The 91,234-nt window shown below is 52.9% G+C and carries 81 protein-coding genes, 6 tRNA genes, 2 rRNA genes and 1 riboswitch; of the genes, 67 read left to right on the top strand and 22 right to left on the bottom strand.

Features of this window, described 5'->3' with window-relative positions:
* The 8 genes from ACFQ88_RS34120 to ACFQ88_RS34085 form a co-directional block, all read left to right on the top strand.
* Nucleotides 1-141 (top strand): 23S ribosomal RNA (locus ACFQ88_RS34120); the annotation flags it as partial.
* Nucleotides 142-322: 181 nt separating this feature from the next.
* A 5S ribosomal RNA gene (gene rrf, locus ACFQ88_RS34115) occupies nucleotides 323-439 on the top strand.
* A gap of 47 nt (nucleotides 440-486) precedes the next feature.
* Nucleotides 487-563, top strand: a tRNA-Ile gene (locus ACFQ88_RS34110).
* Between the two features lie 7 nt (nucleotides 564-570).
* Nucleotides 571-646, top strand: a tRNA-Asn gene (locus ACFQ88_RS34105).
* 3 nt (nucleotides 647-649) lie between these two features.
* Nucleotides 650-738, top strand: a tRNA-Ser gene (locus ACFQ88_RS34100).
* 9 nt (nucleotides 739-747) lie between these two features.
* Nucleotides 748-822 (top strand) — tRNA-Glu (locus ACFQ88_RS34095).
* 15 nt (nucleotides 823-837) lie between these two features.
* Nucleotides 838-920: transfer RNA gene (locus ACFQ88_RS34090), tRNA-Leu, on the top strand.
* Between the two features lie 9 nt (nucleotides 921-929).
* Nucleotides 930-1,006 (top strand) — tRNA-Pro (locus ACFQ88_RS34085).
* Between the two features lie 142 nt (nucleotides 1,007-1,148).
* Here the strand turns inward: ACFQ88_RS34085 and ACFQ88_RS34080 are convergent.
* A complete protein-coding gene (locus ACFQ88_RS34080) occupies nucleotides 1,149-3,206 on the bottom strand; it encodes a helix-turn-helix transcriptional regulator (protein ID WP_379461653.1) in 2,058 nt (685 codons plus the stop codon).
* Between the two features lie 129 nt (nucleotides 3,207-3,335).
* Between ACFQ88_RS34080 and ilvB the strand changes: the two genes are divergently transcribed.
* Complete coding sequence (gene ilvB, locus ACFQ88_RS34075; RefSeq protein WP_379461651.1) at nucleotides 3,336-5,045, top strand: biosynthetic-type acetolactate synthase large subunit; 1,710 nt, start codon at nucleotides 3,336-3,338, stop codon at nucleotides 5,043-5,045.
* Nucleotides 5,046-5,048: 3 nt separating this feature from the next.
* Nucleotides 5,049-5,546 carry an acetolactate synthase small subunit gene (gene ilvN / locus ACFQ88_RS34070; RefSeq protein ID WP_239631054.1) on the top strand — a complete coding sequence of 166 codons (498 nt, stop codon included), beginning with the start codon at nucleotides 5,049-5,051 and terminating at the stop codon, nucleotides 5,544-5,546.
* 167 nt (nucleotides 5,547-5,713) lie between these two features.
* Here the strand turns inward: ilvN and ACFQ88_RS34065 are convergent, their stop codons facing one another.
* Nucleotides 5,714-7,057, bottom strand: coding sequence for an MFS transporter (locus ACFQ88_RS34065; RefSeq protein ID WP_379461648.1), 1,344 nt, complete (start codon nucleotides 7,055-7,057; stop codon nucleotides 5,714-5,716).
* A 162-nt stretch (nucleotides 7,058-7,219) separates the two neighbouring features.
* On the opposite strand from ACFQ88_RS34065, the gene ACFQ88_RS34060 reads away from it, so the two are divergent.
* The 6 genes from ACFQ88_RS34060 to ACFQ88_RS34035 all read left to right on the top strand — a co-directional run bounded on the left by ACFQ88_RS34060 (nucleotide 7,220) and on the right by ACFQ88_RS34035 (nucleotide 11,757).
* Nucleotides 7,220-8,110, top strand: a complete 891-nt coding sequence (locus ACFQ88_RS34060) for a LysR family transcriptional regulator (RefSeq protein ID WP_379461646.1) — start codon at nucleotides 7,220-7,222, stop codon at nucleotides 8,108-8,110.
* A gap of 99 nt (nucleotides 8,111-8,209) precedes the next feature.
* Nucleotides 8,210-9,172, top strand: coding sequence for a helix-turn-helix transcriptional regulator (locus ACFQ88_RS34055; protein ID WP_239631057.1), 963 nt, complete (start codon nucleotides 8,210-8,212; stop codon nucleotides 9,170-9,172).
* A gap of 77 nt (nucleotides 9,173-9,249) precedes the next feature.
* On the top strand, nucleotides 9,250-9,750 hold the full coding sequence (locus ACFQ88_RS34050) for a DinB family protein (protein ID WP_239631058.1): 501 nt from the start codon (nucleotides 9,250-9,252) through the stop codon (nucleotides 9,748-9,750).
* 186 nt (nucleotides 9,751-9,936) lie between these two features.
* Nucleotides 9,937-10,040, top strand: a riboswitch (cyclic di-GMP riboswitch).
* Nucleotides 10,041-10,141: 101 nt separating this feature from the next.
* Nucleotides 10,142-10,534: a hypothetical protein gene (locus tag ACFQ88_RS34045; protein WP_379461643.1), complete on the top strand. Its 393-nt coding sequence runs from the start codon at nucleotides 10,142-10,144 to the stop codon at nucleotides 10,532-10,534.
* A 13-nt stretch (nucleotides 10,535-10,547) separates the two neighbouring features.
* Entirely contained in the window at nucleotides 10,548-11,075 is a 528-nt protein-coding gene (locus tag ACFQ88_RS34040; RefSeq protein WP_379461641.1) for a hypothetical protein, read from the top strand.
* Nucleotides 11,076-11,415: 340 nt separating this feature from the next.
* Nucleotides 11,416-11,757, top strand: coding sequence for a hypothetical protein (locus tag ACFQ88_RS34035; RefSeq protein ID WP_379461639.1), 342 nt, complete (start codon nucleotides 11,416-11,418; stop codon nucleotides 11,755-11,757).
* 271 nt (nucleotides 11,758-12,028) lie between these two features.
* Here the strand turns inward: ACFQ88_RS34035 and ACFQ88_RS34030 are convergent, their stop codons facing one another.
* The 3 genes from ACFQ88_RS34030 to ACFQ88_RS34020 all read right to left on the bottom strand — a co-directional run bounded on the left by ACFQ88_RS34030 (nucleotide 12,029) and on the right by ACFQ88_RS34020 (nucleotide 14,937).
* On the bottom strand, nucleotides 12,029-13,387 hold the full coding sequence (locus ACFQ88_RS34030) for an ABC transporter substrate-binding protein (RefSeq protein ID WP_379461637.1): 1,359 nt from the start codon (nucleotides 13,385-13,387) through the stop codon (nucleotides 12,029-12,031).
* 266 nt (nucleotides 13,388-13,653) lie between these two features.
* A complete protein-coding gene (locus ACFQ88_RS34025) occupies nucleotides 13,654-14,229 on the bottom strand; it encodes a permease (RefSeq protein WP_379461635.1) in 576 nt (191 codons plus the stop codon).
* Nucleotides 14,230-14,337: 108 nt separating this feature from the next.
* Nucleotides 14,338-14,937 carry a TetR/AcrR family transcriptional regulator gene (locus ACFQ88_RS34020; RefSeq protein ID WP_379461633.1) on the bottom strand — a complete coding sequence of 200 codons (600 nt, stop codon included), beginning with the start codon at nucleotides 14,935-14,937 and terminating at the stop codon, nucleotides 14,338-14,340.
* A 225-nt stretch (nucleotides 14,938-15,162) separates the two neighbouring features.
* Here ACFQ88_RS34020 and ACFQ88_RS34015 point away from each other — a divergent pair, with 225 nt between their 5' ends.
* The 3 genes from ACFQ88_RS34015 (at nucleotide 15,163) to ACFQ88_RS34005 (ending at nucleotide 17,210) form a co-directional block, all read left to right on the top strand.
* Nucleotides 15,163-15,828: a DNA-3-methyladenine glycosylase family protein gene (locus tag ACFQ88_RS34015; RefSeq protein WP_379461631.1), complete on the top strand. Its 666-nt coding sequence runs from the start codon at nucleotides 15,163-15,165 to the stop codon at nucleotides 15,826-15,828.
* Between the two features lie 17 nt (nucleotides 15,829-15,845).
* Complete coding sequence (locus tag ACFQ88_RS34010) at nucleotides 15,846-16,166, top strand: MGMT family protein (RefSeq protein WP_379461663.1); 321 nt, start codon at nucleotides 15,846-15,848, stop codon at nucleotides 16,164-16,166.
* A 234-nt stretch (nucleotides 16,167-16,400) separates the two neighbouring features.
* Entirely contained in the window at nucleotides 16,401-17,210 is an 810-nt protein-coding gene (locus tag ACFQ88_RS34005; RefSeq protein ID WP_379461629.1) for an ABC transporter ATP-binding protein, read from the top strand.
* A 21-nt stretch (nucleotides 17,211-17,231) separates the two neighbouring features.
* On the opposite strand, the gene dapA is transcribed toward ACFQ88_RS34005, so the two are convergent.
* The gene (gene dapA, locus ACFQ88_RS34000; protein ID WP_379461627.1) at nucleotides 17,232-18,101 is read right to left on the bottom strand and encodes a 4-hydroxy-tetrahydrodipicolinate synthase; all 870 of its coding nucleotides are present in this window, start codon (nucleotides 18,099-18,101) and stop codon (nucleotides 17,232-17,234) included.
* 343 nt (nucleotides 18,102-18,444) lie between these two features.
* Here dapA and ACFQ88_RS33995 point away from each other — a divergent pair, with 343 nt between their 5' ends.
* From ACFQ88_RS33995 to ACFQ88_RS33980, 4 genes are all read left to right on the top strand, one after another.
* A complete protein-coding gene (locus ACFQ88_RS33995; protein ID WP_379461625.1) occupies nucleotides 18,445-19,359 on the top strand; it encodes a LysR family transcriptional regulator in 915 nt (304 codons plus the stop codon).
* Nucleotides 19,360-19,820: 461 nt separating this feature from the next.
* On the top strand, nucleotides 19,821-20,816 hold the full coding sequence (locus ACFQ88_RS33990; protein ID WP_379461623.1) for a LacI family DNA-binding transcriptional regulator: 996 nt from the start codon (nucleotides 19,821-19,823) through the stop codon (nucleotides 20,814-20,816).
* 4 nt (nucleotides 20,817-20,820) lie between these two features.
* The gene (gene rbsK / locus ACFQ88_RS33985) at nucleotides 20,821-21,750 is read left to right on the top strand and encodes a ribokinase (RefSeq protein WP_379461621.1); all 930 of its coding nucleotides are present in this window, start codon (nucleotides 20,821-20,823) and stop codon (nucleotides 21,748-21,750) included.
* A 640-nt stretch (nucleotides 21,751-22,390) separates the two neighbouring features.
* Nucleotides 22,391-23,665, top strand: a complete 1,275-nt coding sequence (locus tag ACFQ88_RS33980) for a purine/pyrimidine permease (RefSeq protein ID WP_379461619.1) — start codon at nucleotides 22,391-22,393, stop codon at nucleotides 23,663-23,665.
* Between the two features lie 314 nt (nucleotides 23,666-23,979).
* Here ACFQ88_RS33980 and ACFQ88_RS33975 read toward each other — a convergent pair whose 3' ends face one another.
* Nucleotides 23,980-24,399, bottom strand: coding sequence for a universal stress protein (locus ACFQ88_RS33975; protein ID WP_239631073.1), 420 nt, complete (start codon nucleotides 24,397-24,399; stop codon nucleotides 23,980-23,982).
* Between the two features lie 400 nt (nucleotides 24,400-24,799).
* Here ACFQ88_RS33975 and ACFQ88_RS33970 point away from each other — a divergent pair, with 400 nt between their 5' ends.
* From ACFQ88_RS33970 to ACFQ88_RS33945, 6 genes are all read left to right on the top strand, one after another.
* A complete protein-coding gene (locus tag ACFQ88_RS33970; RefSeq protein WP_379461617.1) occupies nucleotides 24,800-26,410 on the top strand; it encodes an ABC transporter substrate-binding protein in 1,611 nt (536 codons plus the stop codon).
* Between the two features lie 18 nt (nucleotides 26,411-26,428).
* On the top strand, nucleotides 26,429-27,418 hold the full coding sequence (locus tag ACFQ88_RS33965; protein WP_379461615.1) for an ABC transporter permease: 990 nt from the start codon (nucleotides 26,429-26,431) through the stop codon (nucleotides 27,416-27,418).
* A complete protein-coding gene (locus ACFQ88_RS33960) occupies nucleotides 27,415-28,239 on the top strand; it encodes an ABC transporter permease (RefSeq protein WP_379461613.1) in 825 nt (274 codons plus the stop codon). Before ACFQ88_RS33965 ends, ACFQ88_RS33960 begins: the two co-directional genes overlap by 4 nt.
* 51 nt (nucleotides 28,240-28,290) lie before the next feature.
* Entirely contained in the window at nucleotides 28,291-29,214 is a 924-nt protein-coding gene (locus tag ACFQ88_RS33955) for an ABC transporter ATP-binding protein (protein WP_379461611.1), read from the top strand.
* Complete coding sequence (locus ACFQ88_RS33950; protein ID WP_379461608.1) at nucleotides 29,204-29,839, top strand: ABC transporter ATP-binding protein; 636 nt, start codon at nucleotides 29,204-29,206, stop codon at nucleotides 29,837-29,839. Before ACFQ88_RS33955 ends, ACFQ88_RS33950 begins: the two co-directional genes overlap by 11 nt.
* 241 nt (nucleotides 29,840-30,080) lie before the next feature.
* A complete protein-coding gene (locus ACFQ88_RS33945) occupies nucleotides 30,081-30,659 on the top strand; it encodes a TetR/AcrR family transcriptional regulator (protein ID WP_379461606.1) in 579 nt (192 codons plus the stop codon).
* A 98-nt stretch (nucleotides 30,660-30,757) separates the two neighbouring features.
* On the opposite strand, the gene ACFQ88_RS33940 is transcribed toward ACFQ88_RS33945, so the two are convergent.
* Complete coding sequence (locus ACFQ88_RS33940) at nucleotides 30,758-31,180, bottom strand: universal stress protein (RefSeq protein ID WP_379461604.1); 423 nt, start codon at nucleotides 31,178-31,180, stop codon at nucleotides 30,758-30,760.
* A 149-nt stretch (nucleotides 31,181-31,329) separates the two neighbouring features.
* Nucleotides 31,330-32,214, bottom strand: coding sequence for a helix-turn-helix transcriptional regulator (locus ACFQ88_RS33935; RefSeq protein WP_379461602.1), 885 nt, complete (start codon nucleotides 32,212-32,214; stop codon nucleotides 31,330-31,332).
* Between the two features lie 135 nt (nucleotides 32,215-32,349).
* On the opposite strand from ACFQ88_RS33935, the gene ACFQ88_RS33930 reads away from it, so the two are divergent.
* The 6 genes from ACFQ88_RS33930 to ACFQ88_RS33905 all read left to right on the top strand — a co-directional run bounded on the left by ACFQ88_RS33930 (nucleotide 32,350) and on the right by ACFQ88_RS33905 (nucleotide 38,742).
* Nucleotides 32,350-34,308, top strand: a complete 1,959-nt coding sequence (locus tag ACFQ88_RS33930) for a glycoside hydrolase family 127 protein (protein ID WP_379461600.1) — start codon at nucleotides 32,350-32,352, stop codon at nucleotides 34,306-34,308.
* Between the two features lie 72 nt (nucleotides 34,309-34,380).
* Nucleotides 34,381-35,037 (top strand): glycosyltransferase, encoded by a 657-nt coding sequence (locus ACFQ88_RS33925; RefSeq protein ID WP_379461598.1) that lies wholly within the window; start codon nucleotides 34,381-34,383, stop codon nucleotides 35,035-35,037.
* A gap of 412 nt (nucleotides 35,038-35,449) precedes the next feature.
* A complete protein-coding gene (locus ACFQ88_RS33920) occupies nucleotides 35,450-36,046 on the top strand; it encodes a sigma-70 family RNA polymerase sigma factor (protein WP_379461596.1) in 597 nt (198 codons plus the stop codon).
* A complete protein-coding gene (locus ACFQ88_RS33915; RefSeq protein ID WP_379461594.1) occupies nucleotides 36,025-36,993 on the top strand; it encodes a hypothetical protein in 969 nt (322 codons plus the stop codon). Before ACFQ88_RS33920 ends, ACFQ88_RS33915 begins: the two co-directional genes overlap by 22 nt.
* Before the next feature lie 175 nt (nucleotides 36,994-37,168).
* Nucleotides 37,169-37,645, top strand: coding sequence for a NanQ anomerase/TabA/YiaL family protein (locus tag ACFQ88_RS33910; protein ID WP_379461592.1), 477 nt, complete (start codon nucleotides 37,169-37,171; stop codon nucleotides 37,643-37,645).
* Between the two features lie 92 nt (nucleotides 37,646-37,737).
* Nucleotides 37,738-38,742 (top strand): acrylyl-CoA reductase family protein, encoded by a 1,005-nt coding sequence (locus ACFQ88_RS33905; RefSeq protein WP_379461590.1) that lies wholly within the window; start codon nucleotides 37,738-37,740, stop codon nucleotides 38,740-38,742.
* A gap of 297 nt (nucleotides 38,743-39,039) precedes the next feature.
* Here the strand turns inward: ACFQ88_RS33905 and ACFQ88_RS33900 are convergent, their stop codons facing one another.
* Nucleotides 39,040-39,912 carry a phytanoyl-CoA dioxygenase family protein gene (locus ACFQ88_RS33900; protein ID WP_379461588.1) on the bottom strand — a complete coding sequence of 291 codons (873 nt, stop codon included), beginning with the start codon at nucleotides 39,910-39,912 and terminating at the stop codon, nucleotides 39,040-39,042.
* A gap of 101 nt (nucleotides 39,913-40,013) precedes the next feature.
* Nucleotides 40,014-40,880, bottom strand: coding sequence for an AraC family transcriptional regulator (locus tag ACFQ88_RS33895; protein ID WP_379461586.1), 867 nt, complete (start codon nucleotides 40,878-40,880; stop codon nucleotides 40,014-40,016).
* A gap of 861 nt (nucleotides 40,881-41,741) precedes the next feature.
* Here ACFQ88_RS33895 and ACFQ88_RS33890 point away from each other — a divergent pair.
* Nucleotides 41,742-42,236, top strand: coding sequence for an LURP-one-related/scramblase family protein (locus tag ACFQ88_RS33890; protein WP_379461584.1), 495 nt, complete (start codon nucleotides 41,742-41,744; stop codon nucleotides 42,234-42,236).
* A 98-nt stretch (nucleotides 42,237-42,334) separates the two neighbouring features.
* Complete coding sequence (locus ACFQ88_RS33885) at nucleotides 42,335-43,315, top strand: alpha/beta fold hydrolase (protein ID WP_379461582.1); 981 nt, start codon at nucleotides 42,335-42,337, stop codon at nucleotides 43,313-43,315.
* Between the two features lie 92 nt (nucleotides 43,316-43,407).
* Here the strand turns inward: ACFQ88_RS33885 and hprK are convergent, their stop codons facing one another.
* On the bottom strand, nucleotides 43,408-44,319 hold the full coding sequence (gene hprK, locus ACFQ88_RS33880) for an HPr(Ser) kinase/phosphatase (protein ID WP_379461580.1): 912 nt from the start codon (nucleotides 44,317-44,319) through the stop codon (nucleotides 43,408-43,410).
* Nucleotides 44,320-44,557: 238 nt separating this feature from the next.
* On the opposite strand from hprK, the gene ACFQ88_RS33875 reads away from it, so the two are divergent.
* The 15 genes from ACFQ88_RS33875 (at nucleotide 44,558) to ACFQ88_RS33805 (ending at nucleotide 65,494) form a co-directional block, all read left to right on the top strand.
* Nucleotides 44,558-45,001, top strand: a complete 444-nt coding sequence (locus ACFQ88_RS33875) for a GreA/GreB family elongation factor (RefSeq protein ID WP_239631092.1) — start codon at nucleotides 44,558-44,560, stop codon at nucleotides 44,999-45,001.
* 321 nt (nucleotides 45,002-45,322) lie between these two features.
* A complete protein-coding gene (locus ACFQ88_RS33870; protein WP_379461577.1) occupies nucleotides 45,323-47,125 on the top strand; it encodes a methyl-accepting chemotaxis protein in 1,803 nt (600 codons plus the stop codon).
* Between the two features lie 206 nt (nucleotides 47,126-47,331).
* Nucleotides 47,332-49,101, top strand: a complete 1,770-nt coding sequence (locus ACFQ88_RS33865) for a sensor histidine kinase (RefSeq protein WP_379461575.1) — start codon at nucleotides 47,332-47,334, stop codon at nucleotides 49,099-49,101.
* A 60-nt stretch (nucleotides 49,102-49,161) separates the two neighbouring features.
* The gene (locus tag ACFQ88_RS33860) at nucleotides 49,162-50,853 is read left to right on the top strand and encodes a response regulator (protein WP_379461573.1); all 1,692 of its coding nucleotides are present in this window, start codon (nucleotides 49,162-49,164) and stop codon (nucleotides 50,851-50,853) included.
* 216 nt (nucleotides 50,854-51,069) lie between these two features.
* Nucleotides 51,070-52,398 carry an ABC transporter substrate-binding protein gene (locus ACFQ88_RS33855; protein WP_379461571.1) on the top strand — a complete coding sequence of 443 codons (1,329 nt, stop codon included), beginning with the start codon at nucleotides 51,070-51,072 and terminating at the stop codon, nucleotides 52,396-52,398.
* 84 nt (nucleotides 52,399-52,482) lie between these two features.
* Nucleotides 52,483-53,376: a carbohydrate ABC transporter permease gene (locus tag ACFQ88_RS33850; protein WP_239631097.1), complete on the top strand. Its 894-nt coding sequence runs from the start codon at nucleotides 52,483-52,485 to the stop codon at nucleotides 53,374-53,376.
* 24 nt (nucleotides 53,377-53,400) lie between these two features.
* A complete protein-coding gene (locus ACFQ88_RS33845) occupies nucleotides 53,401-54,231 on the top strand; it encodes a carbohydrate ABC transporter permease (RefSeq protein WP_239631098.1) in 831 nt (276 codons plus the stop codon).
* Between the two features lie 17 nt (nucleotides 54,232-54,248).
* A complete protein-coding gene (locus ACFQ88_RS33840) occupies nucleotides 54,249-55,346 on the top strand; it encodes a Gfo/Idh/MocA family protein (protein WP_379461568.1) in 1,098 nt (365 codons plus the stop codon).
* A gap of 17 nt (nucleotides 55,347-55,363) precedes the next feature.
* The gene (locus ACFQ88_RS33835; RefSeq protein WP_379461566.1) at nucleotides 55,364-56,281 is read left to right on the top strand and encodes a dihydrodipicolinate synthase family protein; all 918 of its coding nucleotides are present in this window, start codon (nucleotides 55,364-55,366) and stop codon (nucleotides 56,279-56,281) included.
* A 112-nt stretch (nucleotides 56,282-56,393) separates the two neighbouring features.
* Nucleotides 56,394-57,080: an N-acetylmannosamine-6-phosphate 2-epimerase gene (locus ACFQ88_RS33830; protein WP_379461564.1), complete on the top strand. Its 687-nt coding sequence runs from the start codon at nucleotides 56,394-56,396 to the stop codon at nucleotides 57,078-57,080.
* A 15-nt stretch (nucleotides 57,081-57,095) separates the two neighbouring features.
* Nucleotides 57,096-58,133: an ROK family protein gene (locus tag ACFQ88_RS33825; RefSeq protein WP_379461562.1), complete on the top strand. Its 1,038-nt coding sequence runs from the start codon at nucleotides 57,096-57,098 to the stop codon at nucleotides 58,131-58,133.
* On the top strand, nucleotides 58,130-58,603 hold the full coding sequence (locus tag ACFQ88_RS33820; protein WP_379461560.1) for a NanQ anomerase/TabA/YiaL family protein: 474 nt from the start codon (nucleotides 58,130-58,132) through the stop codon (nucleotides 58,601-58,603). Before ACFQ88_RS33825 ends, ACFQ88_RS33820 begins: the two co-directional genes overlap by 4 nt.
* A gap of 267 nt (nucleotides 58,604-58,870) precedes the next feature.
* A complete protein-coding gene (locus ACFQ88_RS33815) occupies nucleotides 58,871-62,494 on the top strand; it encodes a putative Ig domain-containing protein (protein ID WP_379461558.1) in 3,624 nt (1,207 codons plus the stop codon).
* A 71-nt stretch (nucleotides 62,495-62,565) separates the two neighbouring features.
* Complete coding sequence (locus ACFQ88_RS33810) at nucleotides 62,566-64,047, top strand: tetratricopeptide repeat-containing glycosyltransferase (RefSeq protein WP_379461556.1); 1,482 nt, start codon at nucleotides 62,566-62,568, stop codon at nucleotides 64,045-64,047.
* Complete coding sequence (locus ACFQ88_RS33805; protein ID WP_379461554.1) at nucleotides 64,022-65,494, top strand: glycosyltransferase; 1,473 nt, start codon at nucleotides 64,022-64,024, stop codon at nucleotides 65,492-65,494. Before ACFQ88_RS33810 ends, ACFQ88_RS33805 begins: the two co-directional genes overlap by 26 nt.
* 116 nt (nucleotides 65,495-65,610) lie before the next feature.
* Here the strand turns inward: ACFQ88_RS33805 and ACFQ88_RS33800 are convergent, their stop codons facing one another.
* From ACFQ88_RS33800 to ACFQ88_RS33790, 3 genes are read right to left on the bottom strand one after another with little or no spacing between them, the layout of a single operon-like run.
* Nucleotides 65,611-66,123 (bottom strand): GrpB family protein, encoded by a 513-nt coding sequence (locus ACFQ88_RS33800; RefSeq protein WP_239631107.1) that lies wholly within the window; start codon nucleotides 66,121-66,123, stop codon nucleotides 65,611-65,613.
* Nucleotides 66,124-66,170: 47 nt separating this feature from the next.
* Complete coding sequence (locus tag ACFQ88_RS33795; protein ID WP_239631108.1) at nucleotides 66,171-66,545, bottom strand: zinc ribbon domain-containing protein; 375 nt, start codon at nucleotides 66,543-66,545, stop codon at nucleotides 66,171-66,173.
* A gap of 28 nt (nucleotides 66,546-66,573) precedes the next feature.
* Complete coding sequence (locus ACFQ88_RS33790) at nucleotides 66,574-67,254, bottom strand: HAD family hydrolase (RefSeq protein ID WP_379461551.1); 681 nt, start codon at nucleotides 67,252-67,254, stop codon at nucleotides 66,574-66,576.
* 113 nt (nucleotides 67,255-67,367) lie between these two features.
* On the opposite strand from ACFQ88_RS33790, the gene ACFQ88_RS33785 reads away from it, so the two are divergent.
* Nucleotides 67,368-68,426: a stalk domain-containing protein gene (locus ACFQ88_RS33785; protein WP_379461548.1), complete on the top strand. Its 1,059-nt coding sequence runs from the start codon at nucleotides 67,368-67,370 to the stop codon at nucleotides 68,424-68,426.
* Here ACFQ88_RS33785 and ACFQ88_RS33780 read toward each other — a convergent pair.
* Together ACFQ88_RS33780 and yqeK are read right to left on the bottom strand one after the other, a co-directional pair.
* Nucleotides 68,423-68,950, bottom strand: coding sequence for a DNA topology modulation protein (locus tag ACFQ88_RS33780; RefSeq protein WP_239631112.1), 528 nt, complete (start codon nucleotides 68,948-68,950; stop codon nucleotides 68,423-68,425). The genes ACFQ88_RS33785 and ACFQ88_RS33780 overlap by 4 nt on opposite strands.
* Entirely contained in the window at nucleotides 68,951-69,595 is a 645-nt protein-coding gene (yqeK, locus tag ACFQ88_RS33775) for a bis(5'-nucleosyl)-tetraphosphatase (symmetrical) YqeK (protein ID WP_379461546.1), read from the bottom strand.
* A 203-nt stretch (nucleotides 69,596-69,798) separates the two neighbouring features.
* Between yqeK and ACFQ88_RS33770 the strand changes: the two genes are divergently transcribed.
* From ACFQ88_RS33770 to ACFQ88_RS33730, 9 genes are all read left to right on the top strand, one after another.
* Nucleotides 69,799-70,200, top strand: coding sequence for a YkvA family protein (locus ACFQ88_RS33770; protein WP_239631114.1), 402 nt, complete (start codon nucleotides 69,799-69,801; stop codon nucleotides 70,198-70,200).
* A 70-nt stretch (nucleotides 70,201-70,270) separates the two neighbouring features.
* Complete coding sequence (locus ACFQ88_RS33765; protein WP_379461543.1) at nucleotides 70,271-72,070, top strand: cache domain-containing sensor histidine kinase; 1,800 nt, start codon at nucleotides 70,271-70,273, stop codon at nucleotides 72,068-72,070.
* Nucleotides 72,063-73,493 (top strand): response regulator transcription factor, encoded by a 1,431-nt coding sequence (locus tag ACFQ88_RS33760; RefSeq protein ID WP_379461541.1) that lies wholly within the window; start codon nucleotides 72,063-72,065, stop codon nucleotides 73,491-73,493. The genes ACFQ88_RS33765 and ACFQ88_RS33760 overlap by 8 nt, the downstream gene beginning before the upstream one ends.
* 261 nt (nucleotides 73,494-73,754) lie before the next feature.
* Nucleotides 73,755-74,687 carry an ABC transporter permease gene (locus ACFQ88_RS33755; RefSeq protein WP_379461539.1) on the top strand — a complete coding sequence of 311 codons (933 nt, stop codon included), beginning with the start codon at nucleotides 73,755-73,757 and terminating at the stop codon, nucleotides 74,685-74,687.
* Nucleotides 74,687-75,562 (top strand): carbohydrate ABC transporter permease, encoded by an 876-nt coding sequence (locus tag ACFQ88_RS33750; RefSeq protein WP_379461537.1) that lies wholly within the window; start codon nucleotides 74,687-74,689, stop codon nucleotides 75,560-75,562. Before ACFQ88_RS33755 ends, ACFQ88_RS33750 begins: the two co-directional genes overlap by 1 nt.
* A 74-nt stretch (nucleotides 75,563-75,636) precedes the next feature.
* Nucleotides 75,637-77,265, top strand: coding sequence for a type 2 periplasmic-binding domain-containing protein (locus ACFQ88_RS33745; RefSeq protein ID WP_379461535.1), 1,629 nt, complete (start codon nucleotides 75,637-75,639; stop codon nucleotides 77,263-77,265).
* Between the two features lie 65 nt (nucleotides 77,266-77,330).
* Entirely contained in the window at nucleotides 77,331-78,218 is an 888-nt protein-coding gene (locus tag ACFQ88_RS33740) for a DUF6528 family protein (protein WP_239631120.1), read from the top strand.
* A gap of 39 nt (nucleotides 78,219-78,257) precedes the next feature.
* Nucleotides 78,258-79,112, top strand: a complete 855-nt coding sequence (locus ACFQ88_RS33735) for a sugar phosphate isomerase/epimerase family protein (RefSeq protein ID WP_379461533.1) — start codon at nucleotides 78,258-78,260, stop codon at nucleotides 79,110-79,112.
* Between the two features lie 42 nt (nucleotides 79,113-79,154).
* Nucleotides 79,155-80,252 carry a DUF6528 family protein gene (locus tag ACFQ88_RS33730; protein ID WP_379461531.1) on the top strand — a complete coding sequence of 366 codons (1,098 nt, stop codon included), beginning with the start codon at nucleotides 79,155-79,157 and terminating at the stop codon, nucleotides 80,250-80,252.
* Between the two features lie 139 nt (nucleotides 80,253-80,391).
* Here the strand turns inward: ACFQ88_RS33730 and ACFQ88_RS33725 are convergent, their stop codons facing one another.
* The 3 genes from ACFQ88_RS33725 to ACFQ88_RS33715 all read right to left on the bottom strand — a co-directional run bounded on the left by ACFQ88_RS33725 (nucleotide 80,392) and on the right by ACFQ88_RS33715 (nucleotide 84,609).
* Entirely contained in the window at nucleotides 80,392-82,875 is a 2,484-nt protein-coding gene (locus ACFQ88_RS33725) for a heavy metal translocating P-type ATPase (RefSeq protein ID WP_483875136.1), read from the bottom strand.
* Between the two features lie 39 nt (nucleotides 82,876-82,914).
* Nucleotides 82,915-83,247 carry an ArsR/SmtB family transcription factor gene (locus ACFQ88_RS33720; protein WP_379461529.1) on the bottom strand — a complete coding sequence of 111 codons (333 nt, stop codon included), beginning with the start codon at nucleotides 83,245-83,247 and terminating at the stop codon, nucleotides 82,915-82,917.
* Between the two features lie 513 nt (nucleotides 83,248-83,760).
* Nucleotides 83,761-84,609 (bottom strand): helix-turn-helix transcriptional regulator, encoded by an 849-nt coding sequence (locus ACFQ88_RS33715; protein WP_379461527.1) that lies wholly within the window; start codon nucleotides 84,607-84,609, stop codon nucleotides 83,761-83,763.
* 102 nt (nucleotides 84,610-84,711) lie between these two features.
* Here ACFQ88_RS33715 and ACFQ88_RS33710 point away from each other — a divergent pair, with 102 nt between their 5' ends.
* Nucleotides 84,712-85,776, top strand: a complete 1,065-nt coding sequence (locus ACFQ88_RS33710) for a Gfo/Idh/MocA family protein (protein WP_239631126.1) — start codon at nucleotides 84,712-84,714, stop codon at nucleotides 85,774-85,776.
* Nucleotides 85,777-85,796: 20 nt separating this feature from the next.
* Nucleotides 85,797-86,654: a sugar phosphate isomerase/epimerase family protein gene (locus ACFQ88_RS33705; RefSeq protein ID WP_379461524.1), complete on the top strand. Its 858-nt coding sequence runs from the start codon at nucleotides 85,797-85,799 to the stop codon at nucleotides 86,652-86,654.
* A 777-nt stretch (nucleotides 86,655-87,431) separates the two neighbouring features.
* Here the strand turns inward: ACFQ88_RS33705 and ACFQ88_RS33700 are convergent.
* On the bottom strand, nucleotides 87,432-88,220 hold the full coding sequence (locus ACFQ88_RS33700) for an MBL fold metallo-hydrolase (protein WP_379461522.1): 789 nt from the start codon (nucleotides 88,218-88,220) through the stop codon (nucleotides 87,432-87,434).
* A 213-nt stretch (nucleotides 88,221-88,433) separates the two neighbouring features.
* Between ACFQ88_RS33700 and ACFQ88_RS33695 the strand changes: the two genes are divergently transcribed.
* Nucleotides 88,434-89,057 carry an NUDIX hydrolase gene (locus ACFQ88_RS33695; protein ID WP_379461520.1) on the top strand — a complete coding sequence of 208 codons (624 nt, stop codon included), beginning with the start codon at nucleotides 88,434-88,436 and terminating at the stop codon, nucleotides 89,055-89,057.
* Between the two features lie 79 nt (nucleotides 89,058-89,136).
* On the opposite strand, the gene ACFQ88_RS33690 is transcribed toward ACFQ88_RS33695, so the two are convergent.
* Nucleotides 89,137-89,472, bottom strand: a complete 336-nt coding sequence (locus ACFQ88_RS33690; RefSeq protein WP_379461518.1) for a winged helix-turn-helix transcriptional regulator — start codon at nucleotides 89,470-89,472, stop codon at nucleotides 89,137-89,139.
* Nucleotides 89,473-89,672: 200 nt separating this feature from the next.
* Between ACFQ88_RS33690 and ACFQ88_RS33685 the strand changes: the two genes are divergently transcribed.
* A complete protein-coding gene (locus ACFQ88_RS33685) occupies nucleotides 89,673-90,695 on the top strand; it encodes an NADH:flavin oxidoreductase/NADH oxidase (protein WP_379461516.1) in 1,023 nt (340 codons plus the stop codon).
* Nucleotides 90,696-90,841: 146 nt separating this feature from the next.
* A partial coding sequence (locus tag ACFQ88_RS33680; protein ID WP_379461514.1) for a hypothetical protein occupies nucleotides 90,842-91,234 on the top strand: 393 nt, incomplete at its 3' end.

The raw sequence follows: 91,234 nt of genomic DNA, 5'->3' as shown, positions 1-91,234 counted from the left end.
GCATCTAAGCGTGAAGCCCCCCTCAAGATGAGATTTCCCAGTATGTAAGACCCCTTGAAGACGACGAGGTAGATAGGTTCGGGGTGGAAGCACGGCAACGTGTGGAGCTGACGAATACTAATCGGTCGAGGGCTTAACCTTAACCCAAGAAAGTGACGTGAAGCGCTGTAGCGTAATCCGAATACTTTCTCGGGGCCCGGAAACAAACCGGTTAAACAAATAATTGCTCGCAACACGCATCGTTTCGTATCTAGTTTTCAAGGAATAAATCCTTGAACAAAGCGTATGCTTACGAAGCCAGTTTTCTAACGAAAACTCTTAGTTTGGTGATGATGGCGGAAGGGAACCACGCGTACCCATACCGAACACGACCGTTAAGCCTTCCAGCGTCGATGGTACTTGGACCGAAGGGTCCTGGGAGAGTAGAACGTCGCCAAGCAAACAATCCCACATTATGTGGGTTTTTTGTTGCTATGAAAGCATCAAGGGCCTTTAGCTCAGCTGGTTAGAGCGCACCCCTGATAAGGGTGAGGTCGGTGGTTCGAGTCCACTAAGGCCCACCAGCAATATTCCCTGATAGCTCAGTTGGTAGAGCACTCGACTGTTAATCGAGTTGTCACAGGTTCGAGTCCTGTTCGGGGAGCCATATGGAGAGGTGTCCGAGTTGGCCGAAGGAGCACGATTGGAAATCGTGTAGGCGTCACAAGCGTCTCGAGGGTTCGAATCCCTCTCTCTCCGTAGCAGTAAGGCCCGTTGGTCAAGGGGTTAAGACACCTCCCTTTCACGGAGGTAACAGGGGTTCGAATCCCCTACGGGTCACCATTTTTCACAAAGCAAGCCGGTATGGCGGAATTGGCAGACGCGCGCGACTCAAAATCGTGAGGGAAACCGTGGGGGTTCAAGTCCCTCTACCGGCACCAAAAACTTTACGGGACGTAGCTCAGCTTGGTAGAGCACCTGGTTTGGGACCAGGGGGTCGCATGTTCAAATCGTGTCGTCCCGACCATGACAATTAAACATCGTATACATAAATAGAAACACACCTGAAGCACGCGATATATCGCAAGCGGCAGGTGTGTTTTTTGTTATAGGAATCGTGGATAGGGATGAGTCACCGACAAAGAATAGCAGAAGCAGGCCATCGGCTACTATCTGGACTGCTCCAGAATGGCGCTTGTCAGCTGCGTCCGGTTTTTGAGCCCGGTCTTTTGCAGCATGGATTGGACGTGTTTCTTGACGGCGGCTTCACTAATATACAAAGCAGCGGCGATCTCCAGGTTCGTATGGCCGCGTACGAGCAGTTCAGCGACTTCTTTTTCTCTAAGCGTAAAGGGCAGCGTTCCGGCATTGTCCTCTTTATCGGAAGAAGGGCTGTTTCCGATGTCCGAGCCTTGGACCAGGCTGGTAACAAACGCGGACAATTTATCGCCGCTCGTATCCAGCATATAAGTATAGGCAGGCGTGTGCTTGTCGTATGCGTAATGCTCTGACCCTGCAACCGGTTGAAATCCGAGGCTCCGATAAGTTTGTGAATAAAACCCGAGCGGCGGCGGAGATAAGAGCAGAATTCGCCGAGACATCATAAATTCGAACAAGAGGCGGATAATGTCCGAGCGCAGCTCGTTTTGCTCCATGTCCTCGACATCAATGGCAAATAAATAAGTGCCGGCTAATTGCTCTGCAGTCGTACGATAGGTTTTCAGCTGAGCTGGAGACAAACCGTTGAAATACGGGCCCGATACCGGGGATGCTAATAAGAAATCCAAGGTTTGCTCGTGAATTGGCATGGCCACCAGCAGGCCGACCATACGCCCGCCAGCGTTGCGGAGCAACTGCAGGTTGCCTCCGACACGGAGCATCTCCCGCACCTGTACGCAACTGCTAAGACGGGAAATACTTTGCTCCCGCGTGAACTTATACCTGAAAGATACGCCCGATTCCGGATCGGAGCAGACGATTTTCCAATCTTTATCCTGCCGGTTTCGCATTTCAATATATTGTTCGACTTCACCCATATTCGCCTCGGCAACGGCTTCCAAAAAATTGGCAGATCCTCTGGAATGCCGGAAATGAGCTCTGAAAATCGGATTGTCCGTATGAGGGAGCATTTCTGCGACTTCCCACGCTGTATTTTGCCCCGACTCCATCGCCTTGAGAATGTGCCGGTGATAGATTTGAACCGTTAATTGGCGCTGCTTCTCGAACGTTTCCGGCATTTTGTCGCGATACGTTCGACGGATCGTTTCTCTTACGAGCTCATGCATTTGCCAGCCTTTGGCGGAGCGGCGGATGAAGGAGAGCCGGATCAGCTGATCGAACAGCGATAAAGGGACTTCTTTTTCCAACAGCTGTGATAGAAATTCCTGATGAAACGTTCGCGGCACGGATGCTGTCATGATGAGGCTGCGCAGCTCGTCGCTAGGCGCTTCCCGAAACCATTGATCGACAATCGCATCAAAGGGCGATTCCTGTTCATACGCAAGCTCGGCTGCGGCTCCAGCACGGGCTGCGATAGGGCCGAACAGCGATAGCATTAGGGGATGCCCCAAAGTTTTTAACCATACGTTGTCGATCACGAGTTCGTCGGTAATACCTAAATTTCGGGCAAAAGTCGTCGTTTCTTCATAGCTCAGCTCGGAAATGGGGAGCGTCACTATGAGCTTTTGCCATGCTGCGGATACTCTCCACGAGCCTTCCAAAGGATACCGCCCCGCAATAAGAATCAGCACCTGGCTGTGCAGCCGTGGGATGAACGATTCTCTAAGCCATTTATCTATACTTCCGGATTCCTCGTAATGATCGAAGGCCAGGATGATCCGCTGTTCTGCCGCCGCCATATTAATAAGCTCCAGACCATGCTCCTGCCGACGCTCGTCCAAGGACAGGAAGCTGCCGTGGATTTGCTGAGTCAGCTGGATAACAATCGCCTCAGGATCGTTCATGTAGTCTCTCATATCGACGAGAGCGAACCGTAGGCCCCGCTGTTCCGCGCGCTTGCGGAATTGCTCCAGCAGACGGGTTTTGCCCATGCCTCCCGTGCCGTGAAGGTTGATGATGCGTTCCTTTCGATTATGCAGATGTGTCATGTATTCATCGAACAAATGAAGCTCGAACGATCTTCCGGTAAAATCAAGATCATTCCACTCCTCGATCTGCTGGCCGATTGTCGGAAATGGCAGGCTCGCCTGCCCGATTTCTCTTTCCATAGGCTTCATCACCTGACCGCTCATTTTTTAACCCAAAGTATACTACGATTCTCTACTTATGAGTAGTACTCTGCATCCGGCCTCCATGGTAAAGTTTCGTTAATGTCAATCGATGGAGGGGCTATACAGATGAGAAACAAGCTGTTACAAAAAGACCGCATCACAGGTTCGGAAATCCTGCTGCGCAGTCTTCTGCTGGAGGGCGTGGAATGCGTATTCGGGTATCCGGGCGGAGCGGTACTATATATTTACGATGCAATGCACGGGGACGAACAGTTCCGGCACTTGTTGACCCGGCACGAGCAGGGAGCGATTCACGCGGCGGACGGATATGCAAGATCTACGGGAAAAGTAGGGGTGTGCATCGCTACGTCCGGTCCGGGGGCTACGAATCTGGTAACGGGTATCGCAACGGCGTATATGGATTCCATCCCGCTTGTAGTCATAACGGGCAATGTACCGACCTCGCTGATTGGAACCGACTCGTTCCAGGAGGCGGACATTATCGGGATCACGCAGCCCATTACGAAGCACAGCTATTTTGTCCGGCGGGTAGAGGAGCTGGCTTCAACGATCAGAGAAGCTTTTTATATTGCAAATTCCGGGAGAAAAGGACCGGTGCTCATCGATATACCGAAGGACGTGTCGGCTGCGATGACCGAGTTCGAATATCCGCAAGGAGCCATCTCCATCAGAGGCTATAAGCCGCAGCCGGAGGTGAATGCCGCTAGAATTGAGGAGCTGCTGACTTTGGTCGGTGAAGCGGATAAGCCGCTGATCTTGTCCGGAGGCGGACTTGTGCAGTCCGACGGCGCCGAAGAGCTCATGGAGTTCGCCGAGAAGACGAACATTCCGGTGACGACGACGCTGCTCGGGCTGGGCGGCTTCCCGAGCCGCCACGAGCTGTGGCTGGGCATGCCGGGAATGCACGGCACGTATGCGGCCAACCAGGCGCTGCTCGCCTGCGACCTGCTTATCTCGGTCGGCGCCCGATTCGACGATCGGGTGACGATGCGGCTGGACGGCTTCGCGCCTCACGCGAAGATCGTCCATATCGATATCGATGCCGCGGAAATCGGCAAGCTGGTTCCTACCGCTCTCCCGGTCGAGGGGGATGCGAAAGAGATTTTGCTGAGGGCCAACGCGATGCTGCATCACGCCACGAAGAGCAATAAGGCTTGGCTGCGCCAGGTGTGGGAGTGGAAGGCGGAGGTGCCGCTGAAGTACCGGGATTCGGAGACGGAGCTGAAGCCGCAATATGTGCTGGAGATGATCTCCAAGACGACAGGCGGCGAGGCGATCATCACGACCGATGTCGGACAGCATCAGATGTGGACGGCGCAATTTTATCGGTTTCAAAATCCCCGATCCATCATCACTTCCGGCGGGCTCGGCACGATGGGCTTTGGCTTTCCGGCTGCAATCGGAGCACAGATAGGTAATCCCGGCAAGCTGGTCATATCGATCAATGGCGACGGCGGCATGCAAATGTGTGCCCAGGAGCTGGCGATCTGCGCCATTCATAGCATTCCGGTCAAAATCGTCGTCATCAACAACCAGACGCTCGGGATGATCAAGCAGTGGCAGGAGCTGATCTATGAAGGCCGCTTCAGCCATATCGATCTGTCCGGAAGCCCCGACTTCGTCAAATTGGCGGAGGCGTACGGTGTCAAAGGGCTCAGAGCTTCGACGAAGCAGGAGGCGGAACAGGCATGGCAAGAAGCAATGCAGACGGCAGGGCCGGTGCTGATCGATTGTATGGTCGCCAAAGACGAACTAGTATTCCCGATGATTCCGCAGGGCAAAGCATTAAGCGATATGATACTGGGGGATGTGTAGCCGATGCAAAAGCAAACGATATCCGTACTGGTCAACAATCATCCCGGGGTACTCCAGCGAATATGCGGCTTGTTCGGAAGAAGAGGCTACAATATCGAGAGTATTTCGGTCGGCCTCTCCGAAATAGAACAGCTGTCACGTGTCATCATTGTGGTTCAGGCTGAAAAGCCGATGCTCGAACAAATCAATAAGCAGCTGCTTAAGCTGCTCGACGTCATTCAAGTCAACCATTTGAACGCGCATCCGATGCTCGCAAGGGAATTGATGCTGGTCAAGCTGCGCGCGGACCCTGCGGTTCGCCCGGAAATATTCGGGATGGTCGAGACGTTCCGCTGCTCCGTCGTCGATGTAGGACTGAGCTCCGTTGTCATTCAAGTCGTAGGAGACGCGGAGAAAAACAGCGCGTTCCTCCATCTGCTGGAGCCGTACGGCATTCTGGAGCTGACGCGGACCGGCGAGACGGCGATGAATCGCGGAGACGGTTCGGGCGGCACAAGCTGAATAAGGCTCGATTAATAAAAACCGTTTCTCCCGGCACTTAACTTGGAGGCAGTTTCCAAGCGGCCGTGAGGAACGGTTCTTTTTAAAGTGGATAACGATTAATCGCATTAATAGTTACTATGGCTTGTGCACCCTTGAATCGAGAGTTCACTGGTTTAAGCGGAAGCTCAGGCGCTTTTCTCGGCAGGGACGGTTGAGTCTGCGGCGCGGGCGCCTTTTCGATACAAAACCAGCATCCCCAGTGAGCCTATCATAATTACGAATAGCAGCAAATAGATGTGCTTAAACGCCAATGTCGGGCTCAACTGCTGCTGCCATACGAGCAGGATGCCGCATACGGCAACGGCGAACGACCCGCCGAGATATTGTGACAGCTGGGTCAGCCCCATTCCCGAACCGATCAAGTGCTTCGGCAGGATGCGGGATACTTCGTTTGAAAGGGAGGAAGTAACCGCGGAGAGCGATGGCGAGAACAGCAGATAAGCAAACAAAGTGACATAGGGCGATACATCGAGCCATAAAAAGACTATGAGCATAGAGACAGCCAACAGCGAATGGCCGAGAACAAGAAAGCGGAAATTGCCGTAACGGTCGATCCAGCGTCCGACGAGCTTCATCAGGCAGGCGGATAAAAACGCGCCGGGAAAAATCATCAGTCCAATCGTCGCCGCCCCGAGCTGGAATACTTTTGCATAAATTAACGGCATTAAGAACAGCATTGAAAGGTTCAACACGAACGCCATAAAGGCGAGGAGCACCAGCTTCCGGTATCCGGGATTTTGCAGCAGAACAGGAGGAATGAACGGCTTCTCCGCACGGCGCAAATGCCGGATGGTGATGAACAGGCAAACCAGGCTCACGATGAGCACGACGAAGGAAAGCTGTGTTACCGCAAGCAAAAACGCCGAGGATGTCACGACGATACATGCTGCGCCGAAATAATCGAAAGGAACCTTCGGCAGCGACTCCTTCGGGATTAATCTCAACAGGAAGGGCACCAGAACTACGACCAGGCAGGTGACCAGAAACAGCTCGTGCCACCCCAAATACTGTGTAATTGCTCCCCCGATTACCGGTCCCAGACCAAACGCCAACGCACTTCCCGAGGCGATCATCGTGATCGCTCTGCCGCGCCGCTCGTACGGCACGTACCGGCTGGCCAGAACCATCCCGAGGCCGGGCGTGGCTCCTGCGCCGCTCGCTTGGAACAGCCGCGCGAACAGGACAAGACCGAAGCTGTCCGAGAAAAATCCTACGACCGATGCAAGCATAAGCAGCGTGACGCCTATCAGCCAGAGCTTGCGGATCGGGATGAAGTCCGACAGCCTGCTGAATATAATCGTCGAAAGCGCGAAGACAATGGAGTACCCCGATACGATCCAAGAGCCTTGTCCGGCGGTAATATGGAGCTGCTCGATTACGTCGGGCAGAGCGACATTGAACATGGTCGTGTTCATAACGACCAGAAACGTTCCGATAGCCCAGACGGGAATCGTTATTTTATCGTTCATAGATAGAAAACCCCTTGCAATGTGACTTTTTTGGCACCATTGTCTATACTACTCTTAACCGCTTATATAAAAAAATACAATTTGGAGTATTTGTTAATACATTAGAACTTATGAATTATTTTATCTTTTCACGGACGAGTCGAAGCAGGGAGAGGGTTAAGGATGGAGCTGCTGCAGCTGAAATATTTTCAGACGGTTGCCAGACACGAGCATATGACGCGTGCGGCCAAGGAGCTGCGCATCGCACAGCCTGCACTTAGTCAGACGATTGCGAAGCTGGAGTCGGAGGTTGGGGTACCGTTGTTCGACCGCCAAGGGCGGCAAATCCGGCTGAACCATTTTGGCAGGGCTTTTTTGAAGCATATCGATCAAGCGCTGTTGAACATCCGGGAGGGACTGCAGGAAGTAAGCGATCTGGCGGGAGCGGAGAACGGCTATATCTCCCTCGGGGTCATGTCCACGCAAGTGCTGGGCGATATGCTGAAAGCTTTTCACAGCGAGTATCCGCAGGTAAAATTCCGTGTCCACCAGCTGCCTATGCAGGAGATGATCGAACAGCTGCAAAGCGGAGAGCTTCATCTCTGTATCAGCTCGATGCCGGTAGAGCATCCGGGTCTTCAGCGGGTCCCGCTAATGAATGACGAAATCGTCCTTATCGTTCCACACGGACACCGGTTAGCTCACCGGGCTCATGTTCAGCTAAGCGAGCTGGCCGACGAGACGTTCATCCAATTGAAGAAGGGCGGCAATATTCGTGATCTGACCGATTATTATTTCGAACAAGCCGGTATCCAGCCTGATATCGCCTTTGAAATTGATGAACCGGCCTCGGTGCGCAGCTTGGTCAAAGCCGGACTGGGTATTTCGTTCAGCACAGCATTGAACTTAAGATATTGGGATCATACGACGGTGGTCGCCATCCCTATCGAAGAACCGCGGTGTCAGCGTCCGATCAGTCTTATTTGGAAGGAAGGGCGCTATGATTCATTGGCTGTCCGCAGGTTCCGCGAGTTTGTCGTCGCTTTTTTCACACAGCTGCAAAAGAGCCCGTAATCATTCGAAATCCCTCTAAAACGATTGAATAATCTCATCACTGGAAATAAAATGAAATTATGTGCCAGTCTATTCGAAAAGGAAGGAATATCGTAAGCCATGTCCAAAGCCGACAATATGCTTTCCATACTATGGTTACTGAAGACCCGCAAACGCATCACCGCCAAACAGCTTGCGGAAGAGCTGGAGATCAATATCCGGACCGTCTACCGGTATATCGATGCGCTGTGCGCGAGCGGTGTGCCGATCATCGCCGATTCCGGTCATAACGGAGGCTACAGCTTGCTGGGGCAGTTTAACGAAGCTCCGCTTTTTTTCGATATTAACGAGCAAAAAGCGCTCATTCATGCAGCCGTGTTCGCCGAGGAGGCAGGGTATCCTTTTGGTGAAGCGTTGAACCGTGCCATTGGCAAGCTGAAAAAGTACACCAACGAAGAGCAGCTGCACCAGATCAACCGGCATACCGTCGGTTTCGATGTCATCAATCCTCCGTCCGATGGCTCCCTGGAAACGTTTCTTCAGGAACTCGAGCTATCCGTTGCCAATGGAGCCACTCTCCTCATGGACTATATGAAGGCAAATCCCCCTTCCGAGCAGCGCGAGATCGATCCTTACGGCATCGTCTACTGGAAAGGAAAATGGTACATCGTAGCCTACTGCTATCTCCGCCGGGAAATTCGCAGCTTCCGTGTGGATCGAATCCGTTCGTTGTCACGTACAGGGGCGGCATTCGAGCGGCCGGTGGATTTTTCTGCACGGCAGTTTTTCCTAAACACGCTGCTGCCGGATATGGATAATCCGGAAACGATGCTGTCGATCCGGGTAGAAGGGTATGAGCAGGCGATCAACGATCTGTGTCTGCATTGGCTGCTCGGTCATGTCTTAGTGGAGCGGACGGCGACGACGGCGCATTTTCAGCTCGATGAGAGATCCATAGTTTCGTATTTGCCTTATACACTGTTATCGTATGGAAAATCGATTCGGATTATTGAGCCGGCCATGCTGAAAGAAAGAATGGTCGCTATCTCGTCGGCGCTGGTCCAGCATTACGAATCGATGTAGCTTCACTGACCGGTTTTGTCAGTCAAGGTGCTGTATGATCGGTCTAGAAACTAAGTTATCCTTAAGGAGGAAATAGAATGAGCCATAAAGCACTCCAACTGCTCGAATATCACGTGTGGGCCAACGATAGAATTATCAATCATTTGAAAGCTTTGCCGGAGGAGACGTACCGGTCCGTTATCCAAAGTATTTTTCCATCGATTGCGGAGGCGCTGGTCCATATCTACCGGATCGATAGCAGATGGCTGCATATTATGAGCGGCGGTACGTTCGAGCAAATATTGGCGCTGGACAAGCAAGTTACGGAAGCGACAGAGGGAATTAGCCTGGACGGCATTCAAGCGCTGTACCATGAGGTGGCTGAAAAGTATCGTACGTTTTACTCCGACAAGGATTTGGATGCGCTGAAGGAGTACCCTCACCCGACATATGGGGTAATGAAAGCGAGCTATGCGGATATTATCCAGCATTTGAGCAATCACGGAACGTACCACCGCGGCAATATTACCGCGATGCTCAGACAGCAGGGACACCCTGGCGTTCCGACGGATTATGCGTTCTTTTTGTACGAGATTTAGAAGGGGAAGGAAGAGGAGCGTTTTGACCGCGAGACGGTTGGGGCGCTTTTTTGTGCTGTGAGGTCCTACAACTTTCGACATAGATTTGAAAAAGCTACAAAATAATGCAGGACATTTCTACTAAATGTAGAATATTGGATATTAGGATTAAAGACACTGTCTCATTTTTGGGACTAAAACCGACTGAACAGAAAAAGGCAAACCTGTCGAAAGGCAGGGACGCAAAGCCACGGGCCTAAGCCTTACATCATGCATCAGCATGGAAAAGGGATGGCAGCCGGGCCGCCCGATAGTGTTGGTTTTTTTGTGTTTTTTAAATCTGACTTCGATTATAAATAACGGTGAAAACCTCGATGGCTATACAAGAATGTAGGTGAATTGCATTAAGTACGTGCTCGCTTCGATAATTGCCTCGATATGTTTTGTGTTATCTATGAGTTTTTACTTTGTTTACAGAGGCTCTCTTTTTGACTTTGGTTCTTTATTAGTTGCTTTTTGTTATTTCAGTATACCTGTGTTTATTGTTATAGGGGCACCAGCAGCCTTTTTGTTAGATAAAGTTACTGCAAAACTAGCTGACCGTTTAATCATGAGACTAGCGGTTTCATACATTTTATATTTGCTAGCAGGCGCAGCATTAGCTTGGTTTTATAATTTATATTTAAATTTCCTAACTTCGCTTGTTGTGAAATTAGGGTTAGTGGCATCAACGATTTATTTTGTAACGATCACGATCATGAGTTATGTGACGTTATTAAAAAGAAAAAAGAAAGTATTGGATTAGGACGTGGCTGCAGTTGTCAAAAAGAAGAGGCACATTGCTAGCGGTTAGCGGCATTTTACTCATTTTGTTTTCTGTTTATCCGATGTTCTTGCTGGTTCGCGAGAGTGTATTGGAAGCATACATCAATTCGAAATATCAATTAGATCAGATGATTAACATAAATAATCAATCGGATAAAACAAACACGTTTGCACATGACCCTTCTAAGCCAATTTTCTGGAACAAAAATATTATTGAAGTACTTACTGAAGATACTGGCATTGAAGCTCCAAAGTCAGTGTTAAACAAGTTTGACAAAGAAGCTAAACACATTATGAAAATCGTCATTCGAGTGAATGGAAAAGAAGTATCCTCACCAACAGAAGCATGGTTGTTTCCAAACATAACAAAATTCAGCAACTACTTGTCGTGGCTAAATATAATAAAAGTTACTGATAAAAAAAGTAATGAAGAAACAATAGCTATAATCCGAAGACATGCTGGCAATTGGACAAGAGGGGATACACAGAGCCAAAAAATGGAACATATTATACTTGGATAAAGATGGCCGACTAACTGAAGAACAATTTACATATCGTGATCGTGGAAAGTACTTGTTAGGAGTGAAACTGGTCCAAGCATCATCTCAGTCATCATCATTTATTGGATATAAATCCGACATTGCTTATGTCATGCCTAGCCTCTTTTTTCCATTTATCTATCCAACGGTAACTATTATTGTTGGGATTGTTCTCCTAATAGTTTGGTATATGCGAAGGATTTACAGGAAATAAGCAACCGCAAAAATTATGGATAGAAGATGATTTGTTGCATTCACTAAAAAACATAGGTAAACAGTGTTAAAATTTGTTCTTATAGTTTGAATAAAGGATAGCCGGTCGGTGGATATGAGAATTTTAAATGAAGACGAATTAAAAAGTTATATTTCTGATGAGAATATGCAGGTCTTTTGCATTGCTAATTATGATGATGATAGATTAAATGAGCTGCGAGCGTATTATACCTGCATAAAGAGAAATGTTGGTTCACTTTCTCTAGAAAAATCAATTATTTATTACAGCGCATACTTCTGGTACGCGCAGTTCAAAGAGAGGTATTTTGAATTATACGGAATGGATGAAGGAATTGCACAAGAAGGATTCAAGCTTCTAGAGGAAATAGATATTGAGCTAGAAGAAGGGATCAATTGGGTATTAATTGAAAAAATCGAACAAACAATTTAGGGCAAACCAACGCTTTTGATAAATACGATTTGCTATGCTATTGAAATACGATGCAATGAACCGACTTGTCAGAAAAGGACTCCTTTGGAGCTGGATGGAAGCGGAAATAGGGTCTATGCAGTAGAAACGTTTGGCTACAATTCGCTGGGGAACCTGCTGAAAAAAGCATGACTGGCTCCGAAGGAACTCCGAAATCAGAAAGAGGCTGCCAGCAAAGGCAGCCGCGTTTGAACTTATGGTATTCTTGAGCTGCAAGCAAGCTCATCCGCAGTTATTGATCCTCGCTGTAGCCTCCTTTTTCTTCTGCGGCTCTAGTATTGGCAATTGCTTTATTGGCAAGCTCGTTAGCCATTCGCAGCGCCGTGACGGTGTCTTTGGATTCCTGCAAAATTAAGGGCTTCCACACATAATCGATTTGATTATGCGTAAAGATGTAGGCTAACCCCGGTTTGCGGGAAGGTGACATGGCATTCTCCAACGCAAAAATCGATTGTACGTTCTTGCCCTGGAATTCCCGCAGGTCTTGCCCGAACGCCTGATGAACCGAAGGATCCGTTGAAGGGGTCATCAACCCTTGCCGGGAAAGCCTCATTTGCATTTCCGGCGATAAAATATACGAGATCACTTGGAACGCAAGGTCTTTATGCTTGGACTGGTTCGTGATGAACATGGCTGTGCTTTGAGGCTGAAATTTGGATTTGGGGGCTTCCGGAAACACCGGAACAGAGGTGAAATCCCAGTTCAGGTTCTTGTTCTCGTTGGCCCATCTGGTAACGATATCGACCGTATCGATGGCCATAGCTATCGACCCTTGGGCGAAAGCATTCGTTTTGACCAACTGATTGCCGGGTATATCATAAAAACGCCTAATGTTATTGGTGATTTTGGTCCAATTATCCGATGATAGAGTGGCTTTATTGTCATTAGGATCAAGTGAGGGCTCCGACAGCTGGTTCCACATCATGTAATGGGAAGGATTAACTTGGAAACCCTTATAAGTCACGTCCCCGTCCTGCTGCGTTAGCTTTTTGGCCAAATCATAGGCTTCATCCCAAGTCATTCCCGGCTTAGGGTAATTGACGCCGAATTTATCGAAGATGTCCTTGTTATACACCAGCACCCATTCGGCAGAGCTGTATGGCAGCGAATAAAGCTTTCCATCTGATGAGTTAACCGATTGCTGCAGCATCGCTTGGTTTAATTTGCTTGTATCGAAGTTGTACTTCTTGACCAACTCGCTCATGTCATACTGCAAATTATACCTGCGGACCTCCCGGTATGTGTTGCGGGCGGAATCATCGATGACAATATCGGGGACGGTACCCGCTGCAAGCAGGTCTTTAAATTGCCGTCCCGGATTATCCCATTGAATATGCTTAAACTTGACATCAGGGAACTTCTTGGCAAGGTGTTGACCGATATGCTGCTGCCAAGTTTCTTCCTTAATATAAAATTGCGGCCATACCGTGTAGATCAGCAGTTCGTTTTCGGAGGAAGACGACTGCTCCTGAATCGTATTTGTGGAAGGGTCGGTCGATGCAGTTTGCCCGGGTTCCAGTTCCGCACCGCTCTTGCAACCCGCCAGCATTATGAGGCTCATGATCACTGCGCAAAAGCTTTTTATTTTCATACCTTCACCACCTGTTTAATAATAATGGAATAAATTTATCTTAAACGGCGGCTAGTCGATTGATAATTCTAAAATCTTAAGAAAGGTGGATAATTTTAAAACAAGAAACTTAAAGGTAACCAGAAGGTTAGCCATCACTAGTGCTCAATTATGCCTTCTCTGTAGAAAAATCGAAAGAATAACGTACTACTTCACATGAGTCTTGAAAAATATATCAAAACCAGGTCGATATGATTTGATATCGGCCTGGGTTTTTACCTTAAATTTCACCCAACCCCAAGCACATCGGTAACCAGCGATAATAAAAGCAGCACTCCCATAGCCCCGCTAGCCGTAAGTGCCCATGATTTCATTTTGCCATGGGTGTTCTTCAACAGCGACCGCGCATACAGAAGGAAGCCCGCACCTACCAAAACAAGCTCCAGCACCATGCTGACACCCGGAAACTGCCACAAACCGAAGCCGAGCAGCGGCAGATTGCCAAGGTTGCCGGGCAGCAGAGGGAGGTCCATGCGGTGCACGATCAGATCAAGAAGCCAGTGGCTAAAGACGACCGCCCCGATCACAAAACCGCTGCGCTTGCCCCAAAATCGTCTTGCCAGCAATCCGGCGAGCAGCGTAATAAGTAAGGCTCCTACCAAGGAGTGCGTGTAATCGGCGTGGATGACGCTTCCCCCGTAGCCTTGGCTGCCTTCAACGGGCTCAATCGTTTCCACCCCCGACAAGAAGAGCGGGACGAACGCGACATCAAGCAGCTGGGTACCCAACATGAGTGCCCAGAGAGGCACTTCCGGCGTCTTGGCCTTCACAACGGCGGCTAATCCGAAATGGCCAGCGAACATCTTACATCCCTTCCTTTCGTTTCATCGAACGAGTCTTTGCATCCAACCATCCGCATCCAGCGGTAAAAAGAATCACGAACAGCAAAAAGCTCATGTGTCGCTCACTCCTTATTTTTCTTGGGTGGGAAGCTCCCTACCGCCTTGCTTCATCGTCTGAATACCTGCGATAAACGTATCGATAAGCAGACGCAGGCTAACGTCGAGATCAAGAGGGATGCCAAAGCCGCCCCGCTGCTCCAAGGACGCGAAGCCGTGAAGAATGCTGCGCAGCCCGCGCACGGCATGAATTGCAGCATCGCCCTGCAGATCGTACGCGTTCAGCACGCGGATAGCAAGATTGACAATATCGCTGCCGACTCGCTGCACATCAGGATCATTTGGATCCGGAGCCCGAAGCGTGGCATCATACAGGCCGGGATGGGAGCGGGCGAAGGCTACGTACGCTGCTCCTATCGCACGAACGGCATCATCACCTGAACGACCGACCGCCGCTTGGGTAGTAACGCTGAGAAGCTGCTCCAATCCGTAGACGGCAAGCTTGGTGCGAAGCCCGGGAAGTCCGTGGACGTGATTGTATAGAGAGGGGGAGCGAATATTTAACTTTTGCGCTAAGGAGGCCAAGGTAACTTCTTCGATGCCATGAGTGTCGGCCATTTCCGCAGCTGCTTGTAAAATTGTAGGTAAATCAAGTCCGATTCTCGGCGACATAACGGATGCTCCTTTTGACTAATCAAAAACTAATAACGTTAGTTTTATAATAACTAATGATATTAGTTTTTGCAAGAAGTTTTTTCTATAAATAAAATTACGTTAAGGTCAAGCTCTTGATACACGATTGTGACGACTAATATAATAGAGAAAATAGCTCTTGGGCTTGACTAGGATTGCTTTTAAGAACGGGAGCAAAAATACGGTTGGGAAGGTGGAAGCGCAATGAACTATACGTTCGATCTGCATCCTAAGGAGTCAAGGGTCCGGCAGCTGAGTCTCATGGATCCCAGGTTTGCCGAGCTGGCCGAAGTCATCGGGTCAATAAAAGTGCAGGAGCGTACGGATGGCTTTGAGTTTTTGGCAAAATCGCTTATCGGGCAGCAGCTTTCCGTCAAGGCCGCAGATACTATATGCCGGCGCGTTGAGCAGAACCGCGGGATTACAGCCGATTCGATGCTTGCGGCTCAAGAAGATGATTTGCGTACCGCTGGTGTGTCCAGACCCAAGATCTTTTATATTAAAGGGCTCGCGCAAATGGTCAAGCAAAATGAACTCGATTTTCAGTCCATGAACGGCATGAGTAATGAGGAAGTTTTGGACCGGTTAATGAAGGTGAAAGGGATCGGGCGTTGGACGGCCGAGATGTTTTTGATTTTTTTCCTTGGCCGGGAGGATGTGCTGTCTCTAGGGGACGCAGGGCTTCGCCGCTCGGCTCATTGGCTGTATGAAGGGGAGACGGGGAGCAGCCCGACGTCGCTGGAGCATTACAGCAACCAATGGAAGCCTTACCGTACAGTCGCGTGTTTGTACTTGTGGGAGGCTGTCAATCGCGGGCATGTCGGGGCCGGTAGTTTTCGGGATTTCCAAAAGGAGCTTGCAAAGGATTAAAGAGGCGGATGAATACGTTGACACCATTTACGAAGCAGGTTATCGGGATTATAAAAGGAATACCGGAAGGCCGGGTCATGACGTACGGGCAAATCGCAGAGCTGGCCGGAAGCCGCAGAGCGGCGAGGCAGGTCGTAAGGATTTTGCATTCATCGAGCAAAAAGCACGGTTTGCCATGGCATCGGGTAGTCAATGCCAAGGGGGAAATCGCGATTCAGGATGACGAGTCCCGGTTTTTGCAGACGGTTCTTTTGCAAAATGAAGGGGTTGAGGTGGACGAGGAGGGCCGTCTCGATTTGGCGAGCGCACAGTTTCATCCGGATTGGAACGGGGAGTAAGATGAAAGCGGAGCTTTTGGCTTCCGACTGATGTGGAAGGACACAGTTCAACGGTAGCGGGTCGCAGGTACGAAGCTAGTTAGCATCACGCCAAAGGAGAGAACAGGGCTAGGGCTGCGGCGGAAAAAGGGGATTCCATCCTAAGAAGGTCTAGCCGAAAAAGTCCCCGGTATGGTATGCTATTTAAACATCAGATGATCAGATATAGTTAAGACGAGTGGGGAGGAAACCAACATGAAATACATGATCGATTTGCAAAACATAACGTACCGGCGGGAACAAAACGAACTGCTGCGAGGTATCGATTGGCAGGTTCGTCCCCGGGAGCATTGGGCGATTCTCGGTCTGAACGGCTCCGGCAAAACGACGATGCTCAATATCGTGAACGGATATATTTGGCCGACGACCGGTAAAGTATCCGTGCTGGGGCATGCCTACGGGGAGGTTGATCTGCGCGAGCTGCGGATGTCGATCGGCTGGGTGAGCTTGTCGCTGCAGGAAAAATTGTACCCAACCGACAAGGCGGAGCAAATCGTCGTGAGCGGCAAGTACGCGACCATCGGCTTGTACGAAAAGCCGGACGAGCAGGACTGGGAGCGGGCGATGCAGCTGATGGAGCAGATGCGCTGCATGCATTTGAAAGGGCGGCAGTACCAGACGTGCTCCCAGGGGGAAAAGCAGAAGCTGCTGATCGCCCGGGCGCTCATGAGCTCGCCGAAGCTGCTGATCTTGGACGAGCCGTGCAATGGGCTCGATTTGTTCTCGCGGGAGGCGCTGCTCGAAGCTATCGATCAGCTGGCTCAATCTCCGGATGCGCCGACGCTGCTATATGTGACGCATCATACGGAGGAGATTCTGCCGATCTTCCAGCATGCGCTGCTGCTGCGCCGGGGCGAGGTATTCGCGTCCGGGCGGGTGAGCGAGGTGCTGACCGAACCGAGCTTGTCGAGCTTCTTCGAGTCGCCCGTCGAGGTGTTGAACCGGGAGGACCGGATTTGGGTCCTCCCGAAGCAGACGCGCCATGAGCTGCTGGCGCGGAAGTGACCTGCATGACGGCCGGGCGCGTCATGCATAAGGCTGAAGCTGCTGCTGCAGCTTCGCGCCGATAGGCGTCATCGGCAAGCGGAGCGTGCCGCTGGCCAGGATCCCTTGCTCCGCGAGAAGCCATTTGAGCGGAGCGGGGTTCGGCTCGGCGAACAGCAGCCAGATGAGCGGCAGCAGTTCGTCGAATTGCTCCTTGGCTTCACTCACACGGCCTTCCGTGAAGCGGTGGTACAGCTGCACGAACCGCTCGGTGCGGATGTGAGCGGAGGCGAGCATGCCGCCACGGGCACCGCAGCAGAGCGATGCGAATAGATAAGCATCCTCGCCGCACAGCACGGGCTTCGAGCCGGTGCGCGACAGCTCCGAGACGAGCTGAATGCCTCCCGAGCTATCCTTCATCCCGATAACCCCATCCATATCCAAAATGGTGCGAACGGTGTCTACCTTCAGCGCCACTCCCGTCCTAGCGGGAATTTCGTATAAAATGACCGGAACCCCCACCTCGGCGACCCGTTGAAAATGCGCTATGATCCCTTGCTGCGAAGGTTTGTTATAGTATGGAACGACGACAAGGACGGCGTCCGCTCCGAGCTTGCCTGCTTGCTCTGTTTTTTTCACAGTGGAAGTCGTATCGTTCGTGCCCGTGCCGAGCACAAGCGGAATCGGCGCCGAGCCAATGGCTGCTTTGGCGGCACCGGCCAGTGCCCCCATTTCTTGTGCGGTAATGGTAGGCGACTCTCCGGTCGTTCCGTTGACGACGAGACCGTGAATTCCGCTGTTAAGCAAGTGGACCGCTAGCGTATGGAACGATTCCAGGTCCGGTTCTCCGTTCGGGTGAAACGGGGTGACGATAGGGACATAAACGCCTTGAAGCTGCTGTTCGGTTAGCATAGGAATGACCTCCTGAAGATTTTTTTTGTGATGGAAAGTTAGCGCGTTACGTGTAGCAGGAAGCTGCACTGAAGCGCGTTACGTGAACATAAAATTGTTGCAAATTGCGATTCCGGTGTGATACACGAAATTGTAATGAAGTCCAAGATTTCATCTGCAAGGCAAAGCGAGAAAGAAATTGAATCGGCAAACCCGACATAATGCGATAAACCTGGCGCGAAGCAGGAAACTTATGCGATGAACGATCCGCCGTACATCAACTGTAGCATGGATTTCATTATCACTGTTAGCTATAATAAATGATAGTGTACATCAATAATTTTGATGATGGAGGCGAACGGTGATGGATTTAACCTACATGCGCACGTTCCGCGAGGTGGCGCGCAGGCAGAGCTTCACGCGGGCGGCGGAGGAGCTCGGCTACGCGCAGTCGAGCGTAACGATGCAGATTCAGAAGCTGGAGCGCGAGTACGGCGTCCCGCTGTTCGAGCGGTACGGCAAGCAGCTCCGGCTCACGCCGCCGGGCGAGGCATTGCTCAAGCTTGCGGTGCAAATGCTTGAGCTGTACGACCAATCGAAGGAATCGATTGGCAACCAGGTCAGCGGTGCCGTCACGATCGGCACCATCGATTCGCTGGCGGCCTACTATTTGCCGCCGTATTTGCAGCAGCTGAGGCAGCGGTTCCCCGGTCTCGGCATCCAGCTGCTGCCCGACAGTGAGGCGGCGTTGGTCGCCAAGGTCAAGGAGGGCGACTACGACGTCGCCCTGCTGCTGGACCGCGCTCCGGCCGACGTCTCGCTGCGCAGTATTATGGTGCGCGAGGAGCCGCTCGTGCTGGTCGCGCCCCCCGGCCATCCGCTGACGGAGGCGGCGGGCGACGTCCGGCTCCATGATTTGGACGGCTGCGAGCTGATCGTGTCCGAAGGCAGCTGCCTGTACCGCAGCACCTTCGAGAAGGTGCTGAAGGACCATGCGGTCGCCTACCGGATCGGCTTCGAGCTGGGCAGCCTGGAGGCGATCAAGCACTGCGTGATGAGCGGCCTGGGTATCGCGCTGCTCCCGCGCATCGCCGTAGAGGAGGAACTGTCACGGGGAAGCCTGGCCATGATTCCGTTCTCTCATCCGGACATGCGCTTTTATTTACAGCTTCTCCTGCATCCGAAAAAATGGATGTCGCAGATGCTGCTAACCTTCATCGGCTTGCTGACCGGTGAAGATGCCGCGACCGTCGGTAAGCAGCTTCACAGCCAGCAATAGCCCCGCGAGCTGAGGCGCCAGGGGACATGCGTTTTTACTTGCAGCAAAAAAACCGTAAAGCTTGTATCTCCAATTTTAGCTTCTCCATGCCCAAACCAGTAATAATTCCCCTTAAAATCAAACGCGTACCAAGCCGCATTTCATCGCTATAAGGCAGCCGTTAGAATTTTAACCGCTCAGCTTCCTTTTCCATTATCGAGAAGCTGAGCGGTCTTTTTTGCCTAATTATCAATAGTTTCTTTGTTGACAAGTTTCGACTTATAAACTACTATGTAATTGCACAATGTGTAACCGGTTACACATAACATCATAGAGATTATGGGTTATTGCTCGCTTTACATATAAATACTGCATTATTGAGCTTTACACCTTATGGTCCTGCTTATGTAACGGTTTACATGATGGCGTGCGATTAAGGCTTTGGCATGTGCCGGTTAACCGGTTACATATGGAGGTGGCCCGTGGCAACGATCAAGGATGTCGCTAAATTGGCGGGGGTTTCAGTAGCTACTGTATCCCGCGTAATAAATAAGAACGGCTACGTGAATGATGGAACGAAGGTTAAGGTGGACGAGGCGATCCGCAAGCTCCAATACGAACCGAATGCCATGGCTCGCGGGCTTGCCACCAGGAAGACAGAGACGATAGCGCTCATCCTGCCTGATATTTCGAACCCCTTTTTCCCTGAGCTGGCAAGGGCTGTCGAGGATGTGGCCCGGACGTACGGATACACGGTCATTCTGTGCAATTCGGACAGCGAAGCCAACAAGGAGAAGGAATATATCCATATTTTGAAGCAGCGGTATATTGACGGGATTTTGTTCTCATCCCATTCCCTGAAGGCGGAGGACGTCGAGCTGATGAATAAGGAAAACATTCCGTTCGTCGTGCTGGACCGCGCTCCGGTGCAGGTCGACTGCCCGGTCGTCCGTTCGAAAAACTTTGAGGGAGCGCAAATCGCCGTGCAGCATCTGCTCGATGTAGGCTGCAGCAAAATCGCCCATATTTACGGACCGCAGGAAATTGCTACGGCACGAGAGCGTCTGATGGGGTACGAGGATTCGGTCAAGCATTTCGACTGGTTTACCCCGAGCCTGCTGGTTGAGGGCGATTTCAGCATTGAAGGCGGGAAGCGGGCTGTCGAGCTGCTGATGAGCCGGCATCCGGATGTGGACGGTATTTTTGCAGGCAATGACCTGATGGCATTGGGCGTCATGAAGAAGCTGCATCAAATGGGCATTCGGGTGCCCGATCAGATCGCGCTCTGCGGCTTTGACGGCATTCATCTTACGACGATAACCGAGCCGGAGATGACGACGATCGCCCAGCCGATCTACGACATCGGGATGCTCGCTACCCGGCTGCTGATCAAGAAGATCGAAGGGACATCCGAGAATAACAGGGTTCATGAATTCGATGTGAGGCTAATTCCAAGAGGATCTACAGAAAGGAAATGAGCGTATGGTACAACCGAATATTGTGGTGATCGGGAGTTTGAATATGGACATCGTCGTGAAGGTATCCCGGTTTCCGCAAGCAGGGGAGACGATAACAGGAGAGGAAGCCCATTTTATCCCCGGCGGCAAAGGAGCGAATCAAGCGGTAGCCGCTTCCCGTCTGGGGGCGCGGACGACGATGATCGGCGCTGTCGGCACCGACTCGTTCGGCCGCTCCTTGCTGGAATCGCTGCAAAGCAATCATGTCGCCGTCGACGGCGTCAAACGCATTGACCAGGCACCGACAGGGGTAGCTTCCATAACGCTCACCCCTTCCGATAATGTCATCGTTGTCGTACCCGGTGCCAATGCGCTCTGCTTGCCCCAAGATATTCAGCAAATCGAGCAGGTGATCGAAGAAGCCGATGTACTGCTGCTGCAGCTGGAGATTCCTTTGGAGACGGTGATTTATGCGGCGGAGGTAGCCAAGAAGCACGGGAAAATGGTCATTTTGAATCCGGCACCGGCCCGCCAGCTTCCGGCAGAGCTGCTGCGTAACGTGGACTGTATTACCCCGAACTTATCCGAGCTGGAGCTGCTGACGAAGGTCGATACCTCGAAGCAGGGGCTGCAGGTAGCGATGGATACCTTGCTCGCAATGGGACCGGCTAGCGTAGTTACGACATTGGGAAGCAGAGGCTCTGCATGCAAGCGTCAAGGGGAACAAATGAAAATAATTGAGGCGCATAAAGTCCCTGTCGTAGATACGACGGGAGCAGGCGATGCCTTCAATGCAGGGCTTGCGTATGCGCTGGCTTCAGGCAGCAGCTTGTACGAGGCGGCGCAGTTCGCGGGTCATGTATCTGCATTGGCTGTAACGAAGTTCGGCGCTCAGGAAGGAATGCCGACATGGCAGGAGGTCAAAGCATTCGAAACGAGTTCTGCAGGCCAATAGCTGGAGTGTCTCCTCCTGCAGGACAAGCGGGTCCGTCAGACTAATAAAACCAGAACACCGCGGCATCCATAGCTGCAAAAGCCCGTGAATCGATGGCGCAAGGCATCGGGCCGAACGATTCGGCCCGGCATAGCAGCGCATCAGATACAGGGATTGGAGCCTGGCGATGATATCAAGTGATCGCTTCCAGGCCCGCATGACCCTGACACGAGACACGACTTTGCTTTCTTAAGCGAACGTGTCACGCACAGCGTATGGCAGCAGCTTAAATGGCTAAGGCATTTTTCATAATGAGAACATCATGTAAACGTAAGGAATTTTTATCGGCATCTCGGGCTTCTAGTCTTTGCGCTGGCGCAAGCAACGACGGTGATTATCGAGACAAATACCGTGCCAAACCAGCTGATCAGAAGCCTGTGTAGGTTTCCTCCAGCCTTTTTGGTTATCGCCGCTTGATCGCTCGCGCACGTAATGATCCAAATGAGGCAGGGACATGCTAAAGATAGACAGCCGCAATAAATGAAAGCAAACGGATATTGGAGATGTATTAGGTTGGAGATGAAAGAAAAGCAAGGAAAGCAAGTTCCAGCAAGGGAAGCAAGAGCGTCAGCATCTAGGCTGGAACGAGGGGATAGGGGCCTTGCAATGGCTCGTTTTTTTATTGGCCAATGCGGTTACGCTGCCGATTGTTATCGGACAAATTTACCATCTGCCCTCCGATGAAGTAGTATCCCTTATGCAGCGGACGTTTCTTGTAGCCGGACTGGGCTCGTTTTTGCAAGGGTGGCTTGGCCATCGTCTGCCCGTGCCGGATGGGCCTGCAGGAACCTGGCTCGGGGTTTTTGCTATATTGGGAGCCGAGGTTGCGAAGCAAAGCGTCGGAGGAGCCTATAATACGCTGCAAGTATTGGAGACGGGCATGATTACCGCAGGCGTCATGCTGCTCCTGTTTGTCGTGACCGGGCTTACGGCGAGAATGATGTCTCTGTTTACGCCTCTTGTAACCGGCTCGTATTTGCTGCTGCTCGGGCTGCAGCTGGGAGGCGTCTTTTTGCAGGGGATGCTCGGACTAAGCGCCGACCAGCCGCATGTGGACGCGGTTACAGCCATTGTATCGATCGACGTCTTTGTTCTGATTCTCTTTTTATCGATTAAAGGCAGAGGCTGGGTCAAAAATTATGCGGTATTCATCGGCATCATACTGGGATGCATCCTGTACTACGCCCTTGGCAAAGGCTCTGGGATGGGGGCTGACGCCAGTATCGGCATGCCGCAGCTATTCGCATGGGGAGCACCCCGTTGGGACACGGGGATCGTCATTTCTTCAGCCATCATCGCCTTGATTCTCGTGTCGAATACAATAGCCAGCATCGCAGCGATGAAGCAGGTGATGCCGGATTCCTCGGGCGGCGAAGAGGAACCGGATCCGAAGGCCGTGAGCCGGAGCGGGGCGGTCGGAGGGGTCATTCAGCTGCTGTCCGCGCTGTTTTCTACCGTCGGAACCGTCCCGCTTTCGAGCGCCGTAGGCTTCGTACGCATGACCGGGCAGACGAAGCTGCGTCCTTTTCTCATCGCGTGTATCCTCATGGCAGGCGTAGCCTTCGTGCCCATTCTGATCCGTCTGATGGCGCTGCTGCCGAGTCCGGTAGCTTACGCCTCCGTCATGGCGTCCTTCGTCAATCTGGTCGGCGTAGGACTGCAATCCATCGCCAAGGACACGCTGGATCAGCGAAGAACATACATCCTCGGTATTACGTTGTTAATCGGCAGCGGCTCGATGATTTTGCCGGCATCCGTTTTTGAAACGATGCCTTCGGTGTTCCGCTATGTGTTCGGCAACGGGCTCATTCTCGGTACCATCATTGCGATCGTCATGGAGCAAATATGGAAAGAGAAGCGGAAGGCGGTACAGTGACGGATAATGGCAATTCATAGATTGTTGTCGCTGTATAGGCAAACAGGACTTTGCAATTTGATCGGGCATTATCAACGGCTTCCTTTACAGGACGTGCTTGTGGTAATGTCTTTTTCTTTGATAAATTGAATTATCAGCCTGTTATTTTAATAAAAGCATCTGACAAGTAAGCCTTTCTTCCATTTTAATCAACACAAAAACACCTCCACGACTATAGCCATATCAGCCGACATGGTTACAAAGTTAGGAAGGTGTTTTAACCGTCTGAATTTTTGGATCAGCAAATACTCCCCGCAACGAAGCCCTCCGCCTCGTTATTTCACAATAAGCACGGGAATTTGGGAATGCTGCACGACATGATGGCTGGTGCTGCCGAGGAACAACTCGTCAATAGCCGTATGTCCTCTGCTGCCGATGACGATCAGATCGACACCGTTTTTCAGGGAATACTCTATAATCGTTTGGGCGGGACGGCCCGTAAGGATCGTGGATCTGCACCGGGGGATATCGGCTATAAGCTCCCGCAGCTCATCTTCGACCGCCTGCTCGTGCTCGTAGTAGTTTTTTTGCAGCATGGGGGTGCTGATGACAGCTTCGCCGATAATGACAACCGGGTTTTGGTACACATGGAGCACCTCGATCTCCGTATCGTTTCCGGCCAAATGCGGAATATAGGTCAGCGCTTTTTTGGACTGATCGGAGCCGTCATAAGCTACCAAAATGTGAGAGAACATAGCAAACACCTCTTTTAACGTGTAGTAGATAAAAGGATAACCGTGAAAAAATACCCGCTCGTAATAACCTCTCCTATCCAGTGCCTGTTTATTCCACTTAATAAGGTTTACCCTTTCGCTGCAGCAGTGTCACACCTCGGCATTGCGGCTCGATATCGATCCAAGAGAAGCAGCTCCTGGGATCATCTGACATGATGCATGCAGGGCTCCGAACGGTTTGTCCTCTTCCACTCCCGATGGCCTTAATTGAACAAAGGAGAATATGTTAGGGTGATGTCAGAAAAAGTTTCAATTAAAGGATGACGGTACAAGGGATGTGTGCTACAATTTCAATAATTCGTGTTACTGGAGAATCTTTCATAAAAAAAGCTTAGGATAAGGAAAGAATAGGGGAGAGAGCATGCTGAAGCAAAGTTCCATTCGCTTAACCATCCTGTTGGCGCTCATCGTATCCGTGATAGCGGCAGGATGCTCGCAAACGCCAAAAGAAAGTGCAAACGCAGCCAAAGAAAAAGACCAGCTGGTTGTAGCGGTCGGCGCAGAGCCGGAGGGAGGCTTCGATCCAACGACGGGCTGGGGACGTTACGGTTCCCCGTTATTTCAAAGTACGCTTTTCAAATACGATGACAAAATGAGCGTCGTTAACGATCTGGCAACCGGCTATGAACTAAGCGCGGACGGCTTGCTCTGGACGGTCAATATTCGCAAGGATGTGAAGTTTACCGACGGCAATCCGTTAACGGCGGCAGACGTCAAGTACACTTACGAAACGGCGGCAGGCAGCGGATCGGCGATTGATTTGAGCAATATGAAAAGCGTCGACGCCGTCAATGACACCACCGTCAAATTTACGCTGAAGGAGCCGCAATCGACGTTTCTCCAAATGATGCTGGCGACAGGAATCGTGCCGAAGCACGCCCATGGCAAGGATTACAGCCAAAAGCCGCTCGGGAGCGGGCCTTACAAGCTCGTGCAGTGGGATAAGGGTCAGCAGCTCATCGTCGAAGCGAATCCGGATTATTACGGTACAAAGCCGTACTTCAAGAAGCTGACCTTCTTGTTCTTGACGGAGGATGCGGCGTTCGCGGCGGCCAAAGCGGGTAAGGTGGATGTCTCCTACATTCCTGCGGCATTCAGTAAGCAGCAGGTGCCCGGCATGAGGCTGGAAGCCGTTCGTACGGTAGATAACCGCGGCATTGTATTCCCGTATGTGAAATCCGGAGGCAAAACGAAGGACGGGTTCCCTATCGGGAACGACGTAACATCGGATATCGCGATCCGCAAGGCGATTAATACGGCGCTCGACCGCAAAGCTCTCGTGCAGGGCGTATTGGAAGGACACGGCACGCCTGCGTTTACGGTCAATGACGGCTTGCCTTGGTACAACCCGAGCTCTGTAGTACCGGATGCGGATCCGGAATCAGCGAAAAAAATGCTCGCCGACGCTGGCTGGAAAGACACGAATGGCGACGGCATTTTGGATAAAGGCGCGCTTAAGGCGGAGTTCACGCTGCTGTACCCGTCCAATGACGTGACACGGCAATCTCTAGCGATTGCGGTAGCGGACAAGATCAAATCCATAGGGATTAACATTAAGGTGGACGGCAAGAGCTTCGATGAAATCAAAAACCTGATGTATTCCAGCGCCGTCCTGCTGGGATGGGGAAGCAACGATCCGACGGAAATGTACAATATATATAACAGCAAGTACGCAGGTGTGGAATATTACAATCCAGGGTATTACAATAACCCGGCGGTTGACGACTATATGAACAAGGCATTAAGAGCTACCAATACGAAGGATGCAATGGAGTTTTGGAAAAAAGCCCAATGGGACGGCACGACCGGCTTGAGCGCCAAAGGGGATGCGCCGTGGGCATGGCTCGTTAATATCGACCATTTGTATTTGGTAAAGGACAATCTGGATATCGGGAAGCAGCGCATTCATCCGCACGGACACGGCTGGCCGGTTACGGACAATATTGAAGAGTGGAAATGGCGGAATGAATAGGAAGCGGGGTTCGTTAGCATGTTCCGAAGCTTGCTGAAGTTTTTTATGCAGAAAGCGCTCAGGCTGATTCTGCTGCTTGCGGCCATCAGCTGCGTTTCGTTTCTGCTCGTCAGCCAGTCCCCGATCGATCCGGTGCAGGCCTATATCGGTGCCGATGCGATGAAGGTATCCCCGGAGCAGCGCGCGCAAATCGCCGCGCACTGGGGGCTGGACCGTCCGCCGGCCGAGCGCTTCCTGAAATGGATAGCTTCGATGGCGCAGGGAGATATGGGCACGTCGATGATCTTTCGCCGCCCGGTAACGGAAGTGATAGCCGAACGGTTCGTCAGCTCTGTAGTGCTGATGAGCGCCGCGTGGCTGCTGTCGGGGCTGATAGGGTTCACGGCGGGAGCCGTTGCCGCCATGAACAAAGACCGCTGGGTCGACAAAGCGATCAAATGGTACTGCTATATGCTCGCTTCGACACCGACCTTCTGGATGGGGCTGCTGCTGCTCATCGTGTTCGCGGTATGGCTCGGCTGGTTCCCGATCGGGATGGGCGTTCCCATCGGGGTGCTGGCGGAGGAAGTGACCTGGCAGGATCGGCTGGTTCATATGATTTTGCCGGCATTGACGCTAAGCGTTATCGGGATTTCGACCATCGCCTTGCATACGCGGGAGAAGCTGGTAGCGATATTATCGAGCGACTATATTTTATTTGCGAGAGCTAGAGGAGAGAAAAGATTCGGCCTGTTCTGGCGCCACGGCCTTCGCAATGTGGCTCTGCCGGCAATTACGCTGCAGTTCGCCTCGTTCAGCGAGCTGTTCGGTGGCGCGGTGCTGGCTGAGCAGGTGTTCTCCTACCCTGGACTCGGGCAAGCAACCGTAGAGGCGGGTCTTCGCGGAGACGTGCCCTTACTGATGGGGCTTGTATTATTCAGCGCCGTGTTCGTATTTACAGGCAACCTGCTCGCCGATCTCCTGTATCGGATTGTCGATCCGAGAGTCAGAGAGGGGCGGGCTGTATGATACGATTGAATCGAAGACGGCGGACGGCAGCGATGACGATGCTGGCTGCGGCTCTCCTGGTATCAATTCTCCTGGGAGGGCTTCTAACAAGCAGCGAAAGCATCAACTCGCACTTGGAAATCCGCAACCAGGCTCCGTCATGGGACCATCCGTTCGGCACCGACTGGCTCGGGAGAGATATGTTCATCCGGACGCTGAAAGGGCTTGTCCTTAGTATCGGCGTTGGGATGACCGCCGCAGCCGCCAGTGTGATCATTGCTATGGCTCTCGGGTTGGCGGCAGCTACGATGGGCAAAGCCGTAGACCGGGCGATCAGCTGGCTGATCGATCTGTTCCTCAGCGTCCCCCACCTTGTTACGCTCATCTTGATAGCGTTCGTATTGGGCGGCGGGGCCAAGGGCGTCATTATCGGGATTGCGTTGACCCACTGGCCGAGCCTATCGCGTGTCATCCGTGCAGAGGTGATGCAGCTGCGATCCGCCGATTATGTGCAGCTATCGAGGCATTTGGGCAAGTCCAGGTGGTGGATCGCAACCCGGCATTTGCTGCCTCATCTGACCCCCCAATTTGTAGTGGGGCTGCTGCTCATTTTTCCCCATGCCATCTTGCATGAAGCGGCCATTACGTTTCTAGGCATGGGCCTGTCGCCCCACCAGCCGGCGATAGGGGTTATTTTGTCCGAGTCGATGCGGTATTTGTCGACGGGCATGTGGTGGCTGGCGTTTTTCCCGGGCATTTGCCTGCTGCTTATCGTTCGAGCATTCGACGTGCTGGGCAGCAACCTGCAGGCGCTGCTAGATCCGCACAAGGCTCATGAGTAAGCGGCATTCAAACATAGAATGGAACTTGTTGAACAGGGAGGCGGAAGGAACATGAACGCATTGGAAGTAGACGGCCTCTCCGTATCCTTTACGCAGTATACCGGGGGGCTGAAGCAGCGCACGGTCCGGGTCATTCACGATCTTCATTTGACGATTCAGGCAGGGGAAATCGTGGCGGTTGTCGGCTCCAGCGGCTCGGGCAAAAGTCTGCTCGCGCATGCGGTGCTGGGCATTCTTCCTTCGAATGCCGTAATGACCGGGAGCATCCGCTATAACGGAGAGGAGCTGACGGCGGAGCGGGCGGCCGCATGGCGGGGACGGGACATCGCCCTGGTGCCGCAATCCGTCACCTTCCTCGATCCGCTGATGCGGGTCGGAGCGCAGGTTCGCTCGTCCGTGCGCGAGGGCGATGCGGCGGCCAAGCAAAGGGCGGCCTTCGAACGGTTTCGGCTCGCCCCGGACACGGAGCGCAAATATCCGTTCGAGCTGTCCGGCGGCATGGCCCGGCGAGTGCTGGTATCCACCGCAACGGTAGGCGGCGCGCGGCTGATCATTGCCGACGAACCGACGCCAGGCCTCGATCCGGCCGTGGTGCAGGAGGCGCTCGACGGCTTACGCGAGCTGGCGGACGGCGGCTGCGCGGTCATGCTGATCACGCATGACATTGAATCGGCGCTTGCCGTCGCGGACAAAGTAGCCGTGTTCTATGCGGGAACGACGGTGGAGGTAGCGCAGGCAGGCGATTTCGCCGGGAGCGGCTCCTCGCTGCGGCATCCGTATTCGCGTGCGCTGTGGAGAGCGCTGCCGCAGAACGATTTTGCGCCGATCCAGGGCTTTCAGCCGCACCCGGACGCGCTGCCTCCCGGCTGTCTGTTCGCGCCGCGCTGCGCGAATGCAACGGACGGCTGCGGCGCAGCAATGCCCGCCATGCAGGAGCTGCGGGGCGGAAGGGTGAGGTGTATCCATGCGACTTGAGGCACGAAATATCGGCTTTGGCCACGAGAAGGGCGAGTGGCTGTTCCGCGGCGTCGATCTGACGCTGGAGCCGGGCGAGATCGTCGGGCTGACCGGCCCGAGCGGCTGCGGCAAAACGTCGTTCGGCCGTATTCTGGCCGGCTACGAGCAGCCCCGTGAGGGCTCGGTGCTGATGGACGGCCGACCGCTGCGGCCTAAAGGCATTCATCCGGTGCAGCTCGTCTTCCAGCACCCGGAGAAAGCGGTCAATCCGCGCTGGAAGATGGACCGGATGCTGCGCGAGGGCGCGGAGCCCGATGCCGAGCTGCTTGCAGCGCTCGGCATCGAGCGCGATTGGCTCACCCGCTGGCCGAACGAGCTGTCCGGCGGGGAGCTGCAGCGCTTTTGCGTGGCGCGGGCGCTCGGTCCCGGGACGCGCTATCTTATCGCGGACGAGATGACCGCGATGCTCGATGCGATCACGCAAGCGCAAATTTGGCACGCGGTGCTCGACACGGCTCGCAAGCGCAATATCGGCATCGTGGTCATAAGCCACGAGCACAAATTAATAGACCGGCTATGCAGCAGGGTCATAGACGCCCGCAGCTGGCGGGCAAGAGGAAGCACGGCACCGGCGGAACGGTGACCGTGCTTTTTTTGCCGTCCGCGAATCCGGTGGATTGGGTTTGGCTATAGCTGCAACGTGACGATTAGAAGGATAATGAAGTGTTCAAGCAATAAAATGATTGAACTTAAAGGATTTTAAATGGGCGGGAGCGAAATGAACAGCATAAGGCTGCAATGTGTTTCCGGCTGGAGGGTATTGACGATAACAATGGATCGCCCCACAGCGGATTGACAGCTCAGCAAACGAAGGAGTCATGACCATGAGTGAGGAAACATACGGAAGAATCGTGGACACGGCCTATAAGCTGATAGCGGAGCATGGGCTTGATCATACAAGCATGTCGATGATTGCACGGGAAGTGGGCATATCCAAACCGGCCATTTATTATTATTTTACTTCCAAAGATGTGCTGATTGATGTATTGTTCGAGGAGCTGTGCAAAGAGATGGGCTTTGCGAAAAGCTTCGCCGTTTCCGATTATACGGAGCACAATTTTCGAGATAAGCTGCTCGAGGACGGTTTCCACATGATTAAGGAGCATCAGGAAAATCCCCATTTCTCCCGTGTTGTCAACGAGTTTCTAACACTATGCTTGCGCAATGACACATATCGCGAGCGTATTCAAGCTATTACGAAAGGGTTCGTCACAGGCTTCCAGGATCTATTGCAGCAAGGCGTGGAGCTTGGGGTGGTGTCTGGGGAGCGAATTGCGGCCAAAGCGCAGCTGCTGACGGTCGTTATCGACAATATCGGCAATTTCATGGTGATGGGATACGATTTTGAGAGTGATTACGAGCAAATTTGGGCTGAGGCAGTTCACAACGCGCTGAATCGTTGATTTGATTTGGAAGGTTCTTCAGCAGCGGGCCGTATAAAAGGAAGAGCACTACACCGCGAATGCGATGTAGTGCTTTTTTGGCTATTTCCCATTTATTATTATTTCACGATAAGTACGGGAACCTTGGCGTTTTGCACAACGTTATGGCTGACGCTGCCGAGAAACAGCTCGCGAATCGGTCCGAGACCGCGGCTGCCCATCAGGATCAAGTCGCTGCCTTTGTCGTCGGCGTGCTTAAGAATCGTTAGAGCGGGCTGTCCGTACTCGACGAGAAACTCGGCTTCGACTTCGGCCGGAACCAGCTGCCGCGCTTCATCGACGACGGCTTGGATCAGCTTGGGATCGATCGTGACCGCAGTTCCCATGACATAGGATACGTCCTGGACAATATGCAGAACATCCAGCTTGGGCGCGGTATCGTGGTGAGACGAGGTCTCCTTGACGATCTCGACCGCTTTGGTCAACGCTTTCTTCGATAAGTCCGATCCGTCGTACGCTACTAGAATGTTGGAAAATAACATGGAAACCACCTCCGATAAGGATACGATCGTTGCTTGATAAGATTGGATTGCGACTAGTTAGATGCGAGTAGAATTGCCGGATGAATGGTTGCTTTCACACCTTCATTATATCATAGCTGTAGCGAAAGATGTCGAAATTGTCAGAAAGTTCACACATGGAACCGTTTCCTGTATTGCAGCGGAGATACTCCGATTTTATCCGTAAAACAGCGCGAGAAGTAAGCGGCATAATGAAAACCCGACCGATCGGCAATGGCCGAAACCGGTAGATCCGTCGTAAGAAGAAGCAGCTTGGCCTGTTCCAGCCGGTAGTGCTGCAAAAACTCCATCGGCGTACATTGATACACGGTCTTCATGCACCGGGTGATGTAGTTCGGGTGAAAATGCAGCGCTTCGCCAATAGACGCATTGGTCACATCCTCTCGAAAATGCTGCTTGATGTAGGCTTCCGCTTGTTCGGCGACGATTCTTGCCGGAGTCAGGCTTTCCATGCGCTGTCCCTCGTCCGCCAATCTTAGCAGCCGGAGAAACAGCAGCTGCCGCTCCCAAAAGGCGTGGGACCGCTTCTCGGCGGACATGGCGTTCAGCTTGCCAAACAGCTCATAGCCTTCTGAAGGCACAGGCAGGGTCCAATGCTTGGGAACGCTGATCACATGTGACGGCTCGGGATGATATTCGCGGCTATCCCCAGGCTCCGGAAGGAAACCTGCGTCTTGACTCGGATCGGCCTCCGACTCCGTCCAGCTTCCCGCGGATTGGTAGTGAAGCCAATGAAACGTCGTATCTTCTGCGCATGGGGCTGCCGAGTAATGATACCGGTCCGGTCTAAGAATGAGCATATCCCCTGGCGCTAGCTCCCAAGCGGTTTCTTCTTCTCCGATGAACAAACGGCCCTTCTCAACAAGCAGCAGGTCGAACACGCCGAGATTCGCTCTATTCGGATGCTGGTCGCCCGGCCGGTATACGGCAGTTCCGCATTCCAGGAAAAAAGGGAGCGGGACGGGGGCGTAATGAAGGTAGGAAAAAGAGGGCATCGATCCTCACCTCAGGTTCAAATAGTATAAAAACAATGTGAACAGGATCGTATTTTCATCTTATTTTATCCGATATGATGGGAAGAGGAAAGGGTTCAATTTTACATATTATCAAGAAAGGCGAGTGGCGGTGAAATGAGTTGGAGCAGCAGACAAATCCCTTTGAAGCAGGTACGGGTGGAGGACGGTTTCTGGTCGCCGTATGTCCGATTAGTGAGAGAGGTCGTGATCCCTTATCAATGGGAAGCATTGAATGATCGGGTTCCCGGTGCGGAGCCGAGTCACGCCATCAGCAACCTGCTGATCACTGCAGGCAGGAAGAGCGGGGAATTCGGGGGCTTCGTCTTTCAGGACAGCGACATTGCCAAATGGCTGGAGGCCGTCGCTTACAGCTTGTCTACGCACCCGAACGAGGAGCTGGAGAACATAGCGGATCAGGTTATCGAATGGATTGCCGAAGCGCAGGATGATGACGGCTATTTCAATACGTATTTCATAGTCAAAGAGCCAGGCAAGCGTTGGACGAATTTGACCGACTGCCATGAGCTGTACTGTGCCGGCCACTTGATCGAAGCCGCGGTGGCTTATTACCACGCTACGGGAAAAACCCGCTTTCTGGAGATCATGAGCCGATTTGCGGATTATATCGGTACGGTATTCGGTACGAAGCCGGAACAGATCCGGGGCTATGACGGCCATCAGGAAATAGAGCTTGCGCTGGTGAAGCTGTACGAAGCGACCGGAACGGAGGCATATTTGCAGCTCAGCCGATATTTCATTGACGAGCGCGGCGGGAAGCCGAGCTTTTTCCATCAGGAATGGGAGCAGAGGGGGCAGACTACCCATTGGAGACCTGGGAAGGTGCCGCCGACGAATTTAGAGTACCACCAAGCCCATCTTCCCGTACGGGAGCAAAAGGAAGCGGTGGGCCATGCCGTGCGCGCTGTCTATATGTATACGGCGATGGCGGATCTTGCGGCGTATACAGGCGATTCGACCTTGCTGGAGGCTTGCCGTACGTTGTGGAGCAATATCGTTCAACGGCAAATGTACATCACCGGGGGCATCGGCTCTACGGCGCATGGCGAAGCATTCAGCTTCGACTACGATTTGCCGAACGATACTGTCTATGCGGAGACCTGTGCGTCGATCGGACTAATTTTCTTCGCCAACCGAATGCTCCGTCTGGAAGCCAAGGGGCATTATGGCGATGTATTGGAGCGGGCGCTGTACAACAATGTAGCGGGAAGCATGTCGCTGGACGGAAAGCATTACTTCTATGTCAATCCGCTGGAGGTTTGGCCGATGGCCAGCGAGGGCAATCCGGGCTGCAAGCATGTGAAGCCGGTCCGGCAGCCTTGGTTCGGCTGCTCGTGCTGCCCGCCGAATATCGCCCGCCTGCTGGCCTCTCTCGGGGAGTACATTTACACAAGCAGTAACGATACTATATTCACTCACTTATATATTGGCAGCGAGGCTCAGACAACTTTGGGGGCGGCGCAGGTGAAGCTGAAGCAGTCATCGAACTACCCTTGGGAAGGCCGTATTCAGCTGGAGGTAACACCCGAGGAAGCAGCGGAATTCACTGTGGCGCTGCGTATTCCCGGATGGTGTCAAGGAGCTGGTCTTCATATTAACGGCGAGCCTCTTGCGATAGAGCAGATTGCCGTTGACGGGTACGCATACATCCGAAGAAGGTGGGAGGCCGGAGATACCGTCGTGCTGGAGCTTCCGATGAGTGCACAGCTGGTCCGTTCCCACCCGAGGGTGCGTGCCAATGCAGGAAAAGCGGCTATCCAGCGCGGTCCGCTTGTGTACTGCCTGGAGGAAGCGGACAACGGCGGGCTGCTGCCGGCCATCCGGCTGAATGCCGGGACCAGATTTAGTGAGCGGTATGATTCCGAGCTGCTGGGAGGCATCGTCGCGATCGAGACAGATGCCGAGCGTGAAGACGAATCGGCTTGGAACACTGAAGCGCTGTATGGCACGGACCGGAAACGAACGGAGTCTCATAGGCTTCAGGCGGTACCGTACTGCTTGTGGGGGAACCGGGGACAAGGGGAGATGGCAGTGTGGATTCGGGAAGGCAGTTGAGTATGATTTTGCTCCAATAAACCAGAATAAGAGGGTACGCTTCAAAAACTTACATTTAAGGAGATTTGCAGCATGAAGAAGTGGATCCTCATTACTCTGGTCTCAATGACCGCGGCTTGGAGCTTTACGGCTTATGTTCCGTCCGTTCAAGCGGCAGAGCAGATGCAGGCGAAGGAGAAAAAAGATTGTATCAGCCCGGCGGCGGCCAAGCTCACATTCGATTTAAGAAAACTATGGATCGATCATGTCGTCTGGACGAAAAGCTATATGATAAGCGCTCTGGGCGGATTGGAAGATCAGGAGCAGGTGTTGGCCCGGCTTCTTCAAAACCAGGTGGATATCGGCAACGCTATTAAGCCTTACTATGGAGAAGCTGCCGGCAATAAACTGGCGGAGCTGCTGAAGCAGCACATCTTGATTGCAGGGAAAGTGATAGCGGCTGCCAAAAGCGGAAACGAGCAGGAACTCGCTGCACAAAATAAAGAGTGGTACCGTAATGCCGACGATATGGCCAAATTATTGAGCGGAGCCAACCCTAATTGGTCGTTCAAGGAATTGCAGGATCTGCTGTACACGCACTTGAAGCTTTTGACGGAAGATGCTATGGCAAGGCTTAAGAAGGATTGGAACGGAAGCATTGCGGCTTTCGACAAAGGCGAAGACCATCTTATTAAGCTTGCGGATGCTCTGTCCAAAGGCATTATCAAGCAGTTCCCGGATAAATTTTAAATTCTCGGACCGTATAGCTCTCACCAAGTCTATCCGGCAGCTTGTTCCTTCGCCTGACACAATAGGGATTGTGGAACCAATATATAAATTTGAGAGATAAATGGTTTATGTCATGAATCCGGGTTTTTCAACGCCTGATCCTTGCGAGAGCAAGGATTTTTTCGTTGTTTTGGAACTTTGCAATTCTAATTTTCATAGACAAGAGGGCTCCCCCGGAGCTAATGTCCAACCTTTTAACGGATTGATGCCGATCAAGCACGTGCATAATTCGGACGGAATGGGCTTTTTAGGCTGTTTTCGCTTTCGGGAGACTGTTTCTTGGTTTCCAAATCCTTTACGATAAGAAAAAATGAACCTTTTGACCCTGCGGAGCCAATATAGAGTGAAATCCAGATTAGGGGGCCGGCCGCCTATGATAGACCCATCCAGTATGCAAGAATGGATTCGCAGAATGAATAACGGCAGCGAGGAAGCGTTTCGTGTCGTTTATGATCAGACCAAGGAGCATGTGTACGGCACGGTGTCACTTCTGATTAACAATAGGGAGGATGTGTCCGATGTCGTAAACGAGGTGTATGCGGAGCTTATTACATCGCTTCCCAAATACGATTTGGGAAAGCCGTTCCGCCCATGGTTAACAGGATTAACGATTCGTCAGGTGAACAATTGGAACCGTAAGCTTTGGCGCAAATTCAGGTTAGTTGAGCGGAGCAAAAGCTTTGCTCTGCATGAGCCGAATCCCGGATCGGACGCCGTCGTCCTTCACAACGAGCACCGAAGCAGCCTCGTAGAGCTGGTGCAAAAGCTGCCTTACAAGCACAAAAGCGTCGTTGTATTGAGGTATTATCATGAGCACTCGTTCGAGGAGATTTCCGAGCTGCTGGGCATCCCGGTAGGGACGGTCAAATCGCGGCACCACGCCGCTCTTGCCAAGCTGCGCAAGCATGCAGTCACTATATTTTCGGAGGAAGAAGGAGGCATTCCCTCATGTCCATCGAACATCAATTAAAAAACGAGCTTCAACAGTACGCGAAGCAAATGCGTTATCCCCGCGAGTTGGATGAACGTATTAACAGACTGTCGGTCCGGGTCCGCAAAGCGGCAAAACCAGGGAAAACGGCGCGAATTGCGCTGATCGCGGCTTGCATTTTCTTATTTTCGGGTATAGCCTATGCATCAAGCTTGCTCTATACTATGCATTCCGGCAAGGTATCGGTGGAAGTGTCCAAGGACGAGCAGGTACAGCTGCCGGATAAGGTGAACGCCGAAATCAGGGCGTCGTTTCAGGATATCCGAAATCGGCTGAAGCCGGGGGAATCGGCGATTGTCTATATATCGGAGTTGGAAAAGCGCAATCTTCCTGCATTAACGAGAGTGAATCGTCCTATCGAATACACTGAATTGAATCCATGGGCAGAGTTGATCAAAGCTTCGGAAGGGGTTCCTCTTAAAATGCCGACCATGATGCCGCAAGGCTTCACTTTTTCCTATGGGGAGCTGGAAGCGCCTGTCGGCTTGGTCGATGCGACGAGCTATTCCTTGTACAGCAAGCTGCTGAAGGATAAGGCGTCCAAGTCGAAGCAGTCTATCGTATGGGAGCGCGATACCCGACCCCAGGCGGCCTCGGCCGGCTTGAAGAGCCCTGGTCTCGTCTACATGAATCCGAAGGGGGATCCGATAGAAATCCGTTATCAGGTACTCGAGTCGGCGGACGGGAAAATCGACATGAGCCTTCGGACAGGCTCGGCGACCACGGGGGAAAAGGTAACGGTGAACGGGAAGGACGGTTATTTTACGGTAAATAACAGCTCGTTTCTTAGCGATACCGGCACACAGAGCACGGTCAGTTGGCTGGAAGAATCGAGTAACGGCCGAACGATTATCTATCAGATTTCCGCTTTTTCGCCGAACATCGGTAAAGAAGAGCTGCTGCTTGCGGCTAACGGCTTGAAGTAGATTACGGCTGAGCCATGGCGGTTGGAAACCCGTTTTGACTTGTGAATAGTGGAGGCGGGTTTTGTTTTGGTATCATGGTATGTAACGTAAGAAACCATTCTTTCACTTTGACGCATGTTAAGGTTATACTTGGGAAAGAAAGGCACAGCATAAAGTTTATGAGGAGGCGGTTGCGATGATTTTTAGCGATTTGGCGAATTGGGAGCGGGAAAAAGCCGTGTACCCGAAGGCGGTGAACCGCGGGCTGGAATATATCCGCAGTACGGATTTCAGCACACTGCCGCTTGGAAAGCACGAGATCGAAGGGGATTTGATGTTTGCACTGCTGCAGGAGGCGTCAACCCGGGCTTGGGAAGAGCAGCGTCCTGAATCTCATCGGACTTATACGGATATTCAATTTTTGATTTCCGGCGAGGAAATCATCCGGGTTGCTCCATGGTCGGAGGACGCCAAGGTGTCCGAGGAAGCGTTCGAGCTTAAGGATATCGCATTTTATGAACAGGTCGGCAAGGAAAGCGAGCTGGTGCTGAGTCCGGGTTCGTTCGCAGTGTTTTATCCCGGCGATATTCACCGTCCTTGCTGCCGCGTGAATGATAACGGGACCATTAAGAAGGTCGTCATCAAAATCCATAAAAGCTTATTGGAACTATAACGTATTGTACCGGGACCACACTTGATGCGAAGTCCGCTTGCCAACATCCAGTCAAGTCACGTACAGGAGCGTAAGGAAGGGAGCCAACGGTTATGACAGAATCGATAGCGCCGTTTCAGGCATTGGTTGTCGAAAAGGAGGGAGACCGGTTCCAGGCCGGTGTTAAAGAATTGAAGCTTGAAGATTTGCCCGCAGGGGAAGTACTCATCCGGGTCAGCTACTCCGGCGTCAATTTCAAGGACGGCTTGGCCTGCCTTCCTAACGGCGGCATCGTTCGCACTTACCCGCACATACCCGGGATCGATCTTGCGGGAACGGTCGTAACCTCTGCGGACGCGCGCTTTCAGCCGGGACAAGCCGTGCTTGTGACGGGCTTCGACCTGGGCGTAGCCCATTTCGGCGGCTTCAGCCAAATGGCCCGCGTGCCGGCCGATTGGGTCGTAGCGCTGCCGCCGGGGCTCACCGCCTACGAAGCCATGGCCATCGGCACGGCCGGACTCACGGCGGCGATGTCCATCGACCGCCTGGAGCATAACGGCCTTGCGCCGGGCCAAGGCCCTGTGCTCGTCACCGGCGCTACCGGCGGTGTCGGCAGCTTCGCCGTCGCGCTGCTCGCCGCGCGCGGGTATGAGGTCGCGGCCAGCACCGGCAAGGCCGCGGAGCACGATTACCTGCGCAGCCTCGGCACGCAGGACGTTCTCGAGCGCAGCGCGCTGGAGCCGGAAGCGATCAAGCCGCTCGAGAAGCAAAAGTGGGCGGCCGCGGTAGATCCGGTCGGCGGCCGCTCGCTTGCGTACATCCTTGCCTCGATCCGCTACGGCGGCTCTGTCGCGGTGAGCGGTCTTACCGGCGGCGGGTCGGTCCCTACGTCGGTGCATCCTTTTATTCTTCGCGGGGTCAGCTTGCTCGGCATCGATTCGGTGCAGTATCCGGCGGAGCGCCGATATGCGTTGTGGGAGCGGCTTGCGGCGGACCTTAAGCCGACGGGCCATCTCGAGCGGATCGGCGGAACGCGAATCCGTCTCGCGGAAGTGCCGCAATATGCCGCTGACATATTGCAAGGCCGCATCAAGGGCCGGGTCGTCGTCGAGCTGTGACGACCGCGCCATGAGAGGCCGGGATAGCCGCCCGGCCTCACCAGTGCCGCACGCGCCGCGATTCGGCGCGTCATGGGAACCCGGCTGCTGCCATACCCACTATGGCGCAGCCGAGCTGATTAGCCTTGCTCGCTGGAGCGGGATTCCAGCAAGCAAGGCTGAGGCCGCACGATACGTGGCTATGCAGCACGCCCCGGCCAGCTTCATACCGGCACAAAACCCTCCAATCGCAATTAAGCGATGGAGGGTTTTGTTTGCTTTGCTGCTCTTTCTGCGTAGAGCAGCAGCCTGCCTCTATTAGCACTCGGCCCCTGTCATTTCATTCGTGAACATCCGCTTGTACTCATGCGGCTTCAGCTTGACCGCGGATTCCGGCGCGTAATGAATTTGCAGCGAGCGTCTCCGCTTCTCGGAGAAGTTAGGCGGAGTCCCGTGATGCAGCAAGCCTGAGAAGAACAAGGCGCCGCCCGGCTTCAACGGCACCGCGACGTCATGCTCGACCTGAACGCTGACGTCGCACAACTGCCAATCCCGCACCGCATAGTGCGGAACCGCTCCTTCCCGGTGCGAGTAGGGAATCACATGCATGCAGCCGTTATCCAGCTCGGCCGGGTCAAGCGCCACCCAAACACCGATGACCGATTTATCATAGGCGAGGTTGCCGTAAGCCATGTCTTGATGCCAAGGCTTTTCCGCGCCGCCTGAAGGCGGTTTCAGGATCGCTTGATCCTGTGCGACTTTCGGCGCTTCCCCGAACAGTGCTTCCATTGCTTTCATAATGTCCGGATGATAAGCGGCGTCCCGCAGACGGGGCTCGTGATCGATGTAATCGTGCAGCTTGCGGGCGGCGAGCTCAATCTCCTGCTCGGTATGAAGCTCCGCACGGGGCTTCACGAACTGAATTTTCGTGCCGACGGAACGCCCGTACAGGACATCCATAATCGCCTCCAGCGAGGCTTGCACCTCCTGCGGATTCAGCACCTGATCGACAACGAGATAACCGCGTTCCCAAAATTGTTTGACATGCTCCTCCGTTAGCTGCTGCAGCGTAGGGATGCGATCGGAAGCGATCGAATCGTAACGGTACAGCGTATCGGCAATCGTTCGGGCTAATTGTTCCTCTTCTGGGTTGTCGTATGAATGTAAAGTACGTTTAGCCGCTTTATCCATGTACATTCCCCCTTAAGGTGTATTTGATTCTATGTTATCTGACGAAGAGGGAGACGAAAATGGGGCGAGTACGCTTTTTTTTATACTTAAACCGATACGGGTCAATTTCTCTTCGGGGTGGAATGTGCTTGGGCCGGCTCGGATTTCCATTTGAGCTGGGAAGGCGGCGTTCCGTAACGCTGCTTGAACTGCTTGCTGAACAAATAGATGTTGGAATAACCGAGAGCCTCCGCTACTTGAGTGACGTTCATCGGAGTTTCCATTAACAGATGCATCGCCCTCTCGAGCCGTACGTCGGTGATGTATTGCTTGATGGAGGTGCCGGTATATTTTTTGAAAAGGACGCTTACGTATTCCGCGGACAGCCCGACGTGCTCGGCGATATCCTGGTGCGTTGCGCGTCTTCCGGGTTCTTCGCGTATGTAGCTTATGACACGCCCGATCAGCTGCTTATGCTTATCTGCGGAGACGGCTTCTTGCGTTTGCTGCCAGCGGTGCAGATGAAGCATCGTCTGCTTCATGATCAGGTCGAACTCGGCTTCAAGCCAAGGCCCGTCCGAGTGGATCATCTGCAGCTGCCGGTTGAGCAGCATTTCGATAAGCAGCGTGTCTCCTACCGTTGTGTAGCGTTCCGGCAGCAGTGTCGGCGAGAGGGGCTGACCGGTCTGCAAGTCATGTACGGAGAAGTGGATAAAAATAACGCTGAGACGATCGAACGGATCCTGCGTTGCTTCCGGCCTGTCGCCGGGACGGAGGAGGAAGCAGCTTCCTTTGCCAATATCGTCGTAAGCGATTCCGTTCACCGTCATCCGGCCCTTGCCGGACAAGACGTACCATAGATCGTAATCGTCCAGCGGCCGCTGAGGCTTCCAGTGCCAGCCCGGCTCGCAGCGTGCTTTTCCTGCGTTGGGCGATCGTGCGAATAGGGTATTTTGCAGCGGATGCAGATTGAGTTCGATGGGAGACACCTCCTCCAAGCTTACCGGGCATGTGGAATATGATCAAACTGATCAAGCGTGTATCTTGAGCCCCATTGCCATGTGACAACTCTAACCCGGTTTTACTGAAAAAATCAACGCGACCTCAGGATTCGGGCCTTTATAAGGGGTGATGTCTATTGCGATGAGACGCAATGTTCCCGCGATCGGACACAGAGGCCGCTATTTAGGGAAAATCGCCTGAATTTCGCGGTTAACGGACACAGGATACGTTATTTGGCAAAAATATCATGTTTTTCGCAGATTTTAGGCCCAATAGCGGAACCACGGTCCGCAGCAGCTTGATTTTCGCCCCTTTTTGGCAAAATAACGGCTGTACGGTCCGATCCTATCCGGCATCTAATCGAATTGGGCCCTCCGGCCGCTTCCGATAACAAAAAATCACATGGATGAGTGGCTGGGCGGTTCGTCTTTTGTCTTTATTGTAACACCGCTTACATGCCGGTTGAAACATTCGAGTATCGAAATCCGTAAAAAGAAGTAAGCTGCTGCGTACATGGAACATACTGGACCGTCTGCTATGTCTCGCGGCGACGAAGCGTTTTGGGAATCGCGCGCGTAGGGGGAGAACACACGTGAACTTATCTGAGCGTCTTGCAGGGAGAAGTACGTGCCGAAGTCGCGTACGATGGACATGACACACGTTGTTATCCGATCTGTCTCGCGCTGACGAAGCGCGCAGGGAATCGCGTACGTAGGGGCATGGCACGTATATGATCGCCCGACTGCCTTACGGGGTGAAGCGAGCACTCATTCGCTGGACACCTTACAGCGCCCAAAGCAAACTAACCCATGAAGCAGCGGCATTCAGGATCAAAGGAGGATTTGTCTGTGGATACCAAGACCGTATATTTCTCCGACCGGTATTTTTCAACGGGGGTTACCGACATTTGGGATGAACAGCAGCGGAAGATCGGGGAGCTTGATTTGCAGAGCATGTTCACCGCCGGAATTCATTTGCGGGATGAGCGGGGCTCCTTGACATACAGCGGGAAGTTCCGTTTTTTCTCCAATGGATGGATCATATTGGATCGTACGGAAGAGGAAGTCGGGGTTTTGAAGGCGAAGCTGTCTTTTTTCTCCAAACGCTTTATATACGAAAACCGTCATGGAACGTATGAGGTTGAGGCGCCGGCTTTTTCCCGCGAGTACACGGTAACCTCGGCATGGGGAGACCAAGTGGCCGAATTTAGAAAAACGGACGGGATGTTCGGCGCCGGAGCGTTTGCGTTAACGAATGACTCGTCACTGCCTACCGAAGAGCTCATCTTGGTTGTCATGGGGGTGCATGCGATTCAGAAAAGGCAAAACTCAGCTGCTACATAGTGGAAAATATTGCCTTTATCTGTAATAAAATGTATGCCATTGCTTAAGAGGGGAAAGCTATCGGTAACGAAGAACCTGTGAATAAGAGGTGGAGCGCCATGCCGATGGTTGAAGTAAACGGGATCCCATTGCATTACGACAGGGTCGGGAGAGGAGTCCCGATCGTGTTTATCCATCCTCCGTTGCTGACGGGGGAAAATTTTGTGTACCAGCAAGAGCAGCTGGCCGACCGGTTTGAAGTCATCACCTTTGATATTCGCGGGCATGGCCGAAGCGGTTATTCGAAAGAGAAGATCACGTATTCGCTCATTGCGGACGATATTTGCAAGCTGATGGACCAATTGAACATTCCGAAAGCCTATTTATGCGGATATTCCACGGGAGGCTCGGTTGCGCTGGAGACGCTGCTTAGATATCAGGATCGCTTCCTCGGAGGAATCTTGATCAGCGGCATGTCTGAGATCAGCGACTGGTACAACAGGAGCAGAATTTGGACCGCCGCGCGAATAACCCGATTGCGGGCCAAGCGGCTGATGACCGCGGCCATCGCGATAGGGAACTCCGACATGCCCGCAACGTTCAAGCGGCTGTATGCAAGCGCGATACAGGGCCATGTCCGCAATCTGCACCAATACTACGAATACAGCTACAATTACAGCTGCACATCGAGCCTGCACCGGATTCATATTCCTATGCTGCTCATTTATGGGGAAAAAGATGTCAGCTTTCACCGTTATGCGCACCTGCTGCACCGGAGCCTGCCGAACAGCACGCTGCATCTGATAGCAGGTGCGTATCACCAGATTCCTACCAAAAACGCCTCAGCGCTGCATGAGCTGATGCGTCTATGGCTGGCGGACGCGGTTTCGTCGGAAGAAGCGACCTCCTCTGTGGCTACATCTGCATCCGCATCGGTTTCCTCAACCCGTGCCGCAGCTACAACCATACTTGGCGAGCAGCAGGAGTATCCCGATGCAGACAGCCCAATAGGCACTCATGCAGAGCATATTACACAAGCTCCAGCAGACCGTATCGCACAAGCTCCTGCCGATCCGGAATCCGGGGAGCAGCGGCTCTAGCCCTTGCTCCAGCCTAGATTTGTCCGCTGCCCCGAGATTCCTTGGGGCGCGCTATCCGCACCGCGCGGCAGACAAGGCCGAGCTCCGCATGATCAATTGCTCTCCAGACGTTTCATGAAGTCCTCCACCGCGCTATAGCCTTGCTGGCGCAAATACCAGTTGTTCGCGGCCGCTTCGACTAGCCCTGCGACATCCCTTCCCGGCTGAAGCTGAATTTCGATATGAGGAATTCGTACGTCCATATAGTCCGAGAATTTCGGCTCTAGTTCCAGCTCGTTATTCAGCGCATTCTCCTGCCACTGGGTCAGCTCGATATCCAACACGATACGGGTTTCATCCTGAAACGCCCTGCGTCCGTACAGACGGGACACGTTAATCAAGCCGATGCTGCGGAGGGCAAGAAATTCCTTGCTCTTCCCGTTATGCGTGCCGATAATCGTCTCGGGGCTGATCTTGCGCAGAACGACGATGTCGTCCGCGACGAGCCGGTGGCCGCGGCGGATGAGCGTATGGGCCGTTTCGCTTTTGCCTACGCCGGACTTGCCGCGAAGCAGGATGCCTATACCCGATACATTGACGCATACCCCATGAATCGCTACTTCCGGAGCGAGAGCTTTGGTTAAGTACGCATCCATCAGCTCGAGAAATTTGGTTGTCGGCTCATGGGTCCGAAGCAGCGGAATGCCCTCCTCCTCGCAATATTTCATTAAATATTTAAGGCCCTCCTGATTACGGGTTACGACAAAGCAGGGCGGGTGATATTTGACGATATTGCCTATCCTTGAATTGCGTTCTTCCTCGCTAAGCGTATGCAAATAGTTGATTTCTTTGCTTCCAAGCACCTGAACGCGGGCCTGCTGAAAAAAATCGAAATAACCGACAAACTCAAGACCCGGACGATGCGTGCGCGGCCTCGTGATCAATCGGTTCAAATCCTTTTGGCCGGCCAGCACTTCCAATGAGAAACGGTTAACGAGATCTTGTACGGAGACGGATTTCGCCATTGCGATTCTCCTCCTTTTCCATGGTTCTAAGTCTACCTATTCTACATAAGGGATGCATATTCCTTCGGGAAAACCAAGAGGACTTAGGGCATTGGGAATATGCAGAATTTCTGGTAATATACTCGTAAGGCCTCTTTTCGGAGAGGTCTTATTTTTTCAAGGGAGGAATGTTCCATGAGGGCAAGTTACGGCTATTTCACGGAAGGAGAAGTTATACGCAGCGGAGGTGATCCTTACTATGAGCCATAGTTCTCTGCAATCCGCCAGACTTCAGCTGATTCGTCAGCTCGTTTATTTCGATGAAGAACGGTTCCATTTCTTGGACCATTATTTCCCGAGCGACAAAGACAAGAGAAAGGGAGAAATGTTCCTAGATGAGTATACTCAAAAGCTGGAGCACATTATTGCCCATTTTGAAGAGGATGCTCTTCACTCCGTTGCACTTATTGGCAGTCGTATCGAAATGACGGACGAAGGCTTCGACGATTCGTTCACGATCGTATTCCCGCATCAAGCCGATCCGGACCGCAATATGATCTCGTTTCTGGCGCCGCTCGGGTTCCAGCTGCTGCTCTCCGCGCAAAACGACAATAAGGCGATTGAAACTCCGATTGGGAATTCAACCGTGCATGTGCGCAACGTTCAATACGTCAATATGGGGGAACCGTTTCAGCAATCGTAAGCCGGCTGTCGTTCGTCTCTTCAGAAGACCGTGATCGGCATCCCGTGCTGCGGCTATCCATCGTTCCTTATGAAATAATGTGATGTTTAGTTCTTACGGCCTCCGGCTGCAGTTTGCAGTCGAGGCCCTTTTGTCGTTCGGCTAGGTCCTGCGGCTTATGTGAAATTTAAAACAATTTGCCGAAAATCGACACCGAGCTATAACATTTGCGGCGATATTTGTCGAAATAAAAGAAGTAGAATATCCAATGAAAGGAAAAAACGCTTTCATAAATTGGATTAAAAAGACCCCCGCCAAGGGGAATATCGGAGGCTGTGGAACATGAAAGAAAGAGTAACCAGGCTGCTTCGACTGCCTATATGGGCGAAGCTGGCTTCGGTAGTGTCCAAACTGACACTGCACAAAAAATTGCTGATCAGTTTTCTGGTCGTCCTGCTGCTGCTATCGGCTATCAGTGCAACGGCGCTGACTCAGATGAGCACCATGGGCAAAAAGTCGGTACAAATGACGCAAACCGCTCTGCCAAGCGTCGTGTTGCTGGGGGATTTGAACTATGAGCTAAAAGAGCTTGACGATTTGATGCTGCGCATTCAGCTGAATATGCAGGAGAAGACCGACACCAGCGATATGTCCGCGATGGGTGTGACAGATGAGACCATTTCGATGCCGGATAAAGCGAAAGCACTTTTTGAAGCGATCCAAGGCAAGGTGAAGCAGGTCGATAATATCGCTGTGACGGAGAAGGACGCCAACCTGGTCAAAATGTTCCATGTTCAATGGGAGGCGTACGCGAAGCAGTTCCCTGCCATCTTAAGCGCGGCGCAGAAGCATGGCCCGGAAGGGATGAGGCTGATTCAAGAAGCGGATCAGCATTTGAGCGGATGCAGCCTTGTCATCGAAGTGTTTACCCGCAATTTGCAATCTCATGCGGATGACTGGTCGGATGAGCTGGAGAACGCGAACCGCTCCGGCGTCGTGTGGGTGATCACTTTAAGTATCATAGCGATTGTGGTCGGCCTCGCCGTATCGTTCCTTATCGCTCGGCACGTTTCCAATCCGCTCAAGCTGATGAGCGCTTCCGCCAAACGGATTGCCGAAGGCGATTTGTCTGAGAGAAGCGCCGTATTGTCGCGTCAGGACGAAATCGGCGAGCTCAGCGCTTCCTTCGTGCTTATGACCGACCATATGCGCCAAATGATCGAGAAAATCAATGAGCACGCGCAGCTTGTTACCGTATCGGCCGATCAGCTGAAGTCGAGCTCCGAGGAAATGCAGGAGGCGTCGGCGCACATCGCCGATACCGTCAAGGAAGTGGCTAGCGGCGCGGATCAGCAGACGCAGACGATGGAAGAAACCTCGAGATCGATGGAAGAAGTCGGACAAGGCATCAGCCGGATGGCCGAGAGCGCGTCGACGATCGCCGAGTCTGTGGAATGGACCAAGCAGCAAGCGGAAACGGGCGGTACGTTCGTTCAGAGCACCGTTCAGCAGATGAATTCGATTCATAATTCGGTTCATCAGACCGACCAGGTCATCGAAATGCTTGCGAACAAATCGCACCAAATCGGCGGTATCTTGAAGGCGATTCAAGACATTGCCCACCAGACGAATCTGCTGGCGCTCAATGCCGCTATCGAAGCGGCCCGCGCAGGGGAGCAGGGACGCGGCTTTGCCGTAGTTGCCGCCGAGGTGCGCAAGCTGGCCGAGCAATCGGGCAGCTCGTCGGATCAGATCGCCAAGCTGCTGAATGAAATCCAAGTGAGCATAGGCGAATCCGGAGAAGCTATGGGCAAGGTGAAGGACGAAGTTCAGGCCGGCATCGAGCTGGCCAAGGAAACCGAGCAGAATTTCGGACAAATTTTGCAATCGACGTCGCATATCGCGTCGCAAATTCAGGAAATGGCCGCGACATCCGAGCAAATTTCCGCCGGGGCGCAGCAAATTACCGCCGCTGTCCAGCAGGTCGCGTACATCGCCAAAGAAACCGCCCATTCGTCACAGAACGTGTCTACCTCTGCGGAAGGCCAACTGGAAACGACGGGAGAAGTACAAGCTTCCGCCCAATCGCTGTCACAGATGGCGGAGGAGCTGCAGCAGCTGCTGTCCCAGTTCAAAACGGCATAGCCCGATCCATAGTCAAAGCCCGCCGGCGGCCTATACAGGCCTGTTACGGCGGGCTTTTGCATTGTCCGCGAGCGTGGGGACAAGGGACAGGGTCCCGGCGTTTTTGGCGTTATGGTACAATGGTCATGCGACATGATGAAGTGCGACAAATTTTTACATGGGGCAGACTAAGGAAGCTCACAATAAGCGAAGGCGGTCGAGAGGGAATGTCACGGGTCATGGACTGGTTGAGAAATCGGAATTCGGTGCGCAATCAAATTTTTTTCTCCATCTTGCTGTTTCTCATCGTTCCCTTTTTGCTGACGTTCTACTGGGTGGACAATCCGTTGGAGCGAACGATTGAGCGCAAAATCGGCGAATCCGCGAACGAAGCGCTGCACCAGGTAAATTTTAACGTGGAGCTTTTTCTCGAAAGCATGATGAAATCCGCCATTGATATATCCATGAACCCGACAATCGATGAGCTGCTCAAGCATCCGGAGCGGTTTACCGATTACGAGAAGCTGCGGATTAACGATACGGTCATTAACAAGCTGTTCAGCTCGAATTTCTCGGAGCCCTATGTGACGCTGCTTGATTTGAACGGCAGCTGGCTGAGCAACAAGTATATGGAAGAGGAGCTGTACCGGCAGTATACGGAATCGGCCTGGTTTCGGGAGATGGTCCATCAGCCGTTCCAGATGCGCTGGATGTTCAACTCGAACAATTACATTTATACCGACAAGCAGCCTCTTCTTACCTTGGTCAAAACGGTTACGGAGCTCCAGACGAGCCAAAATATCGGCATGATTCTGTTCAGCGTCCGGGAATCCGACGTCCGCAAATATTTATCCAAGCTGGAAGGCGAAGTGTATTTGGTTGACGAGAACGGCATGATTATTTCCAGCCCAGACGCCAAGCGAATCGGCACTCCTGTCGGCGATGAACCGTTCATGGACAATGTTCACCGGCAGCCGAAAGGGCAGGAGGTGGTCGAGAGGCAGCGGCAGAAATGGTTCGTCAACTACGATACCGTTTCGCAAAGCGGCTGGAAAATCGTTCAGCTGATCCCGTACGATACGGTGTTCAAGGAAATTTTCGACGTGCGTAAAGCGAATATCGCCGTTGTCGTTGTTATTTTTATCGTATTTATGATCATTACACTGTTTATTTCCTATGGCATATCGAGCCCCCTCAAGCTGTTGAAGAAAAGAATGCAGGAAATCGAGGAGCGCGATTTTAACAGCTACTTGTCCGTTTCGGGACCGAAGGAAATCGCCACGCTGCTCAGCACCTATAACAAAATGGCGAAGCGGATCCGCGATTTGCTTCAGCGGCTGCGCGAGGAATACCAGCAGAAGGAAGAAATCCGGTTCAAGGCGCTGCAAGCCCAGATCAACCCGCATTTTATTCTCAATACGCTGAACAATATCAAGTGGATGGCTTACATCCGCAACGACCGCGAGGTAGGGGAAATGCTGTCGCGGCTAGGCAGCATCATGGAGGCGAGCATCGGCAGAGGGGAGACCCTCATTCCATTGAAGGAGGAAATATCGTATATTCAAAATTATGTGGAGCTAATGAAGCTGAAATATAACGACAAGCTTGTTGTGAAGTACGGTATCCCCGAGCCGCTGCTGAAAGTGGAGGCCATTAAATTCATGCTGCAGCCGTTGATAGAAAACAGTATTTTGCACGGGATCGAGCCTTTGAACGGGACCGGAACGATTGAAGTGAGCGCATTCGAAGAGGACGGCCGCCTGAAGGTGACCGTCAAGGACAACGGCGTAGGCATGACGCAAGACAAGCTGCTAGCGGAGCAGGCAAGGCTTGCAGGCAGCGTCGACCGAAGCGTTACCGGCAGCATAGGGATGAAAAATGTGCACGACCGGGTACGTCTGCAATACGGCGAGCCATACGGTCTGCTTCTGGATAGCGAAGTCCGTGCCGGAACGACGGTGACGCTGCTGCTGCCTTTGCACCATATGGAAAAGTAACGAAACAGAGGACGAGGGAGTCCATACGGATTAAGACAGCAGGGAAAGGAAGGGATAACGATGGCTTTGAAGGTCGTGCTGGCCGACGACGAAATATTGGTTCGGCTCGGCATCAAATCCTTGATCGACTGGGAGCGGCATGGGTTTGAGTTCGCAGGCGACGCTCCCGACGGCCTCCAGGCATTGGAGCTGATCGAACGGACGATGCCGGACATCGTGCTGACGGATATCGTCATGCCGAACATGGACGGCATTGAGCTGATTGAAACGGTGAAGCAGCGGTACCCGTTCATGAGAATCATTGTCCTGAGCAGCCATAACGAATACGATTATATCCGCAAAGCGATGAAGCTCGGCGTGGACGACTACATTTTGAAAACGTCGATGAAGCCGGAAGAGCTGCTCGAGCTGCTCCTGGAGACCGCGGACAAAATTACGGCAAGCGACACGGAGTGGAAGCAGCGTTTGGCTATGGAGGCAGGCGGAGAGAGTCAAGCCGGGGAAACGCAGGACGAACTGGCCGAGCGGTTGTACAGATACATCGAGGAGCCGGCGCCGAAGGAGCGCGACTTCCTGCAAGACGAGCAGGGCGGCGATGCATCCGCGGAAGCGAAGCACGTGCTCATGCTGCTTCGTATTCACCGCAGTGATCCGTCCAGGGCGGCAGCGGATATCCATCAGGCGAAACGGACCTTGCTCAATCTTCTTCATCTGGAGCTTACCAAATGGACGAAAGGCAACGTAATCCCGTACAAGGAACATGAGGTGATCGTCTGGATTCCGCTGTCTGCAGACTCTGATCAGGGAAGCGCTGCTGAAGATACCGCCGGGCCCGAGCAAGCTGCGTCTGTGCCTCTCCTCTCGCTGGGACAAGATTTGATCAGCGCGGCCAAGCGATTTTTGAATCAGCGCTTGAGCATCGGCATCAGCCGCGAGGCGGCCGGGGAGAGAGGGGCGCGGACCGCTTACCGGGAGGCGAAGGAAGCGCTGGAGCGGTATTTTTTTGACGGGACGGAGCGGGTTTATTTGTACGAGCCGCCGAACGGCACGGAAGCGTCTTCAGAGGCGCCGGTGATGACCCGGGAAATTGAGCAGCGGCTCAAGCAGCAGCTGGAGCTGATGGATGAGAAAGCGGCGCAGCAGATTGTCCGGGGCATTTTTGACAACATGGCTGAAGCCGGAGGGCCGCTGGAGCATAACGTGCAAATAGGCTTGCAGCTGCTGCATGTCATCCAAACGGCAGGCAAGCTGACGGACGAGCACGCGGCGGCTGTCGGACCGGATAGCCGGCTGCCTTTATACAAGCAGGTTATCGGCTTTGAAACGTTAGAGGAAGCAAGGAGCTGGTTCGAACGGCTGATCGGCGTCTGCTGCGATAGGGTCCGAAACCGGATGTACCGGACGGGCCGTGAAGATATTCAGCGTCTGCTTGTGTATATGAGAACGAATTACATGAACGACTTGTCGCTGAAGCAGGCGGCGGATATGGTCAGCATGAGCGAGAGCTACTTGAGTCACCTGTTCAAGAAAGAGACGGATACCGGATTTACGGAGTATCTGAATCAGGTGCGCATCGACAAGGCGGCGGAGCTGCTGCTGACGACGTCGCTGCCGAGCTATTTGATCGCCGAGCAGGTCGGGTATGAGAACATCAATTACTTCGGGCGCATTTTCAAGAAAGTGAAAGGTGCCAGCCCGCAGCAGTATCGCTCGCAATATCCGAATGATACGGATGGAGCCTCCCTAACATGACGGGGAGGTTTTTTGCTATGTCCGTCTGGAATGAGGCCGAGCGATCATAAAAAAATGAACGTCGATCCAAAATAAGTGAATACTACCGGAGACAGCAGTAAGAAAGTGAATAATGTAAGCGTTTTTGTTCGTGTCGGTTTGAAAATGAAACCGCTATACTTTGGTTTGTAAGCGGTTGTACCACATCAATGCCACATCAATACGGGAGGGTCCTATATGAGAAAAAGATTAGCCATGACGATGTCCGTCGTACTCGCTCTCGGCTTCGCGGCCGGCTGCTCCGGCGGCAAGGAGCAGGCCGGAGGTGCCGATAAAGCCACTGACGCGAACGGCGCACCGAAGGTCGAGCTGACCTGGTGGGTCGTACAGGATGAAGATGCATACGGCACGTTCTACGACGAAATGATCGATAAATTCCAGAAGCAAAATCCGAATGTCAAAATCAAACGCGAAATCATTCCGAGCGACAAAATCAACGAAAAGCTGAGCATTGCGGCGAATACCGCACAGCTGCCGGATTTGCAGCAGGGCTCCATCTTCTGGCCGCTCAGCTACGCCTACAAAAACCTGATGGTGCCGCTGGACGACATCATCGACAAGGACGACTTCGATCCGGCGATTTTGAAAAACGTTACAGTTAACGACAAGCTGTACATTTATCCGAACAATACCGTCGCCATCGGCTTGGTCGTCAACAAGGATTTGTTCAAGGCGAAGGGAGCGCTCGACCTGCTTCCGAAAAACATGCAGCCTTGGACGACGGAGCAGTTCCTGAAAGCGGCCAAGGCGGTATCCGATCCGGCTGGAGGCACTTACGGCTACGCTATGTACGCGGCGGATACCGGCGGCGACCAGTCGCATCATGCCTTGCTGTGGGGCTTCGGAGGCAAGTCGTTCAGCGACGACAACAAGAAGGCGGTATTGAATTCGCCTGAAGGTATCGAGGGAATGAAGTTTCTGGTGAGCTTGTCCGACGAGAAGGTGGTTCCGCCGGGAGCGGCCGGGTTAAAGGCGACTGAGGTTATCAACAATATGTTTCCTCAAGGCAAAATCGGCATGACGATGGGCAATATCGGCCATATCGGGGCGTTCGAGAAATCGTTCAAGGACGGAACGAACAAGCCGTTTGAAATGGATATCGTCCCTTATCCGACCAAAGACGGCAAGAGCACCAACTCCGTGCTGTTCGGCTACGGCACGTGGGTATGGAACACGAATAAGAAAACGAACATGGAATGGGCCAAAAAGTTCACGCAGTTCATCAACACGAAGGAAAATATGGCCCGTCTGGCCGAGATTCCTTCCGTACTGCCGACCCGCAAATCGCTCGCATCGAAGTACGCGGAGGATTCCATTCAGGGCAAGACGATCAAGCTGTTCAAGAGCACAGGCAACGTCGGCCTGGGCGTGCCGGGCTACTCGGAGACGCGCGCGGCGTTTTATCCGGAGCTGCAGGCGGCTTTGACGAAGACGAAAACACCGGAGCAAGCGCTTAACGATTGGACGAAGAAAGCGAACGAAATCATCGAGCGCAACTCCAAGTAGCTCGCCGGCTATTGCACACTAGGGGGATACGGTGCTTCGTGCAGCGTATCCCTGGTAACATTCATGATTAAAGGAGGAGTATTGATGTCAACCAAGGCAGTCAAGACGAGCAGAGCCATCGGAGGTCATTGGTGGGGGCTTCTGTTCATAGCGCCTTTCGCCATGTTCTTCCTCCTGTTTGAAATTTATCCGATGATCCGCGCCGTGTACTTGAGCTTCTTCGATTACGGGCTCGGCAAGCAAGTGTGGATCGGCCTGGATAACTACGTCTATTTGCTGCAAGATAAAGTGTTTTTGCGTTCCATAGCCAATACGTTCGGCTTTGTCGTAGGTACGGTACCGTTGACGTATTTGTTCGCTATCTTCGTCGCGACGATGATTTATAACAAGCACCGCTATATTGCGTCTTTTTTCCGCGGCGCTTTTTACTTGCCGATTGTGACGTCGCAGGTCATTTTATCCGTCATTTGGGCATGGATCTACAATCCGGTGAACGGCGTTGCCAACTACGGCCTGTCGCTGGTGAATTTGGGACCTTATATGTGGTTATCCGATGAACGCCTCGCACTTCCGGCATTGATCATTATCGTCGTTACGTTTAACGTGGGGCAGCCGATTATATTGCTGCTCGCGGCAATGGGCAACATTTCGTCGGACTATTACGAGGCGGCCGATATCGACGGCGCTTCCGCCTGGGACAAATTCCGGCATATTACCCTTCCGCTGTTAAAGCCGACGTCCTTATATATTCTCGTCATGGCTACGATCTGGGCGTTCCAGACATTCGTTGTAGTTCAGATGCTGACCGGAGGCGGCCCGAATTACGGCACCTCGACCATTATGTATATTTTGTACAATACGGCTTTCGTATACGGTCAGCTGGGCTTGGCATCCGCCATGGGAATCGTAATAACCTTGCTTATTTCCATCGTTGCTTTCGCGCAGTTCAAGCTGATGAAGGCCGATGCGGACTCTTAAAATGTAGGAAAGGGGGAGAGAAGTGTGCCGCAAGCTGCTGTCAAATCGGTCAAAATGGCCGCGGATCTCTTGTTGTATGTCGTTGCTGCACTGTTCATATTCCCTCTGTATTGGATGATTACAGGCGCGTTCAAGGATCAGACCTCGTCGATGAAATTCCCGCCGGAGCTGTTCCCGTCGTCGCCGACGCTCGTCAATTTCAACAAACTGATTGAGGACGGCACGATTTTCGTCTGGCTGTATAACAGCGTATTTGTCTCCGTCGTCTCAACCGCAGCCATTTGTTTGGTTGCTGCGATGGCCGGCTATGCGCTGACTAAAAGAAAGTTTCCTGGCGCGGATTACGCCTTCGGCATCATCGTCATTGCGATGTTCATCCCGCGGCAAATTACGCTGGTTCCGCTGTTTACCATGATGCGGGACTTGCATTTGGTCAACAATCTGGCAAGCGTCATTTTGCCAGTCATCTGTCTGCCGTTCGGCGTATTTCTTATGAAGCAGTTCAGCCAGTCCGTCCCTACGGAGCTGATGGAGGCGGGACGGATCGACGGCTGCTCGGAGCTCGGCTTGTTCTTCCGGATCTTTCTTCCGGTCGTCAAACCGGCGCTGGGGGCGCTCGCGATATTCGCTTTTACTTATGCATGGAACGATTACTTATGGCAGCTCGTTATGCTGAGCGATCATAAGAAAATGACGATGAACGTCGGCATATCGACCATGGTTACGGAGTACGTGGCGAATTACGGGCTGCAGATGGCTGCGGCGACATTGGGCTTCATACCGGTATTTGGCGTCTTTATCGCATTTCAAAAATATTTCGTCAAAGGTATCACAATGGGAAGCGTGAAGGGCTAAGAGAGGAGAATCATGGGATGGAAACGATTCGATTTGGTGTTGTAGGCTGCGGCTATTTCGGAAGCGAGCTGGCGAGAATCGTACAGCGGATGGAAGGTACGGAAGTAACGGCGGTATTCGGAGGCAGCGATGCGGCGAGGCTGGCGGAGGAGCTGCAATGCAAAGAGGCGGCTACGCTGGAAGAGCTGACCTCGCTGGAGAACGTTGACGCTGTGATCGTAGCGAGTCCCAATCACGTGCACAAGGAAGCGGTAATGCTCGCTGCGGCTCGCGGCAAGCATGTATTCTGCGAGAAGCCGGTCGCCTTGTCGCTCAGCGACTGCCGGGATATGCTGGCGGCATGCCGGGATGCCGGCGTCCGGTTCATGGCCGGTCATGTGATGCATTTCATGAACGGCGTGCAGCAGGTAAAACGCTGGATCGCCGAGGGCGAGATCGGCCGTCCTATACTGTGCCATGCGGAGAGAACGGGCTGGGAGGAGAAGCAGCCTGCCGTCAGCTGGAAGAAGAACGTGGCGACGTCCGGCGGCCATCTGTTCCACCATATTCACGAGCTTGATGTTCTGCAAGCGATCATGGGTCCGGCCGAACAGGTTGTTATGGCCGGCGGCAATTTGGGCCATCAAGGCGACGGCTTCGGCGATGAGGAGGACGCGCTGCTGCTGACGCTGGAGTTCCCGGGCGGCACGCTTGGCACGATGCAGTATGGCGGCGGATTCCGTTGGGCTGAGCATTATATCAAGATTAACGGGACTGAGGGTTCGATTCTTATGGATATGAAGAACTCCAAGGTGATTTTGAACCGGGGCGCACAGCTGACCAGCCGAATGCTGAACGATACGGCTGCCGAGGACCTGGAGCGTGCCCAATCGTACGAGCTGGCCCACGGGGGCATTTCGTACGGCTCTCCTTCGGTCCGGGTGCCGGGATGGCTGATTACGGCGATGACCAAGGAGCTAAAGGCGTTCCGCGACGCGCTTCAAGGCAAGCCGGCCGAAGACAGCCTGAACCTGTTATTCGACGGATCGGCTGCATTAACGTCCATTGCTACGGCAGAGGCGGCCATGAGATCTATGCGCGAGAAGCGCTGGATCGCTGTAGAGAGTATCCATTAAACGGGAGGGAATTTATCATGGGAGCTTATGATATTAATCGGTTTAAAGGCGTCATTATCGCTATGTATGCATGTTATGATGAACAAGGGGAAATCAGCGCCGCTGCCGTGCGCAAGCTGGCCCGTCACTATGCGGGCCTTGGCGTGAAGGGCTTGTATGTCGGAGGCAGTACAGGGGAAGGCATGCTGCAGAGCGTAGAAGAGCGCAAGCAGGTGCTCGCCGCCGTTATGGAGGAGGTCGGCAGCGAGCTCACGATCATTGCGCATGTAGGAGCTCCATCCACGCGCGACAGCGTGGAGCTGTCCAAGCATGCAGAGCAGGTCGGAGCCCACGCCATCTCGGCGGTGCCGGCCATCTACTACCGGCTGTCCCCGCAAAGCGTGGAGCGCCACTGGCAGGAGATGATCGACAGCACGTCGCTGCCGTTTATCATTTACCATATCCCGCAAACGACGGGATTCCAGCTCTCCACGCCGCTGCTTAGCAAGATGGCAGCGCAGGACAAGGTGATCGGAGTGAAAATTTCCTCCGAGAGCACGTTCGAGCTGCAGCAGTTCAAAGCTGCCGGAGGGGCGGACTTCCTTGTATTCAACGGACCGGACGAGCAATATTTGGCCGGACGGAGCATTGGCGCGGACGGCGGTATCGGCGGAACGTACGGCGTCATGCCCGAGCTGTTCATGAAGATCGAGCAATGCTTCGTCGAGGGCCGGATGGAAGAAGCGCGCGAATGGCAGTTCCGGGTGAACGAGATCATCACCGGACTGCTGGCGCTGCCTTCCCTATATGGCGGCTGCAAGGCTATTCTGAAGCTGCGGGGTCTGGATATCGGTCAGCCGCGGATGCCGCTGCTTCCGATACCGGAATCGGAAATGGACCGGGTGAAAGAGCTGAACGACAAAATCTTGACGTACATTGATCTTGCCAAAGCATAAGGTTGAAGAATATGAGGTATCTGCTCTACAAATTGAAAACGCAAGTGCCTGGGCCTCCGTTCGGATCGAGAGGCGACCAGGCCTTTGCGGCAAGGAAGGGGATAGGAGAGACATGACAACAAAATCAGGTTTGTTTGCGCAGAGGGGCTTGATCGTATCCTGCCAGGCGCTGGAAAACGAGCCGCTGCATGGCGGCGATGCGATGGCGAAGATGGCCAAAGCGGCGGAAATGTCCGGCGCCATCGGCATTCGGACGAACGGCGTGCATGATATTCGGGCGATTAAAGCCGCGGTTGCGCTTCCGGTCATCGGACTCATCAAACGGGATATTCCCGGCTCCGCCGTATTCATTACGCCGACGCTGGACGAAGTGAGAGCCATTGTGGAAGCGGGAGCGGAGATTGTTGCGCTGGATGTGACGGACAGGGAGGACCGGCTTGAGCAAGCCGCTTCCTTGATCGAATACGCTCACCAAGCGGGAGCGGCCGTCATGGCCGACGTGTCCACCTTCGAGGAGGGGCTGTCCGCGGAGCGGCTCGGCGCGGATTTCATCGGTACTACGCTATCCGGCTATACGCCTTACAGTCCGCAGCAGGAGGAGCCGGATTTCGATCTGATCCGCCGCTTGAGCGCCCGGCTGAGCGTGCCGGTCATCGGCGAAGGACGCATATGGACACCGGAGGATGCGGCTCAAGCATTGGCATGCGGAGCGACGTATGTCGTTGTAGGCAGTGCCATCACGCGCCCGCAGCTGATCACCGCCCGCTACGTTCGGGCGGTGCGCAAGCAGCTCGGTTAAGAGGAGGGAAGGACTATGATCGCGCAGCAGCGCATCCCTTATGATGCGAGCTCCGAGTACGCCGTAGGCGTGGACGTCGGAGGCACCAAAATCAATGTCGGCCTCATCCGCGAGGCCGGGGAAGTGGTGCTGTCCCGCAGCCTGGAAACCTGCGCGGGGACAGCCGATACGGCCTCCAGGATCATGGAGGCCGTCGACGCCCTGCTTGGCGATGCCGCAGGCCGAATTCCCGCGCTGCGGCTGCGGGGAATCGGCGTCGGCACCGCCGGGCAGGTGGATTGGTCCGAGGGGAGCATCCGCTTTGCCTCGGACTTGATCCCCGGCTACGCCGGGACGCCGCTGAAGCGGCTGCTTCAACAGCGCTACGGCCTGCCGGCCTGCGTCGACAACGACGTGAACGTGCTTGCGCTCACGGAGAAGAAGCTCGGCTCCGGCCGGGGGGTCAAGCATCTGCTGTGCTTGACCCTTGGAACCGGCGTCGGCGGAGCCGTGATGATCGACGGCCGCATTGTGCACGGCGCATGGGGCGGGGCTGGCGAGATCGGCCACATGTCGGTCGATCTGCGCGGAGAGCGCTGCGTCTGCGGCAGCGTGGGGTGCCTGGAGCAGTACGCATCCGGCACCGGCATCGCCCGCAGAATGCAGGAGAGACTCGCCCGTCTGGGCTCGGACGGCGGTGAACGGGTCGGCTCGCGGGAGGTGCTCGCCCGTTGGCGGGCCGGCGAGCCCGAAGCTTCGGCGGTGATGGCTGACGCCTTCGCCGCCTTGGGCAGCGCCATCGCTTCGCTCGTCCACATTTTTAACCCGGAAGTGATCGTCATTGGCGGCGGAGTAGCCGAAGCGGGAGCGCCGCTGTTCGAGAGAATCCGCGAAGAGGCGGGCCAACGCGCCATGGCGTCGCTGTTCGCCGGAGTTCGTATCGAGCCGGCCTATCAAGGGAATTGGAACGGCATGATCGGAGCGGCTTTGCAGATGTGGGAATACGAGGAGATAGCCGGGCCGGAGTCGTTCGCTGATACAGGATCCGCTGAAAGGGAAGGACTTGAACCATGATCGTTGGACATATTCGGCATTGGAAGCAGGAAAAAGCTATGGCGCATCCGGTGATCCGCCAAGCCTTGGATTATCTGGAACGGACGAATTTCACCGATATGGAGACTGGGAAATATCCCATTATTCCGGATCAAATGTATGCGATGGTCATGCAGCTGACCACCAAGCCGTTGGAGGAAGCCAAGGCGGAAAAGCATGAGCAATTTTTGGACATCCATTATGTGCTTCAAGGCTCCGAGACGATTGGTTATGCGGTGAATTCGGGAGCGAACCAGACCATTCAGCCGTACGACGCCGATGGGGATTACGCCCTGTACGGTCACGTGGAAGGAGAGCGCTTTGTGCGCATGTCTGCCGGAGACTATGTCGTGTTATTACCTGAAGACATCCATCGCCCGGGTCTGTGCGATAACGCTCCCGGTCCCGTGCGCAAAGTGGTTGTCAAAATCAGCATAGACTTGTTTCAGTAGGTTCATAGAATGATAGATCGCGTGCGCGTATGCCAGCTGTAGGATAAACGGCTTGGCTGCGCGTTTTTTTCATTAGAGGGAATGAATGGAATCTGCAAATATAGTCGAGAAGTTGCATTTTTAGTCGAAAATACCTGTGAAATCTACTGTTTTTTCATAGTTCCTATGATAAAATGATAATTAATACAATAATTTGGAATTTTATTGAGGTGGAAATCCATGGTATCCAAACGCCCGGTTACAAAAGCGGCATCCGCAGCGGCGGTGATGTCGATTCTTGCCGTGCCCTATGCCGTAATGGCCCAACCCGCGACCGTTACTCCTCCCGTTGTTCTTCATCCTATCCAAGACTTGACCCTGGCCAAAGGAACGAAAAAAACAATAGATCTAAGCCACTTGGGATCATTCCGCGTGGATAATTCGGTTAGCAGTGTCGTGTATGCAACCTATTCCAGCGCCGAACAGAAGTATGTGGATCTGAAAGGATTGGACCAAGAAGGACCGACCGTTATTACGATTACCGATAATGCAAGCAACCAAATTGTAGAGCAATTCAAGGTCCACGTGCTCGATGCCGGGAACGATGAGCGCATCGATATCGGAGACGTAACCAAATACATAGCTTCCCACCCTGCGGACGTGACTCAAGCCTCAGATGTTAGAACGCTATTGAACGGCGTGGAACCGTTTAATACGACGAAGGTCGTTAATAATCCTCCTATCGTTGTGGGCAAACCGGGTACGGTTTATTTGGTTAACGGCGAGCCGAGTGCACCGAAAACGGTATCTATGGCAACGTATTTCAGTGATGATACGACATTGAGTTACAGCCTCATCAATCCGCCTGCTTATTTGAACGCAAACATACAAGAGCTATCAGGAATGCTGACCATTAATGGCGTTAATCTTCCGGTGAATGAGACGAGAACTGAGTGGCTTACGGTACAAGCTAGAAACGAACATGGACTTACAGCGACGATAGACGTGGAAATTTTTATTAATGCGAAGGTCGTTAATAATCCACCAAGAGTCTCCGAAGATGCGGTTCGGTCGATTGATGCTGTTCAAAATAAACCATTCGAAAAAACGATAGATTTAAGCACAGTTTTTACAGATGATCCGGGCGATGAGCTTGTGTTTATCATTGAGGGTGTACTGCCGAATGGTTTAACGGCCTCGTTCTTATCCGGTAATACCGTTATTGTTTCAGGAACTCCGACTCAAGCAGGGAGCGAATATAGAATTGTGCTTCGTGCTACCGACTCTTCAGGTGCTTCCGCACAGCATGAGATTACCGTTCGAGTTGCGGAGGAGGAACAGAAGCCTGCACCTATCGTGGTTGGTAATCCGGGTACGATTTATTTGATAAATGGCTATATTGGTGCGCCTCAAACAGTGAACATGGCCACCTACTTTTGGGATTCGGTTCCGTTGACCTACAGCATTGGACTCAATCCGTATAATGTTGATGCATCTATTGAAACGGCGACTGGCGAACTAACCATCCGAGGGTTGACGCAACCGCTCCCTGAACCTGCGATCATTTATGTGCAAATTCAAGCGACCAATACTTCCGGGAAAACCGCAACCATTAATGTGCCTATAACCATCGAATCCCCTGCGTTCTTGTATCACAATCAAGATGGTCCTATGCCTGCTTCGGAGCCGATAGCGGAGATGTTTGCCGATATTTCTGCGACTCATTTCGAGATCACGCGGCCACCTGGAGGCACGCTTACCGCCTTCATTGAGCAAAATGATAGTGCGGATGCGCGGATCGTATTTGACGGTATCGCAGAGGAGACGTTCCTCGTAGTTAAAGGGACCAATCCAACGACTGGAGCCAGTGTGGAGAGAAAAATCCGGTTTATATTCAACCAGCCTCCACAAGTGACTGACATTCCCGTAGCTCCGATCTTGGCCGAACAGGGCACGCCATTAGTCAATGTGACGAGAAACCTGAACGGATTGTTTATAGATCAACCAGACCAGAACCTTGTGTATTCCATAGAAGAGATGGGAAGTCCATCGGGTTTAGAAGCTTCTGTAGAAGGTGGAGTACTGCATGTAGCAGGCACACCGGTGTCTCCAGGATGGTACAGCTTTGATATTAGAGCAACGGATCCGAAAGGGTTGTATGCTACCAGACAAATCGAAGTACAAGTAGTTAACCGCCCCGAAGCGGTAGTAACTCCTGAGGCTGTTGAATGGGTTTATGGTGTCACGCAGAATAAGGTGCTGAATGGTTCGGAGTATTTTGGGGAAGGTGGTTGGGAGTTTACCTATTCGATAGAAGCCCCGGCTGAAGTCGCTGCCTTCATGGATAGCAAAACAGGGGAACTGATCATACAGAACGTCAACCCACCGGCCAACGGCACGTATGTTATTAAAGTTAAAGCAACGAATAGTTTTGGAACAAACGCTGTAGTTGATATCCCGATTCATGTTAAGCTTCCGACAACCATTACATGGAACGCAGGCGCAGCGATGCCTTATGAATTTGATTTTTCGTCATATTTCTCGGGTACAGGAGCAACACAGTTTGAAGTGTCGCCATCCTACCCTGGTATAACAGTATCGATTGTTGAAGGGACACAACATCTGCAGCTTAGCGGAGTCCAGGCAGATACCTTGGTGACGATCAAAGGAACCAACCTTTCCAACAATTCAACGACGGAAGTCTTACTTCGCTTTGTTACCGACTATCCGATTCCTTTCCTGGATGGAAGTCCGGCTTCTCCGGAAACGATTGAGGTGACGAACGGACCGGTTATGGAGGAGAGGTTTACGCCTTATTTGTCAAGCTATTTCGATGGGCAGGACGTAACCTTTGAATTAATGCCTTACACTAATCCTACTGGTTATATTGAAGCGAATATTGTGGATGGATGGCTACTAGTAGGGGAAGTCTACTTTCCGGATAATATAATCAGGACAGCATATCTCGATGTGAAAGTAACGAACGATCGGAACAAGAGTACCACCATTAGCTTTCCGGTAGTTGTTAGAGCGATGCCTGCTCCGGAAGTCGTAGTGACGCCTGAACCGTTAATATTTCAAGATGAAATCAAAAAATCATACGATGTTTCATTAGGATCGTATTTTAAAAATCCATCCGGATTGAACTTTATCGTTGAAAACGAAGAAGAACTGATGGAGCAGTACCATATAAGGGCATCCCTGGATGGTTATTTATATGTAGAGAACACAGCTACCATCAACAACACGGAAGATTTGAATTTGACCATAAACATTATAGCAACAGATTCATTCAATCAATCAACAAGGCTGCAAATTCCGATCGTTATCAAACCAAAAAATAATGAACCGGTCGTTTCTAACGATGGTATCAATACGATCTATATGGATACATTCGACGAACGCGATAATGTGATTGACTTGAGGTTGCTCAACTTGTTTACGGACCCCGATGAAGGAGACTCGATAACGGGTTTTAGCACATCGCTTGGCTACGTAACTGTTGACCAGTATTTGTTCTTGCCGGTAAACAGTCTGGAGCAAGGTGCTACCTTGACGATAACCGCACATGATCAGGCCAATCATACGGTCAGCAAGACGATACAAATAGCCAATTCTCCTATTGGCGATACGTACTCGCAGGTAAATCCCGGCATACCGTTCCAATATGGCGATGAATTCCTGCCTGCTCTGCCTGCGGATCCGGAAGATCAGAGCAGAAGGATTTACCTGGTAGACCCTAACAATACATTGTTTTATAATACAACCTATAATTCGGCAGCAAGAGCTAACGAGATCACGATAACTAATGAGCCATCATCGGTACAATTTGGCAGAGTTACGCTTCACTATGTGAATAAAGTCGATCACACGTTAACTTTGGATGTGTTCGATATTGCAATAACCGTCTAGCAAAGATTTAATTTATCGTAAGGTCAACTTTCGGGTTGGCCTTTTTTTGTAAAAAGGGGATGTGGCAGAGGATGAGCAATGACACCAACGAACGATTTCAAGCAATAGCCGCTTCTCTTCAAAAGCAGCAGTACTTTCAGGCGGAGCAGCAAGCGAAGGAATACATTCAGACCCGCCCGCTGGATGCCCAAGGATGGGCCTATCTAGGCGAGGCATTGCTTTCGCGCGGATTTGCCGGTGCGGCCCGTGCCGTGTTCGAGAGAGCACAGCTGTTGGACCCCGAGGCAGCTTGGATGCCGAATATCCTCAAGCAGCTGGAGCAGCAGGAAGAAGGCACGGAGCGCTACGATATTGAGCTGCTGCTGAAGACGGAGAAAGTAAGGGTCAGTGCAGCGATGCTCGTCCGCAACGGTGAAGCGAACATAGAAGACTGCATCAGGAGCCTGCAGGGTGCGGTGGATGAAATCGTCGTTCTGGACTATGGCTCGACCGATCGAACACGGACGATTGTGGCCGGTATGCCTCATATCAAGCTTATTCAATCGCAGTGGAACGACAGCTTCGCGTCCTTGCGCAATGAGGTGCATGCCCATATTACCGGAGACTGGGTATTATGGACGGAGGTAAATGAGCGGCTTCATCCCCGGTACAAAGGAAAAGTCCGGGAAGCGGCGGCATTGTTTCAGCAGAGCGAGTCTCCTGCCGCCCTCGATGTGATCTCGACGGTACGAGCGAGCGGCGGAGCCGGAATAGAGAAGTTCGTCGGGCCGCGCATGTATGCAATGAAATGGGGGCTGGTCTATTCCGGCAGAGTGAAGGAGAAGCTGACCTACCCGTCAGGAATAACGAACGGCGTTATACTGCTCCAGCGAAGGTTAAACCTGAAGCTGGTTGTTACGGAAAGCGGCTCTCGGGAAAACGACGAGAGGCTTTCGCAGCTGCACTTGGAATTGCTGCAACGGATGCTGACAGAGGAGCCGGATACCCCTGTCTGGCCGATGCATTACGGCGAAGCGCTTGCCGGGCTCGGACGGCTCGAAGAGGCTCAGAGCTATGCGGAACAAGCGGCACGACTGGCGGAGCTCACGGATTTTTCACACCGTTTGGAGCTGATGATATTAACAATACGCTTGAATATGGAGCTAAGCAGGTGGCAGGAGGCGGAGCAAGCGATCCAGGAAGGGAATGCGGCTTTCCCCGGCTATCCGGACTTTTCCTATTATTCAAGTCAGCTTCATCTGCATAAGGCCCAGCTGCTGTATAAGCAAGCGGCACAGAATACGCGACTTGCGCTGGAAGGCTTTGTAACCTACAGGGGACCGGACTCGATGGATCACGATATTGCCGATTGGAAAAGCCAACAGCTGTATGCAGAGCTGGCGTTAAGCAGCGGCGAGCTTGCAGCTGCGGAATCGATGTATGAGACATTGGCGGAGCGTTTTCCGGAATCTGCGGAAATCCGCACAAGACTCGCCAGAATCGAGCGGCAACGGGCGAAGCTGGCCGGAACGGAAGGAGGGCGCCATAATGAATCCGACAATGCAGCTCCATGAACAAATACAGCAGTGCCTGGTTCGACAAGAGTTCGAGACGGCGGAGCAATGGGCGTCTTCGTATGTTAAGCAGGCACCGGCCTCGTCCGCAGCCTGGTTATTGCTCGGGCAAGCGCTGCTAGGCCGTGGTTACGGCGCGATGGCGCAGCTTGCTTTTCAGCGGGCATGGCTACTCGATCCCGAGGCGACCTGGGTCCGGGCGGTGTTCGCGGCGCTGAAGCAGTCGCAGGCAGGGCCGATAAGGGAAGAGATCGTGGAGCTGCTTAAAGTCAAGAAGGTTACCGTAACCGCGGCGGTTATCGCCAAAAACGAGGAGCGCTGCATAGAGCGCTGCTTGAACAGCCTGATCGGAGCCTTCGACGAGATTGTCGTCATGGATTCAGGCTCTACGGATAAGACCATGGAGATCGTACGCCGTTTTCCCGAGGTTAAGCTGTATGAGACGGAATGGAAGGATAGCTTCTCACAGCTTCGCAACGAAACGATCCCGTTGTTAACGAGCGATTGGGTGCTGTGGATCGATGCGGATGAAGTGTTATATCCGGATGATGCCAAGCATGTGCGGGAAGCGGCGGGCCTGTTCGATGCATTCGAGCAGCCGGTGATTTTGCAAGTATGGATGGCCAACCAGTACGGACGTCATTTCCATCAGGATTTTTCCCAATCGAGAATGTTCCCGCTTAACAGGGGATTGCGCTATTATGGCCGCGTCCATAATCAAATTGCCCCGGACGGGGGACTGCAGGAAAGAGTGAACACCGTCAGCCGCAAAGTGAGAATACGGCTGATTCACGACGGGTACGATCCTTCGGTATGGCGGGGACGGCAGAAGGGCGACCGCTCCTTTAAGCTTTTGCAGCAGATGGTCGATGAAGAGCCTCTCAACCCGTCAGGATGGTTTTTTTACGGCAGAGATTGCTTCAATGTAGGTGAGTATGACCGGGCGCTGGCTTACCTTAAGGAAGCAGAACGGCTTGCATTAATGACGCCTGCTTTTTCGGCGTTAGGTACGGTTCGGATGTATATGGCGCAAATCCATTTGCAGCAACAAGAGTGGGTCGAGGCGATGCGGCTGTGTGAAGAGGTATTGCAGCGCTCCCCGGATTATCCCGACGCTCGTTATTATTTGGCCCAAGCTCAGATGGGACAAGCCCGTGAGCATCTCCGCCAAGCTCAGCAAGCTATTGTCTCCTACAACGAAGCGTTGCCTGGCTATCGGGGAGCTATTGCTCCGGATGCCGAGATCAAAGCGTGGAAAGCAGGCCGGCACATGGCCGAGCTGGCTGTACGGAGCAGCAAGCTGGCGGAAGCGAGAGACCTGTACGAGCATTTCATTGAGCAGTTTCCGCAGGTAGAGCCGCTTCAAGCCGGACGGCAAGCATTGAACGGGAAAATAGAGAAGCTGCTGGCAGCACCAACCGTAAGGCAGAAGCCGGCTTCGGAATAAACCGAGCATGTCATAACTGCACGTGAATCGGCGCACATCAGTCGGCTCGATGGGGTCGAAGTCCGGCGTCCGGCAGCTGTTGTTTAGCGGAGCCGTCCAGGCGGCTTGAGGGCTTCTTATTGGCTTTTCTTGGCCAATTCTATAATTGATTTAATGAAAGGTGCTTTCAATTCGGTATATGTCGCTCGGTCTTCCGGATACATACTGGCAAGATGCTTCTTAAGCGCTGCATACTCCTGTAATTTCTCTGGATGGCTTTTGAGGTAATTGCGGAACAACAGGTTGTTGTTCCACTCCTCACTAGTTATTTCATAAATGTGAAGGTGATGCGTGCCCTTTCGCCACAAGCCTTTACGAAAAAAACGGCGGTTTGGGAATTCCATTTTAGGAACATATTCATAACCAAGCTCCTTCAATGGTTCTATAAATAAATCGGCGTCGTTAAGAAGATTCACTCCGACTGCTATATCGACTATTGGCTTAGCAGGTAATCCTACGATTGAGGTACTGCCAATGTGTTCGATAGAAATGGCTTTATCGTTCAGAGCGTGATGAATCTGTAACTTCTCCTTCTCAAACTCTTCGATCCATTCAGGCGTATATTCTTGAATGATGACCTCATAAGTCAAATCAATTCCCTCCCATCGTATACTTTTACAAAGAGGTGATCCGGCATCTAATCCTCCTGCTCCTCCATCATCAACGTGAGCCCGCAGGAGGGACACTCCCTCGCCGTAGCGGCTACGCGGAAACCGCAGGCAGGACAAGTCTCCTCCGCATTCTCGTGGGGAATAGGCCGATCGGAGACATTCTGGAAATAATCGCCGACGGGACGGCCATCAACCTCCACGACCAGAAGCTCCTCGGTCAGCATCCAAACCATATTGCCATAACGGTCGCTTACGGCGGCCAAAGGAATTTCTGCAGATTCCTCCTGGGGGAACAGGCTTCCCCCGAATACTCCGGGGAGCATGGCTTTGTAAGCACCGTAACCGGTTCCGATAAGGACGTATGTCTTGCCGGACTGCTTATGTTTTACGATCGTTGCCATTCACGCAGGCCTCCTTTCGAGTTTAGCGTCATCCTGTGAATCGTTCCAGCAAATCTTGAGGCTGGGCCAGCTTTTCGAATCCGGTGATTTTACCGCTGAAGTGCTCTGAAAGAAACCATGTTGCGTGAAACGACTGAAGCCCGGCGGCAGCGGCACCATCCAGCTCGCGCGAGCCCCCGTCACCGACAAATATAGCTTCGCGCGGCTCCACCTTCAGATTGCGAAGCGATAGCTGATAAATTTCCTTATCCGGTTTGGCATAGCCTGTCGTATAAGAGAAAACCGCATCATCGAAGTAAGGAGCCAGTGTGGACCGATCCCATGCCCGTACCTCCTCCTCGGTGCAATTGCTTATCAGACCGATGCGGACGCCGCGGCTTTTGAGCTGCTTCAGCATGTAAATAATATTCGGCGATATCTCGTCGAAAGGGACCTTCTTAGCTTCAAGCCTCGCCTGATACAGCGATTGCAGGTAGGCTTCATCCAGCGTTTTTCCTTTACTCTGCCACATATCCCGAAGCACGCTCGGAAAATCCGGGAATGTGCCCTTCATTCGGCGCACTTGTCTTACCCGCCACTCCTCGTCGTATTCCTGCTTCGTCAATCCCCACTGCTCCTGAAAATCATTCAACCGCGGAACCTTCCTGGTTCCATTGGCAAATTCGGAAATGAGCGTTTCGTACAGATCGAATAGGACTGCTTTTATCATGGTTGTCCTCCAGTATTGGGTCAGGTTTGGATTAATTTTACATTTAGAAACAAATATGGAATTTGTGGCGTCTAACCGTTTGAAGAGAAATTACCATGAGAGGCTGTGCGAATATGAAAAAGGTGTGTTTTGTAGCCGGGTTATGTGCAGGTATTGGGCTGTCCCTAGGTACGGCGGCATTCGCATCCGGCAGTATTCAAGCGGTGCTGTTTCCAAGTAAAGTGAATTTTCTCGTCAACGATACTGTCCGGCAGATGGATAACGCTGACAACGAGGTCCTCAATTATAATAATAAAACGTACATTCCGCTGCGCACCTTTGCCGATTCTATGGGAGCTGTTGTCGAGTTTGTGCCCGGATCTCCGGAAACCGGTGGCCATAATAAAATCAATATTTATTCCGGCATGTCCGCGAGCACGCTCGGGAAGCAAGATCCGCAAGGCTATGTCAGCTACGGATCACTAACAATAAAGCAAACCAACGCGGAATCGAAAACGGCATCCGTAACAGGGTTGTTGAAAGTGAACAAACCGCTGACCGGCAAAAAAATCGAGCTGGTTGCAATGAATGCAGAAGGAAAGCGCATCGGATCCGCTGACATCGATATGTGGGATCGGCTGCAGCAGGGAGATATTATCGAGCTGAATCAGGCGCTGTATTTGAGCGGTAGCATAAGCTCCTGCCAGATCGAGGTCAAAGATTCCTGGGCGCTGACGACCCGGGATTTTTTCCACGACGGGATGCTGTTGATGAATGAAGGGCTTGTTTTTGGCATGGGTAGTATCGATCCGTCCAAAGGAGGACTTGTTCAAACGCTTCAATTCAAAAATCAGGGCGGAAAAGCGATCCGCATCGAGCCTTTGAACGTGGAGTACCAGATTGTAAAGATCGAAGACGGCCAAGAACAGGTCATGTTCAGTCATAAGCTCGCCCCTTTGACAGGGGAGGTGCCTGAGTACGGATGGTACGAAGCGAAGCTTCCCGTATGGAATTTAAAGGACTCGGACGGTCGTCCTGTAACACCGGGAACGTATGTAGCGAAGATCGTCATTCCTGATGGACTCCAATACACGGTGGAAGGCAGTGCGGAAGTCCAAACGCTCTCCAGGCTCTCACGGTTTACAAAATGGGAGTACGATATTAAGCAAGACGATATCGATTCGGTACCTTAGAGAGCGTTACGCCCGACAACCGGAATTTGCTCTAAATAACTGCGAACCTCCCGCGGGGACCGCAAAATAATAACCGTCTGCCCCTCCTTGAGCAAAGCCAAACGGTTCAGCAATGCCGGACGGCTCGTTCTCCTGTAGCTCCATATCCAGCGAATGAAGCCCAGATCCAGACGCTCGGGACAGCCCTCGTTCAAATCGGGTCTTGTCCGGCCGTGATACATCACTCTGCGTTTAATAACGCGGTACATGCACAAGGAGGTCGGCATATCGAGAAAAATAATCGTGTCCGCAGCCTGCAGCCGGGTATCGAGGGTTCTTCCGTAATTGCCGTCGATAATCCAGGCTTCGTTGCGGACCAGCTTGTTCATGAGCTCGTCCCATTCGTCTTTGGGGGTAGCAACCCAGCCGGGACGCCAGTTCAACGCATCCAGATGAAACACGGGCAAGCCCGTGCGTTCACCCAATTGCCTGGAAAAAGTCGATTTTCCCGCGCCCCCTGAACCGATGACTATCACTTTGTTCATTCAACGATTCTCCTCCCTCACGGGATAAGCTGATGATTTCGCTTTCAAATCCTCGAATGCTGCAATGAGCCAGGGATGGACGACCTTCAGCCGATCCCGCTGGTTCCACAAATAGGCGATATAGACAAATGCCCCTTGCTCCAACGAGGTGTCTAATTGCTCGAGCAGCTGCTCCAAATAAGGAGGCTTGCCCGGCTGGTCCCATTCGATTTTATCCGCAACGAACAAGACGAGGTCCATCAGCGTTGCCTTTGCTTTTAACGTGGTATGGCATTCGATGGCGTCGAGTATGCTTGGATCGTGGATGTGAAAGACGTCCCGGGCAATAATACGGGAAATTTTTTGATGAATGATCATGGGGAATAAGGCTTCTTCCGGGAGGATCTCGATGTGCAGCTCCTGGGCGACACGGATTCTTTCATTGTTCGGAATGATCGCACTTATGTCATGGAGTAAGCCTGCGGTGCGGGCGGCTTCGGGGTCCCCGCCGAATTTGGCGGCCAGGCGGCTGGCTTCATCTCCGACTCGTAAGCTGTGCTCTGCGGTTTTGGGACAATTATACAAGCTCAGCAGATCGATGACATCGTTCTCCAAATGTCCGGAAAACATCATCGATTGCCGAATCGTAGCAATCCGGTCGTTCATAAGGATTCACTCCTTCGAAATGAACTCTTCTTCATACTACCATATTCTGGTTTGGCTGCCCATAAGGACTCTTCATCGTAAAAAGCACGCAGGTTGACCCAATGCCAAAAAAAGTATGGACTACTTGGCGGAACATAGTATGCTTGAATGAGGAGCGCATCATTGTGTGCTGATACGGTCAACGAAATGGAGTGAAGGAAAGAATGAACACCGAAGCAGGGCTGCTGAACGGGCTGAAGAACCAGGCGCGGCGATTGAAGCAAAACGTGTACGTCCTGTACCTGGCGTACCGGGATCCGCGGGTTGCCTGGTACGCCAAGCTGTTTGCGATTTGCGTCGTTGCATACGCATTCAGTCCGATAGATTTAATCCCGGATTTCATTCCGATTCTCGGGTATTTGGATGATCTGATTATTGTGCCGCTGGGCATAGCCCTTGCGTTGCGGATGATACCGGAACCGGTGCTGGAGGATTGCAAAGCCAAGGCAGAGGAGGTGCGCCGGCAGGGCAAGCCGGTCAATTGGATTACCGGCGCGCTGTTTATCGCGCTTTGGATTGCCTGTGCCGTGTGGTTAGGGATGCTGGCTTACAGGATGTGGGGATGACGGATGATCACGGAAGGGCAGGATTTCCTGAACGGCAATCGAATAGCTGGAATAAAAGGGGGAAGTCGGCTTGTTCATCCTGCTGCGCAAATATTCGATCCGGCTGCAGCTGCTCTGTATCGGAGGAGTCATCCTGCTTTTATTATCGGGTACGGTAGTATGGAGCTATCACCAGATCCTGAATATTACATACAAAAGAAATAGCGACTATACGATTGAGCTTATCTCCACTATTAAGCGAAATATTGCATCGAATGCCGACACGATCAACCGGATTTTGCCCAATATCGCTTATAATGAGCAGATTCAGGAATATTTGATGGAGCAGGATCGGCTGAAGCAGTACGAGCTGCATGGCAAAATCGAAAAGCTGCTGGTCAACCTGAAGTCCATGAAGCAGGGGATCGTCGATTTAGTGCTTGTAAGCACGATCGGCAGCAGTTCGTACAATTGCATCAATTGTCAAGAATTCATTCCATTGAATGAAATACCGGAACGAACCAGCGCCTACTATTCTGCTCTCAGCCTATATCCCTACAGCAATCCGATGAAACAGGTCGTGTATGTCGGAGTTCCCGTATATGACAGGCACAACCAGGTCCCATTGGAAGCGAAAATCGGCTATGCGATCATGGTGCTGGATGTGAACGCTATTGCTCCTCAAATAGACAGCATGTCCGACAAAACGGCAGGCAGCTTCTATGTGCTGGACCGCAACCGTGTCGTGACCTCCAGCAATGATTTGTCCCAAATCGGAAAGCGCTTGCCGGAGCTGGAAGACCGGATCGCGAGCGGCACCAGAAACGACGAGTTCAGAAAGGACGGAGCCCCGTACGTTATTCATGCGGAGCCTATTCCGGAGATTGCGGGGCAAATCGTCAGCATTTACCCGACCAAGGAGCTGTTCCGGGGACTGGAGGAGGTACAGCACCTGGTCATAGGCACGTTTATTGCCGTGATTGTGGTGATGTATGTTCTTTATATTGCGATCAGCCATAACATTTTGCAGCCGATCCGTTCCTTTATGACATTTATTTACGGACTGCGTGCCAAAGGGCTGAACAATCTGAACAAACGGGTCGCCTTGGAAGGCTATGCGGAAATCAGCATTATGGCCAAACAGGTCAATGCGCTGTTGGATGAGATCGACGATTTGGCGAGTAAGCTGATCGATTCCAAGACGCATATTTTTGAGCTGCAGCTTATGAAAAAGCAGGCGGAGCTGCAATATTTGAAAAGTCAAATCAACCCCCATTTTCTATACAATACGATGGAGACCATTAAAGGCATTGCGTTTGTAAAAGGTGTGGATGAAATCCGGGACATGACGGATGCGCTGAGCCGGGTGTTCCGATACAGCATTAAAGGGGAAGAGCACGTTGCCCTGAAGGAAGAATTGGACATTGTCGAGGCGTATATCAATATTCAGCAAATCCGCTTCGCCGACCGGTTTCATGTCCGCTACGATTTCGAGGAAGCTTGCTGCAACTGCAAAGTAATCAAGATGGTGCTGCAGCCCCTCGTAGAAAACGCTGTGTTCCACGGCATAGAACCGGCGCTTCACAACTGCACTCTAACCGTAGGCTGCCGCATGGAAGATCACCGCAATTTGCTACTGTGGGTCATTGATGACGGGGTTGGCATGGAGCATGCGATGCTGGAGCAGATTAGACAAAGCCTCGAGGTTCAACCGCCGGCTTCGAACAATATTAACATGTCCCGCGAAAGGCATGTCGGTATAATCAACGTGAACAACCGGATCAAATTCGCCTATGGCGACCAGTATGGCATAATGTCTATCGACAGCGTGCCGGGCGAAGGCACGAAGGTGCTTATCAAAATCCCGGTTATAGGGGGCAGCGATGTATAAAATCTTGTTGGTCGATGACGAGAGATGGATCGTTGAAAGCTTGAAGGGCACGCTGGATTGGACGGCGGCCGGGTTTGAGATCGCCGGCATGGCGTATAACGGCATAGAAGCCTGGGAACGAATCAAGGAGCTTCGGCCCGACATAGCATTCATAGATATTCGAATGCCGGGGATGAACGGTCTGGAGCTGGTCAAGAAGCTGCAGGAGACAGGCTCCGCCGTCCGCTGCGTGATGGCCAGCGGTTACGCGGAATTCGACTATGCGAAGCAAGCCTTGCAGTACGGCGCTGCAGGTTATTGCCTGAAGCCTTTCAATAAAGCGGAGATCGAGGAACTATTGGCGCGTCTCCAAGAACAGATTGCTAGGGAGCGGCGCGTAGTGGAGAGTGAACTGCTGCATCTGTTTCAGGATAGAGAAACCACGCCTGAAGCCTATGCAAGGATGGAGCGGCTGCTGGACAAAATCAATGCTCCCTGGGACCGGGAAAACGGCGCTTTCGTTGCTGTTGTACAAAGCTCGGATCCGTGTAATCTGTTTGACAGGTGGGCTGCAGTTTCCATCAGGATCGGACGCGGTAAGACCGCCTTCCTCCTGTATGGACGACACCACAGAGATGTCATGAACCGATTGGCAGAACCGATACCGGAAGGTGTCCGCGGAATGGGTCTGACCCCGATCTTTTATAACATGAATGAGATTCATGAGAAGATAGAGGAGGCGGGTGCGGCATCCTACTTGTACTTCGTTTCGGGCCGTCCGTTCATTGGGGAGCTGATAGCCGCAGGGGCGGATGATCTCGATGCTGCAGCGCTTCGCATGCTGGAGGAAGGGCTTGAGCGCAAGGATGCGAAATACGTTCACGAGAGCTTCGCCATCATCGAACGGCACTTCCGGACGGGACGATACGATACCGGTCATGCGTTCCGGTTCTATCATGTGATGCTGTCCAGGATATACAGGATGGCCGATGGCTTCACCGAGCGATTTCTATTCGGCTTTGACGAATTGACCGCCGCTTTCGATGATGTATTTGCGATGATCCGTTACTTGGAGCAGCTTGCAATGGATAGCTTCCATTCGGCGGGTATGGGAGATAAGACCGGGGAAGCGACGTTCGACCAAATTTTACAGTATGTTCAAGATCATTTCCGTGAAAATGTGTCCATACAGGATATTTCCAGGAAATTTTTTATGCACCCGAACTATGTAAGTCATTTGTTCAAAAAGGAGCTGCAAGTCAATTTTACGAAGTTCGTAACCGATAAACGGATGGAGTTTGCTTGTGAGATGCTCAGAAGCACTTCGTTTGCCGTAAGCGACATTGCAGAGAAGTCGGGGTATAACGATTATTTTTATTTTGCCAAAATGTTCAAACGACATACCGGGGTAACACCCACCGAATACCGTTTACGGGAAAGCTGACACACTGTCGGGATACGGCTCACGTCCTAATAGGATCGATCCAAAGCCGCCGACCTGGTGCTTGACGCCCGCCGGAACCGCCGAGCCCTCGGTCGATCCGGCGGGCGTATTGTTTTGCTGCAGGAAAAAGTAAAAGGACCTATACAATAGCTGAGAAAAATACATACGGATGCTGAGAAATGTTTATATGGCGGAATTAAGCCCTCGATTAAACTGAAATGGAGCTGGAGAAAGCGGTTTGTCAGATGAGGGGGATTCCGATTGAACACGCAAGCTGCACAAAAAGCGTTATGGCGGCGAATGGCAGAGTACAAATATTTTTATCTGCTTGTCATTCCGCTACTGGTGTATTACATCGTATTTGAGTACGTTCCGCTGTATGGCTTGATACTGGCGTTCAAGGAATTCAACTTCGCCAAAGGCATATGGGGGAGCGATTGGGTCGGCCTGGCCAATTTTAAAGAAATATTCATGCTGGACGACTTCTGGATTGCTTTCCGCAATACGATCATCATCGCCGTTGGAAGACTTATCTTCGAGTTTCCCGTTCCTATAGTGGTGGCGCTATTATTGAACGAGGTCCGGAAAGCCGGGTTGAAGAAATTTTATCAAGTGGTCTACACATTCCCGCACTTTTTATCCTGGATTATTATTAGCGGCATTTTGGTCAATTTTCTGGGTAATTTCGGTGTACTGAATCAGCTGCTGGAGTTATTTGGGATGGATAAGGTCAGCCTGCTCGTCGATCCGGAGAGCTTTCGCGGACTCATCTTTAGCAGCAGCTTGTGGAAGGACATGGGCTGGGGGACGATTATTTACTTAGCAGCCATTGCGGGTATCAATCCATCCCTGTACGAAGCGGCCAGCATCGACGGAGCCAGCCGGTTTCAGCAAATGCTGCACATCACGTGGCCTTCGCTAAAAAGTACGGTTATGATTTTGTTCATCCTCAACATCGGCGGAATGATGAGCTCCGGAGGCGGCGGCTTTGACCAAATCTTCAATCTATATAATCCTGCCGTTTACGAGAAGGCCGATATCTTGGATACGTACGTTTACAGGAGAACCTTTTCCGTAGGGTTAAGCTACGGGACGTCAACCGCCGTAGGATTGTTCAAATCGGTCATTAACTTCATGCTGCTGGTCGGCGCGAATCGGATGGCCAAGCGGCTGGGACAGGAGGGGATTTATTGATGACCCGCAGGAATACGTGGGCTGACTATGCCATCCATATGCTATTGATGCTTATTGCCTTGATTACGATATTGCCCTTTTATAATGTGTTCATTACTTCGTTCGCGGATCCGGCGGAAATGATGAAGCAACGCTTCTATTTGATTCCAACCAGCTTCGATCTGGCTTCTTACAAGATTTTACTGGAAGGCAGCTATGTCGGAAAAGCCTTGGTCAATTCTCTTATCGTAACGCTGGTCGGAACCGCAGTCAACATTCTGGTGACCACTTGCGGCGCCTATGCTTTATCCAAAAAAGGAATGCCGGGACGGACCTTCATGATGGGAGGGATCGTGTTCACGATGCTGTTCAGCGGAGGGCTGATTCCATACTACTTAACGATCAAAAACCTGCATTTGATCAACAGCTACGCCGTAATGTTTCTTCCAATGACCGTCAGTACCTTCTTTCTTATCGTCATGATCAATCAGTTTCGAATGGTGCCGCCAAGTTTGGAGGAATCCGCCAAAATCGACGGCGCCAACGATATTTACATCCTGTTTCGCATCGTCATTCCGATCTCCAAGCCGACGATAGCGGCCATTACGCTGTTTTATGCGGTGGCCCGATGGAATGAGTGGTACCACGCCATGCTGTTCGTCAATGATCCGAAGATGCATCCGATGCAGCTGTTTTTGCGCAATATGCTGGCCGATGTTACGAAGATGTCAAGAGACGATATGGGAGCGTCCATGGTGGCTCAATTGCGGGAGACGTACCCGGACGGACTGAAGATGGCCAGTGTCGTTATCACAATGGTGCCTATCATGCTTATTTACCCTTACCTGCAAAAATATTTTTCCGCCGGCGTCACGCTCGGTGCCGTTAAGGAATGACCAGCGGTTTTCAGTACTTGGCAATACAGGCTTAACGATACAATAACCATACTAATTTTGGGAGGATGACCATCATGAACGGTAAACGTTTTGGTGCGGCGGCATTGACGCTGGCCCTGTCCCTTTCGGCTCTCGCCGGATGCAGCGACAGTACGGGGAAGACACCGGAAGCGGGAAAGGCAGGACAGGGAGAGAAGGCAGCCGGGGAGAAAAAGCTTGATATTTCCGTATCGTTCTACAACATTGGCAAGGCGTTCCCGAATCGGGCAGAGGATGAATACTTAAAAAAGATGGAGAAGCAGTTCAATGTGAATTTCGTCGACAAGGTCATCAGCTATAACGATTACAAGGAAAAGTATCAGCTGTGGAGCGCCTCCGGAGAATTGCCCGACGTGTTCAGCCACGACATTATCAACACCGACACGTACTATTCCTGGATCAAGCAGGGCATAATCCGTCCGCTGCCGGACGATTTGAGCAAATATCCGAATGTGCAGCGGGTTCTGAGCCTCGATGATATTAAAGGGCTTAAAGTGGATGGGAAGTTTTACATGATTCCGAGGCAGACGTACCAGGATTACGATACGTGGGCGGTAGAGCGCGCCTTGATTGTACGCAAAGATTGGATGGAGAAGCTGAAGCTGAAAACGCCGGTCACCTACGATGATTACCTGAACATGCTGAAGGCGTTCGCTCAGAACGATCCGGACGGCAACGGCAAAAAGGATACGGTAGGCGTAACGTTCCGTTCGAGCACAATGCTTCTTCCTCTTGCTACAGGGACGTTTCCTAACGTGAACAACGCTTCCTGGGTAAAGGAGAACGGCAAATATATCCCTTATTTTGCTTCCGACAAAATGAAAGAGGTCGTGAAGCAAATGCGGCAATTGTTCACCGAAGGGGCGATTGACCCGGATTTCGCAATCATGAAGACGAACGACGGGATCGAGAAATTCGGACAGGGCAAAGTAGGTGCAATATCGATGCAGGCTACGCCGAATGGACTTCAGAAGCTGGACGCGGCATGGAAAAAGTACAATAAAGACGTGCCGTTCGAGGATGTCGCAGCCATTCTTCCCGTTTCATGGGCGGCGGCAGACGGCACGGAGTACCGGCATACGAACGTGACGTTCTGGTCGGAAAGCTATTTCAGCTCTAAAGTGGATGATGAGAAGATGGACCGGATACTCCGCTTGTACGATTTCTTGCTGTCCAAGGAGCACGAGATAGAAACCCAATACGGAATCGAAGGGAAGGATTATAAGAAGGAAGGCGATAAGCTTGTCATTACAAGAGAGAAAGATAACAATGGCGAATATAAAAGCTTGGGAGCGATGTACCCGTCCTATAACCTGTTCGGAGCTTTGGCCGCCTGGAACCAGCAGCTTGAATTTGTAGAAAATGAAGTGAATAACATTCAATTTACTCCAAAGCTGGCCAAAATGTCCCGTGATACGCTGAAGCAAAGGATTGCCAATGCCAAGCCTGTTCCGACGAACTTTCAGGTCGAGCTGCTCTACACGCCGGGCAAATCAAAGCTCAGCGCCATTAATCCTGTTGAAGACATAACGAAGCTGATCCTGGCTAAAGACGATCCGGTTGCTATGTGGGAGAGCACATTGAAGAGCTATGAGAATAAAGGGCTCCAGCAGGCAATTAAAGAAGTGAACGAAGCGGTTCAAAAGCAAGGCTTGGACAAGTGACTGGATTTGGCTGATTTAGACGAGAGTAACAGGAATTTATTGGTAAGGGAAAGGCGGGGATCCAAGTGAAAGATTTCTATATAGCAGGTACGGATCAGGCGTACCACCGGATTGTGGTGCTCGATCCGGAGGTGGAGGATTGGAGCGCCGGGCGTGCTGTCGTGTGGACATGGTCCGCCGATACGTCCGACGGCTTCGAAGACCTTGTCTCAGCGTGGGGACTTCCAACCGATGCTAAGGTGAGACATAACCCCGTATGGGGCGGGAAGTGGATGGTGGTTACGGACTCCAAAGGCTTGGCGGCTATCCTTCCTTACCCTGCCGGCGACCGAAAGCAGTGGGGCTTGAACGTCGGCGGCAACCCTCACTCGGCCGAGCTGCTGCCGAACGGCAACATTGCCGTAGCGGCCAGTACGGGCGGATGGGTACGAGTCTATACTTCCTCGCAGGGGCCTTCATCCGACGCTTATGCGGAATACAGGTTCCCGGGAGCGCACGGTGTTCATTGGGATGCTGATCGTCAAGTGCTCTGGGCGTTAGGCGACGATGAATTGGTTGCTCTCAAGTTGGAGGGAGAAGCCGATGCTCCCGTTATTCGCGAGGTTCACAAGACAGCGCTGCCGACCCGGTACGGCCACGACCTTCAGCCGGTTTACCGGAACGACGACCGTTTGTGGATCAGCACAGGCACTCATGTGTATCAGTATGTGAAGTCGACCGATACGTTCGACTCGGCTTATGCGGGAGGTCAGGCTTTTAGCCGCCCCGGAGTTAAGAGCGTGGGCGATCAGCCCTCTGGCCGAGTGGTAAGAACAGTACCGAAGGAAGGCAGCTTGTATGAATGGACGACCGATACGATAGATTTTTCTATGCCGTTTGGGCTGGATGAAGCACGGGTTTGTAAGGGAGCCGCGCTGTATAAAGCTCGAATTTTGCTACAGGAGCAAGAGTAAGAGGTACGCCTACGTACCCCTACAGGAGGGACGATCATAATGGAGCAAAAAGAAAAATCGCCAAAGAGGACGGATCCTGCCGATTGGGAGATAGGAACGTCGCTTTCCCTGGAGGCATGGAAGAACGCCCGATTCGATATCGAGGATGTGGGACGGGCGGGCATCCGTTACATAGAGCTTGCCTGGCGCAACGACACCTTCGATATGCTGGATCCCTATAACGAGGAGCTATGCGCTTCATGGGTCCGACGGACTCGTGATCTTGGGATGGACGTTTGGACGATGCATTTGCCGTACGGACCGATGTGGGATGTATCCTTAACGGATTCCTTGCAGAGCGGCGAAGCCGTACAGAGGCACCTGGCGCTGCTGCAGCTGGCGAATAGGTGGAACATTCGTACGGCCGTCATTCATCCGAGCTGGGAGCCGATCCCGGCCGAGGAGCGGTCCGCCCGGCTGGATGCGTGCAAGCGAAATCTGCCGGTGCTTGCCGATGCGGCCGAACGGCTTGGTGTTCGTTTGGCCGTCGAATGCTTGCCGCGCACCTGCCTTGGCAATACGAGCTTGGAGATGAGCAGCATTATGGAGTCGGACGAGAGACTGGGCGTCTGCTGTGATGTGAATCATTTGCTGCAGGAGCGTTCCGAGCAATTTATACGGGAGCTTGGCTCACGAATTATTACCGTTCATATGTCCGATTATGACGGGTTGGATGAGAAGCATTGGATGCCGGGTAAGGGCATCGTTCACTGGAATGAAGTGATAGGGGCGCTGGCGTCACATGGTTACCAAGGTCCGTTCATGTTCGAGGTGCGGGAGCCGGTCCCTTCCGAATTAACGGCTTGCTGGGGTCGTCTTCTGGCCGATTATAGGCATTCGCTGCATCATGATTAGCAAAATCGTTTTATGAGTTGGAATCATGGCGGGAGGGCTATTATGAAGAATAAGATCGTCAACAAGGCTGTTGTTTTCTTGCAGAGAGTGTTCCCGGCAATGCGTCAACATGCTTCGGATCAGCCGGATCCGGCGAGAGCATGGGGGACCAAGCAATTCATTCTGCTTGGCGTGCTCCTTGCAGCCTTTTCCTTGTTAGGTATAGCGGGATGGTCGCACGTGTCGGCGTTGAATGCGGCTCCGAACGATTACGATATCGCCGTAAGCGATCAGGCGTCGAAGAAAATTTTAGTTATGGACCCGGCGGCAAGCGATTGGAACAGTCCGAGTGCCGTCAAGTGGTCTTGGGCCCCGAGCGGCACGAATGGGTTCGCGGAGTTCACGTCTTTCTGGGGGCTCCCTACCGAAGCAAGGGTGCGGGATAGCCAATTTTTCGGTGGCAAGGTTATGCTGGTGACCGATTCCAGAGGCTTGGCGGCAGCCATCCCTTACCCCGCGGGTAATTTCAAATATTGGGCCGCCAACGTCGGCGGGAATCCGCATGCTGCGGAGATACTGCCTAACGGAAACATCGCAGTTGCTGCAAGTACAGGCGGATGGGTCAGGGTATATACCTCGTCCCAGAGCTGTCATTCCGAAGTCTATGCCGAATACAAGCTGACCAGCGCCCACGGCGTACTGTGGGACCCGGAGAAGGAAATCCTATGGACTCTCGGCAACAGTGCCATAGTAGGCTTGAAAGTAGGGGGGACCGCAGCCGCTCCTACCTTGCAAGAGCATGTCCGGCTGAATGTGTCGAGCTTGAACGGACACGATATTCAACCGGTTTACGGAGATACCGACCGGCTCTGGGTTGCATCCGGCGGCAAGGTGTACCAGTATGTGAAGTCAACGAATTCGCTGGATTTAACCTATTCGGGAGCGGGCAGCATCAGCCGCGACGGCGTCAAGGCGGTTGGCAATCAGCTGTCGGGCCAAGTCGTCGAAACCGTTACGGATACGGCAAAAACTCCGAAGGGCGGTTGCACTTTAAACACTTGGTGCACCGACTCGGTAGATATGTTTATGCCTGATGCGATAAAGACCCGGACCGGTGCGGCCTTCTATAAGGCAAGAATAATGAATCCGAATTATCAGTAAGATGGTCTGGCGCCGCAATAGAGTTATGATAAAAAGCCCTGAACTTGCTTCCCTCGAACGAATTGCTGTTCGATTCGAGGAAGGCTGGAATTCGGGGCTTTCTGTCATCAGTTATTAATGAAAGGAATATTTATTGAAGTTAATCATTAACCTTGGGATTTATAGTCGAGATCGCCGTGCTCTCCTTGCGCTCAATGAGCAAGGTCAGGCTCAGCAGGCTGATGAGAATCGTCGCCCCCATATCCGACAGGATGGCGAACCACAGCGTCAGCCAGCCGGGAATCGTCAGCAGCAGAGCAGCCAGCTTCAGCCCCATCGCAATGATGATATTGGTGCGAATGACGCGGTTCGTGCTGCGGGCGATGCCGATCGCTTCGGGCAGCTTGCCGAGATGGTCCTGCATCAGCACGATGTCAGCCGTCTCGATCGCGCTGTCGGTGCCTTTGCCCATCGCGATGCCGAGCTCCGCCGTAGCGAGCGCCGGCGCGTCGTTGATGCCGTCGCCGACCATGGCGACGCGCCCTTCGCGGCCGAGCTCGCGGATCTTCGCCACCTTATCCTCCGGCAGCAGGCTGCCGAAGAAGGAGGTGACTCCGACCGCGCGCGCGACCTTCTCCGCCGTCTGCGGATGGTCGCCCGTCAGCATCACCGTGCGGCGAATGCCGCGGCGATGCAGGGCGGCGACGACGGCGGCGCTCTCCGGGCGGATCTCGTCGGCGATGCCGAAGAGCCCGAGCACCGCTTCGCTGTCGGCGACTAGTACAAGCGTGAGGCCGCTCGCTTTGAAGCGCTCCACATCGCGCTTCACGGTATCCGGCAGGGCGATGTGGCTGACGCTGGCTTCGTTGCCGAGCCAGTAGCGTCTGCCGCCCAGCACAGCCTGGATCCCTTTGCCGGAAGCGGCCACGACCTCTTCCGGCTGCTCCGCCGGGATGCCGCGGCGGCTCGTCTCGCGCACGATCGCCTTGGCGAGCGGATGCGTGGACGACTGCTCGATCGCCGCGGCAACCCGGTAAAAATGCTCCTCGTCGCTATCGTAGACGACGGTCTGCTCCACATGCGGCTCGCCTCGGGTCAGCGTGCCGGTTTTGTCAAAGGCCAGCGTGTCGATGCGGCCTAGCTGCTCCAGGAATACGCCGCCTTTCACCAGGACGCCGTGGCGAGCATTGCGCGTGATGCCGGCTACGATGGCGATGGGCGAAGCAAGAATTAGGGCGCAAGGACAGCCGACGATCAGTACGGCCAAGCCTTGGTACAGCCATTCCTTCCAGCCGCCCTGGAACAGCAGAGGAGGGACAATAGCTACGAGAAGCGCAACGAACATGATGGCCGGCGTGTAATATTTGGCGAACCGGTTGATGAACAGCTCGGTCGGCGTCTTCGTCTCCTGCGCTTCCTGCACAAGGTGCAGTATTTGCGCCAGCGAGGAGTCCTCGTACGCTTTCTCGATATGAATGCGCAGCACGCCTTCATGGTTGATGCTGCCGCCGAATACGCGGTCTCCCGGCGCCTTCTCCAGCGGGAGCGATTCCCCGGTGATCGCCGCTTCGTTCACCGAGCTGGCGCCTTCGAGCACGACGCCGTCGGACGGGATTTTCTCGCCGGCCCGGACGAGTACCGTATCTCCCGCTTGCAGCGATTCAATAGGGACGAGCGACTCCTTGCCGCCGCTGATAAGCACCGCTTGCTTCGGAGCCACTGCAAGCAGCGTTTCCATGGAGCGGCGGGCCTTTTCCATTCCGATGCCTTCGAGCAGCTCGTTTAAACCGAACAAGATGGCGACCATCGTCGCTTCTTTCCATTCACCGATGCTCACAGCTCCGATCAACGCGATGGTCATCAGCGTGTCCATATTGAACCGGAGCTGCACGAGCCGCTTCAAGCCTTTAAGGAACGTGCCGTAACCGCTCAGCACCATAGCGGCCAAGTAAAGGATGATCTGCACGATGCCGGGAATGCGGCCTTCGAGCAGCAGCGCTCCACCATACAGCGCCGCGGAGATGATCAGCTGGCGTTTCATCGCAGAACCGCCGTGGGCGTGAGAATGATCGTGCCCGTGATCGTGCTCGTCGGCATGCGAATGATTGCCTTCATGGCTGAGATCATGGCCATGTCCATGCCCATGATTATGGCTGTGCCCATGCCCATGTGCATGTCCAGCAGCTCCTTGCATGCTTGCAGCGGAGCCGGATGCCAACGCAGCTTCAGCAGCGTGAGCTTCACTGGACGCCATTTGTCCGGCCGAGCCTGAGGCCGGATGAGAATGGAAGTGGGCACCTCTTACGCTGTCATCCGTGCCTTCATCGTATCCGTGCGCATGCTCCAAAGCAGCGCTTACTTGCTCCTGGCTGCCGTCGATGCTTCCGTATGTTCCGCGGCGCAGTGCGACTTTGCCTGCAGCCCCGCCGCGAGCCGGCTTGGATGGCGCCAAGGAATCGATGTAGGCGCCGTCCGAGCGCAAAATTTTCTGTACCTCCTGCAGCGGAACCTGGGAATCGATTTTCAGCTTACCGCTGTTATAGTTAAGCGTCGCCGTCTGTCCGTGCTCGAGCCGTTGAATCTGCTCTTCCATCTCCCTCGTACAGTTGGCGCAGCTCAATCCTTTCACTCTGTACTCCAACATTGGTTTTCCCTCATTTCATGACGGGTCGGTTTCCCCCGGCTAATCGTGGTTGGCGTGGTGAATCGCTTCGGTCAGCAAATCCATCACGTGCTCGTCATCATGTGAATAATATAAGGTGGTACCGGCTCTGCGGAACTTGACGAGCCGCAGGTTTTTTAGAAACCGCAGCTGATGGGATACGGTCGACTGCAGCAGTGACAGCTCATCGGCGATTTCGTTCACGGAGCATTCCTTCTGCGACAACAAGTATAAAATGCGGATACGCGTCGTATCCGATAACGCTTTGAACGTTTGGGAAACCATAAACAGCGTTTCCTCGTCGAGAGAACGGACGTTGATATCCGGCGATTGAGGGCGGTCGTGAGAATCCATGGAAAGTACCTCCGAATAGGATAAATAGTATGAATATATGATTATATGCTCATATAGTATTCTGTGGAGGAGGATTTTGTCAATGGCAAATGTCCTACAATGCACAAAAAATAAGCAGATGCAGCGAATATCATTGAGGGCGGAGCAGTATATAGAGTGCGCCATTTGGAGCAAGAACATGAAAAAATTGTACGTATTGGGAAGGGAAAATATAGGAGACAGGCTTACCTCTTATCATGGGTACAAAACACATCGAGCAGCGTTCGTTGAAGAGCCGCAGCCGGCTTTTTTATGAACGCCGAGTTGAGTACATAGATTTGCTGTTACATGCCGCGCATTAGTCTGCAACGTTTGTGCCGGGATGTCGGCAGCATCGATTGGATCGGATGCGGTGAGCTTCAGCTATACAACCCGATCTTCTAGCAGTGGCGAAATTAAAAAAGCGCCCGGAGGCCGCTTACGTTCATCAGTAGACGAGCGTACGGCTTCGGGCGCTTTTTTCTAAAAGCTCGGTTACATCGTGCTGCGGAACAGCTTGGGCGAGACGCCGACGATTTTTTTGAACAGTCTGGAGAAATAAAACACGTCTTGATAGCCGAGAGTGGAGGCGATCTCTTTGAGCGATTTGTCGGTGTTGAGCAAAATGTTCTTGGCTTCGGCCATCTTCAAGCGATGTACATATTCATTCAACGGGTAGCCGGTATATTTACTCACGAGACGCCGGAGCGTCGGGAACGAGATATGGTGCTGCTCGCACAGCTCTTGGGCGTCAAAAGGGCGGTACAAATAGTCCGCAATCGCCTCGATCAGACCGAGCGCATTCTCGGCTTTGGTTGCTTTCGGAATGGCTTCGGAGCTCGCGACGAAATCGTACAGCATCGATTCCACAAGCAAGGACGCTTTGTCGATGTTGCTCGGCACTCCTGTCTCCATGAGCATGAATATCCGGTTGATTTTGGTCAAATGCTCCTCTTCGGTTTGCTTGACCCTATCCGGCTCCGGAAGCCACGTGTCGAGCCATTCCTTAATGCGCGGGCCCTCGATCGTAAAATAATGCTCATCCCAATGCTCGTTCTCCCCCGGTCCATAATGAAATACAGCTCCGGGATACAGCAGAAAGAAGCTCCCTTGCTTCACCGGCTGAATGTCGCCGTCGTTCACCTGGTACGTTCCCGAGCCCCCGGCTATGTAAACGATGGCCCAGTAAGTAAACCGCGCATGAGCGCGATAGTGAATCCGTGCAGGAATATGGCCTACATTGACGATGGTGAGCGATTTGTGCTTGAGAATGCTTTTATCCACCTTGAGGTCAACGATTCGGATCGGCTGTCGACTGATCTTATAATCCATGTAACTGATCATGGCATGCATTCCTTCTTCGGACAATTCGTGTTAGTTTGATTATATATTGCATTCACAAATTGCTCAAACGTTTCACACCTATTAACGGGAGGATGAATTGGATTGAACAAGCTGAACATTGGCATTATCGGAGCGGGCTCTATTTCGGAGCTGCATTTGCAAGCGTATCAAAAAATGGGGCAAGCGGTGCAAATTTACGCGATTTGCGATTTGAACCTGGCCAGAGCCCAGGAAAAAGCGGATAAATACGGCGCTACCCAAGTATATGACGATTACCATAAGCTGTTGGCCGATCCGGCGATCGATGCCGTTAGTATTTGCACCTGGAACAATACGCATGCCGAGATCAGTATCGCAGCGGTCAAAGCAGGCAAGCACGTGCTCGTAGAGAAGCCGCTGTGCCGCACGGTAGAAGAGGCGCTCGAGGTGCAGAAGGCGGTCCGCGAGTCCGGCAAAGTGCTTCAGGTCGGCTTCGTCCGCAGATACGACAACAATGCTCAGCTGATGAAACGGTTTATCGACAATGGCGAGCTCGGAGATATTTATTATGCGAAAGCTTCATGTATCCGTCGTCTTGGCAATCCGGGAGGATGGTTCGCGGACAAGGAGCGTTCGGGCGGCGGCCCTCTGATCGATATCGGCGTCCATGTCATCGATATTTGCTGGTATTTGATGGGACGTCCGAAGGTCGTATCCGTAACCGGCAATACGTATCGGAAGCTGGGCAACCGCGGTCATGTGCAGAATCTCTCTTTTTATAAAGCAGCCGATTACGATGCCAGTCAAAATACGGTCGAGGATATGGCGAATGCGCTTGTCCGCTTTGAGAACGGCGCGTCTTTGATGATCGATGTCAGCTTTACGCTGCATGCGAAGCAGGATGAGACTACGGTCAAGCTGTTCGGGGACAAAGGCGGACTGGAGCTGGAGCCGGCTATGGCGCTCGTATCCGAGAAGCATGACACGATCCTGAACATTACGCCGCAAACGGATCAAAAAGGCTTGAACGTCACCGTGGCGTTCCAAAACGAAATTCGCTTCTTCATCGACAGCTGCAACACGGGCAAAGAGCCGGTCAGTCCTGTGGAGGACGGCGTCGAGCTGATGAAAATTTTGTGCGGCATCTATGAATCTGCAGAAACCGGACGCGAAGTCCGTTACGAATAAATTAAGGGAGGCATGGAGAGATGAAGCTCGGATTAAGCTCATACAGTCTGGTGAAGGCATTGAGAAGCCAGGAGCTGGATATTCTCGGGGTTATCCAATGGATAGCCGACAACGGCGGGGAGCATGTGGAGATTGTTCCCATCGGCTTTAACTTGACGGAGAACCCGGAGCTGATCGATGCGATTCGGGAAAAAGCAGCCGCCGCGGGAATCGAAGTGTCCAATTACGCGATCGGAGCTAATTTTATTACGGAGACGCAGGAGCAGTACGAGGCGGAAATCGCGCGCGTGAAGCGCGAGGTGGATATTGCCGCCGGTCTCGGCGTTAAACGGATGCGCCATGACGTCGCTTCCCGCAAGGATACATCGATCGTCCGGTTCCAGGAGGATCTGGAGAAGCTAGCCGCAGCATGCCGCGAAGTTGCCGATCATGCGGCACAGTACGGCATCACGACCAGCGTCGAAAACCACGGCTATTACGTTCAGGCGAGCGACCGGGTGCAGGCGCTGATCCATGCGGTAGACCGTCCGAACTTCCGCACGACGCTCGATGTCGGCAACTTTATGTGCGCGGACGAGAATTCCGTCGTTGCCGTACAAAAGAACATCTCCTACGCGTCGATGGTGCACGTGAAGGATTTCTACTTGCGTCCGGCGTCCTTGAACCCCGGAACGGGCTGGTTCCAGACTGCAAGCGGGAATCACCTGCGCGGCGCTATTGTAGGGCATGGCGACATCGACATGCGGCAGGTCATTAGCATCGTTAAGCGTTCCGGCTACGACGGCTACATTTCGGTAGAGTTCGAGGGCATGGAGGACTGCTATACGGGCTCCAAGCTTGGACTCGAAGCCGTCCGCAGATTGTGGGACGAAGTGTAAGCATTTGGATTGAGTGAAAAAGCGAAAGCGGCGAGTGAACTTCGGTTCATTCGCCGCTTTTTTTGTGCCGTTTTCGAGTAGAACGGGAGATAGCGGAAACGGGCTTTGTAAGCCGGAAAACCCGCCTTACAGAGCCGTCGATGCCGCGAACCGGGCAGAAAGCTCCGATGTAAGCCGGAAAAACCGACTTACAGGCTGCGCTGGATCGGAAACGCGCTCTGTAAGCCGGAAAATCCGTCTTACAGAGCCGTCGATGCCGCGAACCGGGCAGAAAGCTCGGCTGTAAGCCGGAAAAATCGCCTTACAGGCTGCGCTGGATCGGAAATGCGCTCTGTAAGCCGGAAAACCCGCCTTACAGAGCCGTCGATGCCGCAAACCGAGCAGAAAGCTCCGCTGTAAGCCGGAAAAATCGCCTTACAGGCTGCGCTGGATCGGAAACGCGCTCTGTAAGCCGGAAAACCCGCCTTACAGAGCCGTCGATGCCGCGAACCGGGCAGAAAGCCACTGTAAGCCGGAAAAATGGCCTTACAGGCTGCGCTGGATCGGAAATGGGCACTGTAAGCTGGAAAACCCGTCTTACAGAGCCGTCGATGCCGCGAACCGGGCGGAAAGCTCCGATGTAAGCCGGAAAACCCGCCTTACAGAGCCGTCGATGCCGCAAACCGAGCAGAAATTGCCGCTGTAAGCCGGAAAAACCGACTTACAGGCTGCTCTGGATCCGCAACGCGCTCTGTAAGCCTGAAAACCCGCCTTACAGAGCCACCGATGCCATACAGTTCATTCCAGCGGTATTTGCATGCCCGTCTGGGCGAGCGAAACGGAGTACGGCAGCCCGTATTCCGATGCGATATCGACCCCATGGGACAGATGGGTGAATATCGTGCGCGCCGGCTTTACCTCCTCCAGCAGCTCAAGCGCCTCTACCATATCGTAGACCGAGCGGGTCTTTTTATCGGCGTCTTCCTTGTAAAAGTTGGTTCCAAGGACGAGCAGCTGCAGCCCGAATAGAGGGGCTGATTCTTCCCGGTTCAGATTGATGGCGTCGGAGCAATAGGCCCATGCGTACGGGGCTAAGTCGAATGCAGGCCGGTCGAACCTGTACGCGTAGGAGTAGCCGTTTTTGCCGTGGCATACCTTCCATGGGCGAATGCTCCATCCGTTCCACTCCATCCCTACGGCGTTGTCGTGGTAGATGATGTGGTTTTCCAGCCACGGGAACTGCTGCCGCAGCGTATCCAAGACGTCGCGCGGAGCATACAGATGACCTTTGCGCCTCAGCCACCGGCAGGCGTCGGCCCATTCCGGGAGCCCGCCTATATGGTCGAAATGGGCATGGGTGATAAGAGCATGTTCTATGAAACGCAGGCCGAACCGTTCCATCTGCGCTCTCCAATCCGGGCCGCAGTCAATCAATAACGGCTCTCCACCCGCATTCAGAATGGCGGAGGAGCGAAAACGCCGATTGCGCCCCGTCGTTCTTGCTTCCGAGCAAATATCGCAAGGGCAGTATACACGCGGAACTCCCATGGAGTCCCCGGTTCCCCAAAAGGTTAACGTGTCGGTCATATGTCCATCTCCGATTTGTTCGATATGTTTTACAATAACAAGAATTGTTCGTTACAACAAGCGTGTGGCGCAAGGGAAACAAATGGACGGACGGAACGCATCTATTTAACAATAAGTCCCAGTGTAATAGAATGATAGTGTGAGAAACGCCAGAAAGATAACGCTATAGTTGCCGCTAGCAGCATACTTGATACAAAGTCGGGAGGAGAAACGATGACGGCAGATACAAGAGGGATTGAGTGGGTCAAACGGATTCAAGCGATTGCGCAGGCGGGATTGGCTTATTCCAAGGATGCCTACGATTTGGAAAGGTTCGAGGAGCTCAGGGCTATCAGCGTCGAGATGATGTCTGCTTACTCGGGGCTTGCTATCGAGCAGGTGGCGAATTTGTTCGCCAATGAGAGCGGGTATCAGACACCGAAGGTCGATGTACGCGGGGTAGTGATGCAGGACGGCAAGTTGCTGCTAGTGAAGGAAAAGACCGATGGAGGCTGGTCGCTGCCCGGAGGGTGGGCCGATATCGGATTGTCGCCCAAGGAGATTGTCGTGAAGGAAGTGAAGGAAGAATCCGGCTACGATGTCGAGCCCGTGAAGCTGCTCGCGGTTCTGGACCGCAACAAGCATCCGCATCCGCCGCTTGCGCATCATGTGTACAAGCTGTTCATCCATTGCAAGCTGACGGGGGGCCAGGCTCAAACCAGCATAGAAACGACCGAGGTCGGCTTTTTCGCCGAGAATGAGTTGCCGTCTTTATCGACGGATCGGGTGACTTCCGGGCAGATTGCCATGCTGTTCAAGCAAGTGCGGGAGCCTTTGGGCGAGACCATTTTTGACTGAGCAATAAGTAGTTACCCTAACACCATAAGCGAAAAACAATCCCCTAAAGGCCTGTCGGCAGCCGAAGGGGATTTTTATTTTAAAGCGAAAGCCCGAACCGTTTCAGTTCAATGCAGATCCGCTCGAGCTGCTTTCCTTTTTCCGTCAACGAATATTCGACGCGGGGCGGAACTTCCGGGTACACGGTGCGGGATAGAATGCCGTGCTCTTCGAGCTCCTTCAGCCGCAAGGATAGGGTTTTCGGACTGATGCCGTCGAGGCTCTTGAGCAGGTCGCTGAAGCGCATGGTTCCTTCGATCAGCAAATCGCGAATAATCAGGAAGGTCCACTTCGTCCCGATAACATCTATGGCCTTCACGACCGCACATACTTCCCCGGGCGTTCCTTTGGTCAACACGATAGGCTCATCTTTCATTATCCGGCCAACTTCCTTTCTTTTCACAATGGATAAAGCCAACTGTAACACAAAACTATCTTTTCGGAAACTATGTGAATAAAATATCACTACTTCCGTAAGTAAAGTGTTTGTGTATATAATGACCTCGTGAAAACCAGACTTACAATGTTGCAGCAACGCGTTAGACATATAACCCTTTTTTGGGAGGAGAGAACCCCATGCCGAATTTATCGTCCAGCTTTACGTTGAAAAATTTGGAGTTGAAAAATCGTACCGTAATGCCTCCGATGTGCCAGTATTCGGTTGAAGCCAAAGACGGTATTCCGAACGATTGGCATTACGTACATTACGTTTCCCGTGCTGTCGGCGGCACCGGCTTGATCATTATGGAAATGACGGACATCGAGCCCGACGGCCGAATTACGGATTTTGACCTTGGATTGTGGTCCGATGAACATATTCCGGCGTTTAAGCGGATTATTAATGAAGTGCATAAGTACGGCGCCAAAATCGGCATTCAGATTGCTCACGCAGGCCGCAAGGCGGAGGACGCCGCGGTTCCGGTCGGTCCGTCCGACATCCCGGTGAGCCCTGAGGGCAAAAAGCCGCGGGCGCTGACGACGGAAGAAGTAAAAGCCATGGTCGTAAAATACAAGGAAGCCGCTGTACGTGCAATCGAAGCAGGGGTGGATACCATCGAGCTGCACGGTGCGCACGGTTATTTGATTCATCAGTTCCATTCGCCGGCCATTAACAACCGGAGTGACGAGTACGGCCGGGACTACGCCAAATTCGGAGTGGAAGTCATTCAGGCGGTGAAAAGCGTTATGCCCGACGATATGCCGCTCATCTTTAGAATATCGGCCATAGAGTATATGGAGAACGGCTACGATTTGGAGCATAGCCTTGAAGTTGCCAAACGTTACAAGGAAGCCGGCGTGGACCTGTTCCATGTAAGCAGCGGCGGGGAAGGGCCTCCTCCGGGAGCACGGAAGCCCGGTAACTACCCGGGCTATCAGATACCGTTTGCCCGGGCGTATAAGCAAGCGCTGGATGTTCCGGTCATTGCCGTCGGCATGCTGGACGATCCGAAATTGGCGGAAGCGACCGTTGCCAATGAAGATGCGGACCTCATAGGCGTAGCGCGCGGCATGCTTCGCGATCCGTACTGGGCGACTCATGCGATTCATGCCGTATCCGGCGACGTATCGGCACCGAGACAATATAGCCGCGCCTACTGATAGCGGACAAAAGTCCGTTCGGGCTTCCAAAGGGCTATCACCTAAATAAGAGCCCAAATTCTCAAGGCTAACGACCCTTTTTCTCTTCCCGACATACTGTAGATGTGTAGTCAGTTTGGAAAATGGGAAGGGAGAACATGTTAATTATGGGAAAAAGCCAAAGCAGCAGTGGAAATAAAAGCTCGCGGTCCAGCCAGCGCAGCATGCAGCAAGGCCAATGGTGGCCAGGTCAAGGAGGCGGCCAGTGGCCAGGACACGGTGGTGGCCAATGGCCAGGACACGGCGGAGGCCAATGGCCAGGACACGGCGGAGGCCAATGGCCAGGACACGGCGGAGGCCAATGGCCAGGACACGGCGGAGGCCAATGGCCGGGACACGGCGGAGGCCAATGGCCAGGACACGGCGGAGGCCAATGGCCGGGATACGGCGGAGGCCAATGGCCGGGACACGGCGGAGGCCAATGGCCAGGACACGGCGGAGGCCAATGGCCAGGACACGGCGGCGGCCAATGGCCGGGACACGGCGGAGGCCAATGGCCG

It is taken from the genome of Paenibacillus sp. NPDC056579 (assembly GCF_042793215.1).
Lineage (GTDB): Bacteria > Bacillota > Bacilli > Paenibacillales > NBRC-103111 > Paenibacillus_S.
Note: the sequence above shows the minus strand (reverse complement) of the source record. Positions and strands in the feature narration are given on the sequence as shown.

Bases quoted from the DNA above. Each gene is read 5' to 3' on its own strand.
- ACFQ88_RS33885 (WP_379461582.1), top strand. From the start codon at position 42,335: ATGCCGATGGTTGAAGTAAACGGGATCCCATTGCATTACGACAGGGTC.
- ACFQ88_RS33815 (WP_379461558.1), top strand. From the start codon at position 58,871: ATGTCGATTCTTGCCGTGCCCTATGCCGTAATGGCCCAACCCGCGACC.
- ACFQ88_RS33695 (WP_379461520.1), top strand. From the start codon at position 88,434: ATGACGGCAGATACAAGAGGGATTGAGTGGGTCAAACGGATTCAAGCG.
- ACFQ88_RS33705 (WP_379461524.1), top strand. From the start codon at position 85,797: ATGAAGCTCGGATTAAGCTCATACAGTCTGGTGAAGGCATTGAGAAGC.
- ACFQ88_RS33925 (WP_379461598.1), top strand. From the start codon at position 34,381: ATGAAGAAGTGGATCCTCATTACTCTGGTCTCAATGACCGCGGCTTGG.
- ACFQ88_RS33700 (WP_379461522.1), bottom strand. From the start codon at position 88,220: ATGACCGACACGTTAACCTTTTGGGGAACCGGGGACTCCATGGGAGTT.
- ACFQ88_RS33905 (WP_379461590.1), top strand. From the start codon at position 37,738: ATGACAGAATCGATAGCGCCGTTTCAGGCATTGGTTGTCGAAAAGGAG.
- ACFQ88_RS34030 (WP_379461637.1), bottom strand. From the start codon at position 13,387: ATGAAAATAAAAAGCTTTTGCGCAGTGATCATGAGCCTCATAATGCTG.
- ACFQ88_RS33770 (WP_239631114.1), top strand. From the start codon at position 69,799: ATGAACACCGAAGCAGGGCTGCTGAACGGGCTGAAGAACCAGGCGCGG.
- ACFQ88_RS33735 (WP_379461533.1), top strand. From the start codon at position 78,258: ATGGAGCAAAAAGAAAAATCGCCAAAGAGGACGGATCCTGCCGATTGG.
- ACFQ88_RS33805 (WP_379461554.1), top strand. From the start codon at position 64,022: ATGAATCCGACAATGCAGCTCCATGAACAAATACAGCAGTGCCTGGTT.
- ACFQ88_RS33850 (WP_239631097.1), top strand. From the start codon at position 52,483: ATGTCAACCAAGGCAGTCAAGACGAGCAGAGCCATCGGAGGTCATTGG.
- ACFQ88_RS33870 (WP_379461577.1), top strand. From the start codon at position 45,323: ATGAAAGAAAGAGTAACCAGGCTGCTTCGACTGCCTATATGGGCGAAG.
- ACFQ88_RS33810 (WP_379461556.1), top strand. From the start codon at position 62,566: ATGAGCAATGACACCAACGAACGATTTCAAGCAATAGCCGCTTCTCTT.
- rbsK (WP_379461621.1), top strand. From the start codon at position 20,821: ATGGTACAACCGAATATTGTGGTGATCGGGAGTTTGAATATGGACATC.
- ACFQ88_RS34025 (WP_379461635.1), bottom strand. From the start codon at position 14,229: ATGTTCGCTGGCCATTTCGGATTAGCCGCCGTTGTGAAGGCCAAGACG.
- ACFQ88_RS33920 (WP_379461596.1), top strand. From the start codon at position 35,450: ATGATAGACCCATCCAGTATGCAAGAATGGATTCGCAGAATGAATAAC.
- ACFQ88_RS33945 (WP_379461606.1), top strand. From the start codon at position 30,081: ATGAGTGAGGAAACATACGGAAGAATCGTGGACACGGCCTATAAGCTG.
- ACFQ88_RS33780 (WP_239631112.1), bottom strand. From the start codon at position 68,950: ATGAACAAAGTGATAGTCATCGGTTCAGGGGGCGCGGGAAAATCGACT.
- ACFQ88_RS33960 (WP_379461613.1), top strand. From the start codon at position 27,415: ATGATACGATTGAATCGAAGACGGCGGACGGCAGCGATGACGATGCTG.
- ACFQ88_RS34060 (WP_379461646.1), top strand. From the start codon at position 7,220: ATGGAGCTGCTGCAGCTGAAATATTTTCAGACGGTTGCCAGACACGAG.
- ACFQ88_RS33690 (WP_379461518.1), bottom strand. From the start codon at position 89,472: ATGAAAGATGAGCCTATCGTGTTGACCAAAGGAACGCCCGGGGAAGTA.
- ACFQ88_RS34050 (WP_239631058.1), top strand. From the start codon at position 9,250: ATGAGCCATAAAGCACTCCAACTGCTCGAATATCACGTGTGGGCCAAC.
- hprK (WP_379461580.1), bottom strand. From the start codon at position 44,319: ATGGCGAAATCCGTCTCCGTACAAGATCTCGTTAACCGTTTCTCATTG.
- ACFQ88_RS33795 (WP_239631108.1), bottom strand. From the start codon at position 66,545: ATGGCAACGATCGTAAAACATAAGCAGTCCGGCAAGACATACGTCCTT.
- ACFQ88_RS33900 (WP_379461588.1), bottom strand. From the start codon at position 39,912: ATGGATAAAGCGGCTAAACGTACTTTACATTCATACGACAACCCAGAA.
- ACFQ88_RS33750 (WP_379461537.1), top strand. From the start codon at position 74,687: ATGACCCGCAGGAATACGTGGGCTGACTATGCCATCCATATGCTATTG.
- ACFQ88_RS34055 (WP_239631057.1), top strand. From the start codon at position 8,210: ATGTCCAAAGCCGACAATATGCTTTCCATACTATGGTTACTGAAGACC.
- ACFQ88_RS33860 (WP_379461573.1), top strand. From the start codon at position 49,162: ATGGCTTTGAAGGTCGTGCTGGCCGACGACGAAATATTGGTTCGGCTC.
- ACFQ88_RS33950 (WP_379461608.1), top strand. From the start codon at position 29,204: ATGCGACTTGAGGCACGAAATATCGGCTTTGGCCACGAGAAGGGCGAG.
- ACFQ88_RS33855 (WP_379461571.1), top strand. From the start codon at position 51,070: ATGAGAAAAAGATTAGCCATGACGATGTCCGTCGTACTCGCTCTCGGC.
- ilvB (WP_379461651.1), top strand. From the start codon at position 3,336: ATGAGAAACAAGCTGTTACAAAAAGACCGCATCACAGGTTCGGAAATC.
- ACFQ88_RS33785 (WP_379461548.1), top strand. From the start codon at position 67,368: ATGAAAAAGGTGTGTTTTGTAGCCGGGTTATGTGCAGGTATTGGGCTG.
- ACFQ88_RS33840 (WP_379461568.1), top strand. From the start codon at position 54,249: ATGGAAACGATTCGATTTGGTGTTGTAGGCTGCGGCTATTTCGGAAGC.
- ACFQ88_RS33715 (WP_379461527.1), bottom strand. From the start codon at position 84,609: ATGATCAGTTACATGGATTATAAGATCAGTCGACAGCCGATCCGAATC.
- ACFQ88_RS33745 (WP_379461535.1), top strand. From the start codon at position 75,637: ATGAACGGTAAACGTTTTGGTGCGGCGGCATTGACGCTGGCCCTGTCC.
- yqeK (WP_379461546.1), bottom strand. From the start codon at position 69,595: ATGAACGACCGGATTGCTACGATTCGGCAATCGATGATGTTTTCCGGA.
- ACFQ88_RS33970 (WP_379461617.1), top strand. From the start codon at position 24,800: ATGCTGAAGCAAAGTTCCATTCGCTTAACCATCCTGTTGGCGCTCATC.
- ACFQ88_RS33820 (WP_379461560.1), top strand. From the start codon at position 58,130: ATGATCGTTGGACATATTCGGCATTGGAAGCAGGAAAAAGCTATGGCG.
- ACFQ88_RS33875 (WP_239631092.1), top strand. From the start codon at position 44,558: ATGAGCCATAGTTCTCTGCAATCCGCCAGACTTCAGCTGATTCGTCAG.
- ilvN (WP_239631054.1), top strand. From the start codon at position 5,049: ATGCAAAAGCAAACGATATCCGTACTGGTCAACAATCATCCCGGGGTA.
- ACFQ88_RS33975 (WP_239631073.1), bottom strand. From the start codon at position 24,399: ATGTTCTCTCACATTTTGGTAGCTTATGACGGCTCCGATCAGTCCAAA.
- ACFQ88_RS33935 (WP_379461602.1), bottom strand. From the start codon at position 32,214: ATGCCCTCTTTTTCCTACCTTCATTACGCCCCCGTCCCGCTCCCTTTT.
- ACFQ88_RS33910 (WP_379461592.1), top strand. From the start codon at position 37,169: ATGATTTTTAGCGATTTGGCGAATTGGGAGCGGGAAAAAGCCGTGTAC.
- ACFQ88_RS33830 (WP_379461564.1), top strand. From the start codon at position 56,394: ATGACAACAAAATCAGGTTTGTTTGCGCAGAGGGGCTTGATCGTATCC.
- ACFQ88_RS34065 (WP_379461648.1), bottom strand. From the start codon at position 7,057: ATGAACGATAAAATAACGATTCCCGTCTGGGCTATCGGAACGTTTCTG.
- ACFQ88_RS34080 (WP_379461653.1), bottom strand. From the start codon at position 3,206: ATGGAAAGAGAAATCGGGCAGGCGAGCCTGCCATTTCCGACAATCGGC.
- ACFQ88_RS33730 (WP_379461531.1), top strand. From the start codon at position 79,155: ATGAAGAATAAGATCGTCAACAAGGCTGTTGTTTTCTTGCAGAGAGTG.
- ACFQ88_RS33790 (WP_379461551.1), bottom strand. From the start codon at position 67,254: ATGATAAAAGCAGTCCTATTCGATCTGTACGAAACGCTCATTTCCGAA.
- ACFQ88_RS33865 (WP_379461575.1), top strand. From the start codon at position 47,332: ATGTCACGGGTCATGGACTGGTTGAGAAATCGGAATTCGGTGCGCAAT.
- ACFQ88_RS33995 (WP_379461625.1), top strand. From the start codon at position 18,445: ATGGATTTAACCTACATGCGCACGTTCCGCGAGGTGGCGCGCAGGCAG.
- ACFQ88_RS33720 (WP_379461529.1), bottom strand. From the start codon at position 83,247: ATGGATTCTCACGACCGCCCTCAATCGCCGGATATCAACGTCCGTTCT.
- ACFQ88_RS33835 (WP_379461566.1), top strand. From the start codon at position 55,364: ATGGGAGCTTATGATATTAATCGGTTTAAAGGCGTCATTATCGCTATG.
- ACFQ88_RS33685 (WP_379461516.1), top strand. From the start codon at position 89,673: ATGCCGAATTTATCGTCCAGCTTTACGTTGAAAAATTTGGAGTTGAAA.
- ACFQ88_RS34015 (WP_379461631.1), top strand. From the start codon at position 15,163: ATGAACTATACGTTCGATCTGCATCCTAAGGAGTCAAGGGTCCGGCAG.
- ACFQ88_RS33955 (WP_379461611.1), top strand. From the start codon at position 28,291: ATGAACGCATTGGAAGTAGACGGCCTCTCCGTATCCTTTACGCAGTAT.
- ACFQ88_RS33725 (WP_483875136.1), bottom strand. From the start codon at position 82,875: ATGTTGGAGTACAGAGTGAAAGGATTGAGCTGCGCCAACTGTACGAGG.
- ACFQ88_RS34005 (WP_379461629.1), top strand. From the start codon at position 16,401: ATGAAATACATGATCGATTTGCAAAACATAACGTACCGGCGGGAACAA.
- ACFQ88_RS33940 (WP_379461604.1), bottom strand. From the start codon at position 31,180: ATGTTATTTTCCAACATTCTAGTAGCGTACGACGGATCGGACTTATCG.
- ACFQ88_RS33965 (WP_379461615.1), top strand. From the start codon at position 26,429: ATGTTCCGAAGCTTGCTGAAGTTTTTTATGCAGAAAGCGCTCAGGCTG.
- ACFQ88_RS33760 (WP_379461541.1), top strand. From the start codon at position 72,063: ATGTATAAAATCTTGTTGGTCGATGACGAGAGATGGATCGTTGAAAGC.
- ACFQ88_RS33915 (WP_379461594.1), top strand. From the start codon at position 36,025: ATGTCCATCGAACATCAATTAAAAAACGAGCTTCAACAGTACGCGAAG.
- dapA (WP_379461627.1), bottom strand. From the start codon at position 18,101: ATGCTAACCGAACAGCAGCTTCAAGGCGTTTATGTCCCTATCGTCACC.
- ACFQ88_RS33825 (WP_379461562.1), top strand. From the start codon at position 57,096: ATGATCGCGCAGCAGCGCATCCCTTATGATGCGAGCTCCGAGTACGCC.
- ACFQ88_RS33930 (WP_379461600.1), top strand. From the start codon at position 32,350: ATGAGTTGGAGCAGCAGACAAATCCCTTTGAAGCAGGTACGGGTGGAG.
- ACFQ88_RS34020 (WP_379461633.1), bottom strand. From the start codon at position 14,937: ATGTCGCCGAGAATCGGACTTGATTTACCTACAATTTTACAAGCAGCT.